The organism is Mycobacterium sp. 1274756.6 (assembly GCF_001668625.1).
In the GTDB taxonomy this organism is placed as follows: Bacteria; Actinomycetota; Actinomycetes; order Mycobacteriales; family Mycobacteriaceae; genus Mycobacterium.
This window is the reverse complement of the sequence record NZ_LZLJ01000067.1, coordinates 1-115,343: the sequence shown is the minus strand read 5'-3', so window position 1 is coordinate 115,343 and position 115,343 is coordinate 1. Positions and strand designations below refer to the sequence as shown.

Sequence of the window (115,343 nt, the reverse complement as noted above, 5' to 3'; positions counted from 1 at the left end):
ACACGCCGTCGCCCAGCGCGACCAGGTGATGGCCGGGCGCAGCCACAACGTCGCCGCCCAGGCCACCACGCTGGGCAAGCGGTTCGCCTCGGCCGCCCAGGAGACCCTGCTGGCCCTGACCCGGGTGCGCGAGCTGATCGACCGCTACCCGCTGCGCGGCATCAAGGGCCCCATGGGCACCGGCCAGGACATGCTCGACCTGTTCGGCGGCGACACCGCCAAGGTGGCCGAGCTGGAGCGCCGCGTCGCCGGCCACCTCGGGTTCACCACCGTGCTGACCAGCGTCGGGCAGGTCTACCCCCGCTCGCTGGACCACGACGTGCTCTCCGCGCTGGTCCAGCTGGGCGCCGGGCCGTCGTCGCTGGCGCACACCATCCGGCTGATGGCCGGCCACGAACTGGTCACCGAGGGCTTCGCCGCAGGCCAGGTCGGCTCCTCGGCGATGCCGCACAAGATGAACACCCGCAGCTGCGAGCGGGTCAACGGGCTGCAGGTGGTGCTGCGCGGCTACGCCGCGATGGCCGCCGAGCTGGCCGGCGCGCAGTGGAACGAAGGCGACGTGTTCTGCTCGGTGGTGCGCCGGGTCGCGCTGCCGGATGCGTTCTTCGCCCTCGACGGACAGATCGAGACGTTTCTGACCGTGCTCGACGAGTTCGGCGCCTACCCGGCGGTCATCGGCCGCGAACTCGACCGCTACCTGCCGTTTTTGGCCACCACCAAGATGCTGATCGCCGCGGTGCGCGCCGGGGCCGGCCGCGAGGAGGCCCACGAGGTGATCAAGGAGCACGCGGTGGCGGTCGCGCTGGCCATGCGCGAACGCGGCGCCGAACCCGACCTGATCGACCGGCTGGCCGCCGACCCGCGGCTGCCGCTGGACGCCGCCGCGCTGGACGCCGCGCTGGCCGACCGGGCCGCGTTCACCGGGGTGGCCGCCGACCAGGTCGACGCCGTGGCCGCCGAGGTCGACGCGCTGGTGGCCCGCCATCCCGAGGCCGCCCGTTACCGACCGGGCGCGATCCTGTAGCCGCCATGGGGGTTCCGGCCGCGCTGGCGGGCATCGACTTCACCGACCTGGACAACTTCGCCGGTGGTTTCCCGCACCCGCTGTTCGCGATCCACCGCCGCGAAGCCCCCGTCTACTTCCACGAGCCCACCGAGCACACCCCCGACGGGGAGGGCTTCTGGTCGGTGGCCACCTACCGGGAGACCTTCGCGGTGCTGCGCGACGCGGAGACCTTCTCCTCGGTCACCGGCGGCGAGCGCCCCTACGGTGGCACCATCCTGCAGGACCTGCCGGTGGCCGGGCAGGTGCTGAACATGATGGACGACCCGCGGCACGCCGCGATCCGCAAACTGGTCAGCAGCGGGCTGACCCCGCGGATGATCCGGCGGGTCGAGGAGGACCTGCGTCACCGGGCGCGGCTGCTGCTCGACGGCATCGAACCCGGTGTGCCGCTGGACTTTCTGGTCGATGTCGCCGTCGAGCTGCCGATGCAGATGATCTGCATCCTGCTCGGCGTGCCGGAAGCCGACCGGCACTGGCTGTTCGAGGCGATCGAGCCCAACTTCGACTTCCGCGGCTCGCGGGAAGCGGTGGTGTCCCGGCTGTCGGTGCAGGAGGCCGGCTCCCGCATCTACGCCTACGGCCAGGACCTGATCGCCGCCAAGCGCGCGCGCCCGACCGACGACATGCTCTCGGTGGTCGCCAACGCCACCATCGACGACCCGGACGGTGAAGAGCTCAGCGACCTCGAGCTGTACCTGTTCTTCAACCTGCTGTTCAGTGCGGGCGCGGAAACCACCCGCAACGCCATCGCCGGCGGGCTGCTGGCGCTGGCCGAGCACCCCGAGCAGCTGCGCCGGCTGCGCGCCGACCCGCAGCTGCTGCCCAGCGCGGTCGAGGAGATCATCCGGTGGACCTCGCCGTCGCCGTCGAAGCGGCGCACCGCCACCCGCGAGGTCACCCTGGCCGGCCAGCGCATCCGTCCCGGCGAGAAGGTGCTGGTGTGGGAGGGCTCGGCCAACCGGGACCCGGCCGCGTTCGAGCACGCCGACACCTTCGACGTGGCCCGAAAACCCAACCCGCACCTCGGGTTCGGGCAGGGCGTGCATTTCTGCCTCGGGGTCAACCTGGCCCGCCTGGAGCTGCGGGTGCTCTACGAGGAACTGCTGGCCCGGTTCGCCGGGGTGTCGGTGGTGGCGCCGGTGGAGTGGGCGCGCAGCAACCGGCACACCGGGATCCGGCACCTGGTGGTGGAATTCGCCGCGGCGCCATGACCGCCGCGCTGCGCACGGTCACCCCGTCGCCGGACGTGTTCGCCGCGGTGATGGCTACCGGGGTGCTCTCGATCGCCGCCGGCAAACACGGCTACCGGCTGCTCAGCGAGGCGCTCGGCGTGCTGGCCTCCGTCGGCTTGGCGGTGCTGGTGCTGCTGGTGGCCGCGGTCATGGTGCGTCGGCGGCGGGTCGCGATCTGGGACTTCTCCGACCCCGACGTCGCACTCGGGCTGTTCACCTTCGTCGCCGCCTGCGCGGTGCTGGACAGCCGGCTGGAGCACCACCGGATCTGGGTGCAGGTGCTGAGCCTGGTGGCGCTGGTGTCGTGGTTGGGCCTGTCGGTGCTGACCGTGCGCGATATGGCGGCGAAGCGGTGGGCGCAACTGCGCGACCGCGCGCACGGCGCCTGGCTGCTGGGCAGCGTCGGCACCTCCGGGCTGGCGATCGTGATCGCGCAGATGGTGCGTTCCACCGGCCAGAGCCGGTGGCTGGCGGTCGCGGTGCCGGTGTGGCTGGCCGCGCTGGCGGTATACCTGCTGATGGTGTGGCTGCTGCTGTGGCGTGCCGGGCACGAGCGCACCGTGCGCGACGGCTTCGAACCCGACACCTGGATCTTGATGGGTGGGTTGGCGATCGCCACCCTGGCCGGTGACCACCTCGGCGCGCTGGTCCCGGACAACCTGACCGGGGTGGTGCACGCGGTCACGCTGGCCACCTGGGTCGGCGCCACGCTGTGGATCCCGCCGCTGATCTATTTCATGCTGCACCGCATCCACCTGCGCCCGGGCATGCTGCAGTTCCACGGGGTGTGGTGGGCGCTGGTGTTCCCGCTGGGCATGTACGCGGTCGCCAGCTTCGCCACCGCCGAGCAGCTGGGCCGCCCGGCGCTGCAAACCGTCTCGCTGGTGTTCTTCTGGGACGCGTTGGCGGTCTGGGTGATCGTGGTGGTCGCCGGGCTGCGGAGGGTCTTCACCCGCGGCGGACGGCCGGCACCGGCGGGTTAGGCTGGCCTGATGGCCCGTCCCGCACTGTCTGACTACGAGCACCTGGGCAGCGGCAAGGTCCGTGAGCTCTACCGCATCGACGACGAGCACCTGCTGTTCGTGGCCACCGACCGCATCTCCGCCTACGACCACGTGCTGGACACCGAGATCCCCGACAAGGGCCGGATCCTGACCGCGATGAGCGTGTTCTTCTTCGACCTCGTCGACGCCCCCAACCACCTGGCCGGCGGTCCCGACGACGAGCGCATCCCCGCCGAGGTGCTCGGCCGCGCCCTGGTGGTGCAGCGCCTGGAGATGCTGCCGGTGGAGTGTGTGGCGCGCGGCTACCTGACCGGCTCCGGGCTGGTCGACTACCAGCGCACCGGCGGGGTGTGCGGCATCGACCTGCCCGCCGGGCTGCAGGAGGCCAGCCGGTTCGCCACCCCGCTGTTCACCCCGGCCACCAAAGCCGACATCGGCGAACACGACGAGAACATCCCGTTCGCCAAGATGATCGAGCTGATCGGCGGGGTACGCGCCAACCAGCTGCGCGACCGCACCATGCAGACCTATGTCCAAGGCGCCGACCACGCACTGACGAAGGGAATCATCATCGCCGACACCAAGTTCGAGTTCGGTGTCAACGCCGGCGGGCACGTCGTGCTCGCCGACGAGATCTTCACCCCGGACTCCTCGCGGTACTGGCCCGCCGACCAGTACGAGGTCGGCAAAACCCAGCACAGCTTCGACAAGCAGTTCGTCCGCAACTGGCTCACCAGCGACGAATCCGGCTGGGACCGCGAGGGCTCCGATCCGCCGCCGCCGCTGCCCGACGACGTGGTCGAGGCGACCCGCAGCCGCTACATCGAAGCCTACGAACGGATCTCGGGGCTGCGTTTCGACGACTGGATCGGTGCCCGGTGAGCGCGGTCCCGCCGGTCGCCAAACGGGTGGAGACCACCCGCACCCACCACGGCGACGTGTTCGTCGACCCCTACGAGTGGCTGCGCGACAAGACCGACCCCGAGGTCATCGCCCACCTGGAAGCCGAGAACGCCTACACCGACGCGCTCACCGCCGACCAGGAACCGTTGCGCCGCCGGATCTTCGACGAGATCAAGGCCCGCACCAAGGAAACCGACCTGTCGGTGCCCACCCGCCGCGGCGACTGGTGGTACTACGCGCGCAGCTTCGAAGGCCGGCAGTACACCGTGCACTGCCGCTGCCCGGTCACCGCACCGTCGGACTGGACCCCACCGCAGCTCGATGAGCACACCGACATCCCCGGCGAGCAGGTGCTGCTCGACGAGAACGTCGAAGCCGACGGACACGACTTCTTCGCACTCGGCGCGGCGACGGTCAGTCCCGATGGCACCGTGCTGGCCTACTCGGTCGACGTGGTCGGCGACGAGCGATACACGTTGCGGTTCAAGGACTTGACCACCGGACAGCACTACCCCGACGAGATCACCGGCATCGCCGCCGGCGCCACCTGGGCCACCGACAACCGCACCGTCTACTACCTGACCGTGGACGCGGCGTGGCGCCCCGACACCGTCTGGCGGCACCGCCTCGGCGCCGGGCTGCCCGCCGAACGGGTCCACCACGAGCCCGACGAACGGTTCTGGCTCGGCGTGGGCCGCACCCGCAGCGACGCCTACCTGATCATCGCGGCCGGCTCGGCGATCACCACCGAGATGCGCTACGCCGACGCCGCCGATCCGCACGCCGAGTTCACCGTGGTACTGCCGCGCCGGGAGGGCGTCGAATACGGCGTCGAGCACGCCGTGGTCGGCGGGCAGGACCGGTTTTTGATCCTGCACAACGACGGCGCGGTGAACTTCACCCTGGTCGAGGCGCCGGTCTCCGACCCGACCGCGCAGACCACGCTGATCGCCCCGCGCGACGACGTCCGCCTCGACGGGGTGGACGCGTTCGCGTCGCACCTGGTGGTCAGCTACCGCGCCGAAGCGCTGCCGCGCATGCAGCTGTGGCCGATCGAGGCCGACGGCTACGGCGCCGCCCGCGACATCACCTTCGACTCCGAACTGATGTCGGCGGGACTGGGCGCCAACCCGAACTGGGACGCCCCGCGGCTGCGCATCGGCGCCACCTCGTTCCTCACCCCGATGCGGGTCTATGACCTCGACCTGGCCAGTGGGGAACGCATCCTGCTCAAAGAGCAGCCGGTGCTCGGCGATTACCGCCGCGAGGACTACGTCGAGCGCCGCGACTGGGCCACCGCCGACGACGGCACCCGGGTGCCGCTGTCGGTGATCCACCGCCGCGACCTCGAATTCCCCGCCCCGGCAGTGCTCTACGGCTACGGGGCCTACGAGTCCTGTCAGGACCCGCAGTTCTCGATCGCGCGACTGTCGCTACTGGATCGCGGCGTGGTGTTCGTCATCGCCCACATCCGCGGCGGCGGCGAGATGGGCCGGCTGTGGTACGAGAACGGCAAGCTGCTGGACAAGAAGAACACCTTCACCGACTTCGTCGCCGCCGCACAGCATCTCGTCGACAGCGACGTCACCCGCCCGGAGCGGCTGGCCGCCTACGGCGGCAGCGCGGGCGGTCTGCTGATGGGCGCGGTGGCCAACCTCGCCCCGCAACTGTTCGCCGGCATCCTGGCGGTGGTGCCGTTCGTGGACGCGCTGACCACGATCCTGGACCCGTCGCTGCCGCTGACGGTCACCGAGTGGGACGAGTGGGGCAACCCGCTGGAGGACCCGGACGTCTACGCCTACATGAAGTCCTACTCGCCGTATGAGAACGTCACCGCCCAGCCGTATCCGGCGATCCTGGCGATGACGTCGCTGCACGACACCCGGGTGTACTACGTCGAGCCGGCGAAATGGGTGGCCGCGCTGCGGCAGGCCAACGCCGACGGCCGGCCCGTGCTGCTGAAGACCCAGATGAGTGCGGGGCACGGCGGGGTGTCCGGGCGCTACGAACGCTGGAACGAGACCGCGTTCCAGTTCGCCTGGCTGCTCGACGTCGTCGGGGCGGGCTGAGCACGGCTCGCTCGTGCGCCGGCGGGTCCGCGTCGCACCCGCATCGAGTGAAGCTGTAGGGCGAAAAAACGCACCGCTTCCCACCGTGGTGGTGCACTCGCGCACGGTAACGTCAGCGCCATGACCGCGCTCACCGACATCCCGCTGACCACCCTCGACGGCCGACCCACCTCGCTGGCCGACTACCGCGACCGGGCGGTGCTGGTGGTCAACGTCGCCTCCAAATGCGGGCTGACCCCGCAGTACACAGCCCTGCAGCAACTCGCCGAGGACTACGCCGACCGCGGGCTCACCGTGATCGGTGTGCCGTGCAACCAGTTCATGGGCCAGGAGCCCGGCAGCCCGGCGGAGATCGCCGAGTTCTGCTCGACCACCTACGGGGTGAGCTTTCCGCTGCTGGCCAAGACCGACGTCAACGGCGCCGACCGCCACCCGCTGTACACCCGGCTCACCGAGACCGCCGACGCCGACGGGCAGGCCGGCGACGTGCAGTGGAACTTCGAGAAGTTCCTGATCGCCCCCGGCGGGGAGGTGGTCAACCGGTTCCGGCCGACCACCGCCCCGGACGCCGCCGAGGTGACCGAGGCCATCGAGGCAGTCCTTCCCGGCTGATGATGCTGTCGCGGCTCCGGCTGACCAACGTGCACGCCGCGTCGGTCGGCTACCGCTTTCGCGAGAGCCTGTTCCTGCTGCCGGTGCTGGTGGTGGTCGCCGGGATGGGGCTGGCGGTGATCACCCACGCCGTCGACAAAGCGCTGGCGGACCGCGACAGCGTGCCGTTCACGCTGCCGATGGACAGCAACGTCGCCACCACGCTGCTGGCCACCATCGCGGGCGCGACGATCACCACCGCCGGGGTGATCTTCTCGCTCACCATCGTCAGCCTGCAGCTGGCCAGTTCGCAGCTGTCCCCGCGGGTGATGCGCTGGTTCATCCGCGACCGCCTCAGCCAACTGGTGATCGGGCTGCTGGTGGCTACCTTCGTCTACTGCGTGCTCACCCTGCCGACCCTGACCGGGGAGAGCGCGGTACCCGCCCCGCCGATCTCGGTGACGGTGGCCGTCGCGCTCACCATCGTCACCATCATCGTGATCATCGCGCACCTGGATCACCTGGCGCACCGCCTCGAGGTTGGGCAGGTGGTTCGCGAGATCGCCGCCGAGGGCTCGACGGTGATCGACGCCGTCGCCGCCGCCACCGCCCGGGAGCAGCCCGCCACCGACTGCACCATGCGTGCCCCCGACGACGCGCAGCGCATCACGTCCCCGCTCAACGGCTGGATCAGCCGCATCGACGTCGCCCGGTTGTTCGCGGTGCTGCCGGCCGGGGCGACCATCCGGCTGGAGACCCGGGTGGGCGCCTACATCCATCGCGGGCAGCCGCTGGCCACCGTCTGGCCGCCGCCGCCGCGTCCGAAGCGGCTGGAGCGGCAGGTGACCCGCGCGATTGCGGTCAGCGGCAGCCGGACCATGCAGGAGGACATCGACTTCGCCTTCCGTCAGCTCGTCGACATCGGGCTGCGCGCGCTGAGCTCGGCCATCAACGACCCCACCACCGCGGTGGAGGCCACGCTGCGGGTCGGCAGCTTGTTGCGCCACCTGCTGCTGGTGCCGCCGCCGCCGCGCGCGGTCGCCGGTGCCGACGGCCGGATCCTGCTGCGGCCCTGGGAACTCGACGCCGACGAGTACATCGCTCACGGCTTCGACCAGTTGCGCCAGGTCGCGCCGCGTCAGCCGCTGGTGGCCGCCACACTGCTGCGGGTGTTGCGGATGCTGATCTTCCACGTCGAACAGCACGACCGTCCCGAACACGTTCCCGCCCTGCGTGAACAGATCGATCTGTTGCTCGAGGGCCTCGACAAGGCCGACCTCACCCCGCACGACCTCAAACGGCTGCGCGCGGTGTCGATGAACGCCGCCGACCCGGCCGACCACACCTACCGCGGCATGGCCCCCTGAACATCGCCGGGTCGCCTGGGCTTCACCGGCCGGACACCTGAGTCGGGCAGGCTGGGGCCGTGACTGGAGAACTGATCGTTTCGGTATCGCGCATCGGTGCGCAGACCCGCGACGACGTCGCACGCTTCTGCGCCGAACTGGACGCCCGCAACATCCCGACCTCGCTGCTGGTGGCGCCGCGGCTGAAAAACGGCTACCGGCTGGAGAACGACCCGCACACCGTGACCTGGCTCACCGAGCGCCGCGCCGGCGGGGACGCGGTAGTGCTGCACGGCTACGACGAGGCCGCCACCCGCGGCCGGCGCGCGGAGTTCGCGCTGCTGCCCGCTCACGAGGCCAACCTGCGGCTGATCGGCGCCGACAGGGTCTTAGAGCACGTGGGCCTGCGCACCCGGCTGTTCGCCGCGCCGGGCTGGGTGGTCTCACCCGGCGCGCTGCAGGTGCTGCCCCGCAACGGGTTCCGGCTGGTCGCCGGGCTGCACGGCGTCACCGACCTGGTGACCGGCCGGGTCGCGTCGGCCCGGGTGCTCGGCATCGGGGAGGGCTTCCTCACCGAGCCGTGGTGGTGCCGGATGCTGGTGCGCGCCGCCGACCGCACCGCAAGCCGCGGCGGCACCGTGCGGCTGACTGTGGCCGCCACCCAGCTGGACAAGCCCGCCCCGTTCCAGGCGATGCTCGACGCCGTCGACGTCGCCCTGGCCCACGGCGCGGTCCCGGCTGTCTACCGCTGGCAGCGCGCGAGCACGGTGCCCGAGGTCGCCTGACCCCCGCGCGTCGCCTAACGGGCCGCCTAGCCCCGAGGTCGCCTGACCCCGCGAGTGAAGAACGTGGGCGGCCGAACGCGCCGGATTCCTCCCTCACGGTTCACTCGCCGACGAATCGGCGCGCGCAGAACCCGGCGCGGGGCAGCCGGCAGCGACTAGGCTTCGACGCCATGGATGCTGACGCCATCATCGTCGGAGCGGGGCTGGCCGGGCTGGTGGCCGCCTGCGAACTGGTCGAGCGCGGCCGGCGGGTGCTCATCGTCGACCAGGAGAACGCCGCCAACCTCGGCGGGCAGGCCTACTGGTCGTTCGGCGGGCTGTTCTTCGTCGACAGCCCCGAGCAGCGCCGCCTCGGCGTGCGCGACAGCCACGAGCTGGCGCTGCAGGACTGGCTGGGCACCGCCGGCTTCGACCGGCCGGAGGACCACTGGCCGCGCCAGTGGGCGCACGCCTACGTCGACTTCGCCGCCGGGGAGAAGCGCAGCTGGCTGCGGCAGCGCGGACTGAAGATCTTCCCGGTGGTCGGCTGGGCCGAACGCGGCGGTTACGGCGCGCGGGGGCCCGGCAACTCGGTGCCGCGCTTCCACATCACCTGGGGCACCGGCCCCGGGTTGGTGGAGATCTTCGCCAACCGGCTGCTGGACCACCCGCGGGTGCGGTTCGCCTACCGGCACCGGGTGGACGACCTGATCGTCGAGCAGGGCGCGGTGACCGGGGTGCGCGGCGCGGTGTTGGAGCCGTCGTCGCTGCCACGCGGGGTGGAATCGTCGCGAACCACGGTGGGTGACTTCGAGTTCCGTGCTCCCGCGGTGCTGGTGACCAGCGGTGGGATCGGGGCGAACCTGGACCTGGTGCGCAAGAACTGGCCGTCGCGCATGGGGCGGGTGCCCGAGCAGCTGCTCGCCGGGGTGCCCGCGCACGTCGACGGCCGGATGATCGGCATCACCGAGGCCGCCGGCGGTCGGGTGATCAACCGGGACCGCATGTGGCACTACACCGAAGGCATCACCAACTACGACCCGGTCTGGCCCGACCACGGCATCCGGATCATCCCGGGACCGTCGTCGCTGTGGCTCGACGCGGCGGGCAAACGCCTGCCCGGCCCGCTGTATCCCGGCTTCGACACCCTCGGCACGCTGGAGTACATCGCCGGCTCGGGCTACGACTACACCTGGTTCGTGCTCAACGCCAAGATCATCGAGAAGGAATTCGCGCTCTCCGGCCAGGAGCAGAATCCGGACCTGACCCATCGCAGCCTGCGGCAGTTGCTGTCCTCGCGGGCCAAATCCGGTCCGCCGCCGCCGGTGCAGGCCTTCGTCGACCGCGGCGTGGACTTCGTGCACGCCGACTCGCTGCGCGATCTGGTGGCGGCGATGAACGCGCTGCCCGACGTGCTGCCGCTGGACTATGCCACCGTGGAGGCCGAGGTCACCGCCCGCGACCGTGAGGTGGCCAACAAGTTCAGCAAGGACGGCCAGATCACCGCGATCCACGGTGCGCGCGCCTACCTGGGCGACCGGCTGAGCCGGGTGGTGGCGCCGCACCGGCTCACCGACCCCAAGGCCGGCCCGCTGATCGCGGTCAAGCTGCACATCCTGACCCGGAAGACGTTGGGCGGCTTGGAGACCGACCTGGACTCGCGGGTGCTCACCGCCGACGGCACGCCGCTGGCCGGGCTGTACGCGGCCGGGGAGGTCGCCGGGTTCGGTGGCGGCGGGGTGCACGGCTACCGCGCGCTGGAAGGCACCTTCCTGGGCGGCTGCATCTTCTCCGGGCGCGCCGCGGGGCGTGCCGCCGCGCGCGACACCGCCTAGCGGCGGGCGCGGGGCCGCGGCTGTCGACCCCGCCCCATGCCCAACGTGAAGCTGGTTTCACGCTCGCGTGCGAACGTGAACGCACCTTCACGTTCGGCGGTAGGGGGGCAATGGGGGGCGGGCAGCCCAACTCACCTGGTGCCCAACGTGAAGCCAGGTTCACGCTGGGGCTCGAACGTGAACATAACTTCACGCTGGGCGACAGGGCGGTGGGCGACAGGGCGGTGGCCGGCAGGGCGCTGGGCGGCAGGGCGCTGCGGCAGCGCGAAGCCGACCCGCTCAGAACGAGACCGCAGACTCCTCGGGCAGCACCTGAAAGTCGGTGTCGCACATCTCGGCAAGCTGCGAGTGGTAGATGCCGCGGGCGTCGGGGGCGATGATGCCCTGATGGATCGGCACGGCCTGGGCCGGGGCCACCGCCCGCAGGTAGTCGACGGCCTCGGCGATCTTCATCCACGGCGCCGCCGCCGGGGTCGCCAGCACCGCCACCGGCTCGTCGGGTACGAACAGCGCATCCCCGGGGTGCATGAACGCCGCCCGCTTGGCGCCGTCGTCGACCAGATACGAAATGTTGTCCACCACCGGGATTTCCGGGTGGATCACCGCATGCTTGCCGCCGACCCCGCGCACCGTGAGCTCGCCGATCGTCAATCGGTCACCGACCTGCACCGCCTGCCACGGCTCACCGAGCTGCGCGGCGGTCTGCGGGTCGGCGTACAGCGCCGCACCGGGATTGGCGTCGATCAGCGCGGGCAGCCGTGCGGTGTCGGCGTGGTCGGGGTGCTGGTGGGTGACCAGGATCGCCGACAATCCGGTGATGCCCTCGAAGCCGTGGGAGAACGTGCCGGGGTCGAACAACACGGTGGTGTGGCCGAAGTCGGCCAGCAGGCAGGAATGTCCGAAATGCGTCAGTTGCATACCTTCGATTGTGCGACGATTGGCCGCGGAGGGGGTGAGGTTCGGTGCGACGTGTCCTTACCGCGGTCCTGCTGGCTGCCGCGCTGCCGCTGACCCCGACCGCCCACGCCGACCCGCAGACCTGCCCGGCGGTCTGCGACCGCATCCCCGACACCGCCTGGATCGCCGCCCGCGCCATCCCGCTCAACACCGTCTACCGCTGGCCGCGGCTGGCCGACATCGCCCAGACCGGTGCACCGCGGTGGCGCTTTGAGGAGCTCTGCGCCACCGCGCCCCCGCCGGATGACCCGCGTGGCTACGCGGTCACCGGGCAGGCCACCGTCGTCAACCCGGACGGGCAGTGGTCGCTGCAGGCGCAGATCCTGCACTGGCGCGGCGAGACCTGGCGCGGCGGACAGCTGGCCGCCCAGACCTACCGCGCCGCCGTCGACACCGTGCTGTCCTGCCAGCGCACCAGCCCGGCGCAGTCCCCGTCGCTGACCGTCGAGGACGGCCAGCGGATGGCCGCGGTCATCTCCGGGCCGGTGCTCGCGCACGTCTACCTGGTGTCGCATCCGGCGAGCAGCACCGTGACCGCGCTCACCCTGTGGTCGTCGGCCCCGCCCGCGGTGGCCTGGCCGATCCTCGACGACACCCGGGTGCTCGATGCGCTGGCCGAACCGCTGTGTGCGGCCTATCTGGGTTCGTGCGGATAGAGTTGGCGCGGAACCAGAAGACCAACAGCGAGGAGCGGCAGTGGCCCGGGTGGTCGTGCACGTAATGCCCAAGGAGGAGATCCTGGACCCGCAGGGCCAGGCCATCGTCGGGGCGCTGGGCCGGCTCGGCCACACCGGGGTCTCCGGGGTGCGGCAGGGCAAACGCTTCGAACTCGAAGTCGACGACACCATCGGCGACGACGAACTCGCCGAGATCGCCGAGTCGCTGCTGGCCAACACCGTGATCGAGGACTGGTCGATCAGCCGGGAGCCGCAGTGACCGCCCGGGTGGGGGTGATCACCTTCCCAGGCTCGCTCGACGACGTCGACGCCGCCCGCGCGGCGCGACTGGTCGGCGCCGAACCGGTGGCGCTGTGGCACGCCGACGCCGACCTCAAGGGCGTCGACGCGGTGGTGGTCCCCGGCGGCTTCTCCTACGGCGACTACCTGCGCGCCGGCGCGATCGCCCGGTTCGCCCCGGTGATGACCGAGCTGGTCAGCGCCGCCGAGCGGGGTCTGCCGGTGTTGGGCATCTGCAACGGCTTCCAGATCCTCTGCGAGGCGGGCCTGCTGCCCGGCGCCCTCACCCGCAACGCCGGGCTGCACTTCGTCTGCCGCGACGTGTGGTTGCGGGTCACCTCGACGCGCACCGCCTGGACGACGCGGTTCGAGCCCGACGCCGACCTGCTGGTCCCGCTGAAATCCGGCGAGGGCCGCTACGTCGCCCCCGACGCCGTGCTCGATGAGCTCGAGGGGGAGGGCCGGGTGGTGTTCCGCTATCTGGACAACCCCAACGGCTCCCAGCGCGACATCGCCGGCATCGCCTCGCCGAACGGCCGGGTGGTCGGGCTGATGCCGCACCCCGAGCACGCCATCGAGGCGCTCACCGGCCCGTCCGACGACGGCCTGGGCCTGTTCTACTCCGCGCTGGACGCGGTGTTGACCGCCTGAGCTCGGACCGCCTGAGCGTTGACCGCCTGAGCCCGGGACCCCTGACGATCAGGCCGTCTGCAGGCAGACGGACGCCTCGTCGGTGTAGCTGAGGAACGTCAGCGTCTCCTGCAGGTACAGCTGCACGGTGTCGGCGTCGTGGCCCAGGTAGCCGATCGACACGTCGGTGCCCAGCTGCAGGTCGAAGTCGCCGCCGCGGGTGGTCACCACGAACGCCCCGTCGATGGCCGGCGCCCAGATGATGTCGCCCTCACCGACCAGCCGGCGGATGTGCTCGCGGATCGGGTAGCCGTGCTGGGTGGTCTCACTGACCTGGGTGTAGATATCGGCCGACAGCAGCACCGAGTACGGCCCGTCCACACCGGCCAGCCGCAGCTCGGAGAGCGCCTGGCTGATCACGTCGGGGATCTCGCGGGCGTCGGCGGGCAGGGTCAGCGCCGGGTTGGAGCTGGTGGCGCGGATTCCCTCGATCGAGGCGGCCGGGTAGCCCTCGAAGATCGCCCGGTCCTCGGCGAACGCCAGTTTCTTGGCGGCGTCCTTGACCGGGTCGAAGTCGGCGTCGTTGGAGCCGCGCTCCACGTCGTCGATCTCCGCGCGGGACAGGGTGAACGGCACCCGCAGCCGCACCAGCGGCTTGCTGTCCCGCAGCTGGGCGATCACCCCGTCGCCGGGGGCGTCGACGGCGGTCAGCCGGCCGGTGCCGATCGCGGCGGCCTCCGGGCCGCCGGCGTCGGACACGTCGACAACCCGCCGCCCGGCGATGTGGCGCTTGAACGTGCGGGACGCCTCCTCCTCGATCTCCGCCCACGCGGCGTCGGTGACGGGGGCGAGCTCACGGTAGAGGTTGTTCATTGCGGGTGTCCTTTCAGGCTGCCGATGGTCAACGTGCCGGGTGGGCCGGCCGGTGCCGGGTCCGCGGATGCTGCCGGGGTACCCGGCAGCGGCGGGGGATCATCCAGAAAATCCAGGGTGGGGGTGAAGAACAACCCGCCGGTCAGCGCGGTGGAGAAATCCAGGATCCGGTCGGTGTTGCCGGGCGGGTCGCCGAGGAACATGTTGCGCAGCATCCGCTCGGTGGTCTCCGGGCTGCGCGAGTACCCGATGAAATAGGTGCCGTGCTCGCCGGCGCCGACCTTGCCGAACGGCATGTTGGCGCGCACGATGTCGAGCTCGTTGCCGTCCTCGTCCTCCACCACGTTGAGCGCGATGTGGGAGTCGGCGGGCTTGTCGTCGTCGTCGAACTCGATGTCCTCGAGCTTGGTGCGCCCGATCACCCGTTCCTGCTCGGTGGTGGGCAGCGCGTCCCAGGCCGACATGTCGTGGACGTACTTCTGCACGTGCACGTAGCTCGACCCGGCGAAGTGCGGGTCCTCGGCCCCGACACTGACCGCCGCTACCCCCTCGTCGCCGACCGGGTTCTCGGTGCCGTCGACGAAGCCGAGCAGGTCGCGGTTGTCGAAGAACCGGAAGCCGTGCACCTCGTCGACGACGGTGACCGCGTCGCCGAGCGCGTTGAGGATCCGCTTGGCCAGGTCGTAGCAGACGTCCATCGACTCGGCGCGGATGTGGAACAGCAGGTCACCCGGGGTCGACGGGGCGGCGTGGCGCGGACCCTGCAGCGCCTCGAACGGGTGCAGTTCGGCCGGGCGCGGCCCGCTGAACAACCGGTCGAAGGCCGCCGAGCCGATCGAGGTGACCAGCGACAGGCCCTTGCTCGGGTCGCGGAAGTTGATCGCGGTGGTCAGCCCCGCGAAGCCGGGCAGCGCGGCGTGCACGGTCGGCTCGCCGCCGTCGTCGATGGTGGCGACTAGAAAGATGGCGGCACAGGTCAGCGGACGCACGACGGGTTGGGAACGCACGGGTGCCACGTCCTCGACCCTAACGCGCCGCGGCGGCGCGGATGGGAAAGACTGGAGCCATGACGGCCACAGCTACGGGGTTATGCCAGTTCATCGACGCCTCACCGTCACCGTTCCACGTCTGCGCCACCGTCGCCGAGCGGCTGCGCGCGGCCGGCTACACGGAGGTCGCCGAGGCCGACCGGTGGCCGGCGAGCGGGCGGCTGTTTACCCGCCGCTCCGGCTCGATCGTGGCCTGGCACGCCGGCGAGCGGCCCGCCCGCGGGTTCCGGATCGTCGGCGCCCACACCGACAGCCCCAACCTGCGGGTCAAACAGCACCCGGACCGGCAGGTCGCCGGCTGGTCGCTGGTGGCGCTGCAGCCCTACGGCGGGGTGTGGCTGAACTCCTGGCTGGACCGCGACCTGGGTATCAGCGGCCGGCTGTCGGTGCGCGCCGGTTCGGCGATCACCGATGTCCTGGTCCGGGTAGACGAGCCGATCCTGCGGGTACCGCAGCTGGCCATCCACCTCGCCGAGGACCGCAAGGCGCTGGCCCTGGACCCGCAGCGCCACCTCAACGCCGTCTGGGCCGCCGGGGAGGCCACCCCGTTCCTGGCCTACGTCGCCGAGCGCGCCGGGCTGCGCGCCGCCGACGTGCTGGGCTTCGACCTGATGACCCACGACCTGGCGCCTTCGGCACTGACCGGGGTCGACGAGGCGTTCGTCAGCGCACCCCGGCTGGATAACCAGGCCAGCTGCTATGCCGGGCTGGCGGCGCTGCTGGGAGCCGAACCCGGCGAGCAGACCCCGGTGCTGGCGCTGTTCGACCACGAGGAGGTCGGCTCGACCTCCGATCACGGCGCCGGCTCGGAGCTGCTGCTGACCACCCTGGAGCGCATCGTGGCCGCCGCCGGCGGGGACCGGCAGGACTTCCTGGCCGCGCGGCCCGGCTCGCTGCTGGCCTCGGCGGACATGGCGCACGCCACCCACCCCAACTACCCGGAGCGCCATGAGCCGGGGCACCAGATCGCGATCAACGCCGGGCCGGTGCTCAAGGTGCACCCCAACCTGCGCTACGCCACCGACGGGCGCACCGCGGCGGCGTTCGCGCTGGCCTGCGACCAGGCCGGGGTGGCGTTGCAGCGCTACGAGCACCGCGCCGACCTGCCCTGCGGGTCGACGATCGGGCCGATGACGGCCGCCCGCACCGGCATCCCCACCGTCGACGTCGGCGCGCCGCAGCTGGCGATGCACTCGGCGCGGGAGTTCATGGGCGCGGCCGACGTCGGCGCCTACGCCGCCGCGCTGGGTGCGTTCCTGACCCCGGCGTGACCGCCGGCGCCCACTAAGCTGTTGTCGTGACGCCCGCGCCCTCCGAACACCTCGACACCGTCGACCACGCCGCCGCCACTCCCGACCAGCCCCAGCCGTTCGCCGAGCTCGGGCTCAAGGACGACGAGTACGACCGCATCCGCGAGATCCTCGGCCGCCGTCCCACCGACGCCGAACTGGCCATGTACTCGGTGATGTGGAGCGAGCACTGCTCCTACAAGTCCTCCAAGGTGCACCTGCGCTACTTCGGCGAGACCACCACCGAGCAGATGCGCGAAGCCATGCTCGCCGGCATCGGCGAGAACGCCGGGGTGGTCGACATCGGCGACGGCTGGGCGGTCACCTTCAAGGTCGAATCCCACAACCACCCCTCCTACGTCGAGCCCTACCAGGGCGCGGCCACCGGGGTCGGCGGGATCGTGCGCGACATCATGGCGATGGGCGCGCGCCCGGTCGCGGTGATGGACCAGCTGCGCTTCGGCGCCGCCGACGCCCCCGACACCCGCCGGGTGGTCGACGGGGTGGTGCGCGGCATCGGCGGCTACGGCAACTCCCTGGGCCTGCCCAACATCGGCGGCGAGACCGTCTTCGACGCCAGCTACGCCGGAAACCCGCTGGTCAACGCGCTGTGCGTGGGCGTGCTGAAAAAAGAAGACCTGCACCTGGCGTTCGCCTCGGGCACCGGCAACAAGATCATCCTGTTCGGCGCGCGCACCGGCCTCGACGGCATCGGCGGGGTGTCGGTGCTGGCTTCCGACACCTTCGCCGGCGACGAAGCCGGCGCCGGGCGCAAGAAACTGCCCGCCGTGCAGGTCGGCGACCCGTTCACCGAGAAGGTGCTCATCGAGTGCTGCCTGGAGCTCTACGCCGCCGACCTGGTGGTCGGCATCCAGGACCTCGGCGGCGCCGGACTGTCCTGCGCCACCTCCGAGCTGGCCTCCGCCGGCGACGGCGGCATGGCCATCGAGCTGGAGAAGGTACCGCTGCGCGCCGAGGGCATGACCCCCGCCGAGGTGCTCTCCAGCGAATCGCAGGAACGCATGTGCGCGGTGGTCGCCCCGGAGAACGTCGAGAAGTTCCTGGCCGTCTGCGCCAAGTGGGACGTGCTGGCCACCGTCATCGGCGAGGTCACCGACGGCGACCGGCTGCACATCACCTGGCACGGCGAGACCGTCGTCGACGTGCCGCCGCGCACCGTCGCCCACGAGGGCCCGGTCTACCAGCGCCCGCTGGCCCGCCCGGAGACCCAGGATGCGCTCAACGCCGACACCACCGCCGGGCTGCCCCGCCCGACCACCGGCACCCAGCTGCGCGAAACCCTGCTCGCGCTGATCGGCAGCCCGCACCTGTGCAGCCGGGCGTTCATCACCGAGCAGTACGACCGCTACGTGCGCGGCAACACCGTGCTCGCCGAGCACGCCGACGGCGGGATGCTGCGCATCGACGAGACCACCGGCCGTGGCATCGCGATCTCCACCGACGCCTCGGGCCGCTACACCCAACTCGACCCCTACACCGGCGCGCAGCTCGCCCTGGCCGAGGCCTACCGCAACGTCGCGGTCACCGGCGCCACTCCGATCGCGGTCACCAACTGCCTCAACTTCGGCTCCCCGGAGGACCCCGGCGTGATGTGGCAGTTCGCCCAGGCGGTCCGAGGGCTGGCGGACGGCTGTGCGGCCCTGGGCATTCCGGTCACCGGCGGCAACGTCAGCTTCTACAACCAGACCGGGGCCACCCCGATCCTGCCCACCCCGGTGGTCGGGGTGCTCGGCGTCATCGACGACGTGGCCCGGCGCATCCCCACCGCGTTCGGCACCGAACCCGGCGAGACCCTGATGCTGCTGGGCGACACCCGCGACGAGTTCGACGGCTCCATCTGGGCGCAGGTGGTCGCCGACCACCTCGGCGGGCTGCCCCCGACGGTGGACCTGGAGCGGGAGAAACTGCTCGCCGACGTGCTCACCGCCGCCTCCCGCGACGGGCTGCTGTCGGCCGCCCACGACCTGTCCGAAGGCGGGTTGGCCCAGGCGGTGGTGGAGTCGGCGCTGGCCGGGGAGACCGGCTGTCGCATCGTGTTGCCCGAGGGCGTCGACCCGTTCGTCTACCTGTTCTCCGAGTCGTCCGGGCGGGTGCTGGTCGCGGTGCCGCGCACCGAGGAGAGCCGCTTCACCGCGATGTGCGAGGCCCGCGGGCTGCCCGCCACCCGCATCGGCGTGGTCGACCAGGGCTCCGACAGTGTCGAGGTGCAGCGCCAGTTCAGCGTGTCGCTCGCCGAGTTGCGCACCACCTCCGAGAGCGTGCTGCCCGAACTCTTCGGATGACCGGGCCCGATGAGCGCACCGGCTGACCAGCAGACCACCGGTTTCGCGCGCCCGGTGCTGGGCTGGGCGTGGGGGCTGCTGCGGCTGGACTTCGTCGGGGTGGCGTTCGGGGCGCTGCTGTTCTGCCTGTCGCTGACTCCGTCGCTGCTGCCGCGGGACTGGCTGTTCCAGGGCCTCATCGGCGGCATCAACGCGGTCATCGGCTACGCGCTCGGGGTGGCGATCGGCGCGACCGTGCACCGGCTGGCGCTGCGCAACGCGACCTGGTGGCCGCCCCCGCCGCCGGTGCTGCGCGCGCTGAAGGCCACGGTGGCGATCGCCGCGCCGATCGCCTGTGTGGGGATGCTGGTGCCGGCCGCGTCCTGGCAGCGGCAGGTGTCGGCGCTGATGGAACTGCCCGGCCCGAGCACCGCAAGCTACCTGCGCACCCTGTTGGTGGCCGCCGCCTTCGCGGCCGCCGCGATCGCCGCGGCACGCATGGTCATCGACGCCATCAAAGCGTTGTCGCGCATACTGATCCGGCGGCTGCGGCTGCACAGTGAGGTGGCGCTGTTCATCGGCACCGCGATCGTGGTGGTGCTGGCGGTCACGCTGATCAACGGGGTGCTGGTGCGCGGCTTCTTCCTCGGCGCCAACACGGTTTTCGAGCCGCGCAACAACGCCACCGACCCCGGCGTGAGCCAACCGACGGCCCCGCAGCGCTCCGGCAGCCCCGCCTCGCTGGTGTCCTGGGAGGGCCTGGGCCGGCAGGGCCGCAACTTCGTCGCCGGCGGCCCCGGCGCCGACGAACTGACCGCGCTCACCGGCCGGCCGGCCAAGGAGCCGATCCGGGTCTACGCCGGGCTGCACAGTGCCGACGACGCCGACGAACGGATGGCGTTGCTGGTCAAGGAACTTCAGCGCACCCGCGCCGCGGAACGCGAAGTGCTGGTCATCGTGCCGACCACCGGAACCGGCTGGATCAACCCGGTCGCCGCGGACTCGCTGGAGATGATGTATGGCGGCGATACCGCGATCGTCGGCGTGCAGTATTCCTATCTGCCCAGCTGGATCTCGTTCCTCGGCGACGAGGAGAAGTCCCTGGCCGCCGGGCGTCGGCTCATCGACACCGTGCAGGGCTGGTGGCAGGACCTGCCGATGGCGCACCGGCCCAAACTCGCCCTCTACGGCGAAAGCCTCGGCTCGCTGGCCGGGCAGGGCGCCTTCGACTGGCTGCCCGACATCGCCGAACGCGGTTTCGACGCGGTGCTGTGGGTGGGCCCGCCCAACGCCAGCCGGCTGTGGGGCGAGCTGGAGGAGCGTCGTGACCCGGGCACCCCGGCGGTGCAACCCCGTTACGACAACGGCCGCACCGTGCGGTTCTCCCAGGCCACCGACCCGGCGGCCATCGCCGCGGTCGCCGCCCCGCCCTGGGAGGGACCGCGGGTGCTGTATCTGCAGCACGCCTCCGACCCGGTGGTGTGGTGGTCACCGGATCTGCTGTTCTCCCAACCGGATTGGCTGACCGAGGCGCCCGGAGCGGACCGCAGCGCCTCGATGCGCTGGTACCCGATCGTCACGTTCTGGCAGGTCGCCTTCGACATCACCAACGGGGAGGCCGTCCCGGAACGCCACGGCCACAACTACGGCGACACCATCCTCGACGGCTGGGCGGCGGTGCTGCCGCCGGACGGCTGGACTGGCGCCGACACCGAGAGAATCCGCGCGAAGCTGCGCGCCGAACCCGACACGGTGCCATGACTCGGGCGCGGATGCGGGCGCTGCTACTCGGCGCGGGACTGATCGGCTGGAGCTTCGCGACCGCCGCGATCCCGACGCGCTGGCGCACCCCGGTGCAGGCGCTGCTGGGTACCGCGCTGGCCGCCGCCTTCCGCGCCCCGCTCGGACTGCACCCGGCCCGGCTGGGCGCCGGGCTGCGGCTGGGACTGCCGCTGGCCGGCACCGTGGCCGCCGGGGCGGCCGCGGCCACCGCGGTGCCGCCGGTGCGCGCCGCGATGGCGGTGCGGGCGTTGCCGCCGCCGGCGGCCTGGCTGCTGTGGCGCATCCCGCTGGGCACGGTGTGGGCCGAGGAGGCGGCGTTCCGCGGGGCGCTGGCCACCGCCGCCGAACACGGCTTCGGACCCACCGGCGGGCGGGTGCTGCAAAGCGCGACGTTCGGGCTGTTCCACATCGCCGACGCCCGGTCGGCCGGCACCCCGGTGCTGCCCACCGTGGCCGTCACCGCCGCCGCGGGCTGGCTGTTCGACGCGTTGGCCCGACGCTCGGGCAGCCTGGCGGCTCCGCTGCTGGCCCACCTGGCGATCAACCAGTCCGGGGCGCTGGCCGCCCTGGCCGTCCAGCGGGTCGGGCGCTGACATGGCGGCCCGCGGCAGCCCGGATCCGGCGCAGACCCGCGCCGCGGTGCAGGCGCTGGCCGACTGGCTGCGCGACGAGACCGCCCCGCTGCCGGCGCGCACCGAACTGGCCGCTGCGGTGCGGCTGACCGCCCGCACCCTGGCGGCCGTCGTCCCGGGCCGGTCGGTGGAGGTGCGCATCCCGCCGTTCGTGGCCGTGCAGTGCATCGCCGGGCCGCGCCACACCCGCGGCACCCCGCCCAACGTGGTGGAGACCGACCCGCGCACCTGGCTGCTGCTGGCCTGCGGGCAGCTCACCCTCGAGCAGGCCGTCGCAGACGGTGTGATGCAACTCTCGGGCATTCGCGCAGGTGAGATCGGGTCCGCGCTGCCGTTGATGCGACTGGACCGGTCAGCCGGTTAGACTGCGACCGTCACCAACCCCGCGCCAGGGAGCCGCCTCGATTGTGACCACGCAGCAGCCGCTCGACGCCGAGCAGCCGGAGAACCCGCCACGCGAGGAGTGCGGTGTATTCGGGGTTTGGGCACCGGGCGAAGAAGTCGCCAAGCTCACCTACTACGGCCTCTACGCGCTGCAGCACCGCGGCCAGGAGGCGGCCGGCATCGCCGTCGCCGACGGCGCGCAGATGCTGGTGTTCAAGGATCTCGGCCTGGTCAGCCAGGTGTTCGACGAGCAGACCCTGGTCGCGATGCCTGGCCATGTCGCGATCGGGCACTGCCGCTACTCCACCACCGGCTCCACGACCTGGGAGAACGCCCAGCCGGTGTTCCGCAACACCGCGGCGGGCACCGGGGTGGCGCTGGGTCACAACGGCAACCTGGTCAACACCACCGAGCTGCTCAGCCGGGCGCGGAAGGCCGGGCTGATCCAGAGCCAGGGGCTGGAGGCCGCCACCACCGACTCCGACATCCTCGGGGCGCTGCTGGCGCACGGCTCGGCCGACACCAGCCTGGAGCAGGCCGCGCTGGACCTGCTGCCCACGGTGCGCGGCGCGTTCTGCCTGACCTTCATGGACGAGGACACTCTCTACGCCGCCCGCGACCCGCACGGGGTGCGGCCGCTGTCGCTGGGCCGGCTGGACCGCGGCTGGGTGGTCGCCTCGGAGACCGCGGCGCTGGACATCGTCGGCGCCTCCTTCGTGCGCGACATCGAACCCGGTGAGCTGCTGGCCATCGACGCCGACGGGGTGCGCTCCTCCCGGTTCGCCGAGCCCACCCCGAAGGCCTGTGCCTTCGAGTACGTCTACCTGGCCCGCCCCGACTCCACCATCGGCGGCCGGTCGGTGCACGCCACCCGGGTGGAGATCGGCCGCCGGCTGGCCCGCGAGGCCCCCGCCGACGCGGACCTGGTGATCGGGGTGCCCGAATCTGGCACCCCCGCCGCGGTCGGCTACGCCCAGGAATCCGGGATCCCGTTCGGGCAGGGGCTGATGAAGAACGCCTACGTCGGGCGCACCTTCATCCAGCCCTCGCAGACCATCCGCCAGCTGGGTATCCGGCTCAAACTCAACCCGCTCAAGCACGTCATCCGCGGCCGGCGGCTCATCGTCGTCGACGACTCGATCGTGCGCGGCAACACCCAGCGCGCGCTGGTGCGGATGCTGCGCGAGGCCGGGGCGCTGGAGGTGCACGTGCGCATCGCCGCGCCGCCGGTGAAATGGCCGTGCTTCTACGGCATCGACTTCGCCTCCCCGGCGGAGCTGATCGCCAACGCCGTCGACGACGAGGCGGAGATGGTCGAGGCGGTGCGCCGCGCGATCGGCGCCGACAGCCTCGGCTACGTCTCGAAGGAGGGCATGATCGCGGCCACCGAGCAGCCCGCCTCCCGGCTCTGCGCGGCCTGCTTCGACGGCAACTACCCGATCCCGCTGCCCGGCGACACCGCACTGGGCAAAAACGTCGTCGAACAGATGCTGGCCACCACCGCCCGCGACGCGGGCAGCCCAACCGCGGAGAACGTCGCCGCGCCGCAACGCCCGTAGAGCGACCGCAGGCCCGCCCCGGGCGGCTGCCCGGTAACCTCTAACCCGATGACGAAGCGCGCAGCAGCACCGCGTCCCGGTGACCAGGGCGTCACCTACGCGTCGGCCGGGGTGGACATCGAGGCCGGGGAACGTGCCGTCGACCTGTTCAAGCCCCTGGCCGCCAAAGCCACCCGACCCGAGGTGCGCGGCGGGCTCGGCGGGTTCGCCGGCCTGTTCTCGCTGCGCGGTGACTACCGCGAGCCGATCCTGGCCGCCTCCACCGACGGGGTCGGCACCAAACTGGCGATCGCCCAGGCCATGGACAAACACGACACCGTCGGGCTGGACCTGGTCGCCATGGTCGTCGACGACCTGGTGGTCTGCGGCGCCGAGCCGCTGTTCCTGCAGGACTACATCGCCGTCGGGCGGGTGGTGCCCGAACGGGTCAGCGCGATCGTCGCGGGCATCGCCGACGGCTGCGTGCAGGCCGGCTGCGCCCTGCTCGGCGGGGAGACCGCCGAACACCCCGGGGTGATGGACCCCGACGCCTACGACATCTCCGCCACCGGTGTCGGGGTGGTGGAGGCCGACGACGTGCTCGGCCCGGACCGGGTGCGCCCCGGCGACGTGTTGATCGCCATGGGCTCCTCGGGCCTGCACTCCAACGGCTACTCGCTGGCCCGCTCGGTGCTGCTGGAGATCGACCGGATGAACCTGGGCGGCCACGTCGAGGAGTTCGGCCGCACCCTCGGTGAGGAGCTGCTCGAGCCGACCCGCATCTACGCCAAGGACTGCCTGGCGCTGGCCGCCGAGACCCAGGTGCGCACCTTCTGCCACGTCACCGGCGGCGGGCTGGCCGGCAACCTCGACCGGGTCATCCCGCACGGGTTGCAGGCCGAACTGGATCGCGGCACCTGGGCGCCCGCGCCGGTGTTCGCGATGATCGCCCAGCGCGGCCGCATCGCCCGCGCCGAGATGGAGAAGACCTTCAACATGGGCGTCGGGATGGTGGCGGTCGTCGCTCCGGAGGACACCGACCGCGCCCTGGCCGTCCTGACCGCCCGGCACCTGGACAGTTGGGTGCTGGGAACGGTCAAAAAGGGTGGAAAAGAGGGACCGCGGGCCACGCTAGTGGGCCAGCACCCACGGTTCTGACTACCGGGCGCTCAGCGCCGCCAGTCGTCGTCCCCGAACCAGTCGTCGCCGTCGGGCTCCTTGCGACCCGCACCGGACAGCTCCCGCTGGAGTCGATCAAAGTCGGTCTGCGGAGAGCTGTACTTCAGTTCTCGTGCAACCTTCGTCTGCTTTGCCTTCGCCCGGCCGCGGCCCATCGGGGGACCCCCTCGCGCAATAACGGAGCGGCCCAACGTGCAGGCGGCTCCGATCTGTGTGTCTGTGTATTGTCCTGCCGACAGCTTACCGTGCCGTTCGGCCGAACGTGCCGATGGTCATCGGCCGCGCAGCCGCTCCACGGCTAGCCGACCCGCCCCGGGGGCGTCCGGCGGCGGCAGCGAATCGGCGTCGATCACCGCCGCGACCTGCTCCTCCGCGCCGGTCAGCAGCGGCGTTTCCGCCGGCAGGCCCCGCTTGAGCAGGGCCAACGCGATCGGGCCCAGTTCGGCGTGGTCGACGACCGTGCCCAGCCGGCCCACCGCCCGGCCGCCGGCGCGCACCGGGTTGCCGGTCTCGGGCCGGTCGGTGGCGCCGTCCAGGTGCAGCAGCGCCAGCATCCGCGGCGGTTTGCCCAGGTTGTGCACCCGCGCCACGGTCTCCTGACCGCGGTAGCAGCCCTTGTCCAGGTGCACCGCAGCGGTGCCGGGCCCGCCGATCCAGCCCACCTCGTGCGGGATGGTGCGCTCGTCGGTGTCGACCCCCAGCCGCGGGCGCACCGCCGCCACCCGGTGCGCCTCGTAGGCCCACACCCCGGCCGGGCGCAGCCCGGCGCCGTTGAGGCGTTGGCGCAGGTCGGCCAGTTGGCCGGTGGGCACCAGCACATCCAGTTCGATCGTGTCGCCGCCGGTGCCGGGCACCCGGCGGACGAACCCGCCGTCGGGCAGCGGCAGCGCGGCCTGCTCGTCGGGCAGCGCGTCGACACCGAGCGCGGCGGGCACCGCCGGGTCGGCCAGCCCGGGCCCGAGCAGTGACAGCACCGCCAACTCGGCGGGTTCGACGGCCACGTCGGCCCAGAACACCATCGAGCGCAGGTATGTGGTCAGCGGTTCGCCGCGCCAGGACTCGGTGTCGAGGTAGCTCACCCCGCCCAGCTCGGTCTGCAGCCAGTGATCTTGGACACGGCCCTGCCCGTCGAGGAAGAGGTTTTCGGTGCTGGCGCCGTCGGAGAGGTCGGCGACGTGCTGGGTGCACAGGGTGTGTAGCCAGCTGAGGCGTTCCGGGCCGGTGATGGTCAGCACAGCGCGGTGCGAGCGGTCGATGACCACCGCGGCGGTGGCCGCGGCGTGCTGCTCGCCCAGCGGGTCGCCGTAATGCCAGATCGCTCCGGCGTCGGGTCCGGTGTCGGGGGCGGGGACGGCGGTCATGCCTCCAACTGTACGAGCGTGCCAGTCCGGCTGGATAGGCTGCTGCGCTATGAGCAGCGAGCCCGCGGTGGTCGTCACGCTGGACGGCCGCACCCACCCGTTCGACGCGCCGTTGCTGCACGCCGACGACCTCGCCGCGCTGCGCGGCGACGGGGTCTTCGAGACGCTGCTGGTCCGCGCCGGTCGCGCCTGCCTGGTCGACGCGCACCTGCAGCGGCTCACCCACTCCGCCGCGCTGATGGACCTGCCCGCCCCCGACGCCGCGGTGTGGCGCCACGCGATCGCTGTCGCGGTGGGGCAGTGGCCCGGCGAGCGGGAGGGCGCGCTGCGGCTGGTCTACAGCCGCGGTCGCGAAAGCGGCACCGCCGCTACCGGTTACGTGATGATCACCGCGCTGCCCGACCGGATCGACAGCACCCGGCGGCACGGGGTGGCGGCGATCACGCTGCAGCGCGGGCTGCCCACCGGCGCGGAGTCCTGGCTGCTTGCCGGGGCGAAAACCCTGTCCTACGGGGTGAATATGGCCGCGCTGCGCCACGCCGCCCGCCGCGGCGCCGACGACGTGATCTTCCTCAACCCCGACGGCACCGTGCTGGAGGGGCCGCGCTCGACGGTGGTGATCGCCACCGACGACGGGCGCACGCTGGCCACCCCGCCGCACACCCAGCCGATTCTGGCCGGCACCACCCAGCAGGCTCTGTTCGCCGCGGCCGCCGAAGCCGGCTACCGCTGCGACTACCGGCAGTTGCGGCTGGCGGATCTGCGGGCGGCGTGCGGGGTGTGGCTGGTCTCGAGCATGACGCTGACCGCGCGGGTGCACACCCTCGACGGGCAGGCGCTGGCCCCGGCGGCGCGCGCCGCGGAGTTCGTCGCGCTGGTCGATGCCGCGGTGGCGCGCTGAGGCTGTCGTGCGGGCGAGGGGCGAAGCCCGGCTCAGCCGATGAAGCGGGCCAGCCGCGCCGACAAATGCGGCACCAGCGCGCCGTCGGCGTCGACTCGCTCCTCGACGTAGGCCAGGTCGCCGTCCTCGACGATGCCGTAGAGCCGCTTGGCGCCGCCGACGACCACCCCGGACTTGCTGCGCGCCAACGCGTCGGTGGCCAACTCCCAGGAGGACTGGCTGCGCGGGTGGCCGTAGAACAACTCGATGTAGCCGGCCGAATGCGCCAGCAACAACTCGATGGCCTGGGTTTCGGTCGGGTCGTCGGGGTCCTCGACGAACCGCCAGAACCCCGCCTCGCGCAGCCCGGGCCGCTGGTAGGCGCCCGCGTCGTCGAGCCGCCACATCCGCGACTCCCAGTTCAGGTAGTCCCCACCGTCGTGGGAGACCACGATCTGCTGGCCGAACGGGTAGTCGCCGGACTCGTCGCGGCCGGTCCCCTCCCCGCGCCACACCCCGACCAGCGGCAGCAGCGCCAGCAGGGAGTCCTGCAGGTCGGCGCCCTGCCGCAGATTGGCCGTGTCGGCCGGCAGCGGCAGGTCGGCGAAGGTGGGGAGGTTGCGGTCGGCGGTCTCGCGGGCGCGCTCCGCGGCGGCCGACACCGCGCGGTCACCCGAACCGGGGGTCGGCCCAGCGGTCACGACTCGTCGGTGATCTGCCGGTAGAGGACGTACAGCGCGAACCAGGTGATGACCGCGGTGGCCGCCACAAGCATGATCTCGAAGAACAACACCACGATGGTCAGTCTAAGGGGAGGTGCGCGTCCCCGGCCGACCGGGAGTCCGGCCGGCCGGGGACTGTCCCCCTCAGGCGATCTTGACGTCGACTTCGTGGATGCCGGTGCCCGACGGGGTGATCACCGCGTCACCGTTGCCGGCCGGGGAGAGCGCACGCAGCGTCCAGGACCCGGGAGCGGCGAAGAACCGGAAGTCACCGGTGGCCGACGCGACCACCTCGGCGGTGAACTCATCCGAGGCGTCCAGCAGGCGCACGAAGGCGCCGCCGACCGCCTGGCCGGAGCCGTCCACCACCCGACCGGTGATGACGGTCTCCTTCTCCGGGTCGACGCCCGCGGGCAGGGTCTGTCCTTGTTTCGGTGCAGAGCACATATTCAGCTTCCCAACTCGATCGGGGCCCCCACCAGGGAGCCGTATTCCACCCAACTGCCGTCATAGTTTTTGACGTTCTGATGTCCCAGCAGTTCCTGCAGCACGAACCAGGTGTGCGAGGAGCGCTCCCCGATCCGACAGTAGGCAATGGTTTCCTTGCTGGTGTCCAGGCCGGCGTCCGCGTAGAGCTTGGTCAGCTCCTCGTTGGACTTGAACGTGCCGTCCTCGTTGGCCGCCTTGCTCCACGGCACGTTGATGGCGCCGGGGACGTGGCCACGCTGCTGGCTCTGCTCCTGCGGCAGATGCGCTGGGGCAGAGATCTTTCCGGAGAACTCCTCCGGCGAGCGGACGTCGACCAGGTTCTTCTTCCCGATCGCGGCGATCACGTCGTCGCGGAACGCGCGGATGCTGTTGTCCAGCGGCTGCGCGGTGTAGGAGGTCGCCGGCCGGTTCACCGCGTCGGTGGTCAGCGGACGACCGTCCAGCTCCCACTTCTTGCGGCCGCCGTCGAGCAGCTTGACGTTCTCGTGCCCGTAGGACTTGAAGTACCAGTAGGCGTAGGCGGCGAACCAGTTGTTGTTGCCGCCGTAGAGGATCACGGTGTCGTCGTTGGCGATGCCGCGCTCGCTGAGCAGCTTGGAGAACTGCTGCGCGTCAACGAAATCCCGCTTCACCGGGTCCTGCAGGTCTTTGCGCCAGTCCAGCTTCACCGCACCGGGGATGTGCCCGGTGTCGTAAGCGCTGACGTCTTCGTCGACCTCGACGAAGACCGTCTTGTCGGCGTCGAGATTGTTCTGGGCCCACTCGGTGGAGACCAGAACATCGGAACGAGCCATGGTGGAGATCCTTTCGGTTACTTGGTGATAGGGGTCAGACGGGAAAACAGCGGGTAGAGCTGACAGCCCAGGCAGATGCCGAAGGCCGCGTTGAGGAACGCCGCCGCCAGCGCCAACGCGGTGGCCACGACGCCGAGCAGGGAAACGCCCGCGGCGAAGCCGGCCACCGCCACCACGGCGAACACCAGCCCGACCAGCTGGGCGAAGCGCAGCGGGGCCACCGGCTCCCACTCCCGGGCCGGCGCCAGTCGCGGGGCGGCGAACCGGGCGAAAACCTGCCCGTAGGGGTGGCGGCGCGGCCCGCCGAAGGCGCCGGCGGCGAACACCGCGGCCTGCGCGGCCAGCAGCGCCGCCGCGGCCGGAGTGTTGACCGCGGCGAGCAGCAGCACACCCGCCAGCACCGCGCTGGTCAGCCAGGCGCTGAAGCGGGGACCGCGGACGTCGACGGTCCCGGTGGTGAGGGTGGTGGGCATCGTGTTACTCCTGCTGCTCTGCTGAAAGGGGGCCGACGGCCGGGGTGGAGATCGCCCATCAGGGCTGCTCCGGGCGCGGAAAGCGACGCGCCGATTAGCGACAGCGACAACAGCAGCAGCCCGCAACGCGGCACAGGTCGACTGCGCGGCGCTTGGTGAGCACAAGCTCGAGGCGGGCTAACACGCGGGACAGCTTACCCAATGCCTGCCCGGTCAAGCCAGCAGAGCCCGCAGCGCCGAGCGCAGCGCATCGGCGGTCGGCACCCCCGAGGAGCGGAACCGCTGCACACCCTCGGCGTCGAAGATGAACGTGGTGGGCAGCGACAGCACCGAAAGGGCGCGGGCGGCAACCGGATTGGCGTCGATGTCGATCTCGTTGTGGGCCACGTCCAGCTCGGTGCAGACCTGCTTGACCACCCGGCGCACCGCCGCGCACGGCCCGCACCACGGCGCCGAGACGTGCACGACCGTCGGCCCGGTGCGCGACAGGCCCAGCAGTTCGGGGTCGGCCGCCGGACCGTCGGCTTCGCGCAGCACCCCGCGGCGGCGGGTGAGCAGCCAGCCGGTCACCGCGGCCAGACCCAGCCCGGCCGCCAGCGCCAGCAGCGCGGTCACGACGGGCGGAACCCCGCCAGGTCGATCGTCACGTCGTGGACGATGCCCTCGATGATCACGTCCGAGCCGCGGGCCCCCCAGCTGGTCGGATCCACCTGGTAGGGCAGCGTCTGGTCGGGCAACCGGGCGGCGAACGCGGCCAGCACGGCGTCGCGTTTGTCGTCGGGGACCGGCTGGTTGGCGGTGTCTGCGCCGGTGAGGATGTCGGTGGGGGTGATCACCAGCGTGTTGCGGGCCGGGCCGTCGACCGACAGGTCCACCGAGACGCTGACCCGCTCGTCGAAGCCGGCGGATTCGGGGGTGCCGGTGAATACCAGCCCGCGGCTGCGCGAGATCCCCGACTCGGTGGTGCCGCCGGTGGCGTCGTTGGTGTCGACGCGCGGCGCCTCCACCATCAGATCGGTGACGCCGATGTATTTGCCCAGGTGGCGGGAGTCGATGATGATGCGGCTCTCCAGCATCCCGACCGTCAGCGTCGCATCCGGCGCGATCAGCCAGGACCGGTCGACCAGCCCGATGTCGTGCATGGTGGCTTCCAGCGTCGCGGTCTCCACCTGCGGGTGGCTCACCGCGATGGCCTTGATCTCCAGCTCCTCGTAGTGGCCGGCGCGGGCCTGCGGGATGAACGGGAACGCCAGGATCGCGACGTTGGGGTCGTTGCCGAGCCGGGCCGCCTCCCGCACCGAGCGGGACAGCCGGTATTCGGCGTAGATGCTCGTCCCGAAGTCGACGCCGAGGGCCACCAGCACCACCGCGAGCACCGTCGCCAACCCGCCGACCAAGACCTTGCGCACCCGATCATTGTGAACCAGGCCGCTCCGCCGCTCGCCCGGCGCGCCCACGGCGCGGTGAAACAGCAGGTGGCGCGCTATCGTTAGACGACCTGGTGCCCAACGGAGTGTGGCCGGAAGGACGAGGAGCGCAAGCCGGGTGTGATGCTCCCCGACGTTGGAGGGCCCTGTTGGAGCTGCTGCTGTTGACCGCCGATCCGCATCCCGACACCGTCCTGCCCGCGCTGTCGCTGCTGAGTCACGCGGTGCACACCGAACCCCCCGACCCCGCGGCGCTGCTGGCCGTCGAGGACGCCGAGGCGGTCCTCGTCGACGCGCGCAGCGACCTGGTCGCGGTGCGCAAACTGTGCCGGCTGATCAGCGCCGCCGACCGCTCGGTGCCGGTGATCGCGGTGGTCACCGAGGGCGGGCTGGTGGCGGTCAACGCCGACTGGGGACTGGACGACATCCTGCTGCCCGCCGCCGGGCCCGGCGAGATCGACGCCCGGCTGCGGCTGGCCGTCGGGCGCGGTGAGGAGTCCGACGACGCGCAGCAGCACCAGATAGTGTTGGGCGAACTGGTGATCGACGAGGGCACCTACACCGCGCGGGTGCGCGGCCGGCCGCTGAACCTCACCTACAAGGAGTTCGAACTGCTGAAGTATCTGACCCAGCATGTGGGCCGGGTCTTCACCCGGGTGCAGCTGCTGCAGGAGGTGTGGGGCTATGACTTCTTCGGCGGCACCCGCACCGTCGACGTCCACGTGCGCCGGCTGCGCGCCAAGCTCGGCCCCGAATACGACTCGGTGATCGGCACCGTGCGCAACGTCGGCTACAAGGCCGTGCTGCCCAGCCGGGCGCGCGGCGGCGCGGCCCCCGCCACCGGCGCCGCGCCGGCCCCCGACGCGGACACCGCCCCGGACAGCGAGGCACCGGCCGAGGACGCCCCCGACCCGCAGCCCGCGACGTGACCGCCGAAGGCTGGCAGACCCGGCTGAGCCCGAGTGCGCAACAACAGGTCCGCACCCTGATCGCCGCGGCCACCGACAGCGACCGGGTGGCCCCGGTGGGCGACCAGGTGCTGCGCGCGCTGACCGGCGAGGCCACCGAGCACCTGCTGATCCGCGTCGACGACATCCTCACCGGCTACCTGAACCTGGCCCCGGCGCGCGAGGACGCCCCGCCGATGTCGGAGCTGGTCGTCCACCCACACCGCCGCCGCCGCGGCATCGGCACCGCGCTGGTGCGCGCCGCCCTGGAGCGCTCCGGGCAAACCAGCCGGTTCTGGGCGCACGGCACCTTGCCCGCGGCGCGCGCCACCGCCGAGAAGACCGGCCTGGTCGCGGTGCGCGAGCTGATCCAGATGCGCCGCAGCCTGCACGGCGTGCCCGCCGCCCATCCCCCCGACGGGGTGCGGCTGCGCAGCTACGCCGGCACCGCCGACGACGCGGAGCTGCTGCGGGTCAACAACGCCGCCTTCTCCTGGCACCCCGAGCAGGGCGGCTGGACACCCGCCGACCTCACCGACGAGCTCAACCAGCCGTGGTTCGACCCGAACGGGCTGTTCCTGGCCTTCGACGCCGCCGACCCGCAAACCCTGCTGGGCTTCCACTGGACCAAGATCCACCCGGACCGGCCCGGCCTCGGCGAGGTCTACGTCGTCGGCGTCGACCCCGCCGCCCAGGGCCGCGGGCTGGGCCGGCTGCTCACCGCGGTCGGGGTGGCCTGGCTGGCCGAACGGCTCGCCGCGGCCCACGACCCCACGGTCATGCTCTACGTCGAGGCGGACAACACCGCGGCGGTGCACACCTACCAGCAGCTCGGATTCGACGTGCACAGCGTCGACACCGCCTACCAGCACCCGGGCAGCCGCTGAGTTAACCCCGCGTTCACCACCGGCGCATAACTTGCCGAGAGCCGCGACCAGCAACGACCAGGAAACGCAGATTGGCACTCACCGGCCGAACGATCACCGCCCTGGGGGCGACAGCGGTGGCGACCGTGACGGCGCTCACCGGCTGCGGAAGCGACGACAACCTCGGACCCGGCCCCGACCTGTCCGGCGTGGTCGCGGACTGCACCGGCAAAACCACGCTGACCGGGGAGGGCTCCACCGCCCAGCAGAACGCCATCGCCCTGTTCGACCAGGTGTGGGCGCGGATCTGCCCCGGTAAGAAGGTCGCCTACAACCCGACCGGCTCCGGGGCCGGCCGCGAGCAGTTCATCGCCGGGCAGGTCGACTTCGCCGGCTCCGACTCGCCGCTGACCGAGCGGCAACGCGACCCGGCCCGCCGCCGCTGCCAGGACCACCCGGCCTGGAACCTGCCGCTGGTGTTCGGGGCGGTCGCGCTGGCCTACAACCTCGACGACGCCGTCGACGTTCCGGTGACCGTCACCCCCGACCTGCTGGCCGACATCTTCGCCGGGCGGCTGACCCGCTGGTCGGACCCCGCACTGGCCGCGGTCAACCCCGGGGTGGCGCTGCCGGATCTGGAGATCACCCCGATCTACCGGTCGGACTCCTCGGGCACCACCGACAACTTCCAGAAGTACCTGGCCGCCGCCGCCCCGACGGCCTGGACCGCCGGCGCCGGCACCGAGTTCCAGGGCGGGGTGGGGGAGGGCGCCCAGAAATCGTCCGGGGTGGTGCAGGCCGTGCAGGCCACGCCGGGCTCCATCGGCTACGTCGAGAAGGGCTTCGCCGACCAGGCGAACCTGACCTACGCCCGCATCGACAGCGGCGCCGGCCCGGTCGCCCTGACCGACGAGGCGGCCGGCCGGGCGGTCGACGCCGCCGCGTTCGCCGGGGACGGCCACGACCTCGTCTTAGATCTGGACTCGCTGTACGGCGCGAGCCTGCCCGGCGCCTACCCGCTGGTGCTGACCACCTACGAGATCGTCTGCTCGGGCGGGTACGCCCCCGGCGCGGCCACCGCGGTCAAATCCTTCCTGCTCGCCGCCGCCGAGCACGGCCAGGACAACCTGGCCCCGGCCGGCTACGTCCCCCTGCCCGCGCGGTTCACCGAGCGACTTGTAGCGTCGATCGAAGCGATCCAGTGACCGGCCGGGAGCCCGCGACAGCGATGGGACAGCGATGACCACACCGAATCCGGCCGACGCCGGTTCGGGGGAGATCACCGGCCGTCCGCACCCGGTGGTGCCGGCCCCGGCCGTCCCGCCGGACCCGGGCCGGGTCAAAACCCACCTCGGCGACCGGGTGTTCCGCGCCCTGGCGGTGGGCTCCGGGGTCTTCATCGTCGCGCTGATCGGCGCGATCGGGCTGTTTCTGCTGTGGCGGGCGATCCCGGCGCTGGCCCGCAACAAGGAGAACTTCTTCACCTACGCCGGCAACTGGATCACCACCGACACCTCCGCGATGCACTTCGGGGTGCTGGAGCTGGTGCAGGTCACCGTGTTCGTCTCGGTGTTCGCGCTGCTGCTGGCCATGCCGGTGGCCCTCGGGGTGGCGATCTACCTGACCGCCTACGCCCCGCGGCGGCTGGTGGCCCCGCTGAGCTACCTGGTGGACCTACTCGCCGCGGTGCCCTCGATCATCTACGGCGTCTGGGGCCTGTACGTGCTGGCGCCGCAGCTGCGCCCGATCGCGCTGTGGCTCAACGAGCACCTGGGCTGGCTGTTCCTGTTCGCCACCGGCAACGCCTCGGTCGGCGGCGGCGGCACGGTGTTCACCGGCGGGATCGTGCTGGCGGTGATGATCCTGCCGATCATCGCCGCGGTGGCCCGGGAGGTGTTCGTCCAGACCCCGCAGGGCCAGATCGAGGCGGCGCTGGCGCTGGGCGCCACCCGCTGGGAGGTCATCAAGACCACCGTGTTGCCGTTCGGCCGGTCCGGGTTCGTCAGCGGGGCGATGCTCGGCCTGGGCCGGGCTCTGGGCGAGACCATCGCGCTGCTGATCATCTTGCGCGGCACGCAGAAGGCGTTCGGCTGGTCGCTGTTCGACGGCGGGTTCACCTTCGCCTCCAAGATCGCCGCCACCGCCGCGGAGTTCAACGACCAGTACAAGGCCGGCGCCTACATCGCCGCCGGTCTGGTGCTGTTCGTGTTGACCTTCGTGGTCAACGCCGCCGCCCGCGCCGCGATCGCCACCGGAGGCCACCGATGACCACCCTGCTGGACCGCCCGGTCAAGGAGCGCACCTTCGCGGGGCTGGGCTGGCGCCGCCGCCTGGCCGACCGCGCCGCGACCGTGCTGGTCAGCGCCGCCATGCTGGCCGCGCTGGCCCCGCTGATCTGGGTGCTTTACGCGGTGGTCACCAAGGGCTTTCAGGCGATCACCTCCACCACCTGGTGGTGGCACTCGCAGGCCGGCATGACCGCGTTCACCGCCGGCGGCGGGGCCTACCACGCCATCGTCGGCACCGTGCTGCAAGGACTGGTGTGCGCGGCGATCTCCATCCCGATCGGCGTGTTCGTGGCGATCTATCTGGTGGAGTACGGGGCGGGCACCCGGCTGGGCCGGCTGACCACGTTCATGGTCGACATCCTCACCGGGGTGCCCTCGATCGTGGCGGCGCTGTTCATCTACGCGCTGTGGGTGGCCACGCTGGGCTTCGAACGCTCCGGGCTGGCGGTCTCACTGTCGCTGGTGCTGTTGATGATCCCGGTGATCGTGCGCTCGGCCGAGGAGATGCTGACCGTGGTGCCGATGGACCTGCGGGAGGCCAGTTACGCACTCGGCGTGCCGAAGTGGAAGACGATCGTGCGCATCGTGATCCCGACGTCGCTGTCGGGCATCGTCACCGGCATCATGCTGGCGCTGGCCCGGGTGATGGGCGAGACCGCCCCGCTGCTGGTGCTGGTCGGCTACGCCAAGGCGATGAACTTCGACATGCTGTCGGGGTTCATGGGCTCACTGCCCGGCATGATGTACGACGAGACCTCCGCCGGCGCGGGCACCAACGTCATTCCCACCGACCGGATGTGGGGCGCGGGGCTGACGCTGATCCTGCTGATCGGGGTGCTCAACGTCGGGGCCCGGCTGGCGGCGCGGCTGTTCGCGCCGAAGAAGGTCTGACCCGCCCGGCTGGGAGCCGGCTGTCAACTCGCTGAACATGAACGGCGCGGCCATTCCCATTGCCGCGCTGCGCTGTTAGCGTCAAAATCGGCGCGGATCCGCACGACGTATATGACCCCGGGGGCAGTGTCCCGCGGCGTTCCCTACCGCTCGAAGGAACCCATAATGAAACTCCAGCGAATCGGCGCGGCATTCTCCGTCCTGGCCACCAGCGCGCTGCTGGTCTCGGCCTGCGGCAGCGAGGACAACACCACCAACGAGGGGGCGGAAAGCCCGGGGGAGACCTCGCACGCAGCCGGCGCCGGGGTGGACTGCGGCGGGCAGAAGACCTTGAAGGCCAGCGGATCCACCGCCCAGGAGAACGCGATGGCCCGCTTCGTCATCGCCTTCCAGGACGCCTGCGACCAGACCGTCAACTACACCGCCAACGGATCCGGCGCCGGAATCAACGAATTCCTCGGCAACGAAACCGATTTCGGCGGCTCCGATGTGCCGTTGAGCCCCGAGGAGCAGACCCGCGCTCAGCAGCGGTGCGCCTCCGAGGCGTGGAACCTGCCGGTGGTGTTCGGCCCCATCGCGGTCACCTACCACCTCGGCGACGTGAACTCACTGGTCCTGGACGGGCCCACGCTGGCGAAGATCTTCAACGGCGCCATCACCGACTGGGGCGACCCGGCGATCGCCGCGCTCAACCCGGGCGCGACGCTGCCCGCCGAACCGATCCACGTGATCTTCCGCAGCGACGAATCCGGCACCACCGACAACTTCCAGCAGTACCTCGACGCCGCCTCCGACGGCGCCTGGGGCAAGGGCGCGGGCAAGACGTTCAACGGCGGCGTCGGTGAGGGCGCCAAGGGCAACGACGGCACGTCGGCGGCGATCAAGTCCACCGAGGGCTCGATCACCTACAACGAGTGGTCCTTCGCCCAGGCCGAGAAGCTGAACATGGCCCGCATCGTCACCTCCGCCGGCCCCGACCCGGTGGCCATCAGCCCCGACACCGTCGGCAAGACCATCGCCGGGGCCACCATCAAGGGCCAGGGCAACAACCTGGTGCTCGACACGGTGTCGTTCTACAAGCCCACCGAGGCCGGCGCCTACCCGATCGTGCTGGCCACCTACGAGATCGTCTGCTCGAAGTACCCCGACGCCCAGGTCGGCACCGCGGTCAAGGCGTTCCTGCAGTCGACCATCGGCGCCGGGCAGGACGGGCTCGCCGACCACGGCTACATCCCCATCCCCGACGCCTTCAAGTCCCGGCTGACCACCGCGGTCGACGCCATCAGCTAACCGGTGAGGGCGGGCGCGTCACCGGGGCGGCGCGGTGACCGGGTGTTCGCCGCCGCGGCGGCCGCCGCCGGGCTGACGATCGTGGTCGCGATCGCCCTGATCGCGGTCTTCCTGCTGGTCCACGCGCTGCCGGCGCTGCGCGCCAACCACGCCAACTTCCTCACCAGCGCACAGTTCGACACCACCGACGCCGACCGGCTGGCGTTCGGGGTGCGCGATCTGTTCATGGTCACCGTGCTCAGCTCGCTGTGGGCGCTGGTGCTGGCCGTGCCGATCGCGATCGGGATCGCGGTGTTCCTCACCCAGTACGCGCCGGCCCGGCTGGCCCGCCCGTTCGGCGCCCTGGTCGACCTGCTGGCCGCGGTGCCCTCGATCGTCTTCGGGCTGTGGGGCATCTTCGTGCTGGCCCCGCGGCTGGAGCCGGTCGCGGGGGTGCTCAACCGGAACCTGGGCTGGCTGTTCCTGTTCCAATCCGGGGACGTGTCGCTGGCCGGCGGCGGCAACATCTTCACCGCCGGGGTGGTGCTGGCGGTGATGGTGCTGCCGATCATCACGTCGGTGTCGCGGGAGGTGTTCCGCCAGACCCCGACCAGCCAGCTGGAGGCGGCCCAGGCGCTGGGCGCCACCCAGTGGGAGGTGGTGCGGATGACCGTGCTGCCGTTCGGGCGCAGCGGGGTGATCGCCGCGGCCATGCTGGGGTTGGGCCGCGCCCTGGGGGAGACGGTGGCGGTGCTGATCATCCTGCGCGCCGCCGCCGAGCCCGGGCGCTGGTCGCTGTTCGACGGCGGCTACACCTTCGCCTCCAAGATCGCCTCGGCCGCTTCGGAATTCAGCGAACCGCTGCCGACCGGGGCCTACATCTCCGCCGGGTTCGTGCTGTTCGTGCTGACCTTCATCGTCAACGCCGCGGCCCGCGCGGTCGCCGGTCAGAAGGTCAACGGATGAGCGCGCCGGTCAAGGTCAAGCGGCACCCGATCGCGGTGCGCCGCCGGGTCAAGAACCGGGTGGCGACGCTGTTCTTCCTCGGGTCGTTCCTGGTGGCACTCGTCCCGCTGTTCTGGCTGTTGTGGGTGGTAGTGGCGCGCGGCTGGTACGCGGTCACCCGGGAGAACTGGTGGACCCACTCGCTGCGCGGGGTGCTGCCCGAACAGTTCGCCGGCGGCGTCTACCACGCGCTGTACGGCACGCTGGTGCAGGCCGCCACCGCCGCGGTGATCGCGGTGCCACTCGGGCTGATGGTCGCGGTGTACCTGGCCGAATACGGGCGCAGCCCGCTGGCGCGGTTGACGACGTTCATGGTCGACGTGCTGGCCGGGGTGCCCTCGATCGTGGCGTCGCTGTTCATCTTCGCGTTGTGGATCGCCACCCTGGGCCTGGAGCAGAGCGCGTTCGCGGTGTCGCTGGCGCTGGTGCTGCTGATGCTGCCGGTGGTGGTGCGCTCCACCGAGGAGATGCTCAAACTGGTCCCCGACGAACTGCGCGAAGCCGGCTACGCGCTCGGCATCCCCAAATGGCGCACGATCCTGCGGGTGGTGGTGCCGGTGGCGCTGCCGGGCATCGTCTCCGGGGTGCTGCTGGCGCTGGCCCGCATCATCGGGGAGACCGCGCCGGTGCTGGTGCTGGTCGGCTACAGCCGCTCGATCAACTACGACATCTTCCAGGGCAACATGACCTCGCTGCCGCTGCTGATCTACACCGAGCTGAGCAACCCCGAACGCGCCGGGTTCCTGCGGGTCTGGGGCGCGGCGCTGACGCTGATCATCGTGGTGGCGGTGATCTACCTGGGTGCGGGGCTCATCACCCGGTTGCTGGCCTGGCGGCGCGGCTGGTGAGGTCGGCTCAGTGTGCCGAAAGCCGGACCACCCGGTCGTTGCCGCGGTCGGCGACGAAGACGTTGCCGGCGTGGTCCACCGCCACATCCAGCGGGGTGTTGAGCCCGGTGATCGGCAACTCGGTGGGGGCGTTGGAGCCGGCGGCGAGCTTCACCACCTTGTGGGCGTCGTGCTCGGTGACATACACCGCGCCGCTGTCGTCGACGGCGATGCCCCACGGCACGGCCAGCCCGGTGAACGGCAGCTCCGCTTGGGCGTCGGAGCCGGCGGGCAGCTTGAGCACCCGGTCGTTGTCGGAGTCGGTGACATAGACCGCGCCGGACTTGTCCACCGCCACCCCGTCGGGGTTCTGCAGCCCGGTGAACGGCAGCACCGTTTGGGTGTCGGAGCCGGCGGGCAGTTTGAGCACCCGGTCGTTACCGCGGTCGGCGACGAAGACGTCCCCGGCGTCGTCGACCGCCAGACCCTCCGGGTAGGTCAGGCCGGTGAACGGCAGCTCCTTCTGGTCGGTGGAGCCGGCGTCGAGCTTGACCACCCGGTTGTTGAAGTCGGCGACATAGACCGCGCCGGACTTGTCCACCGCGATGCCCTGCGGCTCGTAGAGGCCGGTGAAGGGCAGTTCGGCGGGTGAGCTGGAGCCGGGGCCGAGCTTGACCACCCGCCCGTACATGCCCTGGTTGGTGACGTAGACGTTGCCGTCGCCGTCGAGGGCCACCCCGCCGGGGGAGAGCCGGAAGGTCAGCCCGTTGAACGGCAGCACCGACTGGCCGGTGGCCGAGGTCCAGTCCGCGCCCGGCGAGGACGACGGCCGGCGGGTGAGCACGAACCCGGTGATCACCACCCCGGCGACCACGATCACCGCCGCCACCGCGGCCAGCGCCACCCAGCGGCGGCTGCGACGGCGTTCGGTGCGGGCGAACTGCGGGGGGACATCGGGAGGGGTGGCGGGAGAAGCACCGCGGGAAGCACCGCGCTGGGCGGCTGGGGCAGCGCCGCGCGGCGCCGGTTGCGGCGCGGACGGGACTGACGGGAAGGGTTGGGCCATCGTCGCCGCGCCGGAGGCCACCGGGGCGGCCATGGTCGGGGCGGGGCCCGACGGCGCGGCGTCCTGCTCCAGGATCGCGGCGGCCTGGTCCTGTTCGGGGGCGGTGAGCGCGCCGAGCGCGGCGATCGCCAGGTCCCCGGCGGTGGGGTAGCGGTCCTCGGGACGCTTGGCCATCCCGCGGGCGATCACGTGGTCCAGGGCGGGCGGGATCGCGCCGGGGCGTTGGGTGCTGGGCCGCGGCGCCGGTTCCATCAGGTGCGCGGCGACCAGCCGTTCGATGCTCTCGGTGGGATACGGCGGGGAGCCGGTCAACGCCTCGTCCATCACGCAGGCCAGCGAGTAGATGTCCGAGCGGTAGGTGACCTCGTTGCCGGTGAACCGCTCGGGGGCCATGTAGTTGTAGGTGCCCATCGCGGTGCCGGTCTGGGTCAGCGACGGGTCGGCGGCGGCGCGGGCCAGCCCGAAGTCCACCAGGTAGGCGAAGTCGTCGTCGGTGACCAGGATGTTCTCCGGTTTGACGTCGCGGTGGGTGATGCCGGCGGCGTGGGCGGCGTCGAGTGCCGCGGCGATCTGCCGCACGACCGCCACCGCCCGCGCCGGGCTGAGCGGGCCGTAGCGGCGCAACCGGGTCCGCAGGTCGATGCCGTTGATCAGCCGCATGTCGACGAAGAACAGCCCGTCGATCTCGCCGTAGTCGTGGATCGGCACCACATGCGGTTCGGTGAGCCGGCCGGCGGTGTCGGCCTCGCGCTGCAGGCGGGCGCGGAACACCGGGTTGCCGGAGAACTGTTGGGAGATCAGCTTGAGCGCCACCACCCGGCGCTTGCGGGTGTCCTCGGCCTCGTAGACCTCACCCATGCCGCCGCGGCCCAACAGCCGCCGTAATTGGTAGGGCCCGAACTGTGTCCCCGCCCGTGAGCCCCCTCCGGTGTCGTCCACCGTTGCCGCTCCCTTCATCCCGGCCGCAGGTCCGGGACCGATGGCTCTGTGTGAATTTTACGCGCGATCAGCACAATTCGACTCAGCTGATCGCATCGACCGCGGTGGCCAGTTTCGACTGAAACGAACTGGGCAGCGGGATGTAGCCGTACTCGTCCAGGCCGTCCTGGCCGGGGCCAATTGTGGCCTGCATGAACGCTTTTACCGCCGCGCCGGCCGCCTGGTCGGGGTATTTCGAGCAGACGATCTCGTAGGTGGCCAACACGATCGGGTAGGCGCCGGTCTGGGTCGGCTTGTAGAACGACGAGGTGTCGAGCACCAGATCGTTGCCCTGGCCGCTGAAGGTGGCGCCGGCGATGGTCTTGCCGACCGTGTCGGGGGTGATGGTCACCGGGTCGGGGCCGGCGGAGGTGATGATCTGCGCCATGTTCAGCTGGTGGCCGACGGCGAACGACCACTCGTTGTAGGTGATCGCCCCGTCGGTGGACTTCAGCCGCGCGGAGGTGCCGTCGTTGCCCGCCGCGCCGTCGCCGACCCCGCCGTTGAAGGTCTTGCCCGCCCCCTTGCCCCAGGCGCCGTCGGAGGCGGCGTCGAGGTACTTCTGGAAGTTGTCGGTGGTGCCGGACTCGTCGCTGCGGAACACCACGTGAATGGGCGTGCCGGGCAGCGTGGTGCCCTTGTTGAGCGCGGCGATCGCCGGGTCGTCCCAGCGGGTGATGGCGCCGTTGAAGATCTTGGCGACGGTGGGCCCGTCGAGGCTGAGCTTGCTGAGCCCGTCGATGTTGTAGGTGACCGCGATCGGGCCGAACACCACCGGGAGGTGCCAGGCCGGGGAGCCGCAGCGCGCGGCGGCGCGTTCGACCTCGCCGGTGGAGCCGTCCAGCGGGGAGTCCGAGCCGGCCAGGTCGGTGATGTTGTTGACGAACTGCTCCACCCCGGCACCCGAGCCGACCGCCTTGTAGTCCAGGGTGTGGCCCGGGCAGGCGGCGATGTAGGCGTAGACGAACTGTTCGATCGCGTTCTTCTGCGCGGTCGAGCCGCTGGCCTCGAGTTTCTCCTTGCCGCCGCAGTCGACGGCCGCCGCGCTGTCCTTGCCGCTCGAGCAGCCGGCCAGCGTCAGGGCGGCCGCCGCCAGCGCGCAGAACGCCTTCGCCCCGATCCCGTTGCACGCCATCACGCCCCCTTGCGGACTTCCACCGGTCAGCACACTGCGTGAAGCTGTACCGTCACCCCGATGAACGCTGTGGAACAGCTGTGAAAACGCCGGGTAACGGGCGGGGAGCGGCCACGGTCGACTCGGCGCGCGGGGGCTGCGGCAGGTAGATTTGGGCGTTGTCGCGCAAGGGTCGCACAAGGAGCGTTCTCGGTGGCCAAACGGTTGGACCTCAAAGAGGTCAATATCTTCTACGGCGCATTCCACGCCGTGGCCGACGTGTCGCTCTCGGTGCCCCCGCGCAGTGTGACCGCGTTCATCGGGCCGTCGGGCTGCGGCAAGTCCACGGTGCTGCGCACCCTCAACCGGATGCACGAGGTGGTGCCCGGCGCCCGGGTGGCCGGTTCGGTGCTGCTCGACGGTGAGGACATCTACGACCAGAGCATCGACCCGGTCGGGGTGCGCAAGGCCATCGGCATGGTGTTCCAGCGCCCGAACCCGTTCCCCACCATGTCGATTCGCGACAACGTGGTGGCCGGCCTCAAGCTGCAGGGGGTGCGCAACCGCAAGGTGCTCGACGAGACCGCCGAGCATTCACTGCGCGGCGCGAACCTGTGGAACGAGGTCAAGGACCGCCTCGACAAGCCCGGCGGCGGCCTGTCCGGCGGGCAGCAGCAGCGGCTGTGTATCGCCCGGGCTATCGCGGTGCAGCCCGACGTGCTGTTGATGGACGAGCCGTGCTCGGCGCTGGACCCGATCTCGACCATGGCCATCGAGGAGTTGATGGCCAGCCTCAAGCAGGACTACACGATCGTCATCGTCACCCACAACATGCAGCAGGCCGCCCGGGTCAGCGACCAGACCGCGTTTTTCAACCTGGAGGCGGTGGGCCGGCCGGGCCGGCTGGTGGAGATCGACGACACCGAGCGGATCTTCTCCAACCCGTCGCAGAAGGCCACCGAGGACTACATCTCCGGGCGCTTCGGCTAACGGGTGCCGGCACTTCGGCTAGCCCGGGCCGTCTGTTTCGGACCACCTATCGGCGGCTGACGGCTCCGTCGTGCGCCCACCGTGCACCCACTGCGAAAAATCGGCGCGCGAGTCGCAGTGGGTGCACGCTCGGCGAACGGGCCCGACGCCGAACCCCACCCCCTACGGGGAGGGCAGGTTGTCGTCGTCGGGGAACCGGCCGGTGGCCTGGAAGATGACCCGCCGGGCCACCTCGACGGTGTGGTCGGCGAAGCGTTCGTAGAAGCGGCCCAGCAGCGTCACGTCCACCGCGGCGGCCACCCCGTGCTTCCACTCCCGGTCCATCAGCACGTTGAACAGATGCCGGTGCAGGTCGTCCATCGCATCGTCTTCCTCGCCGATGCGAGCGGCCTTCTCCGGGTCACGCGAGAGCACCACCTCCTGGGCGCTGTTGCCCAACTCCACTGCGACGCGGCCCATTTCGGCGAAGTAGCCGTTGACCTCCTCGGGCAGCGCATGCTGCGGGTGGCGCCGGCGGGCGATCTTGGCGACGTGCAGCGCCAGTGCCCCCATCCGGTCGATGTCGGCGACCATCTGGATGGCCGAGACGATCGAGCGCAGGTCCCCGGCCACCGGGGCCTGGAGTGCGAGCAGCACGAACGCGCTCTCCTCGGCGCGGGCGCTCATCGCCGCGATCTGCTCGTGGTCGGTGATGACCTGCTCGGCGAGCACCAGGTCGGCCTGCAGCAGGGCCTGGGTGGCCCGTTCCATGGCGACACCGGCGAGCCCGCACATGTCGGCGAGCTGCTCGGTGAGCCCGGCGAGTTGTTCGTGGTAAGCGGCGCGCATGGTCTAACCCTACGTTCTCCGCGGACCTATTCGCAGCTGGTGTCCGCGGCGTTGGTCACGGTCAGGTCCTCGGGCAGCTCGGTGGGCGGGCTCATGCTCGTCGTGCTCAGCGGCACGCTGACCGGGGTGCCGCTCGGCGCCGGCGGCACCACCACGTGGTAGTCGGAGCCCAGCACCACCTGCACCACCCGGCCTTTGCCGGTGTCGCGCTTGATCTTCGCGCCGGGGAACGCCGAGGCCAACGTGACCGCGGCGTGCTCGTTGCCCGGGGAGAAGAACACCGTGGTGGTGTCCAGCTCGGTGGGGTAGTCGTTGGGGTACAGCGTGCTGAACCCGTAGGGCTCCAGCGCGTCGGTGGCCTGGGCAGCCAGCCCGGAGGAGTCGGTGGAGTTGGAGACCTGCACGGTCACCGAGTCCGGGTCGGTGGAGGTGGCCTGGATCTGTTCGGGGTTGGCGTCGGGGGCGGCGCTGCTGGAGGTCGGGGCGGCCGGGTCCTCGCCGGGCAGCGGGTCGTCGTCGATGATCGCGGTGAACAACGCGCGCATGTCGGCGGTGCGCGGCGGCTCGTCGCCGTTCTCGTCGGTCTCGCCGGTGGGCACGGTGACGAAGGTGACGTGCCCGGCCGACACGCCCTGCACCGACTGGCCCAGCTCCACCAGGTCTTTGGTGGTGACGTTGTCGACGTAGCTGTCGGCGATGAACATGTTGACGACGTTGTTGAGCTTTTTGAGGCTGAAGAAGGTGTCGCTGGAGATCAGCGAGCGCAGCAGCGACGACAGGAACAGCTGCTGGCGTTTGATCCGGCCGTAGTCGCCGTTGATCTCGGTAGTGACCTGCCGGGCGCGCACGTAGTTCAGGGCGGTGCCGCCGTCGATGCGCTGGCGGCCGGCGTGGGCCAGCACGGTGCCCAGCTCGTAGTCCTCCAGCGGGGAGGTGGTGCACACCTCGACCCCGCCGAGGGCGTCGACCATCTTGGCGAACCCGGAGAAGTCGATAGCCAGGAATCGGTTGATGTTGAGTCCGGAGAGCTTCTGGATGGCCTTGACCAGACACTTCGGCCCGCCGAAGGCGAACGTGGAGTTCAGTTTGGTCTCGGTGTAGATCCAGTCGTCGCTGTAGGTGCCGCTGGCCTCGTCGTAGAGCGGGCCGTACTCGGCGGTCTCGGGATTCCAGGCCTCGCAGTACATCGGGGTGATCGCCAGGTCGCGGGGGAAGGACACCGCGACGACGCGCTGCCGGTTGGCCGGGATGTTGACCAGCATGATGCTGTCGGAGCGGGCGCCGCCGGCGTCCTCGGTGTCCCCGGCCCCCATGTAGCTGTTGTCGCCCAGGCGGGTGTCCACCCCGACGATCAGGAAGTTCTCGTCGCCGAACTGGCCGTTGATGTCGATGATGTCGCGCGAATCGGGGTCGAGCGCGGAGATCTTGGTCAGGCTGTTGTTCTTCGACGCGCTCCACTGCCAGGCGCCGCCGGTCAGGGCGAGGGAGAGCACCGCGATCAGCGCGGCCAGGGTGCGACCGGCCAGCAGCACCGAGCGCCGCCGGGTGCGCCGCGGGCGGCTGGGCTGCGGGCGGCGCGGCCCGATGCGCAGCGGGAAGCGGCGGGCGCGGGGCGGTGCGGGCGGCGGCTCGGGGTCGGCCAGCCGGTTGAGGTCGGGCAGTTCGTCGAAGTTGACGACGCCGAACACCTCGGTGCGGCAGTCGGCGGTCGGGCTGGCGCCCAGCGCCAGCGCTTCGGTGGCGCTGTCGGTCTCCTCGGCGAAGGCGGGCCCGAGTTCCGGCTCGGGTTCGGGTTCGGGTTCGGGGTCCGGTCGGGCGGCGCGGCGGCGCCGGCGCGGCGGCGGGGTGTCGCCGAAGCGGGCCAGCAGGTCGGCGACGGAGAGGGCACCGCTGGCGTGGCTGCCGGTGGGCTCCTCTTCCTCGTACGGTTCGCCGGGCTCGGGTTCAAGGGCGGCGTCGGAGTACTCGGGGTACGCGGGGTATTCGAAGGACCCGGCGTGGTTGCCGTTGTATTCGAGGTGCTCGGGGTAGTCGGCCTCGCGCTGCGGGGTGGCACGCCAGCGTTCCCACGGGGCCAGGGAGCCGGGCACGGGGCGAGGCGCGGCGGGGTGATCGCCGTCAGTCTCGTCCACGCGGCCTCCGAACTCGCTGCCTGATGTCTCTTACCGATGCACTCGGGTCGCCGCCGGGCGCCCGGGACCCCGTCAGTCCGCCCGGTCGGCGTGTCGAGGGGTGACGCAACAAAGTCCCTATGATAACGAGCGATCGCCCACGAAGCGATTTCGAGATCGTCTCGGTTCAGCCACCGGAGTGCATGATCTCCGCGCCGGCGGGCACCGCGTCGTCGTCGGGATCATCCAGCCAGCCCTCCGGCAGCGTCACCGACGCCGGGGAGCCCTGCCGCCCGCGCGGCCCGGACGCCGCCGCCGGGAACGGCACGTCGGGGTCGAGTTGGTCGAGCAGCGCGTCGAGGTCGGCCAGCGTCTTGACCAGCGCCAGGGTGCGGCGCAGATCCGAACCGGCCGGGAAGCCGTGCAGGTACCAGGCGATGTGCTTGCGGATGTCGCGCAGGCCCTTGTCCTCGCCGAAGTGATCGGCCAGCAGAGCGGCGTGGCGGCGGATGATGTCGGCCACCGCGCCCAGGGTCGGCGGGGTCGGCGGCGCGGCGCCGGTGAACGCCGCGGACAACTCGGCGAACAGCCACGGCCGGCCCAGACAGCCCCGGCCGATCACCACCCCGTCGCAGCCGGTGGCAGCCATCATCGCCAGCGCGTCGTTCGGCTCGAAGATGTCGCCGTTGCCCAGCACCGGGATGCTTGACACGTGAGCTTTGAGCTGGGCGATCTGCTCCCAGTCGGCGGTGCCGGAGTAGCGCTGGGCGGCGGTGCGGGCGTGCAGCGCCACCGCCGCCGCACCCTCGGCTTCGGCGATGCGCCCGGCATCCAGGTGGGTGTGGTGGGCGTCGTCGATGCCGATGCGGAACTTCACCGTCACCGGCACGTCGGCGTCGGCGGTGGCGCGCACCGCGGCGGCCACGATCTGGCCGAACAGCCGGCGCTTGTAGGGCAGCGCGGAGCCGCCGCCGCGGCGGGTGACCTTGGGCACCGGGCAGCCGAAGTTCATGTCGATGTGATCGGCGAGGTTCTCCCCGACGATCATCCGCGCCGCCTCATAGGTGGTCGCCGGGTCCACGGTGTAGAGCTGCAGCGAGCGCGGCGACTCGTCGGGCCCGAACGTGGTCATGTGCAACGTCGCCGGGTGGCGTTCCACCAGCGCGCGGGCCGTCACCATCTCGCAGACGTACAGCCCGCTGACGGTGCCCATCAGGGAGCGCTCCAACTCGCGGCAGAGCGTGCGGAATGCGACGTTGGTCACACCCGCCATCGGAGCCAGCACGACCGGGCTGGCGAGCGTGATCGGCCCGATCCGCACCCGGGTTACCGCCGGGAGAGTGTCAGCGTCCCCGCGGTGGCGAGCACGTCCTGCGCGGTGGTGCGCCGGCCGGTCTTGGCCTCGCGCGCCAGGCGGCGCTGCTTCTGCTCCTCGAACTTGCTGGCGGCCTCGTCGAGCTCCTCGACCAGCAGTGCCAGGTCGTCGCGCTGGCGGGCGGCCTCACCGGTGAAGTCCTCGCGCTCGAAGATGCGCCACTTCTTCAGCACCGGCAGCACCACGTCCTCGAGGTGGATGCGCGGGTCGTAGACGCCGCCGACGGCGATCATCACGGCCTTGCGCCGGAAGCCGGGCACGGTGAATCCGGGCATCTTGAAGTTGCGCAGGATGGTGTGCAGTGAGCCCATCGCCCGGTTGGGGGCGATCTCCATGCCAGCCGCGGACAGGTCGCGGTAGAAGATCATGTGCAGGTTCTCGTCGTGGGAGATCCGGGCGAGCAGCTTGTCGGCGATGGTCTCGTTGCAGGCCTTGCCGGTGTTGCGGTGCGAGATGCGGGTCGCCAGCTCCTGGAACGTCACGTACATGATCGAGTCGAACAGGCTCTCGGCGAACAGGTCGCCCTGCTGGTTCTGGCCGGGGGAGAACCCGCGGGTCACCTGCTCGACGCGCAGCTTCTCCAGCTCCACCGGGTCGACGTTGCGGGTGACCACCAGGTAGTCGCGCAGCGCGATGCCGTGCCGGTTCTCCTCGGCGGTCCAGCGGTTGACCCAGTTGCCCCACGGGCCGTCCATGCCCATGTTCATCGCGATCTCGCGGTGGTAGGAGGGCAGGTTGTCCTCGGTCATGAGGTTCTGCACCATCGCGACCTGGGCGACGTCGGAGAGCTTGGCCTCCTCGGGGTCCCAGTCCTTGCCGCCGAGGGCGTAGTAGTTCTTCCCGTCCGACCAGGGGATGTAGTCGTGCGGGTTCCAGTCCTTGGCCATCGACAGGTGCCGGTTGACGTACTCCTCGACGACCGGCTCCAGTTCATGCATCAACTGCAGGTCGTTCGGTTCTGCCGACATGGCGGGTGCGCCTTTCCGAGAGGTACGAGAGTTACGTGTGTCGCTTAGTTGCAGTCAATATATCTGTGTACGTCGGTGACATCAAGTTGGGGGGTCGGTGCGCCGCGACCCGGTTGTCAACGCCTCCGGGCGCCCCGCGGTGACCAGCATGTCCACGCAGAAGTCGATGAACTGGGCGCGATCCGCCCCCAGCCGGCCGTTCAGGTAGGCGGAGAACAGCCCGGTCAGTCCGCCGATGAGGCTGGTGGCCACCAGTTGCTGGCGCACCGGGTCGCCGATGCGGGTGAGCTTGTGCTGCAGCAACTCGATGAAGTTGGGCATCCACTCCGAGCCGGAGCGGGTCAGCGCGGGTTCGGTCTCCGGGCCCAGTAGCAGTACCCGGCCCAGGATGGGGTCGTCGACCATCAGCGCGACGAACTGCTCGACGGCCTCGCGGGCGGTGTGGGTGGAGACCAGTGCGGCCATGGCGCGGGTGCCGACGTCGTCGTAGACGGCGCGCACGAATTGGTCACGGTCACTGAAGCTTTCGTAGAAGTAACGCTCGGTCAGGCCGGCCTGTTTGCACACCGCGCGCACGGTCAGCGGGGCGCCGCTGGGATCGCCGAGCACCCGGACCCCGGCGTCGATGAGGTGGCTGCGGCGCAGGGCCTGGCGGTCGGCCAGGGGTACACCGGACCAGCGGCCCCGGCGTTGACTCGGCGGCACGGCGACTCCTATGCTCGGAACTGACAACGCCCGTAGTCAAAGTTGACTGACGTGACAGGAACGCTCACTGTGACCCAAGATACGTCCGCGATCGACACGCTGACCAGCGCAAGCGACCCGAGCGCCGCAGCACCGGCGGCCGGCTGCCCGGCCTCCGGCGGCGGCTACGACGCCGTCCCGCTGGGTCCGGACTCGCTGACCTGGAAATACTTCGGGGACTGGCGCGGCATGCTGCAAGGCCCCTGGGCCGGTTCGATGCAGAACATGCACCCGCAGCTGGGCGCGGCGGTCGAGGAGCACTCCATCTTCTTCCAGGAGCGCTGGCCGCGGCTGATGCGCTCGCTGTACCCGATAGGCGGGGTGGTCTTCGACGGCGACCGCGCCCCGCAGACCGGCGCGGAGGTGCGCGACTACCACATCACGATCAAAGGGGTGGACGCCAAGGGCCGGCGCTACCACGCGCTGAACCCCGACGTCTTCTACTGGGCGCACGCCACCTTCTTCGTCGGCACCCTGATCGTGGCCGACTGGCTGTGCGGCGGGATCAGCGAAGCCGAGAAGCGCCAGCTGTTCGACGAGCACATCCAGTGGTACCGGATGTACGGGATGAGCATGCGCCCGGTGCCCAAGACCTGGGAGGACTTCCAGGAGTACTGGGACCACATGGTCCGCGAGGTGCTCGAGGACAACAAGGCCACCCGCGACGTGCTGGACCTGTCCACGCTGGACAAGCCGCCGTTCATGCCGTGGCTGCCCACCTGGCTGTGGAACCTGCAGCGGCGGATGGTCAACCCGCTGTTCATCTGGGTGACCGTGGGGCTGTATGACCAGCCGGTGCGCGACCGGCTCGGCTACTCCTGGTCGGCGCGGGACGCGTGGCTGCACCGCCAGTTCGGCAAGGCGGTCAACGCGGTGTTCAAGCTGGTGCCGCGCCGTTACCGGATGCACCCGCGCGGGCGGGCCGGCTGGGACCGCGCCACCGGGCGCATCCCCGCGGATACGCCGCTGGTGCACACCCCGGCGCGCAACCTGCCACCGCTGGAGCACCGCGACAACGGGATCCACTACTGCCCCAAGGTTTGACTCAGGAGCCTGTGATTAGGTAGCTGCGCAGCCGAGACTTCCGGGAGGCGAGATGGCGCGCAGCGACGCCGACAGTTGGGACCTGGCCACCAGCGTGGGGGCGACGGCGACGATGGTCGCCGCCCAGCGCGCCCTGGCGTCCGCCGGACCCACACCGCTGATCGACGACCCGTACGCCGCGCCGCTGGTGCGCGCGGTGGGCATGGACGCCTACACCCGGCTGGTCGACGGGCAGATCGAGGCGCCCGAAGGCGCCGAGTTCGACCCGGAGCGGATGGCGCGCGGCATGGGGCTGCGCACCCGCTTCTTCGACAAGCACTTCCTGGACGCGGCCGACGCCGGGATCCGCCAGGCGGTCATCCTGGCCGCCGGGCTCGATGCGCGGGCCTACCGGCTGGCCTGGCCGGCCGGCACCGTGGTCTACGAGGTGGACATGCCCGCGGTGATCGACTTCAAGACCACCACGCTGCGCGAGCTGGGCGCGGAGCCGACCGCGGAGCGGCGCACCGTGGCGATCGACCTGCGCGAGGACTGGCCTGCGGCCCTTCGGGACGCCGGGTTCGACCCGGCGGCGCCGACGGTGTGGAGCGCGGAGGGCCTGCTGGTCTATCTGCCGCCAGCCGCCCAGGACGGGTTGTTCGACAACATCACCGCGCTCTCCGCACCCGGTAGTCGGCTGGCGTGCGAGTTCATGCCCGACACCACGGTGTTCGCCGGGCCGCTGTGGCGTGAGCACCACGACAAGCTGCGCGAGCTGGGCTTCACCGTGGATGTGGCCGAGCTGATCTACCACGGTGATCGCAACCACGTGGTCGACTACCTCACCGAGTCCGGCTGGGCGGTCGACGGGGTGGCCGCGCCGCAGTTGCACGCGCAGCACGGCTTCGACTACCCCGACGACGAGCTGTCGGCGGTCTTCGCCGACATGACGTATCTGACGGCGGTGTTGGGGCGCTGAGCGGCGCTCTGCGCTTTTCGGGCGGGCTTTAGTGCTCTCGGCGCTCTCAGCGTTCTAAGGCTCGTAGCGCTCGCAGGCGATGCCGTCGCCGTCGCGATCGAGCGCGGAGCGGTAGCCGGGGTGATCGACGGTCATGTTCGAGGCGCCGTCAGCGTGGGCTTCTTTGCAGTTCGCGTACGGCGGGCCGGAAGCGGCGGCGGTGGGGGACAGGCCCAGGCCGGCGACGACAAGGCAGGCAGCAACGAACGAGGCGCGAACCATAGACAGACCCCTTGGCCGAAGAAATTTTCGTCAGCGTAACCGAGGGGCGGTCGGGCCGGGCCTGGATCAGTGGAACCGGGCCCCCGCCCCGCCGCGTCTTCTGACCCGCAGGTCGCCGAGCGAGCACCGCTAAGTGTGGGTTGTGGCCAAATTGCCGGACTAGCGACAATCAGCGTTGTTTCAGTTTCTTACACGAAACCGCTACCTCCACAGGTTTCGTTCAGATAAGGTCTCCTCGTCTGTGAAGCCCCTCACAGCCCCAGCACCGGAGGACAACATGGCCGCACCAGCACCATCCACCGCCCCAACTTTCGCTCAACGCCCCTGGGTCGCCGCTGGCGTCGCCCTCACCGCCGCCAGCATGGTCGCTGCCACACCCGTCGCCGCGCCAACACTGCAGCAAGTCGCGTTCCCCGACATCGAATTGGTCGCCCAGGACCTACTCGGCGACACCGCTGGCAACCTCACCAACCTGATCGACTACTTCGCCGGCGCCAACCCGACGAACTTCTTGGTGCCCCGGGTTGAGGTTGGGGCGCCCTTCCCGATCATGCAGCAGATCATCGCCAACCAAATCGGCTACCTCGGCCAGGTTCTCCAGAATCCCGGCGACATCGGAACCGTCTTCGAGACGATGTTCGGCAACCTCCAAGCGGGCATCGCGGCGCCATTCGGAGAATTCGGCGACAGCCTCGCCACCGGAGGGGCTCTCACCGTATACGGGCTTCCGACAGTTACCTTGCCGGTTCTGGGTACCATCGATCCGAACGCGGCTATTGAGGGATTCATCGCGACACTGATTGGCGCCGACAACCTGAGCCGCCTAGGGTTGTTCGACTCCAACCTCGTCGATGTCCTTCAAAGCGTTCTCGGCGTAGGGGGCCTAGACGGGCTATTCAACTTCACCGCCTCACCGATCAGCGGGCTCATGCTGGGCGTCATGGGGCCGGTGCTTGGACCGATGATCGCGCTCGCCAACGACATCGGCACTGTGTTCGACGGGAACCCGGCCGCCCTGCTCGGCATTCCGGAACACATGCTCTACGCGTTCCTCAACGGCGGCGAAACGCTCAGCCTTGTGGACCTGGTCGAGAACGTATTCGGAATCGACCTATCACCCACACTTGACCTCGGACTTTTGGGAGAACTCACTCTCGGTGTCGATGAGGCGGGCGTCGCGTTAGGCGGGATCCTCGGCGGCCCGGGCTCCCTGTTCAACGCTCTCACCGCTCAAGCAGGGGTTGTCTACGACCCGCCAATTCTCGGAGAGTTCGACGGCGGGATCAAGTGGCTTGGCGATGGCGCCGGTCCGCTCGGTTCACTGCTCGCGGGCCAGAACTCCATCGCTGACGCGATTAGTAACGGGACGCTGCTCGGCGACCTCGATGGCGGCTTGCTCAGTGCCTTCGCTAACGGGTTGAACATCGACTTCCTGGCTGACGGACTCGACAGCGTCCATTCGTTCTTGACCGCCAACCTCCTCGACCCGGTTGCCGGCGTCCTCACCGGATTCGCCGACGAACTGTCCACCGCCATCACCAGCATGCTCGGTTCGGATCTCGGTATCGACGCGCTGACCGCGATGCTGGTCAACATCCCGCAGCTGCTGTTGACGATGATGCTGTAACCCGGTACGCACACCCTGTAGGCCCCCTCCGCGCCAGGAGGGGGCCTACAGGTTTCTCCCCAGCATGAAGAGGCAGGTTTCTCCCCAGCATGAAGAGGTGTGTGATGGCGTTCCGTGTCTTGAGCCCAGTGTCTCCCAGCTTGAACGCCGATCAGTGGCATGACCCCTACGACGCCTAGTCAGTTCGTACGAGATCGACCCGAGCGCCGGCGCTGATCATCACCGCCGGCGCTCCTGGCGGGTCTACGTACCCGACAATGGCTCGGCGTCGAGGGCGACCAGGTCCCGCCCAGTCCGGGTGTCCTCAATGACTCTCTGGCGTCCTAGTGGCAGTTGGGGTTCACGGCCATCGCCGCCTCACCGCGCATCCGGGTAGAGCTCGGCACGCACAGCTTCCTCAATCAAATAGAACTGCGGCAGCGGGAACGTCTCAGCACGAAACCTGTCCATCGTCCCTCCGCGGACCGCGTGTACGCGCAGGCGAGATTGCCGTCGTTGAGTGCGTCCCAACGACCCTGACGGTGCGGAGTAGTTGAAGCCGTGCGTGTCCAGGCAGTCGTAGAATCCGGCTTCATCGGCGTGCGCGGCGGGTGCGCCGACGATGCCGGCCAGTACGGCGGTGATAGCCGCGACCATGAACCCGATCGTTCCGTCTCCTCAGGTCAGAATTTATCTCTAGCGCGGGATTCGCTCGGGACAGTAGGCCGCGATCGCATCGGCGGTGAACGCTACTGCCACCTCATAGGGAACGCCTGTGTCGGCCTGGAAATTTGATACCACCCGGCCCGGTGTCGTCCCGTATGAGAGCGACCCGCAGACCCCGCGGCCCGCCACGGTTGCTCGGCGCTTTTTTTGGGGAGGGGGGTATCCGTCGCTGGTCAGCAGTTCGATAAAGACCTGGTCATTCGCACTCAGGGCCGCCGCGGGAGGCGGGGCGGAAACGGGCGGTGGGGCTGCCATGACTGTCGTCATTTCAACGACCGTGACCGCCTCTGTCGTTACTGTGACGGAACTCGATGGAGGCCGAGGTACGGACCGTCGGCGGAGCTGCGGCGGGCTGGCCGACCAACCACGCTAGAACTGCCGTCAGAGCACCGAGGGAGATCAGTAGAGCGGCGATGCCGGAGGCGACACGCCACGAGCGCGACGCGATCAAGCTCGGTGGGGTACTCGTCGGGTCGTCGTAGTCGAGGGGCTCGGCGCTGTACGCGGTCGCGGCATCGGGTGAAGCCGCTGTGGGGGGCTTGCTCAGTTTCGGGGCCGACGTCGTGTCGGGCATGAGCGGATCGTAGGACGCCCGCCCGTCACCGGAGCTGAGCTCCCGGTTTCTAGCGTCAGTGCGGGTCATTGCGTTCACAGTCCGCTGTGCGGCTAGGGCCAAGTGGACCGGACGGTAGAGCCGCGATCAGTGCCCCCACCAGGACTCGAACCTGGGACCTGCGGATTAAAAGTCCGTAGCTCTACCAACTGAGCTATAGGGGCAAGAGCAACAGGATAACGCCTCCGGTTGGCGGGCTCGTTTGAGGATTGGGCATACTGTGCCCTAAGCTAGCGAGGCTCCCAGCGAGACCACGTTGTGAGTACCCCGGAGTGATTCGGTTCTGGCCCCCTTCGTCTAGCGGCCTAGGACGCCGCCCTTTCAAGGCGGTAGCGCGGGTTCGAATCCCGTAGGGGGTACAAGCGACGCGGCGACGCCGCGGAGCGGAGCAGCACAGCAAGGCCCTGTGGCGCAGTTGGTTAGCGCGCCGCCCTGTCACGGCGGAGGTCGCGGGTTCGAGTCCCGTCAGGGTCGCTTAGTACGGCGAGGCACAACGGTGCCTTCCGGCCAGGTAGCTCAGTTGGTACGAGCGTCCGCCTGAAAAGCGGAAGGTCGCCGGTTCGATCCCGGCCCTGGCCACCGAGAACAGTGCGAGTAGCGGGCCGCTTCCTCGGCGGCCAGCGCCAATCGCAGTAGCCGCGAGTGCCACAGCGCGATCTTTGTTCGTTTTCCGTCGCGTGCCCAACGTGTGTCTCGGGCATGCGGCGGGCTGGCGATCGCGCGGCGACATTCGGCTGACGAATCCAGCATCGAGCGCCCAGAACTCCAACTATAGTTGTGTTGCTCTAACTTTAGTTGAAGTCAGGGGGGTCGCGATGCAGTTCAACAAGCCGCTCGCCACGGTGACGCCCACGCTGGACGGTGACGTGCTCGCGGTCCTGGCCAGCGCTGACGACACGTTCACGATCTCCCAGATTCAGCGAATCTTGACCACGGTGTCCGGCGAAGGCATCCGCAAGGTGCTCACGCGGCTCTGCGCCCAGGGCGTGGTACTGGATAACCAGGTGGGAAGGACTAGGACATACCGGCTCAACACCGAGCACGTGGCGACCCAACCCATCCGAGACTTGGCTCAGCTGACCGCCACTTTCCTGCGCCGCCTCGAAGAGCACTTCGCCGGATGGGGTGGCGACGTCACCTACGCCGCGGTGTTCGGCTCAGCGGCAACGGGGCAGATGACGCTCGACAGCGACATCGACCTGCTGCTGGTGCGCGCTACCGTCGCGGACACCGAGGTTTGGGAGCAGCGGGTGGCCGAACTGTCTCGGTCGGTCACCGCGTGGACCGGCAACGACGCCCGCATCGTGGAGTACACCGAGGACGAACTGCGCGCCTCGGCCGCTGCCGACGAGCCACTTCTTCGCGACGTGGCCAAACAGGGCCTGACCGTCGCGGGGGAACCAGCCTGGTTCAACCGGCAGCTGCGCGCGGCCGTGCCCACATCGCCGAGGCGGGCCTGATGGCCAGACAACGCGACTGCGACTCCGCCGTCATCTCGGGACGGATGAGCAAGGCGACGGAGTCCTCGACCTCGCCGAGTTGGCCGAGGACACCCATACCACCGCGGCCGCCGACCTCTACGTGAGCGCCGGGATCGCCGCTGCGGATGTGATCTGCTGCGTGCGCCTCGGCGTGCACTCGAACACCGACAGCCACGACGAGGCACGCGCCTTGCTCAAAATGGCGGACAGTGGGTCCGAGCGTCACCTCGCCACCCTGGTGGGCCTCAAAAACAAGGCCACCTATACGCACGTGCCGATCTCGGCGGCGGAGTGCAAGAAGATGGGCCGCGCGGCGACTCATCTGATCGAGACAGCCAAGAAGGCTGTGGCTTCCCGGTAGTCGCGCGAGCTGCTGCCGTGGGCATTGCGCGTCCACTTGGCCGCGGCCGAAGGCATCCCAGCCGGCTGCCCGAGCGCACGGCCCAACTTACCCAAAAACCGCAGGTCAAGCATTGTTTCAAAAAACGGCTGCATTCGCCTCTCGGTAGGCTCGGGTCATGCGAATCCATGCTGTCCCCCAGTTCCAAGGAGCGATGACCCCGCGCGCACCGGAGATGCCGGACGGCTGTCGGGCGCTGGCTGAATTGGCCGGACGCGTCCTTCAGGTGCCGGTGACTACCGTCGAGCAGTCCGGCGAGACCTCCCCGCGTGAAGACGGTGTGGCCAACCGGGCGATCCTGACCGGCCCGAACCTGTCGGCCCAGCGCGCGGCGATCGCCGGTGTCGAGGAGCCGATCCTGACGATCGGGGGTGATTGTGGCGTCGAGTTCGAGCCGATCCGGGTGCTGCGCGAGCGCTTCGGTGCCGGCCTGGGTGTCGCCTGGTTCGACGCCCATCCGGATTTGAAGACCCCGCAGACCGCCCATGACGGCGCGTACCACGCGATGGTGCTGGCCGGCCTGCTCGGTGAGAGCGATCCGGCCTTGACCGCCGCGCCGCCGGTCGACCGCGACAAGGTCGCGCTGATCGGCGCACGGGGCGCGATCCCGGCGGAGAAGGAGATGATCGCCCGCGGTATGGGCACCGAGACCGAGGATCCGGCCGCGGTGCTGGCCGACGCCACCCACGTCTATGTGCACGTCGACGTCGACGTGCTCGACCCGAGCCAGTTCCCGGGCCACAACATGCCCGAATCCGACGGGCTGACCATCGAGCGTCTAGTCGAGATGCTAGGCACCCTGCGCGGACTGAACGTCGTCGGTGCCGGTATCACCGAATGTGTGGGCACCGCCGCCGAGGTCGAGGTTCTCACCCCGGTGATCACCGCCCTCGGCGACCTACTGCGGTCGCAGGCGGACTGACTGCCGAACGCAACGGTTACGAGGCGCTGGCGTGCGCGGCGGAGTCCTGGGGGCACCGCACACGTCCCGTTCTCAATCGGCCCGCTGATCAAGCTCATCGAACGCCGCAAGGGCAGCATCGAGGTCCACCTCGTCGAACAACTCGCAGCGGCGGAACACCTCGCCCTCGATCGTAAAAAGACTGACCTCGCGCCACTCGGCCTCGAAGCCCTCGTGGGACGCCCCATCCGCCGCATGGGTGACGACCGCGCCGAGTTCACTCAGCCGATGCACCGCCTCGATATACGGATGGATGTCTTGGTCGAGATCCCACCCGGCACGGAGGTATTCGAGCAGTCCGCCGGGCGCGAATCCGGCGCCGCGGCGATGATCGATATTCTCGAAATTCGGGGTTGTCGCCGGTAATTCGCGCCTGTTGAGCGCAGCGTAACCCGCCGCTACCACCGACCACGTCTGTCGGTGCGGTGCCGCCTCCCCGGCGAGGTAGCGGGTGTCGAGTTCGGCGATGGCGGCGTCTATAGCGTCGCAGGAGAACGAGACGTTCGCTACAAGCCGACCATCCCCATTGATCTCCCCGACCGTGAGTTGCTCGCTGAGGAAGGCCGCGGGACCTTGATCTCGGAATGAAAAACTACTGCAGAACAGCACGAGGCGCTCGCCACGAGTCGCAAGGACGGGAACCATGACGTTCGTGATCGACAGGCCGGCGACAGCACACATGTTTGCGATCGCCGCATCGCGGCCGTACCGCATCCCGGCGTTGACGACACTTCGCCGATCGTCGTGGCAATAGTCATCAGCCAATATCTCCGCCATGGCCTCCCACTCGCCGGCGGCGAGGTGCGCCAGGAAGCGCTCGGACACTTGACTTGCGGCGTTGCTCAACTGCCGCATCGGCTGGCCGAGCTGTTCGAACCTCGCGATCGCTGTGTCGAGGTCGTCCTCGTCGAACAGCTCACTGCGGTCGATCAGGTCGCCGTCAACGGTCAGCAGGTTGACCTCGACCCACTCGGCGTCGAAGTCGTCCGACGACGCTCCATGGCATCTCTCGGTCACGACCGCTCCGCGATCACTCAGCCGATGCACTGCCTCGATAGCGAACTTGGCGTGCGGGATGAGTTCCCAGGTGGCGTGGATGTACGGGACCAGGTCGCCGGCCGAAAAAGACCTTCCCCGGCGGTGATCGATGTTCACCCAGTCCGGTGTCGTCGCGGGAAGCCCGTGTCCGTTGAACGCATCGAAGGCTCGCGTGATCGCCGACCAGGTGCGGCCATGGGCGGCCGCCTCGCCCGCGAGGTAGCGCGCATCAAGTTCGGCGATGGCGGAGTCGAGGTCGTTCGCGTCGAACACGATGATCGCCGCGAGGCGCTCATCGGTTCCGATCTCGGCTAGCTGGAGTGTTTCTGCGCGGAACGTCTCCGGTCGTTCGTCGCCCTGCGAGTATCGCGCATGGGCAAGAACGAGGCGGTCGCCGCGGGTGGCAAGGATGTTTGCCGTGGCATGGGTGATCCCCAGGTCGGCTGCCGATCGCTTCGTTTCGATCACCGCATCTCGGCCACGTTGGACGCCCGCATTCACCACGTGGCGGCGATCGTCGTTGGAGAAGTCCTCGACAAGCGTCGCGGCCAAACCGACCCAGTCGCGGGCGATGAAACACGCTTGCATGCGCTCAAACGTTCGGCGGGCCGCGTTGTCGGGCTCTCGCAGCTGTGGAGGTGACGGCTCCCATCGCGCGTACGCAGCGTCGAGTTCCGCGGTCGCGGCACCGATGTCGTCCAGGTCGAACCACACCTGCTGCACGATTCGACCGTCCTGGTCGATGCCGTAGACGTTGAGGAATTCGTCTTCTGGGGCCCCCGGGCTGGCATCGGCAGTGCCCACCAACAGGCGTGCGAGAGCTAGTCGCTCGCCGCGCACGGCGATAACGGTGGAGCTGCACCGCATCTCGCCGGCTTCGAGCATCGTCCTGTTGTAACGTTGCCAGTCATCGAACGCGATGTCCCCCTGTCCGAACCCGATGATCTTCCGGCGACTCTCAAGGGTCGATCCGGGTGCATACAGCGCCGCGAACTCGTCGAAGACCCCGCTATTAGCGGTACACACCACCCGTTCGCCAGTACGCACGGCGGCCGTCTCCGGTATGGCGACCGGCGCATCGGGTGGCGCTGCAGCGGGCAGCGCGATGCGCACACCGAGAACGGCCTTGGCCTTTTCGGCGAGCGCGACAGCGCCCTTTCTCTCGTACAGGCCGACAGCTCGCTCGGCGGCGGCTCGTGCACCCGCATGATCGCCGGCGGCAGCCAATACACCTGCCAGCGCAACGCAAGCGTCGCCGTGATCCACCAACGCGTCGGTGCGCTCGACCAGGGCCACGGCGTCCTCGGCGATCCGTCGGGCCTCGGCGTGATCGCCGGCACCCGAAAACAGCTGCGCCCGAAGGGTGCGCCACGCGATCGACGCCTTCAACGCGTGTCCGGCAAGCCGCTCACTCTCGCTGCATAGTTCGTCGGCCTCGAAATCCCGATCGAGCGCAAGACACGCCCGGCCCAACAGTGCGGCGGTCTCCGCGGTGTCGGCGTCCAAGCCCCGGCGGCGAAAGCCGTTGTAAGCCATCCGGAGATGCGGTTCGGCCGCGGCGGGGTCGCCGGCGATCAACTCGACGATTCCGGCGAACTGTTCAACCTCCAGCAACACATGACGCAAGCCAAGGTCAGCGACCATGCACCGAGCCGAGTCGATCATCCGCCGCGCGGCGTCGGCGCGACCGCGAAAGGCCTCCAACACAGCCTGGCACCGCGTGGAGGTGGCCTCGACCGCCGGCGAGTCGGTGGTGATGCGCAGCAGCCGTATCACGTCCAGACACCGCCCGCCGGCGCGTGGAACCGGGTTGGGCCCCCACAGCGCGGCCAAGGGTGCATTCGGCAACACCGCGTTCACACGGCGGTGCTCACCGGCGCGCCGTGCCGCGGTCAGGGCGTCGTCCAGGGCGATCTCGCAGTCGCCGATCCGGCCCAGCCGGGCCAGACAGCCGGCACGGACGGTATGCGCTTTGGCTTCGCCGGCGGCGTCGGCGACGCGGGACAGTGTGCCGGCGGCCGCATCCAGCGCGGCGACGACGACGTCGAGCCGCTCGGGATGGATCAGCATCGACAGCTGGCCATCGAAGCACGTCGCCCACGCTGACAGCCGCGCGGAATCGGCGGTTGCGTCCTGCAGCTGGGCGACCGCGCCGGACGCGGTCACCACGTCACCGGCGGCCAACAGAGCCTCACACCGCGCGATCAGCAGCGCGGCGATCTGCTCACCGCGGTCGGGCAGTTCGTCGTCGATCTCCTCCAGCGCGTGCAGCGCCCGATCGTAAAGGTCGGCAGCGCCCTCGTAGCCCAGGCGGGCCATCGCCTCGTCCGCTGCACGCCGACAGTATTCCACCGCTTTGGCGGCGTTGCCCGCCCACGCGCACTCGAAGTAGTGATACGCCAACTCCACAAGCAACTCCTCGACGGCGCCGGGCTGGTTCTCCAGCGTTGTGGCGATGCGCTGGTGCAGCCGCATCCGCCGCACCGACGGCAACTCGGCGAGCAACGATTGGCGGATGAGGGCGTGGTTGAACCGGTAGCGGCCCGCCGGCTCCTCGATGAGAATCCCGGCTCGGCCCGCCTCGTCGAAGGCGTCCACCAGATCCGCATCGACCACCTGCTCGACCAGTTCCACCGCGAACCGGCTGCCGACGACCGCGGCGGCCGTCAGGGCCTTGTTCGTCACCGGCGAGAGCCGGGACAGCCGGCGGCTCACGGCTTCCCGCACGCCCTGAGGCAAGGTGCTTGAATCCCAGCGGCCGCCGCTCTCGTCGACGTGCCGTAACGCCTCGATCAAGAAGAACGGGTTGCCGCCGGTGACCGACGCCAGCGCGCGGGCCAGATCGTCGTCGTAGCCGGCGTCGGCAACATAGGCGGTCACGTCCTTTTCGTCGAGACCGCTCAGCTGCAAGCGATCTGCCGTGCCGTCGCGGTGCAGATCGGTGAGCGTTGCGGCCAGCGGATGGCAGCGGTCGAGATCGGTGCTGCGGTAAGTGCCGACGATCTGCACCCGCGATTGCTCGCCGAAGCGCAGGAGATGCCGCAAGAGCAGCAGCGTCGGTTTGGCCGCCCAGTGCAGGTCATCGAGGACCAGTACCACCGGTGCGCTCGCTGAGACCGCGGCCAGGAGCGCCACGACGGCGTCGAAAAGTGCGTAGCGCTCGGTATCGGGGTCCGCCCGGGTCGGCGCGGCCAGATCGGGCAGCACATCGATCAGCCCCGGCACGAGCGGAAGCAACGCTTCCACACCGCGTGAACCGCGCAGCCGGTCCGGCCCGACGCAGGGCACCAGCACCCGCAGGACTTCGGCGAAGGGCTGATACGGCGCGCCCAGATCCTCGTCGCACCGGCCGTACAGCACGATCGCGCCTTGCTGGTGGGCGCGCCGGGACCATTCACCGGCCAAGCGGGTCTTGCCGACACCGGGTTCGCCGGCGATCAGCACGGCATGCGCTCCACCGGCGAGGGCAGCCTGCCACGCCCCGGAAAGCCGGTCCAGTTCCCGGTCGCGCCCGACGAACAGCCCGGGCCCGTCCAGTACCGCGGGCAGCCCGGGACGCTCCACCGGTGCGGTGGCCAGCGGCGACGGCGTAGCGTCGACACCGGTGTCCGCCCGCAACTCGAAGACATGCTCCGGGCGGGGCAGGTTTTTCAGCTGGCGCATCCCCAAGTCGGTGAGCACCACGTCGTCGGGCAGGGCGTCGAGGACCAACTCGGCGGTCGCACCGGAGCACAGGATCTGGCCGCCGGCGGCCAGCGACCGCAACCGCGCCGCCCGGTTGACGGCCCGGCCGAAGTAATCCCCATCCCGGAGCTCGACCTCGCCGGTGTGCAGCGCCACCCGGATTCGCATCGGCTCGGCCAGCGTCCAGGGCTCGCAGCCGATCGCCTCTTGCAATTCGACGGCCGCAGCCGCCGCCGCTGACGGCCGCTCGAAGACCGAGAACGTCGCATCACCCTCGCCCCGCGTTTTGATCAGCCGCCCACCTCGCGCGGTGACGACGTGTTCGACCAACCCGTCGTGGCGGGCGAGCGCCAGCGCCATGGCATCGGCGTCGGCCTCCCAGGCGGCGGTTGAGCCCTCGATGTCGGTGAGCAGAAAGGTCACGGCACGCATCACCGACGGAAACTGCTGCGCGACAGTGATGTCCAGCGCGGCATCCTGGGCCACGATCGCGGCCTCCAGCCGCCGCAGCTCGGGTCCCGGGTCGACGCCCAACTCAGCTGCCAACTGGGCCCGCGCCCGCCGGTAGGCGGCCAGGGCATCGCCCTGCCTGCCGGCGCGGTAGAGGGCCAGCATCAGCTGGCCCCAGCGCCGTTCGCGCAGCGGTGCTTCGGCCACGGCGGTCTCGAGCTCGCCGATGATCTCCGCTGCGCGGCCCGTCGCCAGCAGCGCAGCGGCGCGATCCTCCACCAGCGCGGCGTGGGCCTCGATCCAGTGCGTCCGTTCCGACGTTCCCCGCCGCCCGTCGGGCAGTTCCGGGATCCCGCGCCACAGCGCGACCGCTTCCTCAAAGCACGCTACGGCCTGGCTGGTATCGCCGGCGGCCGTCGCCTCGCGTGCCCGTCGGGCGGCCAACCGGTACCGCGAGACATCGACCTCGGCACCGGCCAGAAACCAGCCGCCTCCTTCGGTCAGCACCACACCGTCGCCCAGGGCGCGGCGCAGTGTGGAGATGTGAGTCTGCAGGGCTTTGGCGGCGGTACGCGGCGGATCGTCGCCCCAGAGCAGTTCCACGAGTGCATCGGCCGGCACCAGCGAGCCGCAGTGCAGTCCGAGCATCGTCAGGATGGCGCGCGGTTTCGCGCCCGGAATCGCGATCGCAGCGCCACGCTGCCGGACTTGAAGGGGCCCCAAAACCCCCAGCTCCACGGGTTGAAGCATACTCACGTCACCCATCGTCGGCGCGGTGATTCAACAGCCGGTCAAGGTCGGGTAAAGGCGTCGCGGATGAGGGTTTTGGCGGGCGGCGGGGGTGGAGAAGAGCTGGATTTTCCGTGCGGCCTACTCTGCTGCGGAGGCGCCCGGTTCGACGCGCATCGGACCTGAATACTCGCGGGCCGCCGCCGCGGCATGGGCATCGAGACCGAGGACCCGGCCGCGGTGCTGGCCGACGCTACGCACGTCTATGTGCACGTCGATGTAGATGTGCTCGACCCGAGCGAGTTCCCGGGCCGCAACACGCCCGAATCCGACCGGCTGACCATCGACCGCCTGGTCGAGATGCTGGAATCCCTGCGCGGGCTAAACGTCGTCTGTGCCGGTATCACCGAATGTGTGGGCACCGCGCCGCCGAGGTCGAGGTTCTCACCCCGGTGATCACCGCCCTCGGGGGGCCTGCTGCGGTCGCAGGCGGGCTGGCTCGCGTCGCTTCGGTGCACGGTCAAGCCTCGACGGGCTCTTCGGCGCCCGCGGTTGGCGGCGTCGCCGATGCGGTGTCGGTGACCGCGGGTTGCGCCGCGCGCATGCAACTCGGCCCGACCCGCCCTCGATCTGCCTGGCTTCAGACTCCGGGACATCCGGCGGCCGACTAAGGAGTGTGAACTGAAAAGTTTAAGTCGTCCATGAAATTCAACAAATAGACTGCTGTGAGTATTGACGTCAACTCTCAGCTTCGCCACAATCATAGTGATGACGGTCACAGTGACCGCTCTCTGGGATTGGAGGGGATCCGATGACCACTTATGCAGAGCGGCGCCCATGGGCCACTGCGGGAGTTGCACTGGCGGCCGCGTCGATGGTTGCGGCGGCGCCCATGGCTCTTGGTGGCGGGCTCTTGCCGCGCGTCGACGTCCCAGACATCCAACTCGCCGGGTTGGGTTCAGATGTCCTTACCGATCTGGGATCAGCGGGATTTGCGATCGCTATGCAACCCAGTGTTTTCGCTGGGACTGTTCTCGCCTTGCCGGTGGCCTTGGTCACCGATCCGGCAAACATTGGGAATATTACTTCGACTGTGAGTGGTAATTTTCAGGGCCTCTTCAACATGTTGCCTTCGCTTGCTGCCGGGTTCGCCAACGGGATCGTGGGGCCGGTGGCAGGGCCTTTAAGTGAGCTATCGGCCATGTTCACAGGTGGTGGTCTCGGAAGTCTGATTGGTGCGCCCGAACACCTGCTTGACGTCTTTCTCACGGGTGGAGCGGCTTATCCCAATTTCCTAGCCGACATACTTGGGCCGTTTTCTGCCGGATTGCTGAGCCCTGTCGGCGGACCACTCTCGGTGGCCTTGGCGCCGCTGGGCGTGTTGGAGTCGGTAACGAACACCGGTTTTCTTCCTGCGATGAGCATGAACGCTCTCCCGGACGGGCTCTTTAGCTCCGCAGCAGATGTGCTCGACCAACTATTGTCGACGAATATTCTGGGGAACGCAGTCGGCGACATCAACAACTTCCTAGCGGGAGGTATGACCGACATCGCTAACGGGATCAACACGTTGGGAACGTACCTGGGCGATGGGCTTCAGAGTGTGTTGGGGACGTTTATCAGTAATACGGGCGGTATTGACATATTGTTCGACCACATCGGAACACTGTTGTTGGCGGCGCCGCAGATTCTCCTCCAACTGCTGCTCTGAGCGCCGAACTCTCATAAAGCGACGGAACGTTCGAGCGGGCGGCTCCCTTCGATCGTGGAGGGGCCGCCCGCTAGCTTCTTGCCGATGCCTCGGGTAGATTTGCCGAAATATTACGGCGAGCGCGCCTCCACGGCCTGACCGTTTGTCGACATGGTTTGAAACGTCGACCACCTGCACGGGCTCGCTGCTGATGAGAAACGCAACAGCGTCAACGAGCGTCGCGCCCGGAAAGTGGCAAACGCAACCTCGGGCATGCTGGCCGCCCTGAGCAAACGTCTGACTTAGAACACTTGAGCAACCGGGTGGAGTATTCCGAACCGAATTGGTGTTGAGCGCGGCCGGAAACTACGCAGCTTCTTCCGGGGTTGACTGCGTTCAATGTCGCAACAACAGACGGATCGTCCGGCGCCTCCAGGTAACGCAGTAAGCCACGTCAAGTCGGTCGCCTACAGGGGGGCTAGGCAGCCAGTTGGCGTCGGCACCCCGGCATGCGCGGAGTGACTTCGAGCCGCGTCGTCTGGGAGTTCTTGGGACATGTCACCGCCATACAAAACGACCGGTGCAAGTCTCTTTCATTCGCGAAATACAGCATTTTCACAGAATCAAGCTTGTCAATCGATCCGAGGTGCTAACTTCTTCGACCTGAGCATCGGGCTGTAACCGGGCAAAGCGGGGGAGAAAATGCGAAGGAAGATGACGACCGCCTTGGCGATGGCGGTGGCGGTTTCGCTAATGGTCGCCGGCCCGGTGCCCTCATCTGCTGCAGCGGACACACAGTATGTACGCACCACGTCCGGCAAGGTCCGCTGCCTGGTATCAGGAGACGGCACCGGGACCGGGGCCAAAGGGCCGGTTGTCATCTGCGAAGCGTCGGACCCGCTGTCGCCTCCGTTTGACCAGTGGGACAACGTCGGCTTCCTTCAAGCGCCCTTGACGAGTACCGGGCTGCATTATCACAACGCAGTGGTCGATAGCGCCGGGAATTTCAGGTTCGAGGACGGGGGAAATATCGGGGCTGGCCGCCCGGACAAAGACCTGATCTTGGATTACGGCAAGACCTACCGCGTCAAGGGCTGGACTGTTAACGCATCGAGCGACGGTACTCGGTTCGCCTGCGACGACACAGGTCACGGCATGTTCGTGAGCATCGAGAACGTCTATTCGTTTTGATCAGCGGCGTCCGGAGGTAGCGGTGAAGAAGAGGAAAATTGCACCAGCCGTGCTAGTCAATGTTTCGGTGTGGCTGGCCGCGGGAGTCTTCGCCGTGCCGATGGCGCGTGCAGACGACGGGTGGGTGGCTGCGGCGAGTTCCCCCAGCCACGAACAGTTGGATTGGGGTTATGGGCCGGACCAAGCAACCGCAGAGATCACGGCTCTGACGCAGTGCTCTCAGCTCCAGCGCGCCGACGACTGCCGGCTACTTGCTTCCAGCCCCGACTGCGTTGCTGTGGTCTGGGATGGCGATCAGCCCCTGAATCGTGCGCATGGTGCATCGGGGGGAGGGCGTGACGCGGTCCTGCGGGCCGCGATAGCCGCTGCCGGCCCGCACGCCAATGATCCTGAAGTGCGGTGCACGTGGGAACCCCACTCGTGAACGTAGGCCGTGAAGGGAGACTGAACATGCGACTGCTCAGGCTATGGGCCGTGGTGTTTTTCGCGGCCGGAGTGGCACTCGCGAGCCCGGTACCGGGTGCGAAAGCTGACCGCTGTGGCATCGACCTAGCGGCGCCGGAGATCGCTTCTGCCGTCAGCACTCTGCTGCCATACCCCGGCACCGACTGGAAATGGACGAGCGATCCCGGAACGGTTCTCGGCAACTTCGACCGTTGCGCGACATTGTCGACTGCGTTGGTCAGCGTCGAAAGAGCCACCGGTAGCTCACCGATCACGGCGCTGATGTTTCATGAAGGCGCCTACCTCGGCACTGCCACGTCGAAAGCCTACGGATTCACGTCTCTCAATACCGCGCGGACCACTGATGACACCGTAGTTTTGAATTACAAAACTCCGGGGGCATGCAATGCGTGTGCACCGGCCGCCGTCCACAGCGTTCGGTACCAGTGGCAAGGCAACCGGGTCGTCATGCTCGATCCGGCTCCTCCTGGTTGATTCACCGCGTAGCTAATCGTCTTCGCACACCGAGCGTTCGGCGTTCTCGCGGGCAACCGGCCAGGCAATCGCTGAGCCGTTATCGGTCCTCGTTCTGGAGAACGACGGCACCTGTCGGCAATGTCGTCACGAGCGAACACGTCGGCCTCGAGGCGGCCTGGCAACGTAACAAAGGCAGTCCGCCGGCAAGCCGCGCCGGATTGTTCTGTTAGGCGCGGTGCTGGCCTTCTTCCGGTGGCGTTTGGTGCGCTTCGCACCAACGAGCGCGCCTCGACCACTACTAGGAACCACCGCACGGGCTGGGTATTTTTATCTGGCTACCAGCGGGTACTTCAACCTGGCCATTGACAGGACCCGAGACCCCACTTGCCCATAGCCGGCTGAGCCGCGAGCGACTGAACGGTCCGATTATCCGCCGAGAAGGCCGAGCAACAGACTAGGGATGCTAACTGCCAGGTTCCCGAGCAGGCCGGCCCCAAGCACGTCCACACCCTGAGCACCGAAAACCTCAGCTAACTCGGAGGCCAGGTCGTGGCTCAGGAGCGCTGCGACTTCAACAAGTGACTGTTCCACCGAGTCGAGCAAACTCAGGCCCAGAAGCGTCGGCGGGCCGTTGAGCAGGCTGGTTGGGAAGAAAGTGTTCAGCGGACCGGTATTGAACAACCCAGCGATGGCGTCGATGAGTGGGTTGCCTCCGGACCAAGCGGGGTTAAGCGCTTTAGCGATGGTCTCTGGGAGACCGATCAGGGTACCGGCCGCTCCCGGCCCGTGCCCGGGGAGGCCGTAACCACCTTCCGCGAGCGAGAAACTGCCGATGTTCAGGACGTTGACACGGCCGGCAAAATCCAACGCGTTGAACAAGGACCCGGCCGGACTAAGCAATCCACCGGTCTTCAGCCCTAACGCATCAAAGATCCCTTTGACCAGGCTCATCTTCGGCAGCAGCGGGAGCTGGATCTCGCCGATCGCAATTTCATTCGGCAGCCCGAGCGCCGTTGCCAAATCAACGACGTCGAGCGACTCCCCTCCATTGAGCGCAGCACCCGCCATGTGCGCCGGAATGTTGACGAGATCGTTCAGCGCAGTGATGGGGTCTGAAAGGTTGTCGACAGCAGACTGAACGCCGTGCCCGAAGGCAAGGCCGGGCCCGAGGATCGGGCCGACGGCGCCGTACAGGATTCCACTAGCCGGTGAGGCAGTGAAATCGAGAACCGAGCGCAACAAAGGGTCTCCGACTGTAAGGAGGCGGAGCGTATCGAAAATCTCTCTGTGCCCGACTGTCGTCACGTCGAAGTGCAGGAGATCACCGAACAGTCCTTTGAGGAGTGTGACTGAGGCGGTCCCGTCGAGTGCGCCGAGGAGGCTCGGGTCATAGGCAAAAGGAGCTTGAAGTGCGGCTTGAAAGTTGCCACCGATGCTTCGCGCGACGTCACTTACGGTTTGCGTCCCGTCAAGTAGTCCCGTCATGTAGCCGATCTGGTTGGCGCCGACCTGCTGGAGCACAGGGAACGCCGGTGCGTTCACGACCTTCCCGACGAGGTACTCGGCGTTCGCGAGGGCCCCAGGTGAGCCGTCACTGCCCATGAATACGTCGATCCATGGACTAATCGGATCGAAGCTCGCGGTGAGTTCGACGCCGGCGAAGTAGCTCCCTGTCGAAGTAGGCGTAACAAGCGGAACCGCCCCCATCACGCTCGCGGCTGTTATCGCGACGCTGGCGGTTATCCGCGCCCGCGACGCGCCTGCCATCTGTTGCATCGTGAGTAGTACCTCGTTTGTCATCGCGCTACCGCCGTCACATCGCCAAGGACCATACCTTATGACTCCCTGAGTGGAGCTATCGGCTCCTGGGTCTATGCGGCGCGCCGATAACCTTCGTGCGCACCAGGCGATCTCGGAAGTCATCGGGCCTACGTCGCAAGAGACGCGCACGAAGCGATCTTGAGCGATGTTGTTGTAATTCAGGAAACATTCAGCTAGCTTCGTCGCAATGTGGCGACCATCACGGGTCCCATCATGACAACAGGGGAGATCAGGTGCAGCAATCAACAGTCCGGCCATGGGCCACCGCTGGCGTGGCGCTGGCGGGAGCCGGGATGATCGCAGTTACTCCGGTTGCCGCCGCGCAACCACTACTCGACGTCCAAGCGCGCGCGGTTCACCTCACCTCGGCATTTGACGACCTGATCAATCCGTATTCCGACTTGGCGACGAACACCTGGGGCAACCTGGAGGCTATCGCCACTGAACGGTTCGCGAACCCGGCACCGTTGCTGAGTCAGGTACTTGACAATCACACTGGTTTCGGCGCAGGAATCGTTGCGGCCTTGCAAGCCGGCGACCTCGACGCTCTCTCGGAAGCCATCGACATTGCTCCACGGACCATGGCGCAGAACTTCCTCAACGTCGCCCGGGCTCTGACGGACACATCGGTTTCACTCGATCTCGACAACCTGGTCGGCCAGATCAACGCGCCACCCCTTCTTGAGTTGCTTGGAATGTTCTTCGGTGGCGGCTCTACGATCAATCTCATCCCGATGCTGCAGGGTCTCGCTGATGACGCAGTCGGCAGCTGGGGCATTCAGGCAGGGATGCCGACCGCGTTGGCTATCGATGCGATCGGAGCGCCGTACCATGGAATCAAGGCCTTGATGGAGAACGCCACCGCTTTCGGCGACGCCGTCGATGCTCAAAACTGGCAAGCTGCAGCAACCACCTTGCTGATTTCGCCGGCCACGACGACGGATGCATTCCTCAATGGCCAGGGAATTAGCATCTTCGATGTGCTGAGCTTCCTGGGAATGGATGCCGGACAATTGAACTCGCTGCCAACGATCGACCTGCCGACCGTCAACGGCATCCCCTTCCCGAACCCTAACTACAACCTGCTGAAGGACCCGCTGTCTCATGCAATTCTGACTGCTCGCGGAGACCTTGGTTCGGTCGGCGTGAAATCGATCGACGCGAACTTCCCGCTCAACGGCTTGCTTGCCCCGATGCAGAATCCCTATATCGGTGCGACTCTCGAATACACTGGGGGAGGGATCGCTTTCGACGAGATTGCGCCAGTCACTAAGTTTCCGTGGTATGCGCCTTGCTCGTTGCAGCCGGGCTGTGTCGGGGGCATCCTTCCTGGCCTCAAGCCAAACCCGATGAGCTTTCTGGGCGGAGAAATCGAACTCGCCCCCGAGTACACCGGCACCAAATTTGGTGGCCTTGTTCCGGCGTTGGTGAACTGGGCTCCGCAAGAACTCGCCAAGGAGATCAACGGCACCGTGCCCGGGCCGTGGAACGAGATCATCACCCAGTTCGGCGAGTTGCCAGAGCACATGTGGAACAACTTCCAGTTGACCTGGCTGCTCGGCGAGCGAGGTTGGCTTGGAATGTTGACCTCCGCTCTCGGACTCGAATCGTTGGGCTTGGACCTCTCCACCGTGGGCGGCTTGCTGGACGTGGGCAACCTTGGTGGACTGTTCGACCCGACGGTCTTGGGGATCGAACTGCTTCCCAACTTGGTCGGTGCGTTACTGGGCTTTTGAGCCTGAAGTCGGCGAGGGCGCCCCGTGTTGCCGGGGCGCCCTCCGGCGATTGGGTTCGGTGGTGACTAGGCCTACTTGACGGATGGTGACGAACGCCCTAGGAGGCGACTCCTCGCGGCCCAGGACTGCGCACACAACGCCCACCCGATCATTGAAAAGGCCGCTCCGAATACGGGCGAATTCGTCATCGGGGAGTGACCGCTACTGAAGCTGATCCGGTACCGGTGCGGTCACCTCACCTGACGGGACGTCGCTGGTGAAAGCACTTCCCCGTTGCGGCGAACCCAACCCAGGAGAAGACCATGGCGAAGCCGTCCGACTCTGCTCCGGCGGCTGCCACGCTCGTAGGGTCAAGCACCGCGGTAGCCGCCGTCGCCGGACCGGCCGCGGCGCTGCGCAGCCCCGCGGTGATCCGGCGACTCAACGACTGGGCAAGCAATCGGCTCCCCGACGAACAAAACGCCAATCGGCACGCCGCGATCCTGCCCACGCCGATCGCAAACAAGGGTTTCTATTCCGCGCCGGGTGATCTCAGCGCCCTCGCCAACGGCGAGATCGTCCGCGTCGAGCCGGTGTCACCGCGGCTGCCGATCCTCGGCGCAGCCGCCCACCGGTTCATGGTGCGCTGCACCGACACCGCGGGCCACGCCGTGCCGGTGACCGCCACGCTGATCGAACCGCACCGCCCCTGGCGGGGCAGCGGGCCGCGACTGGTCGTGGTGCGCAACCAGCCGATCAATTCCCTTGGTCTGAAGTCCGCACCGTCGTACCAGATCGCCCACGGCGTGTACGTCGATGTCCCGTCGCTGCTGCCGCTCCTGCTGGCGCGCAATTACGCGGTGCTGCTGCCCGATCACGAAGGCCCGCGGATGGCGTACTCGGCGGGCCGGATGGCCGGGCACGTCGTGCTGGACTCAGTGCGCGGTATGCGCACGCTGCGACCCGAACTCGCCGAATCATGGTGATGGCCGCCAACAGCGGGGGACGACCGCCAACGGTGCGCGCCGCGCAAGAACAGCCGACCTACGCCACCTACGCCACACCGACCATGTTCCGGTGAGGAAGATCACAGCTTGCTATTCTCAGCAGGAACTGCGGTCAGGCGGGGGCTGGGAAGGCGGTGGTCATGCGCGCGGAGGACGCGTCGGCGGACCACTACGCCCAGCGGGTGGAAGCCCTCTCGCAGGCCACAGTGCGCCTGCGGTTCGACCCGTTCGTTGACATCGACTGGGACGCGGCCGAGAACACCCTCGACCCGACCGACCCCCGGTGGGAACTGCACCGGCACACCAGCCCCCTCGCGGCGACCGACTGGTACGCCGAGCAGCCGCTGCAAAAACGGGTGGACATGGGCCGCTGGATCATCGCCAACATGTGCAAGGTCGGGATTCAGTTCGAGATGATCCTGATCCGCAGCGTGATCCACCGGGCTGGCAAGCTGCCCAACACCCATCCGGCGTTCCGGTATCTCATGCACGAGGTCACCGACGAATGCAACCACATCCAGATGTTCCAGGAGTTCATCAACCGCAACGGTCAAGACGTGCCCGGAATGCGGCGGATGTCGCGAATCCTGGGACCGATCGCCAGCTTCGTCATCGGCTACCTCAAGACCGTCCTGTTCATCGCCGTGCTCGGCGGTGAACAACCCATCAATTACCAGCAGACGCTGGTCCTTCGCGGCGCATCGCAGATCCCGCCGCTACTGAGCAAGGTTCATTACATCCACTTGGCCGAAGAGGCCCGCCATATCACTTTCGCCGAGGACTATCTGGCCCAACAGGTGCGAACGGTGGGGCGGCTCAAGCGGGCCGCCTACGCGATCATGTTCCCGCTCATCCTGCGTTGGCTGATGGGCGAGATATTCACCCCACCGCGGTCATTCGCTCGGCAATTCGGGGTACCGCGCCGGGTTTTCAAGGCCGCCTATTGGCGAAGCGAATTCTCCCGGCAGATGTTGGTGGAGTGCGCTGCCGATGTACGGCGGGTGGCCGCCGATCTCGGTCTGCGCAACCCTTGGTCGCGGTGGGTGTGGTGGCTGCTCGGCATCGAGGGACGGCCGTCGCGCTACCGCAGCGAACCGAACCGGCTGTTCGAAGGCGCAACGATCACCCGACTCGACGAGCTTCGGACCACGGTGTGGACGCGGATCACCGCCGTGGCCATCGTGGCGGCCATCGCAGTGTTGGCCACCCCGGTCGGGTTGCGGATCATCGGCGCCGCGGCCGCAGGCGCGGCGGTGTGGGCGGTGTACCACCTGCTGCGGGAACGTCGCGGCGGTGTGGTCGGCAATCAGCCGTTCGAATGGCCGAGGCTGCTCATCTGGGTGGCCGTGTGCGTAAGCATGATTCCGGTCGGCGGGCTTATCGGACTCGCCATGGTGGTGGTGATGATCTTGGCGTTAGCCGAATTCCTGCCCACCCTTTGAACAATTTCCGCTGGCATTTCGTGGCAACACGGCCATGGCGGTGATCGTCGGTCGTCGCTCAACGGCGTTATCCCGGCGGTGAATTCGACGCGAATCGATGTCCGAGCCGATCTTCCCGGCGGTCGGCTCGCAGCGTGGTACGGTCCGCGAATGGCAAAGCTTCCGTATTTCGACATGCTTATCGATGAACAGCAGAGCGGGGGCGAAGTCGGGCAACTCTGGGAAAGCCAGGTGCACTGGGGCTATTGGGAAAACCCCAAGGACGCCGACGGCACCCGCGACGACTACATCGCAGCCATGGCGCAGATGAATCGCGTGCTCTTCGAGGCCAGCAAGGTCGCCGACGGGCAGCGTCTGTTGGACGTCGGCTGCGGATTCGGCGGCACCATCCAGCAGCTCAACGCCGAACATTCCGGCATGGACCTCGTCGGCTTGAACATCGATCCGCGCCAGCTCGCCGCGGCGGAGGCGCAGACCCGCGCTGCCAACGGCAACGCCGTCGACTGGGTTGAGGGCGACGCCTGCGCGCTCCCGTTCGAGGACAACTCTTTCGACCGGATCCTGGCCGTCGAATGCATCTTCCACTTCCCGTCCCGGGCCAAATTTCTCGCCGAAGCCGCCCGGGTGCTCAAGCCCGGCGGCTACCTGGCGGTCTCGGATTTCGTGCCGACCATGTCGTTCTTCGGCAAGACTCCGTTCTGGATGGTGATTCGCAGCCGGATTGCGAAATCCTACGGAACGCTGGGGAATCTGCCGTTGCGGTCCTACCGGGGGATGGGCAAACGCGCGGGTCTTCGGCTTGAGGCCAACCGCAACATCCGCAAGCACACGATGCCGACCTATCCGTTCATCATCGGGTTCCTACGCGAGCAGGGGTCGGCCGAGATCCAGAAGGTGATGCTCGGCGGCACTCGGTGGATGAAGTGGCTGTCCAAGCTGGGCTTCGCCCAGTACCGCGTGTACACGTTCCAAAAACCCGCCCAGGAGTGACAGCGGTCCGCCCCCCATCCCGATGCGGCGCGAAACGGCCGAATTGAGATTTGAGGCCAGGCCCGTCGTTTCAGCTGATCGAGCCCCAATGAACCGACACGGCAGGGTGCAATTGCGTCTGGGATAACACCGGGGCTGCGCTGATCGGTCGCGCTGCCCTCGCGCACCGGGACCTCGACCCGGCGGTCCGTACGGGTTCCGCGGGGCGCTCTTAGTAGGCAGACATACGACCCCGCACACCGCTTTCTACGCGCTTTGGCCGATGTTGCCGAGATCTGCCTCGTCGGAAAGTCGACGTATCAGATGTCGGTGTGCGGTGTCCCGCACCCAATCAGGAGGGATGTCATGGCGCCTCACAGACTGCGCGTGCTGATTTCGTCGACGTTTTCACTTGCGGTGCTGGCGGCCGCCGCCGGCCAGGCACCGGTGCTGGCCGAACCGTTGCCCTACGGTCCCGACACCTGCATTGACGGGTATGTCTGGCGCGACGGTCGCCCCGGCGATCACGTGTGCGTCACCCCGGCGATCCGTGACGCGACCGCCCAACAAAACGCCGACGGCGCCGCGAATCGGGAACCCAACGGCGGGGAGTACGGTCCCAACACCTGTAAGCAGGGCTTCGTGTGGCGGGAGGCGTTCGGGGGCGACGCGGTCTGCGTGACCCCCGACGTGCGCGAGCAAGCCCGGGCCGACAACGCCGCGGCCGAATCGAGGAAGCTCGCCAACCAGGCGCAGCCGCCGGTCGACCCCCCGATCGGCCCGCCGCTTGACCCGCCGAAACCGCCGGATGGGCCGCCGAAACCGCCGGATGACCCACCGAAACCGCCGGATGGGCCGCCGGCCTGCCCGCAGGGCCAAAGCCTCGGATCGGACGGCACCTGCATCACCAAGCGAATGGTGCTCACCGTCCCCTGCCTCGGCCACAACCTGATCGCCGACGAGATCTGCCCGCTGTGGGCACCGCCGCCGCCCTCGGCGTGGACGTTCTGCCCGGACGTCTTCAACGCAGCCGAGACCCTCAAGGGGCCGGGAGGCTGCCCCAAGCCGTGGTGAACGGCGTTTGTTCCCGGCGATGAGGGAACCAGCGCGACGATCCGCCGCCCTGGCGGACCTCGCCACCACCGGCTGAGAACCGCGTCCGAGAGTCGACAGTGACGCGTCGTCCCTCCGGAGAACGCGTCGGAAAGGACGAACAGAACCGCGGCCACGGGTGCGCGCCTTAAGCTGACTCGATGTCAACGAGCGCATCCGCTCTGGCGGTGCGGGGCCGGCGCACTCACGTCACCCGTTGCCGCGCGGCTTGAGGCAGGAGAGGCCGATGGCGAAGCTGCTCAATTCTGCGCCGGCCGCGGCCGCGCTCGCCGCGGCAAGCGCCGCGGTAGCCGGGATCGCCGGATCCGCTGCAGCCCTGCGCAGCCCCACGGTGATCCGCCGCCTCAACGACTGGGCGCGGCACCGCCTGACCGACGAACAAAACGCCGATCGGCACACGGCGATCCTGCCCACGCCCCTCGCAAACAAGGGCTTCTATTCCGCGCCGGGTGATCTCAGCGCCCTCGCCAACGGGGAGATCATCCGCGTCGAGCGAGTGACGCCGAGGCTGCCGATCCCCGGCGCGGCCGCCCACCAGTTCATGGTGCGCTGCACCGACACCGCGGGCAACGCCGTACCGGTGACCGCCACGCTGATCGAACCGCAGCGCCCCTGGCGGGGCAGCGGGCCGCGACCGGTCGTGGTGCGCAACCAGCCGATCAATTCCCTGGGGCTCAAGTCCGCGCCGTCCCACCAGATCGCCCACGGCGTGTACGTCGATGTCCCGCCGATGCTGCCGCTCCTGCTGGCGCGCAATTACGCAGTGCTGCTGCCCGATCACGAAGGCCCGCGGATGGCGTACTCGGCGGGCCGGATGGCCGGACACGCCGTGCTGGATTCGGTGCGCGGCATGCAAACGTTGCGACCCGAACTCGCCGAGTCACCGATGGTGATGGACGGCTACAGCGGCGGCGCGATCGCCACAACGTGGGCCGCCCAGGAACAGCCGACCTATGCCCCGGAGTTGCGCTTCCGCGGTGCGGTGGCCGGCGGCACACCCACCGACTATGCGCTGCTGTACCGCAGCATGAACGCCCGCCTGGGGTCGGGGCTCTTCGCCGCAGCCGTCATCGGGCAGGCCCGGGAATACCCGGAGATGGTCGGGCTCTTCGGCGATTTCGCGCTGTACATGGCCACCCTCATCAAGGACCTGCCGCAACCACCGCTGGCGCTGGCCGGCCTGGCCCGCCTCGATCTGGGCCGGATCTCCACAGTTCCGGACCCGCTGGAATCCGAGATCGCCCAGGCGGTGATCGCCGACAACAAGCCGGGCGCCGCCGCACCGACGATGCCGGTCCTGTTCCACCACGGCTCGCGTGACCGCTTCCTCGGTGACCAATTCGTCCCCGAGCAGGGCGTGCTCGAGGTCATCGCCAGCTGGCGGGCGCAGGGCGCGACCGTCGACTACCTGCCGGTGCCTGGTGAGCATCTGATCGCGGCCGGCTGGGCGATGCCCGCCGTTCTGCGCTGGATGGGCCGCGCCCTCGGGGAGCCCCGGATCGCAGACCCGAGTGCGCACCGCGGCGTCGGCTAAGTCCCGGATTGAGCGTCCGGCTCGGAGCCCCCGACTTCGGCTCCGGGGATCGTCTTGGCCGCCCGGTTGTACTCAGCCAACTCGTCGCGGACCGCGGCCGCCAGCGCCCGGTCCAGGCTGGCGTGCGCGGCGCGCCCGGCCACCCGGCGCATCACCGCGATGATGTCGGCGGCCCAGGCCAGTTCGGCGTCGTCGCTGGGATACCAGCCGGGTCCGCGTTGCCGGGTGATCTCGGTGTGGCCGTGGCGCACCATGGCGCGGGCCGCGGCGTCCAGCTTCTTGTCGGTGGCCGCCGTGGCCTTCAGGATCGCGGTCAGCGGCATCCCGCGGGCGATCAGCGCCGCGTAGTCCTCGATGATCCGGCGATCCGGCACCAGGTAGCGGTCCGGGTCGCCGGTCGGCTCGATCACCCCGTTGCTGCGCAGCCGCCGTAGTGCCGGCGCGTCGAGCGCGCCGAGGCGCTCGGTCAACTGTGCCAACGACATCGTCCGTGACTCCGGATGCGACCACGGCGCGGTGACCAACTCCGCCAAGTCATCGAGGTTGAGCACCTCCGCCAACTCCTGCCCGTCGCGCAGCCCGGTCAGGAACTTCAGGATGTGCTTGACGGTGAACCCCTCGCCGAGCAACCGGATGACGGTCTGCAACTGGCGCAGATGCCGGTCGGTGTAGATGGCGACCCGGCCGCGCCGCACCGGGCGGGTCAGCAGCCCGCTCTCCTGATAGACGCGCACGTTGCGGGTCGTCGTCCCAGCCTCCCGCGCCAGGTCGTCGATCCGGTACTCCACCCCCACGGTCCGCCCCTAGCCGACCGCGACCGGGTCGCCCAGCTCCTGGCGGGCGGTGATCTTGAAATCCTCCAGGTCCACGTGCTTGAGCTGGTTGACGTATTGGGTGGCGAAGCCGGGGTACATGGTGGCGTTGAAGCCGTCCGCGGTCAGATACCAGCTTTGGCATCCGGAGTTCCAGGTGGTGGACTGCAGCCGCTGCTGGATGTCCTCGTTGTAGCGCGCCTGCACTTCGGGGCGAACGTCCAGCGACTTCCAGTTGAACTGCAGCAGTTTGCCGATCGCGGTCACGATGTAGTCGATCTGTGCCTCCATGTACACCAGCGCCGAGTTGTGGCCCGGCCCGGAGTTCGGCCCGAACGTGAAGTACAGGTTCGGATAGCCCGACACCGCGACGCTGCGGTAGGCGAACGCGCCGCGGCTCCATTCCGAGGCCAGATCCCGGCCGTCGACACCGGTGACCGCGAACGGGGTGCCGGCCTTGGAGACCTCGAACCCGGTGGCGAAAACGATGCAATCGAATTGATGCTCGATGCCCTCGACGGTGCGAATCCCCTCGGCCGCCAGGCGGGCGATCGGCCAGGTCACCAGCTTGCAGTTGTCGGCCTGCAGCGCGGGATAGTAGTCGCTGGTCATCAGGATGCGTTTGCACCCGGCGGCGAAGTCCGGCGTCAACTGCCGGCGCAACCACGGATCTTTGACCTGCAGCCGCAGATTGAGCGCGCTGACCGCCTCCACGACGCGGGTGGCCGGGGTGTTCCACACCAGCCCGAGCGCCATCGACTCGTGGCCCCAGTACCAGGCGGAACGGGCCAACTTCTGCGCCAGCGGCAACTCCTTGAAGACCCGCTTGACCAGGCCACTGCTCCGCGCGTTGACCCGGGGCAACACCCAGCCCGGGGTGCGCTGAAACACCTTGACCGTGGCGGCGGTCTTGACCAGTTCCGGGACGATCTGCACCGCGCTGGCGCCGGTGCCGATCACGGCCACCCGCTTGCCCGCGAAGTCGTAGTCGTGGTCCCAGCGGGCACTGTGGATCTTGTGCCCGCGGTACTCGTCGATGCCGGGGATGTCGGGAAAGTCGGCGTTGGCCAGCGGGCCGGAGGCGACGATGACCGCCCGGGCGCGCACGGGCTCGTGGTCGGCGAAGCTGACGGTCCACTCGCCGGCGGCCGCGTCGTAGGCGACGCCGGTCACGTTGTGCCCGAAGCGGATGTGGCTACCGACGCCGGAGGATTCGACCATGTCGTCGATGTAGTCGAGAATCTCGGCGCTGCCCGAATAGGTGCGTGACCAGTGCGGGTTGGGCGCGAAGCTGTAGGAGTACAGGTGCGAGGGGATGTCGCACGCCGCACCCGGATAGGTGTTGTCGCGCCAGGTGCCGCCGACTCGGGTGTCCCGCTCAAAGATCACGAAATCGGTCACACCCTGACCCTTGAGCCGGATCGCGGCGCCGATGCCGGCGAAGCCGGCACCGATGATGGCTACGGAGATCGTCATTGCGGGCGGCTCCTTCAGGCGACCGGCTCGTAGGTGAGCTCGCGCGACCAGGTCGGGGTGCGCCGCACCAACGGCATCGGGATGACGCTGGTGACCTTCACCAGCGAATCGGCCAGCCAGTGGTATTTGGAGGTGCGGTCGATCACCTTGCGGGACTGCCAGGAGACGATCTGGTACATCGGCAGCCGGCGGGTGAATCGGCTGCGCTCGCCGACGCCCTGGAACCGGCGCATGGCCTGATACAACCTCTCCTCGTTGACCCCCATGGCGACGATGTTGTCGCGCATCTTGTTCAGCAGCGGGAAGTAGCTGAGCACCCCGATCAGGAAGGAGGGTTTGATCCAGCCGCCGACCAGCTCGATCAGCAGCTTGTACATGTCGGCTTGGCCGAGCAGATGCATCACCTCGAAATCGACGGCCAGGTGCCGGGATTCGTCGGAGTTGATCCGCCGGAACACCTCCTGGGCGATCGGGTCTTTGACCTCGTCGGTGATGAACTTGATCAGCGCTCCGTCCAGCGCCACTTCCAGCATCGGGATGACGGTGCCCAAAAACGTCAGGCCCATCCCGTCGGAGTGTTTGTCGAGCCAGTTGATCACCAGCTGCACGTTGACGTTCGGCGCCGGGATCTCGTCGTCTTCGAGCATGCCCCACCGGCGCATCAGCGCGAGTTCGGCGTTGGCGTGCTTCTGCTCCTCGGCGTGGAAGTGTTCATAGATGCTCTTGAGGGTCGGTGTCGGCGCCTTTTTGGCCAGCGCGGCGAAGCCGCGGGCGCCGACGTTCTCGATCCACATCAGATCGGACATGAACGGTTTGAGCTTGGCCCACAGCTCCGGCTCGATGAGTTCGGCTCCGGGTGCGTCCCAGTCGATATCGGCCAGCGCCCACTGCTTGTCCTTGATGGTCTGCAGCATGGCGTCGAAGTCCATGGCCATGATCGTGTCCTTTCGGGTAGGCGGGATCAGTTGTCGGGCAGCAGGCGGCCGAGCAGGCCGGCGCCGCGGACGTAGAGTCCGGGCAGGTGGCGTTTCAGGTGCCAGATGACGGTGGCGTCGACCTGCGGAACCACGTACAGCCGACCGGCGTCGTGCGCGTCCAGGGTGCGGGCGGCGACGCTGTCGGCCGACAGTCCGGTCCAGCGGGCCAGCTGCTTGCTCAGGTTCATCGAGCCGGGGGTGATGCGGCCGTCGTCGAAGACGTTGGTCTTGACGAACGTCGGGCACAGCACCGTCACCGCGATATCGGTGTCGTTCAACTCCGCGGCCAGGGTCTCCGACAGCGACATCACCCCGGCTTTGGAGACGTTGTAGGCCGCCATCGACGGCGCGGCGGCGAACCCGGCGGCCGAGGCCACGTTGATGACGCCGCCGCGGCCGGCCTCCCGCAGCAGCGGGGTGAACACCTCGCAGCCGTAGATCACGCCCCACAGGTTGATGCCCAGGGCCCAGTCCCAATCCTCGAAGCCGATGTCGCCGACGGGCTTTCCGCCGATGCCGACCCCGGCGTTGTTGATCACCAGGGTGGGCGGACCACCGAATACCTCCTGGGCGGTCGCGGCGAGTTTCTCGACCGCGGCGCGATCGGACACATCGCACTGCGTCGCGTGCGCGCTGCCGGTGGGCAACCCGTCGATCAAGGCGACGGTCTCGGCGGCGCGGTCGGCGTCGATGTCGGCGCAGATGACCTCACCACCGCGGCGGGCGAGTTCCAGGGCGAACGACCGTCCGATGCCGCTGCCCGCGCCGGTGACCACCGCCTTGGCGTTGGCGGAGCGCCGGTCGGTGCGCAGGATGTTGAGCAGAGCGTCGATGGAGAACATCAGCACACCTCTTCGGTGTCGTGGGAGCGGTGGTCCTGGTAGGCATTCGAGATGAAGTCCGCGGCGCGGCGCAGCGCGGGCTTGGCCTCGGGGGCCAGGCGCGGCAGCGCCTGGAAGACGTGCAGCATCCCCGGCCAGATCTCCAGCAGGCTGCGGCCGCCCGCGTCGGTGATGGCGTCGTGCAGATAACGGGCGTCGGCTTGCAGCATCTCGAAGCCGCCGACCTGGGTGAGCATCGGCGGCAGCGTGGCGGCGTCGGTGAAGTCCAGCCGCAGTCGGGGATGGTCGGGGTCGTGGCCGTCGGTGTAGAGCCCCACCATCCGGCGCGCGCGTCCCGCGGCCATCGCGGGGTCGCGGCGCACCTGCTCCTGCTGTAGTGCAAGCTCGAGGGTCAGATCGATCAGCGGCGAGAACAGCACCACCCCGGCGGGCTGGAAGTCCGGTTCGTCGGCATGGGCGAGCAGCAGGTCGAGCGTGAGGTGACCACCCGCGGAGTCGGCGCCGATGACGAGATCGGCGGCCGCGTAGCCCTGGGCCAGCAGCCAGCGGTAGCCGGCCTCGACGTCGTCGGCGGCCGTCGGGAACCGGTGTTCGGGCGCCAGCCGATAGTCCACCACGAACATCGGCAGACCGGTGGCCTCCGACAGTCGGGCGACCAGCTTGCGGTGGGTGCGCGCCGAGCAGATGGTGTAGGCGCTGCCGTGCACGTAGTAGCCGGCGCGCTCACCGAACTCGACCCCGGGCGCCAAAACCCACTCGCCGCGCATGTCCGGGGTGTTGACCTCGATGATCGTGGTCCCGCCGGGCGTGGAGCCGAGCGTTCCCATGATCGAGGCGACCAGCGCGCGGCTGAACCGCACTCCCGCGCTGGTCGGCGGGATGACCCCGGTGAGGCTGCCCAGCGTCCAGCGGGTGAGGGTGGCCGAGGCCACTGCTCGGGCCGAGGCGTGGACCGGTACCGGCGGCAGGGCGGATTCCGTCACGTAAAGCAGTCCATCACGAACTGTGACATTTGGCAATGTCACAGTTAAAAGTGCTGTTTTGGTGGGCGGTCGGCACCGTCATCACCGTGGCCCGCGTCCAACCCCGGAGGGCCCGGGTAGAGGCGCTGGAAGCTGTTGCACCGGAAGGTCTTTCCGCCGGATCCCGGCCAAAGTGGCCGGCTGCCCTGCGCGGTGGTCAGTCACCGCGGTTCGAACGGCGGATGTTTGGCTTTCGTTCGGTTCGGCAATCCCTTTCGTGAGTCCCGCCTCGCAGGCCACTGCACCATGCGCCGGAAAGGATGATTCCCATGGCAACCAAGACCGAAGACACCTTCAAGGTCAAGGATCCCGTCTACTTTAACTACCGCTCGGCGCACGACCTGGAGGGCCGCATCGTCGGGATCGCCAAGAAGGGCAAGACCTCAGCGACGACTACCTATGAGGTCATGCCGTTCAAAAAGCACATCCATCCGGGTGAGAAGGTGCCGATCCACCGCACCGGAGCGCACCTGCGTCACCGCGACACCTAAGCCGCCGCCCAAGCCGGCAGGTTCGCCCGGCGCCGTGGTGACGATCAGCCCGCGCGTCGAGCGACGTCGGCGGCCACGCCGGGACCGGCGGTGCGCGAACGTTATCCGCGCGACCGCCGGTGTTCCGGTCCGCTGGCCGAGCGTCAATACCTCACGATGGTGTCGGCGTAGCGGTCCCCGCACTTCACATGCACATTCCAGGTCCCGCCGAGCTGCGGGATCGGGAGGATGACCGGCAACGAGTTCTGCTTGCCGTGCACCAGCACCGGCACCGAGAACGGGATCGGCGGGGTGGGCGCCACCCCCAGCGAGGAGTAGATGCATACGGCGTTGATGTCGTCGTTGTTCAGGTGGTCCGCGATCTGGACGCCCAGCACCGCCGCAGGCTTCTGGTAGGTCACGGTGATGCCCTGCTGGCTGAACGACGCCGGGAAGGCGTTGGCCTGGGCCGGCCCCGCCGCGGTGAACAGCAGTGCCGGCACGGTGCTCGCCGCAGCGGCCATGGTGATCGCCGAGCGGCGCAGCTTGGTCGAAATGGTGGTGGTCATGGTGTCCTCCCTTGGGGTGACGGCCCCGGTTGGGCCGCTCTGTGGGTAGGAGCACCCGAGTCCCGCGAACCGGACAGTTTTTTCACCACCACCTCTGCGGTCCGCCCCGAAGGGATGGGCGGCGCTACACCGCCGCTAGATTCGCTTGAGCGCCGCGCCGGGATCGTCGCCGGTGACGCTTAAGCCGCCGTCCAGTCCAGCAACTCTTCGACCGGCCACGTGTTGACCACTCGCTCGGGCGCGATCCCGGCATCCAGCGCCCGCTGCGCCCCGAAGCCCAGGAAGTCCAACTGCCCCGGCGCGTGCGCGTCGGTGTCGATGCTGAACAGACAGCCCAACTCATGCGCCAGGTGCAGCAGCCGCGTCGGCGGGTCGCGGCGCTCCGGGCGGCAGTTGATCTCCACCGCGGTGTCGTGATCGCGGCAGGCGGCGAACACCGCCTCGGCGTCGAACTGGGACTCGGGCCGTCGGCCCCGCCCGCCGGTGACCAGCCGCCCGGTGCAATGCCCGAGCACGTCGACCACGGGGTTGGAGACCGCCCGCACCATCCGCCGCGTCATCGCCGCCGACTCCATCTTGAGCTTGGAGTGCACGCTGGCGACCACCACATCGAGGCGCTCCAACAACTGCGGCTCCTGATCGAGGCTGCCGTCGTCGAGGATGTCGACCTCGATGCCGGTCAGGATGCGCAGCGGCGCAAAGTGTTCCCGCAACCCGTCGATCACCTCAAGCTGGTGGCGAAGCCGCTCCGGCGACAGCCCGTTGGCGATGGTCAGCCGCGGCGAGTGATCGGTCAGCGCGCAGTACTCATGGCCCAGTGCCGCCGCGGTGGCCATCATCTCCTCGATCGGCGCCGACCCGTCCGACCAGTCCGAGTGCAGATGCAGATCCCCGCGCAACGCCGCCCGCAGCGCCCCGCCACCGAGATCGGGTGCCTCCTCCCGCAGCCGCACCAGCGTGTCGGGCTCCCCGCCGGCCCAGGCCTCGATGATCACCGCGGCGGTCTTCGGCCCGATCCCGGGCAGTGACTGCCAACTTTCGGCCACCCCGTGGCGCCGCCGCTCGTCGTCGTCCAGGGCCTCGACGACGTCGGCGGCGCGCCGGTAGGCCATCACCCGCCGCGGGTCCTCGCGCGCCCGGTCCTTGTAGAACGCGATCTGGCGCAGCGCCTCCACCGGATCCATCACCCCAGTCTGCCGCAACCGCGAACCCGCCAGGCTGGAGCGCCGCGGTCCACTCCCGAGACGACGCGGTGCGTTACGGTGCCCGGTGGCGGACAACGGTGACCGCGAGGAGGGCACGTGGGCAAGGTCGCGTGGGGCTTCACCTGCTCCATCGACGGGTTCATCGCCGGACCGGATCACGACATGAGCTGGCTGTCGGTGGCCGAGCCGTTGGCCGAGGGCACGACCGAACGCATGGCCGCTCGGGTCGGGGTGATCATCTCCGGTCGCGCCGGCTACGACGCGGCGAGAGCCCAACAGGGCCAGCGGGGTGCCGCGACCGACGAGGCCTACGGCGGCGCCTGGTCGGGAACCGAATTCGTGTTGACCCACCGCCCCGACGAGCTCGCCGACGACCCGACCGTCGTCGCAATCAACTGTGACGTCGTGGAGGCGATCCGGCGCGCGCAGGAGATCGCGGGGGAGCGCGACATTCAGATCGTCAGCGCCGACATCGCCCGCCAGGCACTACAACACGACCTGATCGACGAACTTCAGGTCTTCGTCGCCCCGGTGTTTCTCGGCGACGGCACCCGCATCTTCGACGTGCCCGGCGGGCGCCGAATCGACTGGGAGCTCACCGAAATCGACCGGGACAGCCCGCGCAGTTTCGGGCGGACCTACCGGCCGAAACGCCGCTGATCGGCGGGCGAGCAACCCTCCGAGTCCGGTAACCTCAAGGGAATGCGTTTCGCGTTCAAGACCTCACCGCAGAACACCGGCTGGGCGGAGATGCTCGCGGTCTGGCGGGCCGCCGACGGCATCGACGTCTTCGACTCGGGCTGGACCTTCGACCACTTCTACCCGATCTTCTCCGACCCCACCGGCCCGTGCCTGGAGGGCTGGACCACCCTGACCGCTCTGGCCCAGGCCACCACCCGGCTGCGGCTGGGCACCCTGGTCACCGGCGTCCACTACCGCCACCCGGCCGTGCTGGCCAACATGGCCGCCGCGCTCGACATCATCTCCGGCGGCCGGCTGGAACTGGGCATCGGCGCCGGCTGGAACGAGGAGGAATCCGACGCCTACGGCATCGAACTGGGCAGCATCCGCGATCGGTTCGACCGGTTCGAGGAAGCCTGCCAGGTCTTGATCGGTCTGCTCAGCCAGGAGACCACCGACTTCGACGGCCGCTTCTACCAACTCACCGCCGCCCGCAACGAACCCAAGGGCCCGCAGCGCCCGCACCCGCCGATCTGCATCGGCGGCAGCGGCGAGAAACGCACCCTGCGCATCACCGCGAAGTACGCCCAGCACTGGAACTTCGTCAGCGGCACCCCGGCGGAGTTCGCCCGCAAACGCGACGTGCTGGCCGCGCACTGCGCCGACATCGGCCGCGACCCGAACGAGATCCTGCTCTCCGCGCACGTGCGGCTGGACTCCGACCTCGACTACGCCAAGGTGATCGACGACGCCGCAGCCCTCGGGGAGGAGGGGCTGGATCTGGCGATCGTCTACCTGCCGGTGCCCTATGACCCGGGGGTGCTCGAGCCGCTGGCCGAGGCGATCCGGGATTCGGGGCTGATTTCGGGTTAGGCGGGGATCTTGGCGCGCAGCGCCTCAGCCACCGTCACGGCCTGATCGGTGACATCGGTGCGGCAGACCAGCACGTCGACCGCCGCGTTGTTGGCGGCGGTCAGCGCCCGCTGACAGCCCATCCCGGCCCCGCCCTCCATCGTGTAGATGATCGTCAGCATGTTGCCGGTGCGGGTGGGTTCACCCAGTGTCCAGCGCTGCGGGGTGGGCGGGGTCGGATAGTTCAACGTGATGCGGGTGTTCGCGCACTTGGTCCACTGCTCGGTCTGCCCGGCGAGCAGTTTCTCGGTGGCCGCCACCGACGGCAGCGTGATCACCGCCTCGATCACCCGGTAGGCGGGCATCTGCGGCTGATCCTGGAAACCCTGGTTGCGGGCAGCGACCCACCCCAACTCGGAGTAGACGGCGCGCTGCCCGGGCGCCCAGGCGCTCAGGCACTCCTTCTCCTCGATGGTCGGTGAATCCTCGGCCGGAGAATCCATCGACCCGTACTTGGTCAGGCTGGGCGCGCCGATCATCCCGGCGAGCTGCTCGGCCGGCAACATCACCCCGTCGAGCGCGGTCGCCGACACCGTGGGCGGCGGCGGGCCGGTCGTGGTGGTGGTCGAGGTTTCGGAGGCAGGTGGGGGAGGAGCGGCCGCATCGTCGCCCGGCGAGCGGGAGGCCAACACGACCGTGGTGGTCGCCGCCACCGCCAACACCGCAACCCCGGCCAGGGCGGCCAGGATCTTGCCGCGCCGGCGAGGCGGTGCGGGCTCGCGCCACGCCGCGGTGCCCGGCGTCGACAGCTGGGTGGGGGCTCCGTAGAAGCCCGGCTGGCCGGCCGGCGGCGCTGACGCCGGTGGCCCGCCGTGCAGGGCGGCGCGGGCGGCGGCGGCCAGCTCCGCGCCGCTGGAAAACCGGTGGGCGGGGTCTTTGGCCATCGCGGTGGAGATCACCGCGTCGAAGGCGCGCGGCAGCCACGGCGCGAACTCACTCGGCCGGGGCGGCGGCTGGTTCAGGTGCGCCATCATCACCGCCGGGGCGCCGTGCGCGTCGGCGAACGGCGTTCTGCCGGTGAGCATCCGAAACAGCGTGCAGCCCAGCGAGTACAGATCGGCGCGGCCGTCCACCGGCCGCCCGGACAGTACCTCGGGGGCGGCGTAGGCGACGGTGGCCACCATCGACCCGGTGGCGGTCAGGCTCGTGTCGTCGAGAGCGCGGGCGATCCCGAAGTCGCCCAACAACACCCGCTCATCGGAGCCCGGGGAGTTCTCCAGCAGGAAGTTGGCCGGTTTCACGTCGCGGTGGATCACGCCGCGGTGGTGGGCGTAGTCGAGGGCCTTGCCGATCTCGCCGACGATGTAGACCGCGCGCTGCGGGGTCATCTCCCCGCGGTTCAGCGCGTCGTCGGCGTCGATGCCGTCGACGAACTGCATCGCGATCCACAGCCGGCCGTCCTCGGTGCGGCCGCGCCGGTAGATCGTGACGATGTTGGGATGGCTGAGCCGGGAGGCGACGTCGGCCTCCCGCACGAAGCGGGCGCGGAACTGCTCGTCGTGGGACAACTCGGTGGACAGCAGCTTGAGTGCATCCCGGCGCGGCAATTCGGGGTTGGCGACCAGATACACCGTGCCCATGCCGCCGGCGCCGAGCACCCGCTCGACCCGGTAGCCGGCGATGAGAGATCCGACCGGGAGCATGGCTATGCGGCGGGCCGGGACCGGTCCGCGGTCACGTGCGGCCGGGCGGTCAGTGCGGTACTCCGTCGGCGATGGCCCGGGCGATCGTGGTGGCCGGGTCGGGCTTGTCGGGCGAGCAAGCCAAGACGTCGATGACGATGTTGTTCATGGAGGTCAGGGCGTGTTCACAGGTCTGGTTGGTGTCTTCCCGGTTCGCGTGCGCCGAAAGGATGTCATCGCTGGTGTTGACTTTACCGAGGCGCCAGTTAAACGCCGGCTTGCTGCCCTCGGCAGGCACCCGGACTGACTTGTAGGCGCACGGAGACCAGAACGCACGCTGACGGTCGACAAATCGCGCCGCCAATTCGGCCGACGGGAAGGCGACCACCGCCTGAATCGCGGCCATCTTCTCGCCGTCACCGGCGCTGACGAACACCTGGCCGCTCTTTGCATCGGAACCGCTACCGGTATAGGTGTTGCGTTGGAATGGATAGATGGTGCTGCCGCAGCTGTCGAAACTATCGGTGGCAAAACTGGTCCACGCCTCCGGCAGTGCCTTGGCGGCGGAACCGACGGCAGTGCTGATCCGGTCGGCAGGCAACAGCAGGGAGTTCAGGTCGCTTGACGCCACGGTCGGCACCGTGCTGGTGGGCCCGGTCGACGTCACCGCATGCGGCGCAGGCGGATCGTCGCCCTGGCGACCGGCGACCAGAGCAACCGTGGCGCCGGCCGCGACCGCGACGGTGGCCGCGACGCTGATCCCGATGATCTTTGCCCGGCTACGTCGCGGCGGTGCACCAGTCTCCGAGCCGTGCCGGGGTGGAACTGTGCCGCCCGAACGCAGTCCGGCACCTGTTGAATGCAACGGGTTGGTGGTGTGATCGCGCTGACCTAATGCCGCTTTCGCCGCGGCGGCCAATGCCCGCCCCGTTTGGTAGCGCTGGGCGGGATTCTTGGCCATCGCGGTGGCGATCACCGCGTCGAACGCCGGTCCCAGCCGGGGCATGACCGCACTGGGTTGCGGCGGTGGACGGCGCAGGTGTGCCAGCGCCTGAGCCGAGGCGCCGGTGGTATCGGCGTAGGGGACCTGGCCGGTGAGCAGATGGAACAGCGCACAGCCGAGCGAGTACAGGTCGGCCCGGTGATCGATGGGCCGGCCCTCGAGAACTTCGGGAGCCGCGTAGGCCATCGTGGCCATCACCATGTTGGTTCCGGTCAGCCCGGCGTCATCAACAGCGCGGGCGATGCCGAAGTCGCCCAGCAAAACCCGCTCCTCGGCGCCGACCGGCCCGGTGAGCAGGAAGTTCGCCGGTTTGACGTCGCGGTGCAGCACTTGGTGAGCGTGGGCGTAATCCAACGCCTCGGCCACTTGGCTGATGATGTGTACGGCGCGATGCGGCGTCATGGTGCCGGTGTGGATCGCGGCGTCGGCGTCGGTGCCGTCCACCAGTTGCATCGCGATCCACAGTTGACCGGCCGGGGTCTCGCCGCGGTCGTAGATCGAGACGATATTCGGGTGATCGAGGCCCGCGGCGACGTCTGCCTCGCGAATGAACCGGGCGCGGAACTTGGCGTCGGACGACAGCTCGGCCGAGAGCACCTTCAGCGCATCGAGCCGCGGCAACTGGGGGTCGTCGACCGCGTAAATGGTGCCCATACCGCCGGATCCGATGACACGGCGTACCCGGTACCCGGCCACCACCGACCCAACCGGGATCATCTGGCCCGCTCCAACCCCGAGCTACGGGTGACCGCCAGCAGCGTCATGGCGCCAACATATCGCCTGCCCCCCGGCGAGTTACCTCCAACACCCATACGTGATCAGCTGGGGCTGCCGACCCAGTAGGAGCCCTCCGAGTCGGCGAAGGTGACCTCAACCGTGCGTTTGGCACCGGCGATGGTCGCCTCGCAGGTGAAGGTATCGCCGGCCTTGATCACCGGATTGTGGCCGTCGTTGCAGCGCACGTCGGTGACGTCGGTGGCGCCGTAGCCGGTTGCCGGGTCGGTGAGGACCTGACGCACGCCGTCCTCCGCGGCATGCACATCCAATTCGGACTTCCGCAGGAAGCCGGGCTTCCAGAACCCCGTCACCAGCACCGCCAAGACGACGACGCCCAGCACCGCCAGGAACGCGGTACGGGTCTTCTTTCCCCCCGGGCCACGCCCCTTGGCCGGTGGCGTGATCGTGGTGGTGGGCTCCCAACTCGGGGGTGGGCCCGGCTGCGGCGAGTAGCCCTGCTGCGGGCCGGAGGCGCCCGGTCCGGAGGGATGCGGCGGCTGTCCTGCGTGCGGCGGCGGCGGCTGCCACGCGTTGGTTTGGCCGGGCGGTGTCGGCTGCCAGGCGCGCGTCTCCGGTGGCTTTGGTGGCTCCGTCATGGCGTCTCCTGTCGGTGGCTAACTGGCGGTGAGCAGTAAGTACTGAGCTGCGGCTTTCTGGTGCGCGGCGCGCTTCTGGAAGGAGCCGAGGTCCACCAGATAACGGTCCACGGTGAACATACAGGCGATATGAGTTCTCTCGGAGTCGGTACCAGCGGAGACCACCGTCTTGAAGCAGCGCGAATCGGGCAGTCCGGGGACCCCGTCAGTGGGTTCGGAATCTTCGGCGCGTATCTCGGACCACTTATCGAGGATGGTCTGCGCGCCTTCGGCATCACGTGCGCGGAAGACGTCCGTTCCCGCCAGCGCGATCAGATCGACTCCGGCATCGTTGAGCACCTTCTCGTCACCGGCCGGATCGTCAGAGTAGGTCAGAAAGCCGTGCACCTCGTACAGCCCGAAGCGGAACTGGCCGCGCCGGTCCACTGCGGGCTCCACGGTGCGCGCCAGCAAGCCGTCTTGGTCGAGCGGCAACTGCGCGATCTGGTCCGGCGGCGTGGGCTTGAACTTGTCGATCAACGGGATCTGCTTGTCCAGGGTCCCGGAGACCAGCTCGAGCGCCTCGGCGAGCCCGTTCTTCGAATAACTCTGCTGGGTGAGAACGAACGGCCCATGAGCCAGGAAGGAAACGACCGTCACTGACGACTCCGACGACCCGAAGGTGATCCCGCGCGCGTCCGGGTGCCGCGGAATCTCGATCGGCCGCGGGGCCGGCGGCTCGCTGCCGAAGTACTTGTTGGCATCGGGGGCGGTTGTCGCGCCCAGTTCGTCGGCGGCTGCGGTCGCGTCCTCCGGAGACGCGTAACGCAGAACAGCGTTGTGCAGGTTCGGGACGCCGGGACCCTCACGGTCCCGGCTGACCATGAATCCCGTGATGTAGTTGCGGCTGGCGCCCTCGGGAAACGTCGTGTCGTAGATCGCGCCGATCGAGTCGGCACCCTTGAACGGTCCGTTGAACGTCCCGATCTTGTCGAAGCCGCCGGTCAGAGTCGGATCGACCTCCGAGGGGATGACGACGTAATTGCCCATCCGCCGTGCCTCGACATACGGGCCCTGTTTCTCACCTGCCTCGCCGAGTGGCGGCCGGGGCGTCGTCGGGTAGTTCCCGGCCTGCAGGTCGGATTCCTGCGCAGCCGGCGGATGCTTCGAGGCGTTGCCCTGGACGGCATTGGAGCAGCCGGATAGGCCGATCACGGAAACGAGTAACGCGACTGCCAGCACCAGCAGACCCGGCCGGGTGACCGCACGAATTCTCGGAGACGAGGTCGGGGTGTGTGGAGAGGTGGTCGCGCGCAGCAAATCGATCATGTTCAGCTCAGCCCGTCCGTGATGGTGTGCACCAGCGTGTCGTTGAGATACCGAGTGGCCGCAGGGCCGCCACTGTTCAGCGCGGCAATGGTGTCGGGTTCGTCGACGATGATGACGGTTCCGGAGAAGTTTTCGATCGACCCCGGCAGACCGTAGAAGCCGCCGGAGGCGGCGTCTTGGTCGGTCCGCAGCACCAGTGCGATATCGCTCTTGTACTCCCACATGCCATCCTGCGGGACCGGCTTTTGGAAAGCGTCGTCAGAGCCGCTCTGCATTTTCGGACTGTAGGTGAGTCCCAGCCCGGTGAGATAGGTCGCCGGGGCCGAATTCGACAACAGCGCAGTGATGCCTTCGTCGGAGAACCCGAAGACCGAAACCGTCTTACCGGCGAGTTTCGAGTTCTCCGACCGGGTCTTGTCCTGAGCGGCCTTGAGGTCGTCCCGCACGGCGTTGACCTCATTCTGCTCGCCCAGGACACTCGCCAGCCAGGACAGGCGCGTGTCCGCGCTGATCGCTTTGCCCGCGGTGACCGGCCTGGTGATCGTTGGGGCCACACCGGCCAATTGATCGTATTGAGCTTCGGTGAGGTCGCCGGTGTCGATGATCAGGTCGGGCCCAATGGATTCCAGAGCCTTGGCGTCCAGACTGGTCAACACCGTCGGACTGCCGTCGATGAGGTCCGCGAGCCAGCTCGGTGGTTCCTGATCCGCGTTGAACAGCGCCACCGGCTGGACACCCAGCGACAGTGCGACATCGGCATCGGCCAGCGACATGGCGGCCACCGCCTTGGGACGAGAATCGACTTGAGTTGAGCCGAAGGTGTGGTTGAACGACTGCATCGGGTAGGGCGATTTCTGTTTCCCGGAGTTCCCGGCGACCAGCACGGTCACCAGCAGAGCGACGGCGGCGAGGACGCCGGCGCCGACCAGCCAGGCGCGCCGAGGGTTCTTCCGCGCACCCGACAGTTTCGCCACTGCGCCGCTGAACTTCCCACTCGGGTAAGTCAACGGCTCCCCGCCCGCATTCGTGACGTTGGTGGTTGCAGCTTCCGGAACGGGACGGTTGGGGACCTGGTTGTGAAGCAGAGCCGCGCGAGCAGCCTCGGCGAACTGTCGTGCGCTGTCGAAACGGGCGGCCGGATCTTTGGCCATGGCGATCGCCAACACGGCATTGATCGCCGGCGGCAACTGCGGAGCGAAGCTGGTCACCGGCGGCACCGGGCGCGTCAGGTGCGCCATCATGATCGCCGACATGGTCCCGGCATCTTGAAACGGGCTGCGCCCGGCCAACATCCGGAACAAAGCGCAGCCCAGCGAATACAGGTCCGAACGGTGATCGAGCGGCCGGCCCTCGATCGCTTCCGGGGAGGCGTAGGCGACGGTCGCCATCATCGATCCGGTCGCGGTCAACCGGGTGGCCTCTTCTACTGCCCGCGCAATACCGAAGTCGGCCAACAGGACCCGCTCGTGTGGTCCGGGCTCCCCGGCCAACAGGAAGTTGGCCGGCTTGATGTCGCGGTGCAACAACTTACGAGAGTGCGCGTAGTCGAGCGCCTTGGCGACTTCGCCGATGATGTGCAGCGCCCGCTCGACGGAGATCGGTCCGTCGTCGACCAGAGCGCCCGCATCGGTGCCGTCGATGAACTGCATGGCGATCCACAGTCGACCGTCTTCTGCTTCGCCACGGGTGTATACGCGCACGACATTGGGATGGTCGAGGCTGGCCGCCAGATCGGCTTCGCGGCGGAACCGGGACCGGAATTCGGGGTCGGCGGAGAGCTCCGCGGAGAGCACCTTGAGTGCGACACTCCGCGGGAGTGTGGGGTGCCGCGCGAGATACACGGTCCCCATTCCGCCGGCGCCGAGCACCCGTTCGATGGTGTATCCGGATACCTGGGCTCCGGCGGGCATGGTCATGGCGTCCTCGCTTGGTTGTGGGGCATCGAGAAGCAGAAGCTCATTTCGCGGACAACATCACATACTGAGCCGCCAGCGCCCGGCGAGCCGATTCGGTGTCGGATCCGGCCGCCTCCATCACGTAACGGTCGACGTAGGCGACACAGCGGAACATCGGGCGAGAGGTTTCGCCGTCGGGCTTCAGGCAGCGCGCAGCGGGCAAACCGTTGATCGGTTCGTCGGCGACATATTTCGGGTACGTCAGCTCACCGATCTGGACGGCGAAGTCGGCGGCGACCTTGGCGGCGGCCGTGGCGTTACGGGTTTGGTACACGGTGGCGAAACCCCTCGCCATCTCGGTCACGCCCGCATCGTCGAAGAGTTGCTGGTCGCGCAACGGATTCATCATGAAGTGCAAAGCTCCGTGCTGACCGTAAACGCCGTTCGCGTCGCTCTTGGTCGCGCCTTTGGGGTACGGCAGTGTATGGGCCAGCAACCCGTCGGGGTCGAGCGGTAGGTCGGCCAGTTTGTCCACCGGAGTGGCCTCAAACCCGTCGAGTGCCGCGCGCTGCTTGTCGATTGCTGCGACCGCCAATTCGATCGCCTCGTCGACGGTCTCGCTGCCCACGAGGTCGGCGATCACGTAAGGACCGTGGGCTGTGTAGGTGTGGAGACCGCGAAACTTGCCGGTCTCCTTGTCGTCCTCATCCCAGAAGACCTGGATGTCGGGGCGGTCGGCGATGGGTCGGGGGTGCCGCTTGTTGAACTGGCTGTCGGCTTCGCTGTGCTCGGCCATGTCGTTGACGGCGTCGGTGGCGTCCTGCGGACTGCCGAATCGCATGACGATGTGACTGATCTTCATCAGCGCGTTCTCTGACGATTGCGCGCTGGTCAAAAAGCCGGCGACGAGATTGTGCCTGCCGGCGGCGTTACCGATCGACTGGTTGCTGTACAGGATCGTGTTGAGCCTGCCTTGGTCGGTGAACGGTGTGACGTCATTGCCCGACTTGTCGAATCGCTTGTCGACCTCGAAGGGCACCAGCACCGCTTCGGCCATTCGGCGTGCTTCGACCAGCGCACCGGCTTCGCGGCTCCCAGCGGTTCCCAAGGGGTCGCTGGGGGTGGTGGGATAGTCGCCGGTGTCGAGCAGATTGGCGTTGACGACGTTGGGATCGGAGTGTGGATCGCGCACCGCGAGACCGGTGTGGACGGTAGTGCAACCGGTGAGCAGCGTCAGAGCTGTTGCCAAGGCGGCGGTGGCCAGGCGCGGCGCGGTGGGCCTCACGTGTTTCCCTCTCCTGTCGGGCAGTCGTCGTACAGCGACACCTGCGCCCTTGCTCTGCTGCATTCGGTCTGCAAATTTACCTGGCCGTAGCGGGGGGTAGGCACAGATCTTGAGATTGGCAGGAGAGCCTGCCCGGCCGTCATCGGACCAACATCAGATACTGCGCGGCAAGCATGCGGCGAACCTCCGGTGCGGTAGGCGCTTCCGCGTCGACCACATAGCGACCGGCAGTGGTCAGGCAGCGGAATTCCACCGACGGCGGCGCACCCTCCTGAGGCTTGAAACACCAGGCGCCCGGCATGCCGGCGGGCGGCGCGTCGGGACTGAGGCTGCTCTCGGCGTCGGACGAGACCTGTTTGACGAAACCTTCCGCAACCCGGGCGGCCCCGTCCGGGTCGCGCGCCGCATAGACAGTGGTCAGCATTTGCGCCTGCTCGGTCACGCCGGCCTCGGCGAACAATTCCTGATCCGCTACCGGCTCGTTGCTGAAGTGCAGCATGCCGCGTGGCCCGTAGCTGCCGATTCGGTCGACCGTCGCGAGCGAGGCCGGCGGCGGAAGGGTCCGGGCCAGTAATCCGGACGGATCCAGCGGAAGCTCGGCCAATTGATTCTGCGGTGTCGCGGCGAAGTCATCCAATGCGGGCCGCTGCTTACCCAAAGTCGCCGAGATCAAACGCACCGCCTCATCGCGGGATTCTGCGGCAACGAGCTGGATGAGCAGGTAAGGCCCGTAAACCGTGTAGGCGACCAGCTCGGGCAACTTGGGGAGTCCGCCGAGGAACGCCCGAGTCTCGGGGTACTCGGGCAGTTGATGCGGGCGTCGCGCCAGCTTCCGGTTTTCGGGTTCCCGCTCACTGTGGTCGGCCATTTCGTCGGCCGCCGCCGTGGCGTCGGCAGGATCGGCGAACCGCACCACGAAACTCTTCAGTGTGTTGGGCTTCGCAAAGTAGACAGTGCTACCGCCGGTGGCGAAACCGGCGATGAACTCGTGATGGTTCAGCGCGTCGATGATCTCGACATTGGCCGTGCCAGGAAGGAGCCTGTCGAGCGCCACACCGCCATCGATGAACGGTTCCGCAGCCATCATGCGGGTGAGCATCGGGTCGATTTCGGCGGGCCGCAGCACGACCTCGGCCATCCGGTGGGCCTCGACGCGCTGGCCGGCCAGCACACTGCCGGCCAAGCCCAGCGGCTTGCTGGGCGTGGTGCGATAGTCCCCGGTGTCGAGCAGCGCCGTGTTGACCGCCGAAGTGTCGGTGTCGGGATGGCGTGCGGCCGAGCCGGCGCGCACCGCGGTGCAACCGGCAACCGACACGGCCAGGGCGACCGCCAGCGCCGTAGGGCGGGCATACTGCGGAAAAAGCGACAACTTCCTGCGTCGTCGGTAGTTCACCGGCAGAACCTACCAAGATTGAGCGGTACCGCCGGGCACAGTTCGGTTCGAGCAATCGGCGGATCGTTTCGATCATCGACTCGGGAACGTCTGCGACTACCTCACTGCAAAGGTGGCACCAGCGCACGTGACTGCTTCCCTCCGCACCCGGCTGACGGCCCTGCTCGCAGCGCTGCTGCTCACCGCGACCGCCGGCTGTCAGCGGGCGGCACCGCCTTCGCTGCACACCGCCTTCACCGCCCTGCTCGACACCTTGCCCGCCGGCGAGGTCGGGCTGGTCGTGCACGCCGGGGACACCGACCTAAGGTTCGGAGACTGGGCCGTCGGCCCGGCCTGGTCGACGATCAAGGTCCCGATCTCCATCGCTGCGCTGCGGGTCGACGCCGCCACCGCGACCCCGCTGATCACCCGCGCCATCACCGCCTCAGACAACGACGCCGCCATGGCGCTATGGCAGCTGCTCGGCGACCCGGCCGCCGCCGGCGAGCAGGTGCACGAGGTGCTGTCCGAGGCCGACAGCGGCGACACCGTCGTGCAGACCGAACAGGTCTACCCGCCCTACAGCCCGTTCGGCCAGACCCGTTGGAGCGGGATCGACGCCGCCCGTTTCGCCTTCGGGCTGCCGTGTGTTCCTGACGCCGACCCGGTGCTGACCGAGATGCGCCGGATCGTTCCCGAGCAACGCTGGGGACTGGCCGGCCCAGACACTGTCAGCAAAGCGGGCTGGGGACCGTTACGCGAGGGCGGCTACCTGCTGCGCCAACTCGCGCTGCTCACCACCGCCGCCGGCACCGTCGGCATCGCGCTAGCCGCCCAGCCCGCCGACGGCAGCCACGACACCGCCGTGGCGATGCTGAACGCCCTGGGGGAGTGGACCCGCAGCCACGCCCACGAGCTACCCGGCGGGCAATGCTGAGCGGCTACCGTTGAGTGCGCCGGTCACGCACCCGTCGGCGGTGCCCCGACTTAGCGCGGCTCACTGGGACAGGTCGATGACGGTCAGCGCTGTACCCAGCCCGGCGAAGTCTGCGGCGTTGCGGGTCAACAACATCAGATCGTGCCGGGCAGCGGTGGCCGCGATCTGTAGGTCCATCCGCCGGGCGCGCGGATTCCGCCCGCCGCGACGGACCAACGTCGCCAACGCCCCGTAGTACTCGGTGGTGGGGATGTCGAACGGCAACACCTCGAACACGTCGAGGGTGTGCTGCACTCGCTGACGGCGGCGCGTCTGTTCAAGTGGATCGACTGCAGCGGTGACGCCGTACTGCAACTCCGCGATCGTGATCACCGAGACTGCCACCTCGTCGGCGTACCGGACCAATTGTTGTGCAGTCGGCGGGGCGATCACGGCCGACGTATCCAGAAGAGCACGACGTGGCTCGTCAGCCATCCCGCGTCCACGGGTCTTCGGGAGTGTCCGCGTCGCCTTCGCGGATGTCGCGCCACCACTGTTGTGCCTCCGACTCGGAGAGTGGGCTCGCGGTGAGTGCGGCGAGGGCCTCTGCTGCGGGCACGAATCGACGCCGAGTCGTCGCCCGATGCGGGATCACATCGGCCACCGGTCGACCGCTGACCGTGACCACGAACGACTCACCGGCCGCCACCCGCCGCATGACGGCGGCGTTGTCATTCCGGAGTTCGGATTGCCGAATCTCAGTAGCCATAGCGCAATCATAGCGTTCTCATAGCGGTTTGATCTTGTCTCGCTGTGGCGATGCTGAACGCCCTGGGGGAGTGGATCCGCAGCCACGCCGACGAGCTACCCGGCGGGCAATGCTGAGCGGCTACCGTTGAGCCCATGCGTGCAGGTCTGTCGGTGCTGGCGGTCGCACTCGCCGTGACGGCCGCCGCCACCGCCGCACCGGCCGGCGCCGACGTGCCCCCGGTCAGCCCGGCCGCCCAGGCCGACGGCCTGCTCGACGTGCGCAGCGTCGTGCCCGACGCGATCGTCGACCTGCGCTACGCCACCCCCAACAACTTCACCGGCGTGCAGCTCTACCCCGCCGGCGCCCGCTGCCTGGTCCACCAGTCGATGGCCGACGGGCTGGCCACCGCCGCGCAGCGGCTGCGCGCCGGAGGAGAGCGGCTGGTGTTCTGGGACTGCTACCGCCCGCACGCCGTGCAGGTGCGGATGTTCCAGGTGGTGCCCGACCCGGCCTGGGTCGCCCGCCCCGGCGACTACGCCCGCAGCCACGAGGCGGGCCGTTCGGTGGACGTCACCCTCGCCGGCCCTCAGCACTGCCCGCCCGGCCGCAGCGGAATGTGCCTGGCTGACATGGGCACCGGCTTCGACGACTTTTCCCCCCGCGCCCACGCCGACGCCACCGACGGCGTCTCGCCGGTCGCCCAGCGCAACCGCGCCCGGCTGCGTGAGGCGATGAACGCCGGCGGGTTGAGCGTCTACTCCGGGGAGTGGTGGCACTTCGACGGCCCCGGCGCCGGCGTGGACCGCCCGTTCCTGCGCGCCGGGGTCAACTGACGGAGAAACGTCGCGGTCCGTCGCCGCGCCCGCTATCGTTCCCGTCATGGCTGTGAAGGATTCCCGTGAAGTCGTCATCGAAGCCTCCCCCGAGGAGATTCTCGACGTGATCGCCGACGTGGAGGCCACCCCGACGTGGTCGCCGCAGTACAAGAGCGCGGAGATCCTCGACAGCTACGACGACGGGCGCCCCCGCCAGGTCAAGATGACCATCAAAGCCGCCGGGCTCACCGACGAACAGGTCGTGGAGTACACCTGGAGCGACAACGCGGTCAGCTGGACGCTGGTGTCGGCCGGCCAGCTGCGCTCCCAGGACGCCAAGTACACCCTGAGCCCGCAGGGCGACAAGACCAAGGTCCGCTTCGACATCGACGTCGACCCGTCGGTGCCGATCCCCGGTTTCCTGCTGAAACGAACCATGAAGGGCGCCATGGAAACCGCCACCGACGGCCTGCGCAAGCAGGTGCTCAAGGTCAAGAAGGGCTAGTCGCCCGACACGCCCGAAGATTGGTTCGGTCAAAGGGGTGCGCCCCCGTGATAAAGGACTACGCTCGGGGCAGTGGCTGTTCGAGCATCGCGTGAAGTCGTCATCGAGGCGCCGCGGGAGCTGATCCTGAAGGCGCTGGCCGACGTGGAGTCGCTGGCGTCGTGGTCACCGCTGCACAAGCGGGTGGAGGTGCTCGACACCTACGCCGACGGCCGCCCCCATCACGTGCGGGCCACCATCAAGATCCTCGGGCTGGTCGACAAGGAACTGCTGGAATACCACTGGGGTCCCGACTGGGTGGTCTGGGACGCGCAATCCACCTATCAGCAGCGCGGCCAGCACGTCGAGTACAACCTGTTCGACGAGGGGGTCAACTGCACCCGGGTGCGCTTCGACATCACCGTCGAACCCTCCGGCCCGATCCCCGGCTTCATCGTCAAACGCGCCAGCAACGTCGTGCTGCAGATCGCCACCGAACAACTCAGCAAACAGGTGATGCGCGCCCAACAGGCCCGCACCGGCGGCTCGACCCCGATCAGCGAGGCGAGCGCAACGCCGCCAGCCGAGCCAGCCCCTCATCGACGGTTGCGTCACGCTTACAGAAGGTGAAGCGCACCAGGTGATTCCACTCGCCGAAGTGCGGGGCGCCCGGATCGCAGAACGCCGCCATCGGGATCGCCGCCACCCCGACCTGCTCGGGTAGCTGCGCGCAGAACGCGGCGCCGTCGTCGTAGCCCAACGGGCGCGGGTCGGCGCACAGGAAATAGGTGCCCACACTGTCGTGCACGTCGAAGCCGATGTCGCGCAAGCCCGCCCCCAGCCGGTCGCGGCGGGTCTGGAACGCGGCGCGCTCGGCCTCCACCCAGGCGTCCTCGATGTCGAGGGCCAGGGCCACCGCCGGCTGAAACGGCGCCCCGCCGGAGTAGGTGACGTACTGCTTGGCGGCGCGTACTCCGGCGATGAGCGGCTCGGGCCCGCACGCCCAGCCGATCTTCCAGCCGGTGCAGCTGAACATCTTCGCCGCACTGGAGATGCTGACCGTGCGCTGCGCCATCCCGTCGAACCCGGCCAGCGGGTGATGGGCGTGCTCGCCCGGCGAGGAGAACACCAGCCGCTCGTAGACCTCGTCGGTGATCACCAGCAGGTCCGCCGCCACCGCCAGCGTGGCGATCGCGGCCAACTCGGTGGTGCTGAACACCGCGCCGGTCGGGTTGTGCGGGGAGTTGACGATCAGCGCGCGGGTGCGCGAAGTGACCGCGGCACGCAGCGCGTCGACGTCCAGGGCGAAGCCGTTGCCGTCGCGCACCAGCGGCACCGCCACCCGATGCGCCCCGGCCATCGCGATCGCCGGGGAATAGGAGTCGTAGAACGGCTCGATCACCAGCACCTCCGAGCCGGGCTCGACCAGTCCGATCAGCGCGCAGGCGATCGCCTCGGTGGCCCCGACGGTCACCAGGATCTCGGTCTCCGGGTCGTGCTCGACGCCGTAGTGGCGGCGGCGCTGGGCGGCGATGGCCCGACGCAGCTCGGGCGTGCCCATCCCGGGCGGGTACTGGTTGTGTCCGGCGGCGATGGCGTCGCGGGCGGCGGCCAGCATCGCCGGCGGGCCGTCGTCGTCGGGGAAACCCTGCCCGAGGTTCACCGCACCCACCCGCGCGGCCAGCGCCGACACCTCGGCGAACACCGTGGTGGCCGTGTAGGGCTGCAGGCGGGAGACGGTCATGGCTTCCGAGGGTAGAGCGGGCGGGCGGCGTCGGCGACCAGGGCCGCGACCAACCAACAGGTTGATAGGCCCAAGCTGTTAGCCTGGTCGGGCAGGTACTAACCTCCCAAACAGAGCATCCGGCAACACAGGGATTGGAAAAGACAGTCATGTCCGAAGAAGCCTTTATCTACGAGGCCATCCGCACGCCGCGCGGCAAACAGAAGAACGGCTCGCTGACCGAGATCAAACCGCTCAACCTGGTCGTCGGCCTGGTCGACGAGCTGCGGTCGCGCTACCCCGACCTCGACGAGAACCTGATCAGCGACGTCATCCTCGGCGTGGTCTCCCCGGTCGGTGACCAGGGCGGGGACATCGCCCGCACCGCGGTGCTGGCCGCCGGGCTGCCCGAGACCACCGGCGGGGTGCAGCTCAACCGGTTCTGCGCCTCCGGCCTGGAGGCCGTCAACACCGCCGCGCAGAAGGTGCGCTCCGGCTGGGACGACCTAGTGCTCGCCGGCGGTGTGGAGTCGATGAGCCGGGTGCCGATGGGCTCCGACGGCGGCGCCTGGGCCACCGACCCGGAAACCAACTACCAGGTGGGCTTCGTGCCGCAGGGCATCGGCGCCGACCTCATCGCCACCATCGAGGGCTTCTCCCGCGACGACGTCGACGCCTTCGCGTTGCGCAGCCAGGAGAAGGCGGCCGCGGCTTGGTCCGGCGGCTACTTCGCCAAGTCGGTGGTGCCGGTGCGCGACCAGAACGGCCTGGTGGTCCTCGACCACGACGAGCACATGCGCCCCGACACCACCCTGGAGGGCCTGGGCAAGCTGCGCACCGCCTTCGACGGCATCGGCGAGATGGGCGGCTTCGACGCGGTGGCGCTGCAGAAGTACCACCAGGTGGAGAAGATCAACCACGTCCACACCGGCGGGAACAGCTCGGGCATCGTCGACGGCGCCGCGCTGGTGCTCGTCGGCAGCGAGAAGGCCGGCACCTCCCAGGGGCTGACCCCGCGGGCGCGCATCGTCGCCACCGCCACCAGCGGCGCCGACCCGGTCATCATGCTGACCGGCCCCACCCCGGCCACCCGCAAGGTGCTGGACCGGGCCGGGCTGACTGTCGATGACATCGACCTGTTCGAGCTCAACGAGGCCTTCGCGTCGGTGGTGCTGAAGTTCCAGAAGGACCTGAACATCCCCGACGAGAAGCTCAACGTCAACGGTGGCGCCATCGCGATGGGCCACCCGCTCGGAGCGACCGGCGCCATGATCACCGGCACCATGGTCGACGAGCTGGAGCGCCGGGGTGCCCGCCGTGCGCTGATCACACTGTGCGTCGGCGGTGGCATGGGCGTGGCCACCATCATCGAGCGAGTCTGAGAGGGATTCGAACAACCATGGCAGAAAACACCATTCAGTGGGACAAGGATGCCGACGGCATCGTCACCCTGACGTTGGACGACCCCACCGGCTCGGCCAACGTGATGAACGAGCACTACACCGAGTCGATGGACAAGGCCGTGGAACGCCTTGTCGCCGAAAAGGACTCGATCACCGGTGTGGTCATCACCAGCGCGAAGAAGACCTTCTTCGCCGGCGGTGACCTCAAGGCGATGATCCAGGTCGGCCCGGAGAACGCCCAGCAGGCCTTCGACCAGGTCGAGCACATCAAGAAGGCGCTGCGCACCCTGGAAACCCTGGGCAAGCCCGTCGTCGCCGCCATCAACGGCGCGGCACTCGGCGGTGGCCTGGAGATCGCGCTGGCCTGTCACCACCGCATCGCCGCCGACGTCAAGGGCAGCCAGCTCGGCCTGCCCGAGGTGACGCTGGGCCTGCTGCCCGGCGGTGGCGGGGTGGCCCGCACCGTGCGGATGTTCGGCATCCAGAAGGCGTTCATGGAGGTGCTCAGCCAGGGCACCCGGTTCAAGCCGGCCAAGGCCAAGGAGGTCGGGCTGGTCGACGAACTGGTCGACACCGTCGAGGAGCTGGTGCCGGCGGCCAAGGCCTGGATCAAGGCCAACCCCGAAGGCGGCGTGCAACCGTGGGATCAGAAGGGCTACAAGATGCCCGGCGGCACCCCGAGCTCGCCCGGGCTGGCCTCGATCCTGCCGTCGTTCCCGGCGCTGCTGAAAAAGCAGCTCAAGGGTGCGCCGATGCCCGCGCCGCGGGCCATCCTCGACGCCGCCGTCGAGGGCGCGCAGGTCGACTTCGACACCGCCAGCCGCATCGAGAGCCGGTACTTCACCTCGCTGGTCACCGGCCAGGTCGCCAAGAACATGATCCAGGCGTTCTTCTTCGACCTGCAGCACATCAACTCCGGTGGCAGCCGCCCCGACGGCATCGGGCAGACCCCGATCAAGAAGGTCGGGGTGCTCGGCGCCGGGATGATGGGTGCGGGCATCGCCTACGTGTCGGCCAAGGCCGGCTACGACGTTGTCCTCAAGGACGTCTCGCTGGAGGCGGCCCAGAAGGGCAAGGGCTACTCGGAGAAGCTCGAGGAGAAGGCACTTTCCCGTGGCCGCACCACCGAGGAGAAGTCCAAGGCGCTGCTGGACAAGATCACCCCGACCGCCGACGCCGCGGACTTCGCCGGGGTGGACTTCGTCATCGAGGCCGTCTTCGAAAGCCAGGACCTCAAGCACCAGGTGTTCCAGGAGATCGAGGACGTCGTCGAGCCCAACGCGGTGCTCGGGTCCAACACCTCCACGCTGCCGATCACCGGTCTGGCGACCGGGGTGAAGCGGCAGGAGGACTTCATCGGGATCCACTTCTTCTCCCCGGTCGACAAGATGCCGCTGGTGGAGATCATCAAGGGGGAGAAGACCTCCGATGAGACCCTGGCGCGGGTGTTCGACTACGTGCTGGCGATCCGCAAGACGCCGATCGTGGTCAACGACAGCCGCGGCTTCTACACCTCCCGGGTGATCGGCACCTTCATCAACGAGGCGTTGGCGATGCTCGGTGAGGGCGCGGAGCCGGCCAGCATCGAGCAGGCCGGCAGCCAGGCCGGTTACCCGGCGCCGCCGCTGCAGCTCTCCGACGAGCTCAACCTGGAGTTGATGCACAAGATCGCCGAGGCGACCCGCAAGGGCATCGAGGAGGCCGGCGGCACCTACGAGAAGCAGATGAACGAGATCGTCGTCGAGAAGATGATCGAGATCGGGCGTCCGTCGCGGCTCAAGGGTGCGGGCTTCTACGAGTACGTCGACGGCAAGCGCACCGGGCTGTGGCCGGGGCTGCGCGAGGTGTTCAAGTCCGGCACCGCGGAGATCCCGCTGCAGGACATGATCGACCGGATGCTGTTCGCCGAGGCGCTCGAGACCCAGAAGTGCCTCGACGAGGGTGTGCTGACCTCGACCGCCGACGCCAACATCGGCGCGATCATGGGCATCGGGTTCCCGCCGTGGACCGGTGGCACCCACCAGTACATCGTCGGCTACCCGGGCGGTCAGGCCGGGTTCGTCGCGCGGGCCAAGGAGTTGGCCGCCAAGTACGGCGACCGGTTCACCCCGCCGGAGTCGCTGCTGTAAGTGCTGTGCGTCTGGAGCCCCCCGAGTCTTTGGCTCGGGGGGTTCTGGCGTTTGTGGGGGTGTGGGGCTATCGCCCAGGTTGCCCACGCCCCTTGGCGCCCAACGTGAAGTTAACTTCACGCTCGCGCGCGAACGTGAACATGGCTTCACGTTGGGCGGTGGGGGTTTGGTGGGCCCCGCGGCCCCGCGGCCCCGTGGCCCGCCCACGCCCGAACGTGAACCTGTGCTCACGCTCGAGCGCGAACGTGAACACACCTTCACGTTGGGCGGCGGCGGGAGGACGCGCGCTGGGAGCGCGCGGCCAGGACAGCTCGCAGCGACGAACTGTGGTCCAATCGGTAGCCCGCCGCCCGGTGTGGCGTGCATCACAAATGGCGCCGCGGGGGTGATCGCGCAGCCCTATTGGCCTGCGGTTATGCTCGGGCCACGCGGCATAACCCCCGCGCTCCAGCACGCGCCAGGCGGGTATCGCCACGACAGTTAAATAAGCTAATCTAACTCTCGCGTTGTGCCATAACCGCGGTGATGGCGCACCGCGGCCGACCTGCCGGCGGCCGGCCACCACCATGCCACCAGCGACTCAGGACGGGGTAGTCAATTGAGTGTGCTCAAACGCACTTGGATGCCGCTGGTCATCGCGATCGTCGTTCTCGTCACCGGCTTCACCGTGCACCGCATCCGGGGCTTCTTCGGTGTCGAAGGTACCGGCGGGATCTCCAGCCCGGTGTTCGAGGACACCCAGCCGTTCAACCCCAAGGTGGTCACCTACGAGATCTTCGGCCCGCCCGGCGCCGTCGTCGACATCAACTACCTCGACCTCGACGCCCAGCCACAGCGCGAGAACGGCGCGGTGCTGCCGTGGTCGCTGACCCTGGAGTCGACCAACCCCGCGGTCAGCCCCAACATCGTCGCGCAGGGTGAGCCTGACAACCTCGGCTGCCGCATCATCGTCGACGACGAGGTCAAGGACGAGAACGTCTCCACCGGGATCCACGCCCAAACCTTCTGTCTGGTGAAATCCGCATGAGCAACAAGCATTCGGCGGCTGTCGAGGAGAAGCACACCGCCAAACGCGACTTCATCCCGCTGTGGATCCGGCGACTCGCGGTGCCGATCCTGCTGGCCTGGGTGGCCGGCATCGTCGTGCTCAACGTCATCGTGCCGCAGCTGGAAGTCGTCGGCGAGATGCGCACGGTGTCGATGACGCCGGACAACGCGCCGTCGATGATCGCGATGAAGCGCGTCGGTGAGGTCTTCGACGAATTCAAGTCCAACAGCTCGGCGATGATCGTGCTCGAGGCCGACCGCCCGCTCGGCGATCAGGACCACGAGTTCTACGACCGGATGGTCGCCAACCTGCGGGAGGACACCGAGCACGTCGAACACGTCCAGGACTTCTGGGGCGACCCGCTGACCGCGGCCGGCTCGCAGAGCTCGGACAACATGGCCGCCTACGTCCAGGTGTACCTGGCCGGTAACCAGGGCGAGAGCCTGGCCAACGAGTCGGTGCGCGCCACCCAGAAGATCGTCGCCGACACCCCCGACCGGCCGGAGGGATTGGCGGTCTACGTCACCGGCCCCGCGGCGCTCTCCGCCGACCAGCACATCGCCGGTGACCGCAGCATGCAGATGATCACCGGGGTCACCTTCCTGGTGATCACGGTCATGCTGCTGCTGGTCTACCGCTCCATCATCACCACGGTGATCGTGCTGGCCACGGTGGCGTTGACGCTGTCCTCGGCGCGCGGGGTGGTGGCCTTCCTCGGCTATCACGAGGTCATCGGGCTGTCGACGTTCGCCACCAACCTGTTGGTGACATTGGCGATCGCCGCCTCAACCGACTACGCGATCTTCTTGATCGGGCGATATCAGGAGGCCAGAACCCGGGGCATGGACCGGGTCGCGGCCTTCTACGACATGTACCACGGCAGCGGCCACGTCATCCTGGGCTCCGGATTGACGATCGCCGGCGCCACCTTCTGCCTGCACTTCACCAACCTGCCGTACTTCCGGTCGCTGGGCATCCCGCTGGCGATCGGCATGGTCACGGTGGTGGCCGCGGCGCTGACGATGGGTGCTGCGGTGGTGGCGATCGCCAGCCGGTTCGGGCTGCTGGAACCCAAACGGGCGATGCGCGTGCGCGGTTGGCGCAAGATCGGCGCGGCGATCACCCGCTGGCCGGGGCCGATCCTGGTGGCCACCGTGGGGCTGTCGATGATCGGGCTGCTCACCCTGCCCGGCTACCGCACCAGCTACAACGACCGCCAGTACCTGCCCGACGACCTGCCGGCCAACGTCGGCTACGCGGCCGCGGACCGCCACTTCCCGCAGGCGCGGATGAACCCCGAGTTGCTGCTGATCGAGACCGACCACGACATGCGCAACCCGTCGGACTTCCTGGTCATCAACAAGATCGCCAAGGCCATCTTCCAGGTGGAGGGCATCGGGCGGGTGCAGTCGATCACCCGGCCGCTGGGTACCCCGATCGAGCACACCTCGATCCCGTTCCAGATCTCCATGAACGGCGTCACTCAGCAGATGAACCAGACCTATCAGCAAGACATGATGAACGACATGCTGAAGCAGGCCGACGACATCCAAACCACCATCGACACGATGGAGGAGATGCATTCGATCACCACCGACATCGCGGCAACCACCCACAGCATGGTCACCAAGATGCACTCGATGGTCCACGACATCGAGGGCATGCGCGACGCGTTGGCGGACTTCGACGATTTCTTCCGGCCGATCCGCAACTACTTGTACTGGGAGCCGCACTGTTTCGACATCCCGGTGTGCTGGTCGCTGCGGTCGATCTTCGACGCGCTCGACGGTGTCGACGTGATGACTGAGGACTTCAGCAACATCCTGCCCGACATGGACCGGCTCGATGAGTTGATGCCGCAGATGGTCGCGCTGATGCCGCGGATGATCTCGACGATGAAGAACATGAAGACCTACATGCTGACCATGTACCAGACCCAGAAGGGTCTGCAGGATCAGATGAACGCGATGCAGGAGAACTCGACCGCCATGGGTAAGGCGTTCGACGAGTCGAAGAACGACGACTCGTTCTACCTGCCGCCGGAGGCCTTCGACAACCCCGACTTCAAACGCGGGATGAAGATGTTCCTCTCGCCCGACGGGCACGCGGTGCGGTTCATCATCTCCCACGAGGGCGACCCGATGTCCCCCGAGGGCATCAAGCACATCGAGCCGATCAAAACCGCCGCCAAAGAGGCGATCAAGGGCACCCCGCTGGAGGGCTCGACGATCTATCTGGCCGGCACCGCGGCCACGTTCAAGGACATGTCCTACGGCAGCGCGATCGACCTGATGATCGCCGGGTTGGCTTCGCTGGCACTGATTTTCATCATCATGCTGATCATCACTCGGGCGATCGTCGCCGCGGCGGTGATCGTCGGCACGGTCGCGGTGTCCCTGGGCGCGTCGTTCGGGATCTCGGTGCTGTTCTGGCAGCACATCCTGGGCATCGACCTGCACTGGATGGTGCTGGCGATGTCGGTGATCATCCTGTTGGCTGTCGGTGCTGACTACAACCTGTTGCTGGTGGCGCGCTTCCGGGAAGAGGTCTACGCCGGGATGAAGACCGGCATCATCCGCGCCATGGGTGGGACCGGATCGGTCGTCACCGCAGCGGGATTGGTGTTCGCCTTCACGATGATGTCGATGGCGGTATCGGAGCTGGTCGTCATCGGTCAGGTGGGGACGACGATCGGTCTGGGCCTGCTCTTCGACACCCTGGTGGTGCGCTCGTTCATGACCCCGTCGATCGCGGTGCTCCTCGGCCGCTGGTTCTGGTGGCCCCAGAAGCCCTGGGAGTTTACGCCGCCCCCCTCGCCGGTCCCGGCTGAGGAGGAAGAGACCGAGCAGCTGACCACGGAGCGGGTGTAGCGCGGTCGTGGCCTCGGCCGGGGTAGCCCGGTGGTGGCCGTAGCGGGGTAGCCCCGGCAGGTCTCGTCCACCGCGCTGCGCCCCGTCGGGCGTGCGCTGGCGCACGGTCGCTTCGCCGAACGTGCACTCACGTCGCTCGACGCGCCGAACGTGCACTGGCGCACAGTTTTTCGCGAATTTTTCGCAGTGAGTGCACGCTGGGCGCCGGGGGAGGGGAGGGCGGCTCGGGGAGCGGTGCAGGAGGGGCGCTTCGGGCGCACGAGACCCCGGGCGCATGAGACCCCGAGGGAGCGACGCGCGGGAGCCCTCACTCGCCCGGGATCAACACCGGCTTGACGATCTCCCCGGCCAGAGCGCGCTGCTCGGCGGTGTTGATCTGCGACAGCGGCAGGGTGGAGACCAGCCGGTCGAACGGCAACCGCCCCGCCTGCCACAGCGCGATCAGGCGCGGGATGAACGTCTGCGGATCGACGCTGCCCTCCAGGATCCCGGTGAGGGTCTTGCCCGCGGCCAGCGCCGTCGGCGCCAACACCAGATCGCCCTGCTGCACCCCGACCAACCCCAGCACACCGCGGGCGGGCAGGGCGTCGACGACGGCGGTGATGACCGGCGGAAGCCCGGTGGTGTCCAGCCCGTAACGCACCCCGAGCGCGGCGATCTGCGCGGTGAGGTCACCGGCGGCGCCGTCGATGGTGTGGGTGGCCCCGAGTTCGCTTGCCAGCGCAAGACGTTGCGGGTTGATGTCGACGGCGACGATCGGCCCGGCGCCGACGGCGTTGGCGGCCATCACCGCCGAGAGCCCGACCGCGCCCGTCCCGGTGATCACCACGCCGTCGCCGGGGCGGATGTCGAGGGCCTCGAGGATGGCGCCGGCACCGGTCTGCACGCCGCAGGCCAGCGGCGCCAGCATCGACAGCGGCAGGCTCGGGTCGACGACGACGGCGTTCTTGGCGTCGACGAGCGCGTGGGTGGCGAACGAGGACTGGCCGAACCATCGCCCGGCCACCGGTTTTCCGTCCCCGTCGCGATGGCTCACCGTCCCGTCCATCGCGGGCCCGCCGAGGTTGCGCGGGAAGAAGGTGTCGCAGTACGCCGGGTGCGCGCCACGGCAATTCGCGCACGCTCCGCACGAGTCGAAACTCAGCACGACGTGGTCGCCGGGCGCGACGGCCGTGACAGCCGACCCGACAGTCTGGACGACACCCGCGCCCTCGTGGCCGAGCACGATCGGCGGCGCGCCGAACCCGACCTGTGCGCGAGGCAGCACATCGGTGTGGCAGTGCCCGACGGCGGCCACCTCGACCAGGATCTGGTGCGGGGCCGGATCGGCGAGGTCGAGGTCCTCGATGGAGAACGGCCCCTGCGGGTCGCGGAGCACAGCCGCCTGGATTCTCATGGCTTACCGGTGCGCTCCCGATGCTTGCAGCCCGGCCAGCAGCACGGCCGGCGCTTACCCTCGGCGAGCTCCTCACCGGTGCGGCGGATGCGGCGCTGACGGGTCGCGGGCTGTTTGGCGTCCTCCACCCAGCAGATGAACTCGTTGCGGGCCAGCGGCGTGATGTCACACCACGCGGCCAGCACCGACGGCTCGGCGGCGAGGGCGTCGCGCAGGTCGTCGGGCAGATCGTGTACGACTCCGCCGGGAACGGTGCTGCTGCCCATGGGAAGGAAACTAGCAGCCGAAGAGCGCTGGGGTCAGCGTTGTGCCGCGGCCTGCTCGATGACGTAGCTCAGGTCGGGGCAGTAGGTGGTGATCGACAGTCCCAGGAACTGCCACTTCTGCGCCTCGGTGCTGTGCCGGTCGAGGTTCTTGCTCAGAAACGAGATCGAGTCCGCGGCGTTGGCGTCCAGGTGGGTGCCCAGCCGGTGGCAGGTGATCTTGGCCAGGTAGGCGTTCTTGTCCTTGGGCGCGTAGATGCCGTAGGTCTGCAGCTGCCGGTTGAACTGGCTGTCGACGTCGTCGGCGTGCGCCGGGACGGCCAGGGTGAGCGGCAGCGCCGCCAGCGCCGCGAAAACCGTTGCGCGCACGACCCTCATCGGATCCACACCGAGGGGTCGTCGGGGGGGTAGTTCATGCAGTTCTCGGTCTCCTTGGCGGCCACACCCTTGTTGTTGAAGAAGATCTTGGCGTGGTTGGGCCAGTCGAACACCAGGGTGTCGTGGTAGATGTTCGTCGCCATCTCCTCGGAGTAGGCGCGGCGCTCGGCCGGGCTGATCGAGAAGAACCAGTGGAACTTGTCGCGGGTCCGCCGCTGCACGTCGGGCGACTTGTTGTTGTAGTCGGCCATGTACCGGTCGTAGTAGATCGGCGTGTAATCGCGCGCCGCGGCCAGGATCTGCTCCGCGGTGCACTCGGTGGCGATGATCCGGCGCGGGATCGGGTAGTCCTCGGTCGAATCGGCTGCCGCGACCCCGCTGAAAAGAGGCGCGGCGATGCCCAGTGCCAGGGCGGCACCGGCTGCGCGCAGCACGCGCTTGGTCGTCGTCGTCATGGGGAAAATGTTAGCTGATCTCACCTGTGCGTGTCTCCCCCGGACCAGCGGAAAATTCCTGTTAGATCGCCGGGCCCAACAGATCGTCGGCGTCCTTGATCACATAGCCGTAGCCCTGTTCGGCGAGGAACCGCTGCCGGTGGGCGGCGTAGTCGGCGTCCAGGCTGTCGCGGGAAACCACCGAGTAGAACATCGCACCACCGCCGTCGGCCTTGGGCCGCAGCAACCGGCCCAGCCGCTGCGCCTCCTCCTGACGCGACCCGAACGTGCCCGACACCTGCACCGCCACCGCCGCCTCGGGCAGGTCGATGGAGAAGTTGGCGACCTTGGAGACCACCAGCGTGGTGATCTCCCCGCGGCGGAACGCGTCGAACAACGCCTCCCGCTCGGCGGTCTTGGTCGAGCCCTGGATGATCGGGGCGTCCAACTGCTCACCCAGTTCCTCCAGCTGGTCGAGGTAGGCCCCGATCACCAGCGTCTGCTCGTCGGGGTGGGCGGCCAGGATCGACTTCACCACCGCCACCTTGGAGTGCGCGGTGGAGCACAGCTTGTAGCGCTCCTCGGGTTCGGCGGTGGCGTAGAGCATCCGCTCGTTGTCGGTCATGGTGACCCGCACCTCGATGCACTCCGCCGGTGCGATCCAACCCTGCGCCTCGATGTCCTTCCACGGCGCGTCGTAGCGCTTGGGCCCGATCAGGGAGAACACGTCACCCTCGCGGCCGTCCTCGCGGATCAGCGTCGCGGTCAGGCCGAGCCGGCGCCGCGACTGCAGATCCGCGGTCATCCGGAACACCGGGGCGGGCAGCAGGTGCACCTCGTCGTAGATGATCAGCCCCCAGTCGCGGCTGTCGAAGAGCTCCAGATGGCGGTACTCGCCCTTGGTGCGCCGGGTGATCACCTGGTAGGTGGCGATGGTCACCGGGCGGATCTCCTTGCGCTCCCCGGAGTACTCGCCGATCTCGTTCTCGGTCAGCGAGGTGCGGGCGAGCAGCTCGCGGCGCCACTGCCGGCCCGCGACGGTGTTGGTGACCAGGATCAACGTGGTGGCCCCGGCCTTGGCCATCGCCGCCGCCCCGACCAGCGTCTTGCCCGCCCCGCACGGCAGCACCACCACGCCCGAACCGCCCGCCCAGAACGAGTCGGTGGCCATCTCCTGGTAGTCGCGCAGCTGCCAGCCGTCCTGCGCCAACGCGATCGGGTGGGCCTCCCCGTCGACGTAGCCGGCCAGGTCCTCGGCCGGCCAGCCGATCTTGAGCAGCAGCTGTTTGATGCGGCCGCGCTCGCTGGGGTGCACCGCCACGGTGTCGTCGTCGATGCGGTCGCCGAGCATCGGGGCGATCTTCTTGTGCCGCAGCACCTCCTCGAGCACCGCCCGGTCCAGGCTGACCAACGTCAACCCGTGGGCGGGGTGCTTGACCAGCTGCAGCCGGCCGTAGCGGGCCATGGTGTCGACGATGTCGACCAGCAGCGGCTGCGGCACCGGGTAGCGCGAGTAGCTGACCAGCGCGTCGACCACCTGTTCGGCGTCATGACCCGCGGCGCGGGCGTTCCACAGCGCCAGCGGGGTGATCCGGTAGGTGTGCACGTGCTCGGGGGCGCGTTCCAGCTCGGCGAACGGGGCGATCGCGGCGCGGGCGTCGCCGGCCAGCTCGTGGTCGACCTCGAGCAGCACGGTCTTGTCCGACTGGACGATCAGCGGTCCTTGGGTCATCGGTCCCGCTCCCTTCGCAACGTCACCCGGCCCATTATCCGGACGATGCCGACACCACCGAGGTGATGCGATGCACAGCGAACTCGCGGACCCGGGTGGTGGCGGAGTCGAACGCCACCAGCTGCCCGCCGGCCACGCTGATCGGGGAGACCACCCGCTGGGTGGCGACCCCGGCGGGGTCGACGTAGCCGAGCACGACGTCGGTGTGCGACAGCGCGGCCTGCTTGAGCAGCATCAGCACGGTGCCGGGCTGCTGACGCAGGTTGTCGAACGGCCCGGTGGTGACCTTGCGCAGCACCCCGACGATCGCGCCCAGGGTCTCGGCGCTGGGCGGCGGCGGGGGCCGGTAGGAGCGCCGGCGCGGGGTTCCGGGCACCCGGGCACCGCGCGGGCGCAGGTCCACCACGGCGCCGGTGGCGTCCTCGGCGGCGGGGGCGAACCCGGCGTCGCGCAGCGCGGCGAGCACCTCGGCGATCGGCGCCTGCGCGACGGCCACCGTCGGGGCCAGGGCGCGCAAAGCGAGGCGCTCGGCGTCGGGGATGGCCACCGCCTGGGCCAGCAGCGCGGCGTCGTCGCAGCGCACGAACGCCGACGCCACCCCGATGCGCAGCTGGCCGTGGCGGCGGGCCACGTCGTCGATGAGATAGGTCAGCCCCTGCGGGACCGGCGTCTTGGAGTGCTTCTCGAAGAACGACTGCAGCCCCGCACCGGTGCGGCCGGTGTCCAGCGCGTGGCGCAGGGAGGCCTTGCTGATCCGGTAGACCATCGCCGCCCCGGCCGATTCGACGGTGGCCACGATGTCCAACTCCTCGGCGAGCTCACGCTGCAGCGGTCCGGGCACCACCACGGTCAGATCGGCCTGCACCAGGAAGTGATCGATCGGGGCGGGCAGCGCCCGGTCCATCGCGGCGACCACCGCAGCATCCTCTGGGTCCGCGGCGGCCAGCAGCGCCCGGCCGGGGGCGCTCAGCGCGCCGCGGCCGACCAGCCCGAGTGCGTGCGCCTCCTCCAGCAGGTCGGCGACCGGCTCGGGCTGCAGCCGACGCGCCCAGCGGGGCCGGCGCCACACCAGCGCCGCCGAGGCCGAGGCCACGTCCACCCCGGACCCGGCGGGCAGTTCGGCCAGCAACTCCAGCAGCAGCCGGCGATCCAGCGGCGCCGCGGTGGAGTACAGCGCATCCGCCAGCGCGCCGCAGGTCTTGCCGTCGGGCCCGCGGGTGCCGATCAGGCTCGGCCGGGCCGGCAGCTCCAGCCAGGTACGCGCCAGCAGCTGCCAGCGCTGCGCGGTGGTCAGGTCGGCGAAACGGTCCGCGCCGATGGTCGGCGCCCAGAACGGGCCGTCGCCGTCGTCGGGTTCGGGGTCGGGGATGCCGCTGGCGATCAGCCCGGCCGCGGCGGTCAGGCTCAAGATCAGGCTCAGCCGGGTCTCGCCGATCCCGGTGGCCTTGGCCAGCCGGCGCACCTCGCGCACCCCGAGCCCGCCGGTGCGCAGCTCCGCGGCGGGCACCGCGCCGAGCTGGTCGAGGACGACGTCGACCTCGCGCAGCAGGTCGATGACCGCGCCGGCCGCGGCGGCGTCGACGTCGCGGTGGGTCGCCGCCACCGGGTCGGGGGCGATCAGCTGTTCGGGGCCGGGCTCCTCACCGCGCAGCACCTGCCCCACCCGGCGCGGCAGGATCACCGTCTCGTCGTCGAGCTGGCGCAGCAGCCCGGCGGCCAGCAGCCGCGGGATCGGCCGATCCGGCGGGGCGCCGGGCGCGGCGTCGCGGGTGCGGCCCAGCGGGGAGCCGGAGACCAGCCGTTCGAGGACCTCGCGCTGCTCGTCATCGAGGTCCTCGATCGCGGCGGTGAGTTCGGCCTTGTCGCGGTCGTCTTCTTCCACGGTCACCTGGCCGGGATGCCAGGGCAGCCCGGCGCCGGCTTCGGGGGCGACCTGCACCGCCGTCTCGCCCCAGGCCAGCGCGCGGTCGGCGAGGTCGGCCAGGGCCTGTTCGACGGCCTCGCGCGGGGCCCGTTTGCCCAGCAGGGCGGTCAGTTTCGCCACCGGCACCGCGGTGGTGTCGGCGTGCAGCACCAGCAGCGCGTCGAGCACCGCCAGGTGCAGAAAGTCCAGGTCGTCGCAGGCGGCGTTGATCGACTGGCGGGCCTGGGCGCGCGCGGCCAGCGCCGCGATGCTGCCCGGCGGCGGCTGCGCCAGATCGGGGCGCAACTGCAGCAGTCGGATCAGCCGATCGTCGGAAAGATCGGCCAGCCAGGACCCCAACGCGATGTTCGGGGTGTTCTCGGTCATCGCCGACCAGCGTAAAACAGACGCCCGGCAACATCGCCGGGCCTGACCTGTCAGAATGGGGCCGTGGCTGAGACTGTGGAGAAAACCAGGTACGTGGACAACGGGTGGCCGGACGTCGGCCCCGACGAGCACGCGGTGAGCGAGCTGGCAACCGACCGGGCGGGCGCGCTCTCCCCGTTCGGCGAGGTGGAGTTTCCGCTGCCCACCGATGACATCCCCTACGTGCACCCGGTCACGGTCGTCAACAAGTAGGAGTGGATCGCGTGGCTGAGGGGTCCGAACCGACACCGAGCCCGCTCTCCCACCTCGACGAGCACGGCGCCGCCCATATGGTCGACGTCACTGAGAAGTCGAGTACCCGGCGCAGCGCGGTGGCCGCCGGGGTGTTCCGGACGTCGGCGCAGGTGGTGCAGTTGATCTCGTCCGGCGGGCTGCCCAAGGGCGACGCGCTGGCCACCGCGCGCCTGGCCGGCATCATGGCCGCCAAACGCACCAGCGAACTGATCCCGCTCTGCCACCAGTTGGCGCTCAGCGGCGTCGACGTCCAGTTCGGCATCGGCGCGACCGACATCGAGATCACCGCGACCGTGCGCAGCACCGACCGCACCGGCGTGGAGATGGAAGCGCTGACCGCGGTCAGCGTCGCCGGGCTCACCCTTTATGACATGGTCAAGGCGGTGGACCGCGCCGCCACCCTCGACGACGTGCGGGTGCTGCGCAAAGAAGGCGGCCGCCACGGAACATGGGAGCGTTCATGAGCAACCGGACTGCCCACATCATCGTCGCCTCGACCCGCGCGTCCGACGGCACCTACGAGGACCGGTCGGGCCCGATCATCGCCGACTGGCTCGCCGAGCGCGGCTTCACCGCGCCGGAGCCGCAGGTGGTGCCCGACGGGGACGCGGTCGGGCAGGCGCTGCGCGACGCGATCGGCGCCGACGTCATCATCACCACCGGCGGCACCGGCATCTCCCCGACCGACGACACCCCGGCCCAGACCCTGGCCGTGCTGGACTACGAGGTCGTCGGGCTGGCCGACGCCATCCGGCGCGCCGGGCTGCCGAAAGTGCCCACCGCGGTGCTGTCCCGCGGGGTGTGCGGGGTCGCCGGGAGCACCCTGATCGTCAACCTGCCCGGCTCGACCGGTGGGGTGCGCGACGGCCTCGGGGTGCTCGCCGACGTGCTCGACCACGCCCTGGACCAGCTCGCCGGCAAGGACCACCGGCGATGACCACGATCGCCGCGGAGGTGCTGCGCGCGCAGCTCGACACCGAGCCGATCGTGCTCGCCGAGCACGAGGACTTGGTGATGCACCGCGCCGCGGGCGCGGTCGTCGGGTTCGTCGGTGCGGTGCGCAACCATGACGGCGGCCGCGAGGTGCTGCACCTGGAGTACTCGGCGCACCCGTCGGCGCAGGAGGTGCTCGCCGAGGCGGTCGCGGAGGTCGCGGCGCAAGCCCGGGGCGTGCGGGCGGTCGCGGCCAGCCACCGCATCGGCACGCTGCACATCGGGGACGCCGCCCTGGTGGCGGCGGTGGCCGCCGATCACCGGCGGGAGGCGTTCGCGACCTGCGCGCTGCTGGTGGACACCATCAAAGAGCGGCTACCGGTGTGGAAGCACCAGTTCTTCGCCGACGGCACCGACGAGTGGGTGGGCTCGGCCTAGCGGCCTGGGCTGGACGGCTCACGCCCTGAGATACGAGGAGGGCGGGCCCGGCCGAAGCCGAACCCGCCCTCCTCGAAACGGTGCTACGCCGGCT

The 115,343-nt window shown here is 69.0% G+C and carries 105 protein-coding genes, 4 tRNA genes and 2 pseudogenes (1 of these 111 running past the window's edge); 63 read left to right on the top strand and 48 right to left on the bottom strand.

What is annotated here, in order from left to right:
- The 9 genes from purB to A5643_RS10620 form a co-directional block, all read left to right on the top strand.
- Positions 1-1,024, top strand: the 3' portion of a protein-coding gene (gene purB, locus A5643_RS10660) for an adenylosuccinate lyase (protein WP_066854698.1). It extends 395 nt beyond the left edge of the window; the window shows 1,024 of its 1,419 coding nt (coding positions 396-1,419); the start codon falls outside the window, past its left edge; the stop codon is at positions 1,022-1,024.
- 5 nt (positions 1,025-1,029) lie between these two features.
- Positions 1,030-2,277 carry a cytochrome P450 gene (locus A5643_RS10655; protein WP_066854696.1) on the top strand — a complete coding sequence of 416 codons (1,248 nt, stop codon included), beginning with the start codon at positions 1,030-1,032 and terminating at the stop codon, positions 2,275-2,277.
- A complete protein-coding gene (locus tag A5643_RS10650; protein WP_066854694.1) occupies positions 2,274-3,281 on the top strand; it encodes a tellurite resistance/C4-dicarboxylate transporter family protein in 1,008 nt (335 codons plus the stop codon). Before A5643_RS10655 ends, A5643_RS10650 begins: the two co-directional genes overlap by 4 nt.
- Before the next feature lie 9 nt (positions 3,282-3,290).
- Entirely contained in the window at positions 3,291-4,184 is an 894-nt protein-coding gene (locus A5643_RS10645; protein WP_066854692.1) for a phosphoribosylaminoimidazolesuccinocarboxamide synthase, read from the top strand.
- A complete protein-coding gene (locus A5643_RS10640; protein ID WP_502686233.1) occupies positions 4,181-6,274 on the top strand; it encodes a S9 family peptidase in 2,094 nt (697 codons plus the stop codon). The genes A5643_RS10645 and A5643_RS10640 overlap by 4 nt, the downstream gene beginning before the upstream one ends.
- Positions 6,275-6,394: 120 nt before the next feature.
- A complete protein-coding gene (locus A5643_RS10635; RefSeq protein WP_066854690.1) occupies positions 6,395-6,886 on the top strand; it encodes a glutathione peroxidase in 492 nt (163 codons plus the stop codon).
- A gap of 2 nt (positions 6,887-6,888) precedes the next feature.
- Positions 6,889-8,232, top strand: coding sequence for a DUF2254 domain-containing protein (locus A5643_RS10630; protein ID WP_156628754.1), 1,344 nt, complete (start codon positions 6,889-6,891; stop codon positions 8,230-8,232).
- 59 nt (positions 8,233-8,291) lie between these two features.
- On the top strand, positions 8,292-8,996 hold the full coding sequence (locus A5643_RS10625) for a DUF2334 domain-containing protein (RefSeq protein ID WP_066854686.1): 705 nt from the start codon (positions 8,292-8,294) through the stop codon (positions 8,994-8,996).
- Positions 8,997-9,166: 170 nt separating this feature from the next.
- Complete coding sequence (locus A5643_RS10620; protein ID WP_066854685.1) at positions 9,167-10,810, top strand: FAD-binding dehydrogenase; 1,644 nt, start codon at positions 9,167-9,169, stop codon at positions 10,808-10,810.
- 279 nt (positions 10,811-11,089) lie between these two features.
- Here A5643_RS10620 and A5643_RS10615 read toward each other — a convergent pair whose 3' ends face one another.
- Positions 11,090-11,728: an MBL fold metallo-hydrolase gene (locus tag A5643_RS10615; protein ID WP_066854683.1), complete on the bottom strand. Its 639-nt coding sequence runs from the start codon at positions 11,726-11,728 to the stop codon at positions 11,090-11,092.
- A gap of 44 nt (positions 11,729-11,772) precedes the next feature.
- Here A5643_RS10615 and A5643_RS10610 point away from each other — a divergent pair, with 44 nt between their 5' ends.
- The 3 genes from A5643_RS10610 to purQ are packed head-to-tail and all read left to right on the top strand — an operon-like array spanning position 11,773 to position 13,374.
- On the top strand, positions 11,773-12,423 hold the full coding sequence (locus A5643_RS10610; protein ID WP_066854681.1) for an ATPase: 651 nt from the start codon (positions 11,773-11,775) through the stop codon (positions 12,421-12,423).
- Between the two features lie 40 nt (positions 12,424-12,463).
- Positions 12,464-12,703, top strand: coding sequence for a phosphoribosylformylglycinamidine synthase subunit PurS (gene purS, locus A5643_RS10605; protein WP_066854680.1), 240 nt, complete (start codon positions 12,464-12,466; stop codon positions 12,701-12,703).
- Positions 12,700-13,374, top strand: a complete 675-nt coding sequence (gene purQ / locus A5643_RS10600) for a phosphoribosylformylglycinamidine synthase subunit PurQ (RefSeq protein WP_066854678.1) — start codon at positions 12,700-12,702, stop codon at positions 13,372-13,374. Before purS ends, purQ begins: the two co-directional genes overlap by 4 nt.
- 48 nt (positions 13,375-13,422) lie before the next feature.
- On the opposite strand, the gene A5643_RS10595 is transcribed toward purQ, so the two are convergent.
- Entirely contained in the window at positions 13,423-14,226 is an 804-nt protein-coding gene (locus tag A5643_RS10595) for a family 1 encapsulin nanocompartment shell protein (protein ID WP_066854676.1), read from the bottom strand.
- Entirely contained in the window at positions 14,223-15,242 is a 1,020-nt protein-coding gene (locus A5643_RS10590; protein ID WP_066854674.1) for a Dyp-type peroxidase, read from the bottom strand. Before A5643_RS10590 ends, A5643_RS10595 begins: the two co-directional genes overlap by 4 nt.
- Positions 15,243-15,292: 50 nt before the next feature.
- Here A5643_RS10590 and A5643_RS10585 point away from each other — a divergent pair, with 50 nt between their 5' ends.
- Genes A5643_RS10585 through purM form a run of 7 tightly spaced genes read left to right on the top strand, consistent with a single transcriptional unit; the run spans position 15,293 to position 24,340 of the window.
- A complete protein-coding gene (locus A5643_RS10585; RefSeq protein ID WP_066854672.1) occupies positions 15,293-16,546 on the top strand; it encodes a M18 family aminopeptidase in 1,254 nt (417 codons plus the stop codon).
- A gap of 26 nt (positions 16,547-16,572) precedes the next feature.
- The gene (gene purL / locus A5643_RS10580; RefSeq protein ID WP_066854671.1) at positions 16,573-18,867 is read left to right on the top strand and encodes a phosphoribosylformylglycinamidine synthase subunit PurL; all 2,295 of its coding nucleotides are present in this window, start codon (positions 16,573-16,575) and stop codon (positions 18,865-18,867) included.
- Between the two features lie 9 nt (positions 18,868-18,876).
- Entirely contained in the window at positions 18,877-20,607 is a 1,731-nt protein-coding gene (locus A5643_RS10575; protein WP_082948886.1) for an alpha/beta hydrolase, read from the top strand.
- Entirely contained in the window at positions 20,604-21,221 is a 618-nt protein-coding gene (locus A5643_RS10570; protein ID WP_066854670.1) for an Rv0804 family intramembrane glutamic endopeptidase, read from the top strand. Before A5643_RS10575 ends, A5643_RS10570 begins: the two co-directional genes overlap by 4 nt.
- A 1-nt stretch (position 21,222) precedes the next feature.
- Complete coding sequence (locus A5643_RS10565; RefSeq protein WP_066854668.1) at positions 21,223-21,624, top strand: sterol carrier family protein; 402 nt, start codon at positions 21,223-21,225, stop codon at positions 21,622-21,624.
- 43 nt (positions 21,625-21,667) lie between these two features.
- Positions 21,668-23,203, top strand: a complete 1,536-nt coding sequence (purF, locus tag A5643_RS10560) for an amidophosphoribosyltransferase (RefSeq protein ID WP_066854666.1) — start codon at positions 21,668-21,670, stop codon at positions 23,201-23,203.
- Between the two features lie 48 nt (positions 23,204-23,251).
- Complete coding sequence (purM, locus tag A5643_RS10555; protein WP_066854664.1) at positions 23,252-24,340, top strand: phosphoribosylformylglycinamidine cyclo-ligase; 1,089 nt, start codon at positions 23,252-23,254, stop codon at positions 24,338-24,340.
- An 11-nt stretch (positions 24,341-24,351) separates the two neighbouring features.
- On the opposite strand, the gene A5643_RS17810 is transcribed toward purM, so the two are convergent.
- The gene (locus tag A5643_RS17810) at positions 24,352-24,516 is read right to left on the bottom strand and encodes a DUF3073 domain-containing protein (RefSeq protein WP_082948885.1); all 165 of its coding nucleotides are present in this window, start codon (positions 24,514-24,516) and stop codon (positions 24,352-24,354) included.
- Positions 24,517-24,633: 117 nt separating this feature from the next.
- Positions 24,634-25,722, bottom strand: coding sequence for a CAF17-like 4Fe-4S cluster assembly/insertion protein YgfZ (ygfZ, locus tag A5643_RS10550; protein WP_066854661.1), 1,089 nt, complete (start codon positions 25,720-25,722; stop codon positions 24,634-24,636).
- A gap of 67 nt (positions 25,723-25,789) precedes the next feature.
- Between ygfZ and A5643_RS10545 the strand changes: the two genes are divergently transcribed.
- On the top strand, positions 25,790-26,623 hold the full coding sequence (locus tag A5643_RS10545) for an aminodeoxychorismate lyase (protein WP_197497702.1): 834 nt from the start codon (positions 25,790-25,792) through the stop codon (positions 26,621-26,623).
- Positions 26,624-26,655: 32 nt separating this feature from the next.
- Here A5643_RS10545 and A5643_RS10540 read toward each other — a convergent pair whose 3' ends face one another.
- From A5643_RS10540 to lmeA, 7 genes are all read right to left on the bottom strand, one after another.
- Positions 26,656-27,303: a heme-binding beta-barrel domain-containing protein gene (locus A5643_RS10540; RefSeq protein ID WP_066854654.1), complete on the bottom strand. Its 648-nt coding sequence runs from the start codon at positions 27,301-27,303 to the stop codon at positions 26,656-26,658.
- 165 nt (positions 27,304-27,468) lie between these two features.
- Entirely contained in the window at positions 27,469-27,771 is a 303-nt protein-coding gene (locus A5643_RS10535) for a DUF1416 domain-containing protein (protein ID WP_066854652.1), read from the bottom strand.
- 2 nt (positions 27,772-27,773) lie between these two features.
- Positions 27,774-28,607, bottom strand: coding sequence for a sulfurtransferase (locus tag A5643_RS10530; protein WP_066854650.1), 834 nt, complete (start codon positions 28,605-28,607; stop codon positions 27,774-27,776).
- A gap of 17 nt (positions 28,608-28,624) precedes the next feature.
- Positions 28,625-29,080 (bottom strand): DUF4395 domain-containing protein, encoded by a 456-nt coding sequence (locus tag A5643_RS10525; protein WP_066854648.1) that lies wholly within the window; start codon positions 29,078-29,080, stop codon positions 28,625-28,627.
- 94 nt (positions 29,081-29,174) lie between these two features.
- Positions 29,175-29,264, bottom strand: coding sequence for an Ms5788A family Cys-rich leader peptide (locus A5643_RS18935; protein ID WP_353612566.1), 90 nt, complete (start codon positions 29,262-29,264; stop codon positions 29,175-29,177).
- A 29-nt stretch (positions 29,265-29,293) separates the two neighbouring features.
- A complete protein-coding gene (locus A5643_RS10520) occupies positions 29,294-29,695 on the bottom strand; it encodes a thioredoxin family protein (RefSeq protein ID WP_066854646.1) in 402 nt (133 codons plus the stop codon).
- Positions 29,692-30,489 carry a mannan chain length control protein LmeA gene (gene lmeA / locus A5643_RS10515; protein WP_082948888.1) on the bottom strand — a complete coding sequence of 266 codons (798 nt, stop codon included), beginning with the start codon at positions 30,487-30,489 and terminating at the stop codon, positions 29,692-29,694. The genes A5643_RS10520 and lmeA overlap by 4 nt, the downstream gene beginning before the upstream one ends.
- 167 nt (positions 30,490-30,656) lie before the next feature.
- Here lmeA and A5643_RS10510 point away from each other — a divergent pair, with 167 nt between their 5' ends.
- From A5643_RS10510 to pstA (A5643_RS10475), 8 genes are all read left to right on the top strand, one after another.
- On the top strand, positions 30,657-31,436 hold the full coding sequence (locus A5643_RS10510) for a response regulator transcription factor (protein WP_066854644.1): 780 nt from the start codon (positions 30,657-30,659) through the stop codon (positions 31,434-31,436).
- Positions 31,433-32,341: a mycothiol synthase gene (gene mshD, locus A5643_RS10505; protein ID WP_066854642.1), complete on the top strand. Its 909-nt coding sequence runs from the start codon at positions 31,433-31,435 to the stop codon at positions 32,339-32,341. The genes A5643_RS10510 and mshD overlap by 4 nt, the downstream gene beginning before the upstream one ends.
- Before the next feature lie 71 nt (positions 32,342-32,412).
- Entirely contained in the window at positions 32,413-33,525 is a 1,113-nt protein-coding gene (pstS, locus tag A5643_RS10500) for a phosphate ABC transporter substrate-binding protein PstS (RefSeq protein ID WP_066854641.1), read from the top strand.
- 34 nt (positions 33,526-33,559) lie between these two features.
- Positions 33,560-34,588, top strand: a complete 1,029-nt coding sequence (gene pstC / locus A5643_RS10495; protein WP_066854639.1) for a phosphate ABC transporter permease subunit PstC — start codon at positions 33,560-33,562, stop codon at positions 34,586-34,588.
- Positions 34,585-35,499, top strand: a complete 915-nt coding sequence (gene pstA, locus A5643_RS10490) for a phosphate ABC transporter permease PstA (protein WP_066854637.1) — start codon at positions 34,585-34,587, stop codon at positions 35,497-35,499. Before pstC (A5643_RS10495) ends, pstA (A5643_RS10490) begins: the two co-directional genes overlap by 4 nt.
- 165 nt (positions 35,500-35,664) lie before the next feature.
- Positions 35,665-36,789: a phosphate ABC transporter substrate-binding protein PstS gene (gene pstS / locus A5643_RS18220; protein WP_066854635.1), complete on the top strand. Its 1,125-nt coding sequence runs from the start codon at positions 35,665-35,667 to the stop codon at positions 36,787-36,789.
- Between the two features lie 3 nt (positions 36,790-36,792).
- Positions 36,793-37,734, top strand: coding sequence for a phosphate ABC transporter permease subunit PstC (gene pstC, locus A5643_RS18215; RefSeq protein WP_066854634.1), 942 nt, complete (start codon positions 36,793-36,795; stop codon positions 37,732-37,734).
- Positions 37,731-38,621, top strand: a complete 891-nt coding sequence (gene pstA / locus A5643_RS10475; RefSeq protein WP_066854632.1) for a phosphate ABC transporter permease PstA — start codon at positions 37,731-37,733, stop codon at positions 38,619-38,621. Before pstC (A5643_RS18215) ends, pstA (A5643_RS10475) begins: the two co-directional genes overlap by 4 nt.
- A 7-nt stretch (positions 38,622-38,628) precedes the next feature.
- Here pstA (A5643_RS10475) and A5643_RS10470 read toward each other — a convergent pair whose 3' ends face one another.
- Positions 38,629-40,605 (bottom strand): serine/threonine-protein kinase PknD, encoded by a 1,977-nt coding sequence (locus A5643_RS10470; protein WP_066854727.1) that lies wholly within the window; start codon positions 40,603-40,605, stop codon positions 38,629-38,631.
- An 82-nt stretch (positions 40,606-40,687) separates the two neighbouring features.
- Positions 40,688-41,779, bottom strand: coding sequence for a phosphate ABC transporter substrate-binding protein PstS (gene pstS / locus A5643_RS10465; protein WP_066854629.1), 1,092 nt, complete (start codon positions 41,777-41,779; stop codon positions 40,688-40,690).
- A gap of 192 nt (positions 41,780-41,971) precedes the next feature.
- Here pstS (A5643_RS10465) and pstB point away from each other — a divergent pair, with 192 nt between their 5' ends.
- Positions 41,972-42,748: a phosphate ABC transporter ATP-binding protein PstB gene (gene pstB / locus A5643_RS10460; protein WP_066854627.1), complete on the top strand. Its 777-nt coding sequence runs from the start codon at positions 41,972-41,974 to the stop codon at positions 42,746-42,748.
- A 162-nt stretch (positions 42,749-42,910) separates the two neighbouring features.
- On the opposite strand, the gene phoU is transcribed toward pstB, so the two are convergent.
- From phoU to A5643_RS10435, 5 genes are all read right to left on the bottom strand, one after another.
- Positions 42,911-43,576 carry a phosphate signaling complex protein PhoU gene (gene phoU / locus A5643_RS10455; protein ID WP_066854625.1) on the bottom strand — a complete coding sequence of 222 codons (666 nt, stop codon included), beginning with the start codon at positions 43,574-43,576 and terminating at the stop codon, positions 42,911-42,913.
- A 26-nt stretch (positions 43,577-43,602) separates the two neighbouring features.
- Positions 43,603-45,708, bottom strand: a complete 2,106-nt coding sequence (locus A5643_RS10450; RefSeq protein ID WP_082948884.1) for an LCP family protein — start codon at positions 45,706-45,708, stop codon at positions 43,603-43,605.
- Between the two features lie 166 nt (positions 45,709-45,874).
- Complete coding sequence (gene dusB, locus A5643_RS10445) at positions 45,875-47,008, bottom strand: tRNA dihydrouridine synthase DusB (protein ID WP_066854623.1); 1,134 nt, start codon at positions 47,006-47,008, stop codon at positions 45,875-45,877.
- Between the two features lie 5 nt (positions 47,009-47,013).
- Positions 47,014-48,030, bottom strand: coding sequence for an acyl-ACP desaturase (locus A5643_RS10440; RefSeq protein WP_066854621.1), 1,017 nt, complete (start codon positions 48,028-48,030; stop codon positions 47,014-47,016).
- 81 nt (positions 48,031-48,111) lie between these two features.
- Positions 48,112-48,735, bottom strand: coding sequence for a TetR/AcrR family transcriptional regulator (locus A5643_RS10435; RefSeq protein WP_066854619.1), 624 nt, complete (start codon positions 48,733-48,735; stop codon positions 48,112-48,114).
- Positions 48,736-48,804: 69 nt separating this feature from the next.
- On the opposite strand from A5643_RS10435, the gene A5643_RS10430 reads away from it, so the two are divergent.
- Together A5643_RS10430 and A5643_RS10425 are read left to right on the top strand one after the other, a co-directional pair.
- Complete coding sequence (locus tag A5643_RS10430) at positions 48,805-49,818, top strand: oxygenase MpaB family protein (RefSeq protein ID WP_066854617.1); 1,014 nt, start codon at positions 48,805-48,807, stop codon at positions 49,816-49,818.
- A gap of 52 nt (positions 49,819-49,870) precedes the next feature.
- Positions 49,871-50,776, top strand: a complete 906-nt coding sequence (locus tag A5643_RS10425) for a class I SAM-dependent methyltransferase (RefSeq protein ID WP_066854615.1) — start codon at positions 49,871-49,873, stop codon at positions 50,774-50,776.
- Between the two features lie 54 nt (positions 50,777-50,830).
- On the opposite strand, the gene A5643_RS17800 is transcribed toward A5643_RS10425, so the two are convergent.
- On the bottom strand, positions 50,831-51,037 hold the full coding sequence (locus A5643_RS17800; protein ID WP_082948883.1) for an excalibur calcium-binding domain-containing protein: 207 nt from the start codon (positions 51,035-51,037) through the stop codon (positions 50,831-50,833).
- 277 nt (positions 51,038-51,314) lie between these two features.
- Here A5643_RS17800 and A5643_RS10420 point away from each other — a divergent pair, with 277 nt between their 5' ends.
- Positions 51,315-52,664 (top strand): hypothetical protein, encoded by a 1,350-nt coding sequence (locus tag A5643_RS10420; protein WP_156628746.1) that lies wholly within the window; start codon positions 51,315-51,317, stop codon positions 52,662-52,664.
- A 357-nt stretch (positions 52,665-53,021) separates the two neighbouring features.
- On the opposite strand, the gene A5643_RS10415 is transcribed toward A5643_RS10420, so the two are convergent.
- The 3 genes from A5643_RS10415 to A5643_RS10410 all read right to left on the bottom strand — a co-directional run bounded on the left by A5643_RS10415 (position 53,022) and on the right by A5643_RS10410 (position 54,146).
- On the bottom strand, positions 53,022-53,300 hold the full coding sequence (locus A5643_RS10415; protein WP_066854610.1) for a hypothetical protein: 279 nt from the start codon (positions 53,298-53,300) through the stop codon (positions 53,022-53,024).
- Between the two features lie 39 nt (positions 53,301-53,339).
- Positions 53,340-53,624 (bottom strand): DUF732 domain-containing protein, encoded by a 285-nt coding sequence (locus tag A5643_RS18930; protein WP_353612567.1) that lies wholly within the window; start codon positions 53,622-53,624, stop codon positions 53,340-53,342.
- Between the two features lie 449 nt (positions 53,625-54,073).
- Positions 54,074-54,146: transfer RNA gene (locus A5643_RS10410), tRNA-Lys, on the bottom strand.
- Positions 54,147-54,268: 122 nt separating this feature from the next.
- Between A5643_RS10410 and A5643_RS10405 the strand changes: the two genes are divergently transcribed.
- The 6 genes from A5643_RS10405 to A5643_RS10380 all read left to right on the top strand — a co-directional run bounded on the left by A5643_RS10405 (position 54,269) and on the right by A5643_RS10380 (position 56,785).
- Positions 54,269-54,341: transfer RNA gene (locus A5643_RS10405), tRNA-Glu, on the top strand.
- A 41-nt stretch (positions 54,342-54,382) separates the two neighbouring features.
- Positions 54,383-54,456 (top strand) — tRNA-Asp (locus A5643_RS10400).
- 31 nt (positions 54,457-54,487) lie between these two features.
- Positions 54,488-54,561 (top strand) — tRNA-Phe (locus A5643_RS10395).
- Positions 54,562-54,797: 236 nt separating this feature from the next.
- Positions 54,798-55,442, top strand: coding sequence for a nucleotidyltransferase domain-containing protein (locus A5643_RS10390; protein ID WP_066854604.1), 645 nt, complete (start codon positions 54,798-54,800; stop codon positions 55,440-55,442).
- A 79-nt stretch (positions 55,443-55,521) separates the two neighbouring features.
- Positions 55,522-55,824: a hypothetical protein gene (locus A5643_RS10385; protein ID WP_231995525.1), complete on the top strand. Its 303-nt coding sequence runs from the start codon at positions 55,522-55,524 to the stop codon at positions 55,822-55,824.
- A gap of 157 nt (positions 55,825-55,981) precedes the next feature.
- Positions 55,982-56,785: an arginase family protein gene (locus tag A5643_RS10380; protein WP_066854602.1), complete on the top strand. Its 804-nt coding sequence runs from the start codon at positions 55,982-55,984 to the stop codon at positions 56,783-56,785.
- 72 nt (positions 56,786-56,857) lie between these two features.
- Here A5643_RS10380 and A5643_RS10375 read toward each other — a convergent pair whose 3' ends face one another.
- Positions 56,858-62,734: an ATP-binding protein gene (locus tag A5643_RS10375; RefSeq protein ID WP_231995524.1), complete on the bottom strand. Its 5,877-nt coding sequence runs from the start codon at positions 62,732-62,734 to the stop codon at positions 56,858-56,860.
- A 201-nt stretch (positions 62,735-62,935) separates the two neighbouring features.
- Between A5643_RS10375 and A5643_RS18450 the strand changes: the two genes are divergently transcribed.
- The 4 genes from A5643_RS18450 (at position 62,936) to A5643_RS17790 (ending at position 66,545) form a co-directional block, all read left to right on the top strand.
- Positions 62,936-63,181: an arginase family protein gene (locus tag A5643_RS18450; RefSeq protein WP_066854600.1), complete on the top strand. Its 246-nt coding sequence runs from the start codon at positions 62,936-62,938 to the stop codon at positions 63,179-63,181.
- Positions 63,182-63,536: 355 nt separating this feature from the next.
- Complete coding sequence (locus A5643_RS18205) at positions 63,537-64,436, top strand: hypothetical protein (protein ID WP_156628745.1); 900 nt, start codon at positions 63,537-63,539, stop codon at positions 64,434-64,436.
- Positions 64,437-65,129: 693 nt separating this feature from the next.
- Positions 65,130-65,606 (top strand): hypothetical protein, encoded by a 477-nt coding sequence (locus A5643_RS10360; protein WP_066854595.1) that lies wholly within the window; start codon positions 65,130-65,132, stop codon positions 65,604-65,606.
- Between the two features lie 450 nt (positions 65,607-66,056).
- Positions 66,057-66,545 (top strand): LppP/LprE family lipoprotein, encoded by a 489-nt coding sequence (locus A5643_RS17790; RefSeq protein ID WP_082948880.1) that lies wholly within the window; start codon positions 66,057-66,059, stop codon positions 66,543-66,545.
- Positions 66,546-66,953: 408 nt separating this feature from the next.
- Here A5643_RS17790 and gjpA read toward each other — a convergent pair whose 3' ends face one another.
- A complete protein-coding gene (gene gjpA / locus A5643_RS10355; RefSeq protein ID WP_197497700.1) occupies positions 66,954-68,294 on the bottom strand; it encodes an outer membrane porin GjpA in 1,341 nt (446 codons plus the stop codon).
- Positions 68,295-68,581: 287 nt separating this feature from the next.
- Here gjpA and A5643_RS10350 point away from each other — a divergent pair, with 287 nt between their 5' ends.
- From A5643_RS10350 to A5643_RS10325, 6 genes and pseudogenes are all read left to right on the top strand, one after another.
- Positions 68,582-70,084: a hypothetical protein gene (locus A5643_RS10350; RefSeq protein WP_156628742.1), complete on the top strand. Its 1,503-nt coding sequence runs from the start codon at positions 68,582-68,584 to the stop codon at positions 70,082-70,084.
- A gap of 302 nt (positions 70,085-70,386) precedes the next feature.
- Positions 70,387-71,114, top strand: a pseudogene (locus A5643_RS10345) (lipase family protein); the annotation flags it as partial.
- Positions 71,115-71,210: 96 nt separating this feature from the next.
- A complete protein-coding gene (locus tag A5643_RS10340; protein ID WP_066854723.1) occupies positions 71,211-72,512 on the top strand; it encodes an AurF N-oxygenase family protein in 1,302 nt (433 codons plus the stop codon).
- A 150-nt stretch (positions 72,513-72,662) separates the two neighbouring features.
- A complete protein-coding gene (locus tag A5643_RS10335) occupies positions 72,663-73,502 on the top strand; it encodes a class I SAM-dependent methyltransferase (protein WP_066854587.1) in 840 nt (279 codons plus the stop codon).
- 345 nt (positions 73,503-73,847) lie between these two features.
- Positions 73,848-74,555 (top strand): hypothetical protein, encoded by a 708-nt coding sequence (locus A5643_RS18195; RefSeq protein ID WP_156628741.1) that lies wholly within the window; start codon positions 73,848-73,850, stop codon positions 74,553-74,555.
- Positions 74,556-74,820: 265 nt separating this feature from the next.
- Complete coding sequence (locus tag A5643_RS10325; RefSeq protein ID WP_066854583.1) at positions 74,821-76,128, top strand: lipase family protein; 1,308 nt, start codon at positions 74,821-74,823, stop codon at positions 76,126-76,128.
- Here A5643_RS10325 and A5643_RS10320 read toward each other — a convergent pair.
- From A5643_RS10320 to A5643_RS10300, 5 genes are read right to left on the bottom strand one after another with little or no spacing between them, the layout of a single operon-like run.
- A complete protein-coding gene (locus tag A5643_RS10320) occupies positions 76,125-76,922 on the bottom strand; it encodes a MerR family transcriptional regulator (RefSeq protein ID WP_231995523.1) in 798 nt (265 codons plus the stop codon). The two genes, A5643_RS10325 and A5643_RS10320, sit on opposite strands and share 4 nt — an antisense overlap.
- A gap of 9 nt (positions 76,923-76,931) precedes the next feature.
- The gene (locus A5643_RS10315; RefSeq protein ID WP_066854579.1) at positions 76,932-78,416 is read right to left on the bottom strand and encodes a flavin-containing monooxygenase; all 1,485 of its coding nucleotides are present in this window, start codon (positions 78,414-78,416) and stop codon (positions 76,932-76,934) included.
- Positions 78,417-78,430: 14 nt separating this feature from the next.
- Complete coding sequence (locus A5643_RS10310) at positions 78,431-79,351, bottom strand: ferritin family protein (protein WP_066854575.1); 921 nt, start codon at positions 79,349-79,351, stop codon at positions 78,431-78,433.
- Between the two features lie 26 nt (positions 79,352-79,377).
- Positions 79,378-80,235: an SDR family NAD(P)-dependent oxidoreductase gene (locus tag A5643_RS10305; RefSeq protein ID WP_156628740.1), complete on the bottom strand. Its 858-nt coding sequence runs from the start codon at positions 80,233-80,235 to the stop codon at positions 79,378-79,380.
- Positions 80,235-81,227: an alpha/beta hydrolase gene (locus A5643_RS10300; RefSeq protein WP_502686234.1), complete on the bottom strand. Its 993-nt coding sequence runs from the start codon at positions 81,225-81,227 to the stop codon at positions 80,235-80,237. The genes A5643_RS10305 and A5643_RS10300 overlap by 1 nt, the downstream gene beginning before the upstream one ends.
- 299 nt (positions 81,228-81,526) lie before the next feature.
- Between A5643_RS10300 and A5643_RS10295 the strand changes: the two genes are divergently transcribed.
- Positions 81,527-81,748, top strand: a complete 222-nt coding sequence (locus A5643_RS10295; RefSeq protein WP_066854573.1) for a hypothetical protein — start codon at positions 81,527-81,529, stop codon at positions 81,746-81,748.
- A gap of 143 nt (positions 81,749-81,891) precedes the next feature.
- On the opposite strand, the gene A5643_RS10290 is transcribed toward A5643_RS10295, so the two are convergent.
- Together A5643_RS10290 and A5643_RS10285 are read right to left on the bottom strand one after the other, a co-directional pair.
- Positions 81,892-82,296 (bottom strand): hypothetical protein, encoded by a 405-nt coding sequence (locus A5643_RS10290; protein WP_066854571.1) that lies wholly within the window; start codon positions 82,294-82,296, stop codon positions 81,892-81,894.
- 179 nt (positions 82,297-82,475) lie between these two features.
- A complete protein-coding gene (locus A5643_RS10285; protein ID WP_066854563.1) occupies positions 82,476-83,480 on the bottom strand; it encodes a PHP domain-containing protein in 1,005 nt (334 codons plus the stop codon).
- Positions 83,481-83,597: 117 nt separating this feature from the next.
- Here A5643_RS10285 and A5643_RS10280 point away from each other — a divergent pair, with 117 nt between their 5' ends.
- The gene (locus A5643_RS10280) at positions 83,598-84,161 is read left to right on the top strand and encodes a dihydrofolate reductase family protein (protein WP_066854561.1); all 564 of its coding nucleotides are present in this window, start codon (positions 83,598-83,600) and stop codon (positions 84,159-84,161) included.
- Between the two features lie 42 nt (positions 84,162-84,203).
- Positions 84,204-85,055, top strand: coding sequence for an LLM class F420-dependent oxidoreductase (locus A5643_RS10275; protein ID WP_066854559.1), 852 nt, complete (start codon positions 84,204-84,206; stop codon positions 85,053-85,055).
- Here the strand turns inward: A5643_RS10275 and A5643_RS10270 are convergent.
- The 7 genes from A5643_RS10270 to A5643_RS10240 form a co-directional block, all read right to left on the bottom strand.
- The gene (locus tag A5643_RS10270; protein WP_066854557.1) at positions 85,052-86,737 is read right to left on the bottom strand and encodes a serine/threonine-protein kinase PknH/PknJ; all 1,686 of its coding nucleotides are present in this window, start codon (positions 86,735-86,737) and stop codon (positions 85,052-85,054) included. The genes A5643_RS10275 and A5643_RS10270 overlap by 4 nt on opposite strands.
- A 49-nt stretch (positions 86,738-86,786) precedes the next feature.
- Positions 86,787-88,436: a serine/threonine-protein kinase PknH/PknJ gene (locus A5643_RS18445; RefSeq protein WP_066854555.1), complete on the bottom strand. Its 1,650-nt coding sequence runs from the start codon at positions 88,434-88,436 to the stop codon at positions 86,787-86,789.
- A 101-nt stretch (positions 88,437-88,537) separates the two neighbouring features.
- Positions 88,538-89,092: a DUF4333 domain-containing protein gene (locus A5643_RS17780; RefSeq protein ID WP_082948878.1), complete on the bottom strand. Its 555-nt coding sequence runs from the start codon at positions 89,090-89,092 to the stop codon at positions 88,538-88,540.
- An 18-nt stretch (positions 89,093-89,110) separates the two neighbouring features.
- The gene (locus tag A5643_RS10255) at positions 89,111-90,400 is read right to left on the bottom strand and encodes a DUF7373 family lipoprotein (RefSeq protein ID WP_156628739.1); all 1,290 of its coding nucleotides are present in this window, start codon (positions 90,398-90,400) and stop codon (positions 89,111-89,113) included.
- A gap of 2 nt (positions 90,401-90,402) precedes the next feature.
- Positions 90,403-92,316, bottom strand: coding sequence for a serine/threonine-protein kinase (locus tag A5643_RS18860; RefSeq protein WP_066854549.1), 1,914 nt, complete (start codon positions 92,314-92,316; stop codon positions 90,403-90,405).
- 40 nt (positions 92,317-92,356) lie between these two features.
- Positions 92,357-93,580, bottom strand: a complete 1,224-nt coding sequence (locus tag A5643_RS10245; protein ID WP_197497698.1) for a DUF7373 family lipoprotein — start codon at positions 93,578-93,580, stop codon at positions 92,357-92,359.
- 139 nt (positions 93,581-93,719) lie between these two features.
- Positions 93,720-94,973 (bottom strand): DUF7373 family lipoprotein, encoded by a 1,254-nt coding sequence (locus tag A5643_RS10240; RefSeq protein WP_156628736.1) that lies wholly within the window; start codon positions 94,971-94,973, stop codon positions 93,720-93,722.
- A 127-nt stretch (positions 94,974-95,100) separates the two neighbouring features.
- On the opposite strand from A5643_RS10240, the gene A5643_RS10235 reads away from it, so the two are divergent.
- Positions 95,101-95,889, top strand: coding sequence for a serine hydrolase (locus A5643_RS10235; protein WP_082948877.1), 789 nt, complete (start codon positions 95,101-95,103; stop codon positions 95,887-95,889).
- Positions 95,890-95,949: 60 nt separating this feature from the next.
- Here A5643_RS10235 and A5643_RS10230 read toward each other — a convergent pair whose 3' ends face one another.
- Both A5643_RS10230 and A5643_RS17775 read right to left on the bottom strand, forming a co-directional pair.
- Complete coding sequence (locus A5643_RS10230) at positions 95,950-96,363, bottom strand: type II toxin-antitoxin system VapC family toxin (protein ID WP_066854543.1); 414 nt, start codon at positions 96,361-96,363, stop codon at positions 95,950-95,952.
- The gene (locus A5643_RS17775) at positions 96,356-96,637 is read right to left on the bottom strand and encodes a type II toxin-antitoxin system Phd/YefM family antitoxin (protein ID WP_082948876.1); all 282 of its coding nucleotides are present in this window, start codon (positions 96,635-96,637) and stop codon (positions 96,356-96,358) included. The genes A5643_RS10230 and A5643_RS17775 overlap by 8 nt, the downstream gene beginning before the upstream one ends.
- Before the next feature lie 134 nt (positions 96,638-96,771).
- Here A5643_RS17775 and A5643_RS10225 point away from each other — a divergent pair, with 134 nt between their 5' ends.
- The 3 genes and pseudogenes from A5643_RS10225 to A5643_RS10215 form a co-directional block, all read left to right on the top strand.
- Positions 96,772-97,452, top strand: coding sequence for a M15 family metallopeptidase (locus A5643_RS10225; RefSeq protein WP_066854541.1), 681 nt, complete (start codon positions 96,772-96,774; stop codon positions 97,450-97,452).
- A gap of 46 nt (positions 97,453-97,498) precedes the next feature.
- Positions 97,499-97,939, top strand: coding sequence for an SRPBCC family protein (locus A5643_RS10220; protein ID WP_066854539.1), 441 nt, complete (start codon positions 97,499-97,501; stop codon positions 97,937-97,939).
- Between the two features lie 72 nt (positions 97,940-98,011).
- A pseudogene (locus A5643_RS10215) lies at positions 98,012-98,464 on the top strand (SRPBCC family protein); the annotation flags it as partial.
- A gap of 10 nt (positions 98,465-98,474) precedes the next feature.
- Here the strand turns inward: A5643_RS10215 and A5643_RS10210 are convergent.
- Positions 98,475-99,662 carry a pyridoxal phosphate-dependent aminotransferase gene (locus tag A5643_RS10210; protein ID WP_066854537.1) on the bottom strand — a complete coding sequence of 396 codons (1,188 nt, stop codon included), beginning with the start codon at positions 99,660-99,662 and terminating at the stop codon, positions 98,475-98,477.
- 149 nt (positions 99,663-99,811) lie between these two features.
- Between A5643_RS10210 and A5643_RS10205 the strand changes: the two genes are divergently transcribed.
- From A5643_RS10205 to A5643_RS10190, 4 genes are all read left to right on the top strand, one after another.
- Positions 99,812-101,023, top strand: coding sequence for an acetyl-CoA C-acetyltransferase (locus tag A5643_RS10205; RefSeq protein ID WP_066854535.1), 1,212 nt, complete (start codon positions 99,812-99,814; stop codon positions 101,021-101,023).
- Positions 101,024-101,040: 17 nt separating this feature from the next.
- Positions 101,041-103,173: a 3-hydroxyacyl-CoA dehydrogenase NAD-binding domain-containing protein gene (locus tag A5643_RS10200; protein WP_066854533.1), complete on the top strand. Its 2,133-nt coding sequence runs from the start codon at positions 101,041-101,043 to the stop codon at positions 103,171-103,173.
- Positions 103,174-103,771: 598 nt separating this feature from the next.
- Positions 103,772-104,200, top strand: coding sequence for an MmpS family transport accessory protein (locus A5643_RS10195; RefSeq protein WP_066854531.1), 429 nt, complete (start codon positions 103,772-103,774; stop codon positions 104,198-104,200).
- Positions 104,197-107,091 (top strand): MMPL/RND family transporter, encoded by a 2,895-nt coding sequence (locus A5643_RS10190; protein ID WP_066854529.1) that lies wholly within the window; start codon positions 104,197-104,199, stop codon positions 107,089-107,091. The genes A5643_RS10195 and A5643_RS10190 overlap by 4 nt, the downstream gene beginning before the upstream one ends.
- 307 nt (positions 107,092-107,398) lie before the next feature.
- Here A5643_RS10190 and A5643_RS10185 read toward each other — a convergent pair whose 3' ends face one another.
- The 6 genes from A5643_RS10185 to A5643_RS10160 form a co-directional block, all read right to left on the bottom strand.
- A complete protein-coding gene (locus A5643_RS10185; protein WP_066854527.1) occupies positions 107,399-108,487 on the bottom strand; it encodes an NAD(P)-dependent alcohol dehydrogenase in 1,089 nt (362 codons plus the stop codon).
- Positions 108,484-108,753, bottom strand: a complete 270-nt coding sequence (locus A5643_RS10180; protein ID WP_066854525.1) for a YdeI/OmpD-associated family protein — start codon at positions 108,751-108,753, stop codon at positions 108,484-108,486. Before A5643_RS10180 ends, A5643_RS10185 begins: the two co-directional genes overlap by 4 nt.
- Positions 108,754-108,786: 33 nt before the next feature.
- Positions 108,787-109,119: a DUF732 domain-containing protein gene (locus A5643_RS10175; protein ID WP_502686232.1), complete on the bottom strand. Its 333-nt coding sequence runs from the start codon at positions 109,117-109,119 to the stop codon at positions 108,787-108,789.
- Between the two features lie 5 nt (positions 109,120-109,124).
- Positions 109,125-109,583, bottom strand: a complete 459-nt coding sequence (locus tag A5643_RS10170; protein ID WP_066854521.1) for a DUF5078 domain-containing protein — start codon at positions 109,581-109,583, stop codon at positions 109,125-109,127.
- A 61-nt stretch (positions 109,584-109,644) separates the two neighbouring features.
- On the bottom strand, positions 109,645-111,294 hold the full coding sequence (locus A5643_RS10165; RefSeq protein ID WP_066854519.1) for a DNA repair helicase XPB: 1,650 nt from the start codon (positions 111,292-111,294) through the stop codon (positions 109,645-109,647).
- 34 nt (positions 111,295-111,328) lie between these two features.
- Positions 111,329-113,584, bottom strand: a complete 2,256-nt coding sequence (locus tag A5643_RS10160; RefSeq protein WP_066854517.1) for a helicase-associated domain-containing protein — start codon at positions 113,582-113,584, stop codon at positions 111,329-111,331.
- 63 nt (positions 113,585-113,647) lie between these two features.
- Between A5643_RS10160 and A5643_RS10155 the strand changes: the two genes are divergently transcribed.
- From A5643_RS10155 to A5643_RS10140, 4 genes are all read left to right on the top strand, one after another.
- Positions 113,648-113,836, top strand: a complete 189-nt coding sequence (locus A5643_RS10155; protein WP_066854515.1) for a hypothetical protein — start codon at positions 113,648-113,650, stop codon at positions 113,834-113,836.
- A 77-nt stretch (positions 113,837-113,913) separates the two neighbouring features.
- Positions 113,914-114,342, top strand: a complete 429-nt coding sequence (gene moaC / locus A5643_RS10150) for a cyclic pyranopterin monophosphate synthase MoaC (protein ID WP_066854513.1) — start codon at positions 113,914-113,916, stop codon at positions 114,340-114,342.
- On the top strand, positions 114,339-114,815 hold the full coding sequence (locus tag A5643_RS10145; RefSeq protein ID WP_502686231.1) for a MogA/MoaB family molybdenum cofactor biosynthesis protein: 477 nt from the start codon (positions 114,339-114,341) through the stop codon (positions 114,813-114,815). The genes moaC and A5643_RS10145 overlap by 4 nt, the downstream gene beginning before the upstream one ends.
- Positions 114,812-115,249: a molybdenum cofactor biosynthesis protein MoaE gene (locus tag A5643_RS10140; protein ID WP_066854510.1), complete on the top strand. Its 438-nt coding sequence runs from the start codon at positions 114,812-114,814 to the stop codon at positions 115,247-115,249. Before A5643_RS10145 ends, A5643_RS10140 begins: the two co-directional genes overlap by 4 nt.
- The last annotated feature ends 94 nt before the right edge of the window (positions 115,250-115,343 follow it).

Excerpts from the sequence above, each read along its gene's own strand:
- A5643_RS10655 (WP_066854696.1), top strand. The coding sequence starts at position 1,030 with ATGGGGGTTCCGGCCGCGCTGGCGGGCATCGACTTCACCGACCTGGAC.
- A5643_RS10650 (WP_066854694.1), top strand. The coding sequence starts at position 2,274 with ATGACCGCCGCGCTGCGCACGGTCACCCCGTCGCCGGACGTGTTCGCC.
- A5643_RS10645 (WP_066854692.1), top strand. The coding sequence starts at position 3,291 with ATGGCCCGTCCCGCACTGTCTGACTACGAGCACCTGGGCAGCGGCAAG.
- A5643_RS10635 (WP_066854690.1), top strand. The coding sequence starts at position 6,395 with ATGACCGCGCTCACCGACATCCCGCTGACCACCCTCGACGGCCGACCC.
- A5643_RS10630 (WP_156628754.1), top strand. The coding sequence starts at position 6,889 with ATGCTGTCGCGGCTCCGGCTGACCAACGTGCACGCCGCGTCGGTCGGC.
- A5643_RS10620 (WP_066854685.1), top strand. The coding sequence starts at position 9,167 with ATGGATGCTGACGCCATCATCGTCGGAGCGGGGCTGGCCGGGCTGGTG.
- A5643_RS10615 (WP_066854683.1), bottom strand. The coding sequence starts at position 11,728 with ATGCAACTGACGCATTTCGGACATTCCTGCCTGCTGGCCGACTTCGGC.
- A5643_RS10595 (WP_066854676.1), bottom strand. The coding sequence starts at position 14,226 with ATGAACAACCTCTACCGTGAGCTCGCCCCCGTCACCGACGCCGCGTGG.
- A5643_RS10585 (WP_066854672.1), top strand. The coding sequence starts at position 15,293 with ATGACGGCCACAGCTACGGGGTTATGCCAGTTCATCGACGCCTCACCG.
- A5643_RS10575 (WP_082948886.1), top strand. The coding sequence starts at position 18,877 with ATGAGCGCACCGGCTGACCAGCAGACCACCGGTTTCGCGCGCCCGGTG.
- A5643_RS10570 (WP_066854670.1), top strand. The coding sequence starts at position 20,604 with ATGACTCGGGCGCGGATGCGGGCGCTGCTACTCGGCGCGGGACTGATC.
- A5643_RS10565 (WP_066854668.1), top strand. The coding sequence starts at position 21,223 with ATGGCGGCCCGCGGCAGCCCGGATCCGGCGCAGACCCGCGCCGCGGTG.
- purM (WP_066854664.1), top strand. The coding sequence starts at position 23,252 with ATGACGAAGCGCGCAGCAGCACCGCGTCCCGGTGACCAGGGCGTCACC.
- A5643_RS17810 (WP_082948885.1), bottom strand. The coding sequence starts at position 24,516 with ATGGGCCGCGGCCGGGCGAAGGCAAAGCAGACGAAGGTTGCACGAGAA.
- ygfZ (WP_066854661.1), bottom strand. The coding sequence starts at position 25,722 with ATGACCGCCGTCCCCGCCCCCGACACCGGACCCGACGCCGGAGCGATC.
- A5643_RS10535 (WP_066854652.1), bottom strand. The coding sequence starts at position 27,771 with ATGTGCTCTGCACCGAAACAAGGACAGACCCTGCCCGCGGGCGTCGAC.
- A5643_RS10530 (WP_066854650.1), bottom strand. The coding sequence starts at position 28,607 with ATGGCTCGTTCCGATGTTCTGGTCTCCACCGAGTGGGCCCAGAACAAT.
- A5643_RS10525 (WP_066854648.1), bottom strand. The coding sequence starts at position 29,080 with ATGCCCACCACCCTCACCACCGGGACCGTCGACGTCCGCGGTCCCCGC.
- pstC (WP_066854639.1), top strand. The coding sequence starts at position 33,560 with ATGACCACACCGAATCCGGCCGACGCCGGTTCGGGGGAGATCACCGGC.
- pstA (WP_066854637.1), top strand. The coding sequence starts at position 34,585 with ATGACCACCCTGCTGGACCGCCCGGTCAAGGAGCGCACCTTCGCGGGG.
- pstS (WP_066854635.1), top strand. The coding sequence starts at position 35,665 with ATGAAACTCCAGCGAATCGGCGCGGCATTCTCCGTCCTGGCCACCAGC.
- pstA (WP_066854632.1), top strand. The coding sequence starts at position 37,731 with ATGAGCGCGCCGGTCAAGGTCAAGCGGCACCCGATCGCGGTGCGCCGC.
- pstS (WP_066854629.1), bottom strand. The coding sequence starts at position 41,779 with ATGGCGTGCAACGGGATCGGGGCGAAGGCGTTCTGCGCGCTGGCGGCG.
- phoU (WP_066854625.1), bottom strand. The coding sequence starts at position 43,576 with ATGCGCGCCGCTTACCACGAACAACTCGCCGGGCTCACCGAGCAGCTC.
- A5643_RS10440 (WP_066854621.1), bottom strand. The coding sequence starts at position 48,030 with ATGTCGGCAGAACCGAACGACCTGCAGTTGATGCATGAACTGGAGCCG.
- A5643_RS10425 (WP_066854615.1), top strand. The coding sequence starts at position 49,871 with ATGGCGCGCAGCGACGCCGACAGTTGGGACCTGGCCACCAGCGTGGGG.
- A5643_RS17800 (WP_082948883.1), bottom strand. The coding sequence starts at position 51,037 with ATGGTTCGCGCCTCGTTCGTTGCTGCCTGCCTTGTCGTCGCCGGCCTG.
- A5643_RS10420 (WP_156628746.1), top strand. The coding sequence starts at position 51,315 with ATGGCCGCACCAGCACCATCCACCGCCCCAACTTTCGCTCAACGCCCC.
- A5643_RS10415 (WP_066854610.1), bottom strand. The coding sequence starts at position 53,300 with ATGGTCGCGGCTATCACCGCCGTACTGGCCGGCATCGTCGGCGCACCC.
- A5643_RS18930 (WP_353612567.1), bottom strand. The coding sequence starts at position 53,624 with ATGGCAGCCCCACCGCCCGTTTCCGCCCCGCCTCCCGCGGCGGCCCTG.
- A5643_RS10390 (WP_066854604.1), top strand. The coding sequence starts at position 54,798 with ATGCAGTTCAACAAGCCGCTCGCCACGGTGACGCCCACGCTGGACGGT.
- A5643_RS10380 (WP_066854602.1), top strand. The coding sequence starts at position 55,982 with ATGCGAATCCATGCTGTCCCCCAGTTCCAAGGAGCGATGACCCCGCGC.
- A5643_RS18450 (WP_066854600.1), top strand. The coding sequence starts at position 62,936 with ATGGGCATCGAGACCGAGGACCCGGCCGCGGTGCTGGCCGACGCTACG.
- A5643_RS18205 (WP_156628745.1), top strand. The coding sequence starts at position 63,537 with ATGACCACTTATGCAGAGCGGCGCCCATGGGCCACTGCGGGAGTTGCA.
- A5643_RS10360 (WP_066854595.1), top strand. The coding sequence starts at position 65,130 with ATGACGACCGCCTTGGCGATGGCGGTGGCGGTTTCGCTAATGGTCGCC.
- A5643_RS17790 (WP_082948880.1), top strand. The coding sequence starts at position 66,057 with ATGCGACTGCTCAGGCTATGGGCCGTGGTGTTTTTCGCGGCCGGAGTG.
- gjpA (WP_197497700.1), bottom strand. The coding sequence starts at position 68,294 with ATGGCAGGCGCGTCGCGGGCGCGGATAACCGCCAGCGTCGCGATAACA.
- A5643_RS10340 (WP_066854723.1), top strand. The coding sequence starts at position 71,211 with ATGCGCGCGGAGGACGCGTCGGCGGACCACTACGCCCAGCGGGTGGAA.
- A5643_RS10335 (WP_066854587.1), top strand. The coding sequence starts at position 72,663 with ATGGCAAAGCTTCCGTATTTCGACATGCTTATCGATGAACAGCAGAGC.
- A5643_RS18195 (WP_156628741.1), top strand. The coding sequence starts at position 73,848 with ATGGCGCCTCACAGACTGCGCGTGCTGATTTCGTCGACGTTTTCACTT.
- A5643_RS10325 (WP_066854583.1), top strand. The coding sequence starts at position 74,821 with ATGGCGAAGCTGCTCAATTCTGCGCCGGCCGCGGCCGCGCTCGCCGCG.
- A5643_RS10315 (WP_066854579.1), bottom strand. The coding sequence starts at position 78,416 with ATGACGATCTCCGTAGCCATCATCGGTGCCGGCTTCGCCGGCATCGGC.
- A5643_RS10310 (WP_066854575.1), bottom strand. The coding sequence starts at position 79,351 with ATGGCCATGGACTTCGACGCCATGCTGCAGACCATCAAGGACAAGCAG.
- A5643_RS10305 (WP_156628740.1), bottom strand. The coding sequence starts at position 80,235 with ATGTTCTCCATCGACGCTCTGCTCAACATCCTGCGCACCGACCGGCGC.
- A5643_RS10295 (WP_066854573.1), top strand. The coding sequence starts at position 81,527 with ATGGCAACCAAGACCGAAGACACCTTCAAGGTCAAGGATCCCGTCTAC.
- A5643_RS10290 (WP_066854571.1), bottom strand. The coding sequence starts at position 82,296 with ATGACCACCACCATTTCGACCAAGCTGCGCCGCTCGGCGATCACCATG.
- A5643_RS10285 (WP_066854563.1), bottom strand. The coding sequence starts at position 83,480 with ATGGATCCGGTGGAGGCGCTGCGCCAGATCGCGTTCTACAAGGACCGG.
- A5643_RS10275 (WP_066854559.1), top strand. The coding sequence starts at position 84,204 with ATGCGTTTCGCGTTCAAGACCTCACCGCAGAACACCGGCTGGGCGGAG.
- A5643_RS10270 (WP_066854557.1), bottom strand. The coding sequence starts at position 86,737 with ATGCTCCCGGTCGGATCTCTCATCGCCGGCTACCGGGTCGAGCGGGTG.
- A5643_RS18445 (WP_066854555.1), bottom strand. The coding sequence starts at position 88,436 with ATGATCCCGGTTGGGTCGGTGGTGGCCGGGTACCGGGTACGCCGTGTC.
- A5643_RS17780 (WP_082948878.1), bottom strand. The coding sequence starts at position 89,092 with ATGACGGAGCCACCAAAGCCACCGGAGACGCGCGCCTGGCAGCCGACA.
- A5643_RS10255 (WP_156628739.1), bottom strand. The coding sequence starts at position 90,400 with ATGATCGATTTGCTGCGCGCGACCACCTCTCCACACACCCCGACCTCG.
- A5643_RS18860 (WP_066854549.1), bottom strand. The coding sequence starts at position 92,316 with ATGACCATGCCCGCCGGAGCCCAGGTATCCGGATACACCATCGAACGG.
- A5643_RS10230 (WP_066854543.1), bottom strand. The coding sequence starts at position 96,363 with ATGGCTGACGAGCCACGTCGTGCTCTTCTGGATACGTCGGCCGTGATC.
- A5643_RS17775 (WP_082948876.1), bottom strand. The coding sequence starts at position 96,637 with ATGGCTACTGAGATTCGGCAATCCGAACTCCGGAATGACAACGCCGCC.
- A5643_RS10225 (WP_066854541.1), top strand. The coding sequence starts at position 96,772 with ATGCGTGCAGGTCTGTCGGTGCTGGCGGTCGCACTCGCCGTGACGGCC.
- A5643_RS10220 (WP_066854539.1), top strand. The coding sequence starts at position 97,499 with ATGGCTGTGAAGGATTCCCGTGAAGTCGTCATCGAAGCCTCCCCCGAG.
- A5643_RS10210 (WP_066854537.1), bottom strand. The coding sequence starts at position 99,662 with ATGACCGTCTCCCGCCTGCAGCCCTACACGGCCACCACGGTGTTCGCC.
- A5643_RS10205 (WP_066854535.1), top strand. The coding sequence starts at position 99,812 with ATGTCCGAAGAAGCCTTTATCTACGAGGCCATCCGCACGCCGCGCGGC.
- A5643_RS10200 (WP_066854533.1), top strand. The coding sequence starts at position 101,041 with ATGGCAGAAAACACCATTCAGTGGGACAAGGATGCCGACGGCATCGTC.
- A5643_RS10190 (WP_066854529.1), top strand. The coding sequence starts at position 104,197 with ATGAGCAACAAGCATTCGGCGGCTGTCGAGGAGAAGCACACCGCCAAA.
- A5643_RS10185 (WP_066854527.1), bottom strand. The coding sequence starts at position 108,487 with ATGAGAATCCAGGCGGCTGTGCTCCGCGACCCGCAGGGGCCGTTCTCC.
- A5643_RS10180 (WP_066854525.1), bottom strand. The coding sequence starts at position 108,753 with ATGGGCAGCAGCACCGTTCCCGGCGGAGTCGTACACGATCTGCCCGAC.
- A5643_RS10170 (WP_066854521.1), bottom strand. The coding sequence starts at position 109,583 with ATGACGACGACGACCAAGCGCGTGCTGCGCGCAGCCGGTGCCGCCCTG.
- A5643_RS10165 (WP_066854519.1), bottom strand. The coding sequence starts at position 111,294 with ATGACCCAAGGACCGCTGATCGTCCAGTCGGACAAGACCGTGCTGCTC.
- A5643_RS10160 (WP_066854517.1), bottom strand. The coding sequence starts at position 113,584 with ATGACCGAGAACACCCCGAACATCGCGTTGGGGTCCTGGCTGGCCGAT.
- moaC (WP_066854513.1), top strand. The coding sequence starts at position 113,914 with ATGGTCGACGTCACTGAGAAGTCGAGTACCCGGCGCAGCGCGGTGGCC.
- A5643_RS10145 (WP_502686231.1), top strand. The coding sequence starts at position 114,339 with ATGAGCAACCGGACTGCCCACATCATCGTCGCCTCGACCCGCGCGTCC.
- A5643_RS10140 (WP_066854510.1), top strand. The coding sequence starts at position 114,812 with ATGACCACGATCGCCGCGGAGGTGCTGCGCGCGCAGCTCGACACCGAG.